Genomic DNA, 109394 nt, shown 5'->3' on the forward strand with positions numbered 1-109394 from the left:
GGTGGCACCGCCGGCGTCCAGGGCGGCGGCGGTAAGGGCGGTAACGGTGCCGTCGGTGGCCTCGGCGGGGCCGGCGGGGACGGCACGGCCGGGTCGGCGGGCACCACCAGCGCGGTCATCGACGGCAAGGCCGGCGGTCAGGGCGGTACCGGCGGGGCCGGTGGCGCGGCCGGGGCGGCCGGGTCTTCCTCGACCAGCACCGCCGGGGCCGGTAAGGCCGGTAACGGTGGCGCGGGCGGGCTGGGCGGTAACGGTGGGGCCGGCGCGGCGAACACCACGGTGGCCGCTGCCGGAGCGGCCGGCGCCCAGGGCGGTGCCGGCGGTAACGGCGGCACCGGCGGTACCGGTGGTGCGGCCGGGGCGACCAACGGTGGCACCGCCGGAGTCCAGGGCGGCGGCGGCAAGGGCGGTAACGGCGCCGCCGGCGGCCTCGGCGCCAACGGCGGCAACGGCAGCAGCGCGACAACGCCCACAGCTGGCGGTCAGGGCGGCCAGGGCGGCACCGCCGGTAAAGGCGGCGCCGGCGGTGCCGGTGTCGGCGCCGCAGGTGGCGGCAATGGCGGCACCGGAGGCGGCGGCGGCCAGGGTGCCAACGGAGGCACCAACACCGGCACCGGCACGGGCGGCAGCGGCGGCCAGGGCGGCACCGGAGGTAACGCCGGTGCGGCTGGCGTCGGGACCAATGGCGGCGCCAACGGAAGTATCGGCACCGGCGGGGTGGGTGGCCTCGGCGGCAACGGCGGGACCGGCGGAACCGGCACCACCGGTGCCAGCAGCACCACACCTGTCGCCGGCAGCCAAGGTGGGCAAGGAGGAAACGCCGGCGCCGGCGGCACCGGTGGCGCGGGTATCGGCGGAGTCGGCGGCGGTGCCGGCGGAAAGGGCGGTACTGGCGGCACTGGTGGGAGCGGCGGCAACGGCGGCAACGACACCGGCACCGGCACCGGTGCTGCAATCGCTGGAGCCGCTGGTGGCCAAGGCGGCACCGGCGGCACCGCGGGAGCGGCTGGTGCAGGAACAAACGGAGGAGCAGCCGGCAGCATCGGCACGGGTGGTAAAGGCGGCAATGGCGGCAACGGCGGTCTTGGGGGCACCGGTAGCGCTGGGTCCAACTCGGCAACCGCGCCCAGCGTGGGCAACCAGGGGGGCCAAGGTGGCGCCGGCGGGGCTGGCGGCAGTGGTGGTGCTGGCATCGGCGGCGTCGGCGGTGGCAGCGGCGGCCAAGGCGGTATAGGCGGCAACGGCGGCAATGGCGGCACCGGCGGCACCAACACCGGCGCTACTGCGGGCGCCGGAGCAGCGGGCGGTCAAGGGGGTACCGGTGGCACCGCCGGCGCCGCGGGTACCGGAACAAACGGCGGTACCGCAGGCAGCATCGGTACCGCTGGCAACGGAGGCACGGGCGGCACCGGAGGTAAAGGGGGCACCGGCGCCGTCGGTGGCAGCTCAGCAACCACACCCGCTGCGGGCAACCAGGGGGGCCAAGGCGGCGCGGGCGGCGCGGGCGGCAGTGGTGGTGCCGGCATCGGCGGCATAGGCGGTGGCAACGGCGGACAGGGCGGTATCGGCGGCGGGGGTGGCACCGGTGGCAACGGTGGTGCCAACACCGGCTCCGTCGGCGGCACCGGCGCGAACGGCGGCCTGGGCGGTACTGGCGGCACCGCAGGGGCTGCCGGTACCGGAACCAACGGGGGCGCAAATGGCAGCATCGGTACCGGCGGCAACGGCGGCACGGGCGGCACCGGAGGTAAAGGTGGCGCTGGCGCCACCGGCGCAAACTCACCGACCGCACCCGTCGCCGGCAACCAGGGCGGCCAAGGTGGGGCCGGCGGCAGCGGCGGCAGCGGCGGAGCAGGCATCGGTGGCGTCGGCGGCGGCAATGGCGGTCAAGGCGGTAGCGGCGGCGGAGGCGGAACCGGCGGCACTGGCGGCAATAACACCGGGACCACCGGCGGCACCGGCGCGAACGGTGGCAACGGCGGTACGGGCGGCACCGCGGGAGTGGCCGGTGCCGGAACGAACGGAGGCGCTGCCGGGAGCATCGGCACTGGCGGAACAGGCGGCTTGGGCGGCAACGGCGGAAAGGGCGGGTCTGGCGCCAACGGCACATCCAGCGGCAGCCCCACCGCTGGGAACCAAGGCGGTCAGGGTGGTGCCGCAGGTAATGGCGGCGCCGGCGGTGCCGGCATCGGTGGCGTCGGTGGCGGCAACGGCGGCCAAGGCGGCCTCGGCGGTGGAGGCGGTACCGGTGGCACCGGTGGCAGCAACACCGGTGCCGCCGGTGGCACTGGTGCCAACGGCGGAGCTGGCGGAATCGGCGGCATTGCTGGTGCGGCCGGTACCGGAACCAACGGAGGCGTTGCTGGCGGCGTGGGCACCGGCGGCACAGGCGGAACCGGCGGCCTCGGTGGTAATGGTGCCGCGGGCGCAGCCGGTGGCGGCAATGGCGGTCAGGCCGGTGCCGGCGGCAGCGGCGGCGTTGGTGGCGCTGGAATTGGTGGAGTCGGCGGGGGTACTGGCGGACTGGGCGGTAACGGCGGCACCGGCGGCATTGGCGGCACCGGTTCAGCGACGCTGATCCTGGGTGCCGCGGGTACCGGCGGCATCGGCGGCCAGGGCGGCACCGCGGGCAATGGAGGTACTGGCGGCAGCAACGGCGGGTCTGGTGGCAACGCTGGAACCGCGGGCGCCGGCGGGCAAGGCGGCACGGGTGGCACGCCAGTGATCCTCGGCAAGGGCGGCGCGGGCGGAACAGGCGGAGCAGCCGGAGTCGCTGGCGTGGGGGGTAACGCTGGCGCAGGTGGCAACGGAAACGGTGGTAACGGAGGTACCGGTGGCATCGGCGGCCAGGGCGGCCTTGGCGGCACCGGCTTGCTGAGCACGGCTGGCTTAGGCGGCAATGGTGCCGCGGGGGGCACCGGCGGCATCGGTGGTAACGGCTCCGGTACCGGAACCGGCGGAACCGGCGGTACCGGCGGCGAGGGCGGTGACGGCGGAACCGGCAGCAGCGACGGTAGCGGCGCCAGCGGTGGCACCGGCGGCAAAGGTGGAACCAGCGGTGATGGTGATGCTGGTGCCTCCGGCACGGCGGGGTCGGGTCCAACCGGCAGCAACGGCGGCGCAGGCGGCGCAGGCGGCGCTGGCGGGACGTGAGCAACGAAGCACTAGAGGCCGCCGATCAGGGTTAGGCGCTCAACGCACCTCGCGCCGCCTCCCCCACCTGCCCCACATACCCGCCCCCAAACAACACCACATGCGCCAACAGCGGGAACAACTGATGCAACCCAACCCGCTCGCGCCACCCGTCGCGCAACTTCCGCACCCGCTGATAACCCTCGAGCACGTCGTCATAGAAAGGACATCCGAACAGCGCCAGCATCGCCAGGTCCGTCTCGCGATGACCGCCGTACGCAGCGGGATCGATCAGCACCACCCCGTCCCGCGTCCACATCACGTTGCCCCTCCACAAATCCCCGTGCAGCCGGCACGGCCCATCGCCATCATCGAAATCGCCTGCACGGCAACGCATAGCGACAGCTTCAACGGCAGCACGAGTCGAAAGATCAAGCCGCCCCCCAGCAAGCTCAACCATCGGCTCTAGCCGCTCGTCGGCGTAGAACTCCCCCCAACTCGTGTGCCGACACAAAGACATCGGCAACGGCTGCGACAAAGGACCGAAGAAACCTGGCCCACCCCAGCCCTCGGGCCCAGCACCGAACGCGATAGCACCCGCATCGTGAGTCACGGCAAGTTGACTCCCGAATACCCGCGCCGCCTCCGCGCGAGGCCTCACCGATTGAAGCCGCCGCAAAGTCAGGCTCGAGGCGTCAACCGAAATCACGTCGGCGCAGGGCACTCCCCCGCGAACACCTGAAAGCCACTGCAAACCCGCGGCTTCCCAACCAAAATAACCGGCGGGCGCTCCGGGATGCTGCTTGACGAAGTCGGTCAAGCGGTCACATGCGCCGCATGCACGTCATCGGCCGCCCGCGCCTCGGTCTGCTCCTTGGCCCACCGGTAATCCGGCTTGCCGGCCGGCGACCGCTTGACCTCGTCAACGAACCAAAGACTGCGCGGCACTTTGTATCCCGCGATCTCCGAACGCACGAAGCTGTCCAGTTCTGACAGCGTCGGGCGAGACCCCTCCCGGGCCTGCACGACGGCCGCGACGTGTTGCCCGTAGCGCGGGTCGGGCACGCCGACCACCAGCGCGTCGAAAACGTCGGGGTGACCCTTCAGCGCGGCCTCGACCTCTTCGGGGTAGATCTTCTCGCCACCGCTGTTGATCGACACCGAACCGCGGCCCAGCATCGTGACGGAACCGTCCTCTTCGACCAGTGCCCAGTCCCCCGGAATCGCATAGCGCACACCGTTAATGGTCTTGAAAGTCTCGGCCGTCTTCTTCTCGTCTTTGTAGTACCCGACCGGGATGTTGCCCTTCTTGGCGATGAAGCCGCGCACACCCGAGCCCGGCTTCACCTCATTGCCTTCTTCGTCGAGTACGACGGTGCGGTGATCGATCGTGACCCGCGGGCCGCCGCTGTGCGGTGCGTCCTTCGCTACAATGCTGGTGCCACCAAAACCTGTCTCTGACGACCCAATTGAGTCGGTGATGACCCGATTCGGCAGCAGCTCAAGGAGTTTCTCCTTGATACTCGGCGAAAACAGCGCGGCCGTCGAAGCGAGCAGGAATAGCGACGACAGGTCGTATTCGTTACCGGCATCCTGGTGTGCCAGCAGGGCATCCAACAACGGCCGCGCCATTGCGTCGCCGGTGAAGAACAGCAAGTTGACCTTGTGGTGATGAATGGTGCGCCAGACCGAGTCGGCATTGAATTCCGGTGCCAGCACAGTGGTTTGGCCCGAGAACAGCGACATCCAGGTGGCTGATTGGGTGGCGCCGTGGATCATTGGCGGAATCGGATACCGGATCATCGGTGGATTGGCGGCTGCCGCCTTCGCCAAGTCGTACTCACCGGAGATGAATTCGCCTGTGGCAAAATCGGTTCCACCGAACAGTACCCGGTAGATGTCTTCGTGACGCCACATCACGCCCTTCGGAAAGCCCGTGGTGCCGCCGGTGTACAGCAGGTAGATGGCGTCGGCACTGCGCTCGTCGAAATCACGCTCCGGCGAGCTGTCCGCAATCGCGGAATAGAACTCCACTCCCCCGTAGCGCCGGTAGTCGTTGTCGGAGCCATCCTCGACCACCAACACGGTCTTGACGTCCGGGGTGTCGGGCAGCACATTGGCGACCCGGTCGGAGTACTGCCGCTCGTGTACCAGGGCCACCATGTCCGAGTTGTCGAAGAGGTAGCGCAGTTCGCCCTCGACATAGCGGAAGTTGACATTGACCAGGATGGCGCCGGCCTTGATGATGCCGAGCATCGCGATCACGATCTCGATGCGATTGCGGCAGTAGAGGCCAACCTTGTCGTCCTTGCGCACCCCCTGATCGATCAGATAGTGCGCGAGGCGGTTCGCCTTCTCCTCTAGCTGGGCATATGTCACCTGCTCGTCGCCACAGATGAGGGCAACACGGTCCGGCACAGCATCGATGGCGTGCTCGGCGAGATCAGCAATATTCAGGGCCACGGAACCCAAATTAGAACGTGTTACATTTCTTGACAAGTTACGCCGTATGCCGACGAAGAGGCGGTCACCGTGGCAGAGACGCCAGCAAATGATTCTGGACCCGACGCGCTAGTCGAACAGCGCGGTCACACGCTCATCGTGACGATGAACAGACCACACGCCCGCAACGCCCTGAGCACCGAAATGATGCAAATCATGGTCGAGGCGTGGGACCGCGTCGACAATGACGACGACATCAGATGCTGCATCCTGACCGGCGCCGGTGGCTACTTCTGCGCTGGCATGGATCTCAAAACGGCGACCAAGAAGCCGCCAGGCGATTCGTTCAAGGACGGCAGCTACGACCCGTCGCGTATCGACGCCTTGCTGAAGGGGCGCAGGCTCACCAAGCCGTTGATTGCAGCGGTCGAGGGACCAGCAATCGCCGGCGGGACCGAGATCCTGCAGGGCACCGACATCCGGGTGGCCGGCGAGAGTGCGAAGTTCGGCGTCTCCGAAGCCAAGTGGAGCCTGTACCCGATGGGCGGTTCGGCGGTGCGACTCGTGCGGCAGATTCCGTACACGGTGGCTTGCGATGTCTTGCTGACCGGACGGCACATCACCGCCGCCGAGGCCAAGGAGATGGGCCTGATCGGTCACGTCGTTCCGGACGGGCAGGCGCTGACCAAAGCGCTGGAGCTGGCCGCAATCATCGAGAACAATGGTCCGCTTGCCGTGCAGGCGATTCTGCGCACCATCCGCGAGACCGAGGGCATGCACGAGAACGAGGCGTTCAAGATCGACACCCAGATCGGCATCCAGGTGTTCCTGTCCGACGACGCGAAGGAAGGCCCTCGCGCCTTCGCCGAGAAGCGCAAGCCCAACTTCCAGAATCGCTGAGCCGGCAGAACCGCCGCGACCATCGAGAGCTACGGGTCCGGACTCGCCAGTCTTGGACGCGATTGTCAACTTGCGGACGGTCGTAATAAATATTCAAGCCCGAATGAAAATGCCCCTACACGGCAATGCAGCTGAAAAGCCGATGAGCCCGTAACCACCCAGTTGACCAGGTTAGACACGAGCGCGACGAAGCCCCTTCGTACCACCCGAATGCCCAAGGCATTGACAAAGATATGGCGATTGTCGACCAATTATCGACTTGTAGCAAAAACACGAAAAGAGTAGCCACTCAGGGACTGACATTCCGCCCCAATGGTGGATACGATGCGGCCCTGCCATGCGCCTCGGGGGCGCACAACGTCGTGCTGAGGTGCGGAGCCGTCACATGAGTTATGTAGTTGCTTCACCGGAATTGCTGAGTATTGCGGCCGACAATCTAGCGGCGATCCAGTCAGGTATCAGCACGGTCAACGGAGCAGCGGGTCCGGCGCTGACGGATGTGGCGGCGGCTGCCGCTGATGAGGTTTCCACACGTATTGCGGCGTTGTTCGGCGCGCATGCCCAGGAGTATGAGGCGCTCAGCGCCCAGGCAGCCCAATTCCACGACCGGTTCGTGGCGACGTTGACCTCCGGCGGGGGCGCCTACGCATCGGCCGAGGCGGCCGCGGCAAATCCGTTGAAGGCCTTCGAAGATGGCGTGGTCAACATCATCAATGCGCCGACCAATGCGCTATTTGGGCGGCCACTGATTGGCGACGGCGCCAATGCAACCACCCCGGGCGGGACCGGTGGCGATGGCGGCTTGCTGTTCGGTAATGGCGGTGCAGGCGCGGCGGGTGCGACCGGCCAGGCCGGCGGCGGCGGCGGGTCAGCCGGGTTGTTGGGCAATGGCGGTCCCGGTGGCACCGGTGGCGCCGGCGCCACGGGTGGCGCGGGCGGTGCCGGTGGCTGGTTGTACGGCCTGGGCGGCAACGGAGGGACGGGCGGCTTCGGCGGCGGCACCGGTGGTGCAGGTGGGCGGGCAGGGTTCCTGTTCGGTGGCGGCGGCACCGGCGGTTCGGGTGGCTTGGGCACCCTGGGTGTGGGCAGTGGGGCGGCGGGCATCGGTGGCGACGGCGGGGTCGGCGGGGCCGGCGGGTTGTTCTCCGGCGGCGGTGCGGGCGGTAACGGCGGCGCGGGCGGGTTCGGGATGGCCGGGGCGTCCGGCCTCGCGTTGGCCGGTAACGGCGGTGCCGGCGGTGGCGGCGGTAACGGCGGTGCGGGCGGGCAGAGCGGGCTGATCTTCGGTACTGGCGGCCACGGCGGGTTCGGCGGCAACGGCGGGATCGGCGGCGTGGGCGGCGATGGCGGTGACGCCGCGATCTTGGGCGCGGCCGGCACCGGCGGCAATGGCGGCAACGGCGGAACTCCCGGGTTGGGTGGCGCCGGCGGGGCGCGTCAATTGTTCAGTCTGGGTGCCGGGGCGGCCGGCGGCGCGGGTGTCGCCGGTGCGGGCGGCCAAGGTGGTTCCGGCGGGGCCGGGTTGGCCGGCAACAACGCCGGAGCAGGTACCGGCGGAAACGGCGGCGCGGGCCTTGCCGGTGGCCTTGGCGGCAACGGCGGCGCCGGTGGTGGCAGCGGTGCCACCCAGGGCGCGGGCGGGGCCGGCGGCAGCGGCGGCACCGGCGGTGCCGGCGGAAACGGCGGCAGCGGCCTGGACGGTGTCGGCAGCGGCGCGGCAGGACAGGCCGGCGGTAACGGCGGCGCCGGCGGCCAGGGCGGCAACGCCGGGGTCGGCGGGGCCGGTTCCACCGCGGGGGCTACAGGCAAGGCGGGCGCAGGCGGTATCGGTGGTACGGGTGGTCAGGGCGGCGACGGCACCGACAACACCAGCATCGCCGCGGCCGGGGCCAATGGCGGTGCGGGCGGTAATGGCGGCGCGGGTGGTAACGGTGGCACCGGTGGCGCGGCCGGCACCGGCACGGGCGCGGTCGCGGGCCTGCAGGGAATCGGCGGGGCGGGTGGTAACGGTGGCAACGGCTCCGCCGGCGGTAACGGGGTCACCGGCGGCAACGGGGTTGGCAGCGGGGCGGCCGGGCAGGTCGGCGGCCAGGGCGGCAACGGCGGCCAGGGCGGCGACGCCGGCGCGGGAGGCATCGGTTCGACCAAGGGCACCTCAGGAACGGCAGGTAATGGCGGGGCCGGCGGCGACGGCGGACTGGGCGGCAACGGCGCCGACAACACCAACATCGCCGCGCCCGGGGCCACTGGTGGCACCGGCGGTAAGGGCGGCAGCGGCGGCGGCGGCGGGACCGGCGGTCTGGCCGGCAACGCTAACGGCGGCACCGCAGGCACTCAAGGTGTCGGCGGCGGCGGCGGCGACGGCGGACTGGGCGGCGCCGGCGCCCAGGGCGGCACCGGCACCAACGGGGTGGGCAGCGCGGCGGCAGGAACCGCCGGCGGCCAGGGCGGATCGGGCGGCCAGGGCGGCGACGCCGGCCTGGGCGGCGCCGGTTCCACCAAGGGCCTAGCAGGCAGTGCCGGGGACGGCGGCGCGGGTGGAAACGGCGGCACCGGCGGTGACGGCGCGGCCAACTCCACATTGGCGGCAGCGGGCGCGACCGGTGGTACCGGCGGTAAGGGCGGCAGCGGCGGCGCCGGCGGGACCGGCGGTGTGGCCGGCAACGCCAACGGCGGCACCGCAGGCACCCAAGGTGTTGGCGGCACCGGCGGCAATGGCGGCGTCGGCGGCGCCGGCGCTCAGGGCGGCACCGGCACCAATGGATCAGGTAGCGGTGCGGCCGGAAACACCGGCGGCCAAGGCGGATCCGGCGGCCTGGGCGGCGACGCGGGCGTCGGCGGCACCGGTTCCACCAAGGGCATAGCAGGCAAGGCCGGTGACGGCGGTATCGGCGGCGCCGGCGGCACGGGCGGTAACGGCGCGGCCAACACCAGCAAGGCTGCCGACGGCGCCATCGGCAACACCGGCGGTACCGGCGGCGCCGGCGGGCAGGGCGGCATCGGAGGCCTGGCCGGCACGGGTAGTGGCGGCAACCAAGGTGCGGGCGGAACCGGCGGCAACGGCGGTGTCGGAGGACAAGGTGGCACCGGCGGCAACGGTGTCAACGGAGTAGGTAGCGGCGCGGTCGGGCAGGCCGGCGGCCAAGGCGGGTCGGGCGGTAAAGGCGGTGACGCCGGGTTGGGCGGCACCGGATCCATCGCCGGCAAAGCCGGTACAGCCGGTGACGGCGGCACCGGCGGTGTAGGCGGAACAGGTGGTAAGGGCGCTGACAACACGTCATTAGCTGCGGCCAACGCCACCGGTGGGACCGGCGGAAACGGCGGCGCGGGCGGACAGGGTGGCACCGGCGGCCTGGCAGGAAACACCAATGGCGGCACCGCAGGTAACCAGGGCGTCGGCGGTCAGGGTGGCATCGGCGGCACTGGCGGCAAGGGTGGCCAAGGCGGTCTGGGTGACAACGGCGTCGGCAGTGGCGTGGCAGGAAACGCCGGCGGCCAGGGCGGCTCCGGCGGCCAGGGCGGCGACGCCGGGCTGGGCGGTAACGGATTCAGCACAGGGAAGGCCGGCACTGCCGGCGACGGCGGCGTGGGTGGCGCTGGCGGTACGGGCGGTAACGGCGCCAACAACACCGATCTCGCGGCTGCCGGCGCGACCGGCGGGACCGGAGGCAGCGGCGGTAACGGCGGCATCGGCGGCACCGGTGGGGCGGCCGGCAACAACAACGGCGGCACCTCAGGCAAGCAGGGTGTCGGCGGGCAGGGCGGCGTCGGCGGCACCGGGGGCAACGGCGGCCAGGGCGGTGTGGGTACCAACGGCACCACCAGCGCCGAGGCAGGCGTAGCCGGCGGCAACGGCGGGGCCGGCGGCCAGGGCGGCAACGCCGGACTGGGCGGCACCGGATTCACCACTGGCGCGGCAGGCACCGCAGGTAACGGCGGTAGCGGCGGCACGGGTGGAACCGGCGGCAACGGCGCCGCCAACACAGACATTGCGGCGGCTGGGGCGGTCGGCGGAACCGGTGGCATCGGCGGGGCCGGCGGCAACGGCGGCGCGGGCGGCGCGGCCGGTAACACCAACGGTGGTACGGCAGGCAAACAGGGTGTCGGCGGCCAGGGCGGCACCGGCGGTACTGGTGGTCAGGGTGGCCAGGGCGGCATCGGCACCAACGGCGTCGGCAACACGGGCTCCGGAACTACCGGGGGCAACGGCGGTTCGGGCGGCCAGGGCGGCAAGGCCGGACTCGGCGGCACCGGACTCACGAGCGGCAAGGCCGGCACCGCCGGCAGCGGCGGCAACGGCGGAACCGGCGGCCTAGGCGGCAACGGCGCCGACAACGGCACTGTGGCGGCAACTGGCCTAGCCGGTGCGGCCGGCGGCAACGGCGGCGCAGGCGGTAACGGCGGCACCGGGGGTGCGGCTGGTGCCACAAACGGCGGCACCGCAGGCAAGCAAGGCGCAGGCGGCCAGGGCGGAATCGGCGGCAACGGCGGCCAAGGCGGCCAGGGCGGCGCGGGTGCGGCCAGCACCAACCTCGCCCAGGCCGGCCAGTCCGGCGGGCAGGGCGGCACCGGCGGCCTCGGCGGCGCGGCGGGTCTTGGCGGCACCGGCTTCACCACCGGCAAGGCCGGCACCGCAGGCAACGGCGGCACCGGCGGCCTAGGCGGCAACGGCGGCACCGGTGCCAACAACTTGACCACCGCGGGTATCGGGCAAAACGGTGGTGCGGGTGGCGCCGGCGGCAATGGCGGCAGCGGTGGCACTGGCGGCGGGGCCGGCAACGCGAACGGCGGTACTGCTGGCAAACAGGGTGTCGGCGGCAACGGCGGCACCGGCGGCACTGGCGGTACCGGCGGTACCGGCGGATTGGGCAACGACGGCACCGGCAACGCCGGCGCCGGCGATGCCGGTGGTCAGGGCGGATCCGGCGGCCAGGGCGGCAACGCCGGCCTCGGCGGCAACGGATCGGTCCAGGGCTCAGCTGGCACAGCGGGCAACGGCGGCCAGGGCGGCCAAGGCGGCCAGGGCGGCAATGGGGCTGCCAACACCAGCATCGCGGCCATCGGCGCAACCGGAGGCAACGGCGGAACAGGCGGTGCGGGTGGCACGGGCGGCACCGGCGGGTTGGCCGGCAACGCCAACGGCGGCACCATCGGCAAGCAGGGCGTCGGCGGCACGGGCGGGATCGGCGGCACCGGCGGCCAAGGCGGCCAGGGCGGCGTCGGCGTCGCCGGCGCCACCAGCGCCGGGACCGGCCAGATCGGCGGACAGGGCGGTGCCGGTGGCCAGGGCGGTGACGCCGGAGCGGGCGGCGCCGGGTCCATTACCGGCGCGACTGGCACCGCCGGTAATGGTGGCGTCGGCGGCATCGGCGGGACCGGCGGGACCGGCGGGGCCAACACCGACATCGTCGCCAACGGAGCGACCGGTGGCGTGGGCGGAACCGGCGGCACAGGCGGCACCGGTGGTGTGGGCGGTGGCGCGGGTAACGCCGGCAACGGCGGCGCGGGCAAGCAAGGCGCTGGTGGCCAGGGCGGCATCGGCGGCCAAGGCGGCCAGGGTGGCCAAGGCGGAAACGGCAACGCCGGCACCGGCAGTGCCGGCGCTGGAGACGCCGGCGGCAAGGGCGGCCAGGGTGGCCAGGGTGGCGACGCCGGCGCAGGCGGCACCGGACTCACCGCGGGCGCGATCGGCACTGCCGGCAACGGCGGCACCGGCGGACAAGGTGGCACCGGCGGACAAGGCGCCGCCAACAGCAGCATCGCGGCGGCCAACACCGTCGGCGGCACCGGCGGCACCGGCGGGGCGGGCGGCAGCGGCGGCCAGGGCGGCGTGGCCGGCAACGCCGGCGGCGGTACTGCTGGCAAGCAAGGCGTCGGCGGCACCGGCGGCACCGGCGGCCAGGGTGGCCAAGGTGGCCAGGGCGGTATTGGTGACGATGGCGTCGGAAACGCCGGCGCCGGCAAAGCCGGCGCGCAGGGCGGGGCCGGCGGTCAGGGCGGTGACGCGGGAGCTGGCGGCACCGGTTCGGCCACCGGAAAGGCCGGTACTGCAGGCAACGGCGGCGTAGGCGGCGTCGGAGGCACCGGCGGCAACGGCACCGCCAACAGCAGCATTGCCGCCAGCGGGGCCGTCGGTGGCGTCGGTGGCACCGGCGGGGCCGGTGGTCAGGGTGGCGTCGGCGGGGCGGCCGGCAACGCCGGCGCCGGTACCGCCGGAATCCAGGGCGTCGGTGGCACCGGCGGCCTGGGCGGTAACGGCGGCGCGGGTGGCACCGGCGGCACCGGCAACAACGCCGTCGGCGGCACCGGGGCAGCCGGGATCGCCGGCAGCGCAGGCGGCGTCGGCGGCCAGGGTGGCAATGCCGGGGTCGGTGGCACCGGTTCGGCCACCGGAAAGGCGGGCACCGCCGGTAACGGCGGCGCCGGCGGTACCGGGGGCAACGGCGGCAACGGCGCCGCCAACAACACTGCGGTCGCGGCCGGGCAGATCGGTAACACCGGCGGTGGCGGCGGCAACGGCGGAGCCGGAGGCGCCGGAGGCGCGGCCGGCAACACCAATGGCGGTAGCGCCGGCAAGCAGGGCGTCGGCGGTAACGGCGGCACCGGCGGCAACGGCGGCACCGGCGGTCAGGGCGGCATCGGCAACAACGGGGTCGGCAGCGGCGTCGCCGGCAATGCTGGCGCGCAAGGCGGCGCCGGCGGACAGGGCGGCGATGCCGGTAAGGGCGGTGCCGGAAGCACCAACGGCAACGCCGGCACGTCCGGCAATGGCGGTAACGGCGGCACCGGCGGGAACGGCGGCAACGGCGCCGCGAACAGCACCGCTGCTGCGAACGGACAGATCGGCAACACCGGCGGTGGTGGCGGTAACGGCGGTCAAGGCGGCAGCGGTGGCTTGGCCGGCAATGCCAACGGCGGCGGCACCGGCATCGTCGGCGACGGCGGGCAGGGCGGCAACGGCGGCAACGGCGGCACCGGTGGCCAGGGCGGTGCCGGCAACACCGGGGCGGGGAGCGGCGTCGCGGGCGATGCGGGCGCCCAGGGCGGTACAGGAGGACAAGGCGGCGACGCAGGCAAGGGCGGCACCGGACTCAACGCCGGCACGGCCGGAAACGCCGGAAACGGCGGCCAGGGCGGCATCGGCGGCACGGGCGGCACCGGTGCCAACAACACCGACATCGTCACCGCCGGCGCCACTGGCAACAACGGCGGCAACGGCGGGGCCGGTGGCCAGGGCGGCAGTGGCGGCGCTGCCGGCAACAACAACGGCGGCGGCAACGGCATCATCGGGAAGGGTGGCGCCGGCGGAACCGGCGGCGGCGGCGGGCAAGGCGGACAAGGCGGAACCGGCAATAACGGCACTGGCAACGCCGGGGCCGGTGACACCGGTGGAACCGGCGGCAACGGTGGACAGGGCGGTGCGGCCGGCCTCGGCGGCACCGGATCCTCCACCGGCGTTGCCGGCACTGCAGGCAGTGGCGGCACCGGCGGGCAGGGCGGCACGGGTGGGGCCGGCAACACTTACACAGATCCCGTGGCCAACGGCGCCACCGGCGGTACTGGCGGCCTGGGCGGCGACGGCGGCAAGGGCGGCAACGGCGGAGCGGCCGGTAATCCCAACGGCGGCACCAGCGGCAGCATCGGCGTCGGCGGCAACGGCGGCATCGGCGGCGTCGGTGGCCAAGGCGGCACCGGCGGCACCGGCGACGCAGGCACCGGAAATGCCGGGGCCGGTGTCACAGGCGGCAACGGCGGCAACGGCGGCCAGGGCGGCGGCGCCGGCGCGGGTGGTAGCGGACTGTTCACGGGCAACGCCGGCAAAGCCGGCAACGGCGGCATCGGCGGGCAGGGCGGCACCGGCGGAGCCGGCAATGCCTACACCGACCCCGTCGCCGCTGGCAAACAAGGCGGCACCGGCGGCACCGGCGGCAACGGCGGAGTCGGCGGAGTCGGCGGCGCAGCCGGCAATCCCAACGGCGGCGCGACCGGCGTGCAAGGCAAGGGCGGCAGCGGCGGCGTAGGCGGCGTAGGCGGCACCGGCGGCAACGGCGGCAACGGCAACAACGGCGTCGGCACCGGCAACGTCGGCACGGCCGGCGCCCAAGGTGGCACCGGCGGCACCGGCGGCGCAGCCGGTGCAGGCGGCTCCGGTTCCAGCCAAGGCTCAGCCGGCACCGCGGGCAACGGCGGTGCCGGCGGCACCGGCGGCACCGGCGGGAACGGCGCCGACAACACGGTCGTGATCGTGGGCGGCGGCAACGGCGGCGCGGGGGCAAACGGTGGCAGTGGTGGCACCGGCGGCACCGGCGGCGCTGCCGGCAACGCCAATGGCGGCACCGTCGGCCAGCAGGGCATCGGCGGCAACGGCGGAGTCGGCGGCACCGGCGGCAAGGGTGGCGCGGGCGGCACGGGTCTGGACGCGAGCGCCAGTGGCGCAACCGGCGCCAACGGCGGTAACGGTGGTGCCGGCGGTAACGGCGGCGGCGCCGGACTCGGCGGTAGCGGACTCACGAAGGGCTTGGCCGGCACCGCGGGCAATGGCGGCGGCGGCGGCTTGGGCGGCAACGGCGGTAAAGGCGCCGCCAATAGCGACACCGTCCTGCCTGGGGCGACCGGCGCCACCGGCGGTAACGGCGGTAACGGCGGCAACGGCGGCGCTGGTGGCGCCGCCGGCAAGGACAACGGCGGAACGGTGGGCCAGCAAGGCATCGGCGGCAACGCGGGCAACGGCGGAGTCGGCGGCCAGGGCGGCATCGGCGGCGTGGGTACCGACGGAGTCGGCAGCGGTGTGGCCGGGACCGTCGGCGGTCAGGGTGGTGTCGGCGGCAACGGCGGCGACGCCGGTAAGGGCGGCGCGGGATCGACCGTTGGCACCGATGGCACCGCCGGCAACGGCGGCGTCGGCGGAACCGGCGGAACCGGTGGCGCTGCTTCCGCTAACACGTCGATCGCGGCGACTGACACCATGGGCAACCCCGGCGCCAGTGGCGGCGACGGTGGCGTGGGAGGAGCCGGAGGCGCGGCGGGCAACGCGTTCACCGGCACCGCCGGCAAGCAAGGCGTCGGCGGGCTGGGCGGAACTGGCGGCGTCGGCGGCACCGGCGGCCAGGGCGGCGTCGGCAGCGACGGCGTTGGCAGCAGCGGAGCCGGAACCCAGGGCGCCCAGGGCGGCATAGGTGGCACCGGCGGCGCCGCAGGCCTGGGAGGCAGCGGATCAGTCGCCGGCAAAGCCGGCACCTCCGGTAATGGCGGCGCCGGCGGCCAGGGCGGCATTGGCGGCAACGGCGCCGCCAACACTGACATCGTCGGACCCGGACTCCAGGGCTTGATTGGCGGCACCGGCGGCAAGGGCGGAACTGGCGGTGTCGGCGGTGCGGCCGGTGCTGACAACGGCGGCACCCTAGGTCAGCAGGGCGCCGGCGGCGTCGGCGGCACCGGCGGTACCGGCGGCATGGGTGGCACCGGCGGCACCGGCAACAACGGCGGTGCGAACATCGCCGGCGACGCCGGCGGTCAGGGTGGCAATGGTGGTACCGGTGGCGCTGCGGGAGCCGGCGGTAATGGCTCAAGCCCAGGTGCGGTTGGCATAGCCGGCAACGGTGGCATCGGCGGAAACGGCGGCACCGGCGGAAACGGCGGGATCGGCGTAACCGGTAGCAACGGCGGCGGCACGGGTGGCATGGGTGCGACCGGTGGCGCAGGCGGTACCGGTGGCACCGGCGGCCTCGCCGGAGGAGCGACCGGTAACGCAGGCGACGGCGGCACCGGCGGCAAGGGCGGCCTGGGCGGCGGCGGCGGCACCGGAGGCGTCGGCAACAACGGCAACACCGTGAGCGACGGCACCGCAGGCGGCGCCGGCGGCACGGGCGGCACCGGCGGCGTCTACGGCAACGGGGGTGCCGCCGGCGGCATGGGCGGCAAGATGGGCACTATCGGCGTCGCCGGCAACGGCGGCACCGGCGGGACTGGCGGCAACGGCGGCATCGGCGGGACCGGCACCGACCAGAGCGCCACTCTCGGCGGCATCGGAGGGAACGGCACAAACGGCGGCAAGGGTGGCGCAGGCGGTGTCGGCGGTGCCGCCGGCGGCCTCAACGGCTTTGCCGGCAATAGCGGCAACGGCGGCAACGGCGGCGCGGCCGGCAACGGCGGCAACGGCGGCCCCGGTGGCGGTAAGGGAGGCAACGGCGGCACCGGTGGCGCCGGGGGTACCGGAGCTACTGGTGTTGCGGCGGCGCTCGGCTTCGGTGGCATCGGCACCAACGCCGGCAACGGCGGCAACGGCGGCATCGGCGGCAACGGAGGCACTGCGGTCAACGGCCTCACCGGCAACGGTGGCCTCGGCGGGGCAGGCGGCGCCGGTGGCGTCGGCGGCAACACCTTGGCTTCCAATGTCGGCATCAGCGGCAACGGCGGGAATGGCGGCAATGGCGCCGCCGGCGGCAGCGGCGACACTGCCGGTGCAGGCGGCGCCGGCGGCATCGGCGGCAACGGAGGCGCGGCGGGCACCGCCAGTAAGGGCGGCAACGCCGGCAACGGCGGCATCGGTGGCGCTGGCGGCAACGGCACCGCCGGACTGAGTGCCGCGGGGCCCAACACTGGCGGCTCCGGTGGCTTGGGCGGCGCCGGCGGCGCCGGCGGGACCGGCGGCGCGGGCGCGCCGGGGACCGGCCTCCTAGGAGGTAACGGCGGCAATGGCGGTGCGGCCGGAAGCGGTGGCAACGGCGGCACCGGCGGATCCAACACCGGCAACACCGGCGGCGGCGCAGGCTTCGGCGGCAAGGGCGGCAACGGCGGCACCGCGGGGGCCGCCGGCAGCGGAGTCGACGGCGGATTCAACGGCATTGGCGGCCTCGGCGGCAACGGCGGCAACGGCGGCACCGGCGGTACTGGCAGCAACACCGCCGACGCCACGAATCCCGCCGCCGGCGGTAAGGGCGGCAACGGCGGCGCAGCCGGCAATGGCGGTGCCGGCGGTGCTGGTATCGGCGGAGTTGGCGGCGGCAAGGGCGGCAACGGCGGCAACGCCGGCACAGGCGGCGCGGGCGGCAACGCCGGCAAGGTGAGCACCGGTGGTGCCGTCGGTGCGGTAGGCGGGGCCGGCGGGGCCGGTGGCGTCGCCGGTGTCGGCGGCAACGGCGGAGTCGGCGGCGGAAACGGCGGCGACGGCGGGGACGGCGGCGACGGCGGCGTAGGTGGAATCGGCGGTCAGGGCGGCACTACGGCCGTCGGCGGAACCGGGGGCTCGGGCGGCATCGGCACCATCGGCGGCCAGGGCGGGAACAGCCCGGACACGGGCACCGGCGGCACCGGCGGTGACGGCGGCGACGCCGGGAAAGGCGGCGCGGGCGGGGCTGGCAACGTTGGCGTGAATCCAGGCAATCCCGGCAACGGTGGCGGTACCGGCAACACCGGCAACGGCCCCGTCGGCGCAACAGGCGGAACCGGCGGAACCGGCGGAACCCCCGGTGGCGGAGGCGGTGCCGGCGGTCCCGGCTAGACCGCGCTCGGACAGCGGGCCGGGGTCAGCGCAGCGGCGCCGTCGGCGTGAACACCACCGGCATCGACTCCAGGCCGCTGACAAAGTTCGCCGGCCGCAGCGGCAACGCCGAGTCGTCGGCCAGCCTCAGGTCCGGCAGCCGCTTCAGCACTCGTGACGTCATCAGTGACAACTCCAGCCGAGCCAGCTGATTGCCCATGCAGAAGTGGGTTCCGAAGCCGAAGGCCACGTGGCTGTTCGGGTTACGCCGGATGTCGAACTTCTCCGGCTGGTCGAACACCGACTCGTCGAAGTTGGCCGACTCGAACAGCAGCATGATCTTCTCGTCCTTGTTCAAGGACGTGCCATGGAACTCGGTGTCGGCCGTCAGCGTCCGGCACATGTTCTTCACCGGAGACGTCCAGCGCAGCATCTCCTCGATCGCGCTGGGCAGCAATGCAGGTTCCGCTACCAGCGCCTCCCACTGCTCGCGGTGGCGCACCAACTGCTCGGTACCCCCGCTCAGCGTGTGCCGGGTGGTCTCGTCACCGCCGATCAGGATCAGCAGCGTCTCCATGACGATCTCTTCATCAGCCATCCGCTGACCCTCGACCTCGGCATTGATCAGGATCGAGTAGAGGTCATCGGTCGGCTCCGCGCGCCGCTTGCCGATCAAATCCATGGTGAACGCGGTGTAGGAGGCGAACGCCTCCATCACCGTCTGAAAAACCAACGACGTCGGGTCGATATGCGAACTCAGCCCGCAGACCAAGTCGTCCGACCACTTCAGCAACATGCCGCGCTCTTCCGGTCGCACCCCCAGCATGTCGCCGATCACCGCCATCGGCAGTGGGGCGGCGATGTCGCGGACGAAGTCGCATTCGCCGCGTTCGCATACCGCGTCGATCAACGTGTCGCACAGTTCCTCGATCGAGGCTTCCTTGTCCTTCACCCGCTTGCGCGTGAACCCGGCGTTGACCAGCTTGCGACGGATCAGGTGGGCTGGGTCGTCCATGTCGATCATGTAGGGCATGCCCGGCTGGTCCGGACGGATACCGCCGGTGTTGGAGAAGAGATCCGGGTTGCGCTCGGCGTCGAGGATCGCCTGATACGTTGTCGCACCGGCCAATCCGTTGCGGTCGCGGAACACCGGCTGATTGGCACGCATCCAGCGGTACGCCTCGCGGGCCGCGACGCCATCGGCATAGAAATTGCCGTCCGCCAGATCGAGGTCACGGATGGCGTCCGGGATTATCGCAGTCATTTACAGCCTCCAGTTTTCTGCCTCGAGCCCATTACAGTAAGCCCCATGTCTGTCTCGCAACACACCATCGCCGGCACCGTGCTCACCATGCCGGTGCGCATCCGCAAAGCCGATCAGCACTCCGCGATGTTCTCTGTTCCCGCCGCGGCGGCGCAGCGACTGATCGACTACAGCGGCCTGCAGGTCTTCGAATACCTGCCTGGCAGAGCGATTCTCGTGCAACTGCTGGTCCGCTACATCGACGGAGACCTGGGCAAGTACCACGAGTACGGCACCGCTTTCCTGGTCAACCCGCCGGGCACCACGAACCGGGGCCTGCGGGCGATGGCGAAGGCGGCCACCTTCATCCACCACCTGCCGGTCGACCAGGGATTCACCCTCGAAGCCGGCCGCACCATCTGGGGTTACCCAAAGATCATGGCGGACTTCAACGTTCGCGAGGGACGCAAGTTCGAGTTCGACGTCAGCGCCGACGGGCAGTTGATCGCCGGCATCGAGTTCAGTCGCGGCCTGCCGCATCCCGCGCCGGGACCGCAGAGCCTGGTCACCTACTCGCACCTGGACGGTGTCACCCGGGAGACCACCTCGCAGATGACCACGACCGGCGTGCGGACCCGTCTCGGCGGTGCACGGATCAGGCTGGGCGACCACCCCTACGCCAAGGAACTCGCGACGCTGGGCCTGCCCAAGCGGGCGATGATGACGCAGTCGGTCACCAATGTGGAGATGACCTTCGACGACGCACGCGCCGTCTGAACACATCTCCATCGGGCCAATCTAGAACGTGTTCTAATGACGCCGCAAGCGGCGCCTAGATTAGACCGGCAAGCTCCCTGATCTGCTCGGCATTGCGCCCGTTCACGACCATCATCGTGACGCCAGCGGCCTCCCAGACCTTTACCTGCTTACGGACGTAGTCCAGATCACCGACAATCGCGGCGTCGTCAACCAGCTCATCGGGGATGATCTCGCCGGCCTTCTCCTTCTGGTTGTTGCGGAACAGCTTGGTGACATCGTCGACCACGTCGGCGTAGCCCATTCGCCGATACACATCGGCATGAAAGTTGGTGTCTTCGGCTCCCATCCCGCCCATGTAGAGGGCCAGGTAGGGCTTCATTCCGGCAAATGCGGCCGCACGATCGTCGGTGATGACGATGGTCGCGGTCGCGCAGATCTCGAAGTCCTGACGGCTGCGGCGCGCGCCCGGCCGCGAGAATCCCTCATCGAGCCACTCGTTGTAGGTGTCAGCCATCCGCGGCGTGTAGAAGATCGGCAGCCACCCGTCGCAGATCTCGGCGGACAGCGCCACATTCTTCGGACCCTCGGCACCGAGCATGATCGGAATATCGGCGCGCAACGGGTGGGTGATCGGCTTTAGCGGCTTGCCCAAACCCGTTGTCCCCTCCCCCGACAACGGCAACGGATAGTGCGGGCCGTCGCTGATCACCGGGCCCTTGCGGGCCCACACCTGGCGCAAGATGTCGACGTATTCGCGGGTGCGCGCCAACGGCTTGGGAAAGCGCTGGCCGTACCAGCCCTCAACCACCTGGGGTCCGGACACTCCGAGCCCGAGAATGTGCCGGCCACCGGACAGGTGGTCCAACGTCAGCGCGGCCATCGCGCACGCCGTGGGGGTCCGGGCGGACAACTGCACCACCGAGGTGCCCAACCGCACCCGCGAGGTGGACGAACCCCACCAGGCCAGCGGCGTGTACGCATCCGAGCCCCAGGCTTCGGCGGTGAACACGGCATCGAAGCCAGAATCCTCGGCGGCCGCGACAAGCTCCGCATGGTTCTCCGGCGGCTGAGCGCCCCAGTAGCCGAGTTGCAGTCCGAGCTTCATAGCCAGCCTCCTCAAGCCTTCGATAAAGGCTTATACCGATCGTGATGACCCGCCGCGCCCGGCTTCGCCGCGCTTGCGCTCATCACTAGTTGAAACCATTCTTAGAACCTGTTCTACTCGAAGGCGTGACAGCCACTTCGAGCGGCCCGACCTTGATCGATCATCCCGAGCCGCCTCTCTCTGCGCCTTTGACGTTGTCCTTCGACTACACCCGTTCGGTGGGTCCCACGCTAGGCAAGTTCTTCACCGCACTGCGTGATCGCCAAGTTCTGGGAGTGCGCGGTTCCGACGGCCGGGTGCACGTACCGCCGCCGGAATACGACCCGGTCACCTACGAGCCGCTGGGCGAGATGGTACCCGTGGCAAGCGTCGGAACCGTGGTGTCTTGGACCTGGCAACCGGACCGAATCGAGGGCCAACCACTGGACCGTCCGTTCGCCTGGGCACTGATCAAACTCGACGGCGCCGACACCCCACTCATCCACGCGGTGGATGCGGGCTCGTCGGACGCGATCGAAACCGGCGCCCGGGTACACGTGCACTGGGCCGAAGAGCCGGTGGGCGCCATCACCGACATCGCCTACTTCAAGCTGGGCGACGAGGAAGAGTCCGTCGAGCCCCCGTCCAGCGATAAGGACCCGGTCTCCATGATCGTCACGCCGGTCTCGCTGACGATCCAGCACACCGCCTCCCACGAGGAGAGTGCGTACCTGCGGGCCATCGCCGAAGGAAAACTGTTGGGCGCCAGGACCGGTGAATCGGGGAAGGTCTACTTCCCGCCGCATGGCGCTGACCCGGCAACCGGCCAGCCGACTACCGAGTTCGTCGAACTGCCGGACCAGGGCACGGTGACGACGTTCGCGATCATCAACATCCCGTTCCAGGGACAGCGCATCAAGCCGCCGTATGTCGCGGCCTACGTGCTGCTCGACGGTGCCGACATCCCGTTTCTGCACCTGGTCGCCGACATCGACGCGCACGAAGTCCGGATGGGCATGCGAGTCGAGGCGGTGTGGCGGCCCCGCGAGGAGTGGGATTTCGGCATCGACAACATCGAGTACTTCCGGCCTACCGGCGAACCGGACGCCGAGTACGACACCTACAAGCACCACCTGTAAGGGGCTTACCTACTTATGAGCGAACGCAATGTTGCGGTCGTCGGCTTCGCCCACGCCCCGCATGTCCGCCGCACCGACGGCACCACCAACGGCGTCGAGATGTTGATACCGTGCTTCGCCCAGCTGTACGAGGAGCTGGGCATCGCCAGGACCGACATCGGCTTCTGGTGCTCTGGATCTTCGGATTACCTTGCTGGACGGGCATTTTCGTTCATCTCGGCCATTGACTCGATCGGTGCTGTACCGCCGATCAACGAGTCACACGTCGAGATGGACGCCGCCTGGGCGCTGTTCGAGGCCTACATCAAGATCCTCACCGGCGAGGTCGACACCGCGCTGGTATACGGCTTCGGCAAGTCCTCGGCCGGAATCCTGCGCCAGGTTCTGACTCGTCAGACCGATCCGTACACCGTGGCGCCGTTGTGGCCCGACTCGGTGTCGATGGCCGGATTGCAGGCCCGCATCGGTCTCGACTCCGGTAAGTGGACACACGAACAGATGGCACAGGTCGCCCTCGACTCGTTCGCCCAGTCCGAACGCACCGACTCCGAGAAGCCGGCCAACAGCATCGACGAACTGCTGGCGCGGCCGTTCTTCAATGACCCGTTGCGGCGCCACGACATCGCGCCGATCACCGACGGCGCCGCGGCGATCGTGCTGGCCGCCGGCGACCGGGCCCGAGAACTGCGCGAAAACCCGGCCTGGATAACGGAAATCGATCACCGAATAGAGACCCCCGCCCTCGGCCTGCGCGACCTGACCGTTTCGACGTCCACCGCCGCCTCGGCGAAGACCGCGACCGGCGGAGACACCAGCTTCGATGTCGCCGAGATCCATGCACCCTTCACCCACCAGCACCTGATCCTCGCCGAGGCAATCGGGTTGTCTGACTCGACGAAGGTGAATCCGTCCGGCGGTGCGCTGGCGGCCAACCCGATGTTCGTCGCCGGCCTGGAGCGCATCGGATTTGCCGCACAACACATCTGGAACGGCTCGGCGGGGCGGGTGCTCGCGCACGCCACCAGCGGGCCTGCGCTGCAACAGAATCTGGTCGCGGTCCTGGAAGGAAAGAACTGATGGCAGGCGCAGGGGCAAACCTCGCCGCGGTACTCGGTACCGGACAGACCAAGTACGTCGCGAAGCGCAAGGACGTTTCGATGAACGGCCTGGTGCGCGAGGCGATCGACCGCGCGCTGGCCGACTCCGGTTCGACGTTCGACGACATCGACGCCGTCGTCGTCGGAAAGGCGCCGGACTTCTTCGAGGGCGTCATGATGCCCGAGTTATTCATGGCCGATGCGGTCGGAGCCACCGGCAAGCCGCTGATCCGGGTGCACACCGCAGGTTCGGTCGGCGGATCGACCGGGGTGGTCGCGGCCAGCCTGGTGCAATCGGGCAAGTACCGCCGGGTGCTGGCGATGGCCTGGGAGAAGCAGTCGGAGTCGAATGCCATGTGGGCGTTATCGATTCCGATCCCGTTCATCAAGCCGGTGGGCGCGGGCGCGGGTGGGTATTTCGCCCCGCACGTGCGGTCGTATATCCGCCGCTCCGGCGCACCGCTCAACATTGGGGCCATCGTGGCCGTCAAAGACCGGCTCAATGGCGCCCGAAACCCGTTGGCGCACCTGCATCAGCCCGACATCACCGTCGATAAGGTGATGGAGTCGCCGATGTTGTGGGACCCCATTCGCTTCGACGAAACCTGCCCGTCTTCCGACGGTGCCTGCGCGGTGGTGATCGGCAACGAGGAAATCGCCGATGCCCGCCTCGCGGAAGGACATCCGGTGGCGTGGGTGCACGCCACCGCGCTGCGCACCGAGCCGCTGCAGTTCTCCGGTCGCGACCAGGTCAGCCCGCAGGCCAGCCGGGACGCGGCCGCCGCGCTGTGGAAGTCCGCCGGTATCACGAGCCCCATCGACGAGATCGACGTCGCGGAAATCTACGTGCCGTTCTCCTGGTTCGAGCCAATGTGGTTGGAAAGCCTCGGTTTCGCCCCAGTAGGCGAGGGCTGGAAGCTCACCGAAGCCGGCGAGACCGCGATCGGCGGCCGGCTACCGGTCAACCCGTCGGGCGGGGTGCTATCTTCCAACCCGATCGGCGCCTCCGGCCTGATTCGCTTCGCCGAAGCAGCGATTCAGGTGATGGACAAGGGTGGCGACCACCAGGTTCCGAATGTACGAAAAGCTCTGGGGCACGCCTATGGTGGCGGCTCTCAGTACTACTCCATGTGGGTGGTCGGGAAGGACAAACCAGCGTGAGCCGGATGAAGTACACCCTCAGTATCGCGTTCAGCCCGATCGATCAGCTGACCGAACTGGCCAAGACCGCAGAGGAAGTCGGTTTCGACTCGATCGCGCTGCCGGACTCGATCTTCTACTTCGAGAAGCAGTCCGTCGACTATCCCTACACCGCCGACGGCAAGCGGATGTTCGATGAGCACTCCCCCTGGGTCGACCCGCTGATCCTGGCGGGCACGATGGGTGCGGTCACCTCGAAGCTGCGGTTCTACACCAACGTGATGAAGCTGGGTTCGCGCAACCCGTTGCTGCTGGCCCGCCAGGTCGGCTCGGTGGCCAACCTGACCAACAACCGCTTCGGCTTCGGCGTCGGAATCGGCTGGGCACCAGAAGAGTTCGAGTGGTGCGGGGTGCCGTATGCGCGTCGCGGCAAGCGCGTCGACGAAATGATCGAAGTGATCAAGCTGGTGTTGGCCGGCGGCATGGTCGAATTCCACGGTGATTTCTACGATTTCGACCGCCTGCAGATGAGCCCCACCCCCAGCGAGCCGGTGCCGTTCTACGTCGGTGGCCACACTGATGTGGCACTCAAGCGTGCGGCACGGGTGAGCGACGGCTGGACCAGCGCGATGATGACGCATGCCGAGCTGGACGAGACCATCCGCAAGCTCAAGGGTCTGCTTGCCGAAAACGGCCGTGCGGATGATCCTTTCGAGTACCAGGCCGTCTGCATGGACAAGTTCGGCGTGGAGGGTCACAAGGAACTCGTCGAGATCGGGGTGACCGACTACATCACCATTCCCTGGGTCTTCGATGGGCTCGCCTTCGACGCACCGCTGGACAAGAAGCAAGATTCGCTCAAGCGCTTCGCCGACGTTCACATCCATTCGGGCTGGCAAGACTAGCGCCTATCGCGTTGTCTCGCCGAATGTGAACCTTGCTACGCGACACGCCGATTGGGTGTCGCAGAGTCCACACTCGCGGGCCAGGAGGAACAAGCGCATGACGGACAAGCACCCCGCACACCAGGCTGGGCGGCGATCCCGGGAGGCGGTCGCCGCCCGGGACAAAGAAGCCTGGCTGGCGGTGTTCGCCGAGGACGCGATCGTCGAAGATCCCATCGGTCCTTCGGCTTTCGACCCGGAAGGCAAGGGGCACCGAGGACGCGACGCGATCTCGGCCTTCTGGGATCTGGCGATCGCACCGACCAACAAGATCGAGTTCGTCTTCGACGAGACCTATCAGTGCGGCAACGAGGAAGCCAACGTCGGCCACATCCTGATCACCACGGCTGAGTACCAGGTGACCGCCAAGGGCGTCTTCACTTACAAAGCCAACGAGGCGGGCCAGTTGGTGGCGTTGCGGGCCTACTGGGAGATGGACCAGGCGGCCGCAAGCACCCGCAAGATCTAGTCGGTCTCGACCGGCTCGATCAGCTCGACCCCGGCGATATGCCGCTGCGCCAGGTCCCGGTAGGCCTGCGGATTGACGTTGACCCACATTTCGGCGCCGGTCCCCTCGATGGGTCCCTTGACCTTGGCCGGCACACCCGCGACCAGCATTCCCTTCGGGATCTGCGTGCCACCGATCACCAGAGCGCCCGCCGCGACCATGCAGCGGGCACCGATCACCGCGCCGTCCAATACCGTGGCGTGGTTGGCGATCAGCGCCTCCTTGCCGATGTGCGCGCCGTGAATGACGCAAAGGTGCGCGATCGTGGCTCCCGGGCCGACATCGACGGGGATGCCCGGCGGTGCGTGCAACACCGAGCCGTCCTGCACGTTTGCGCCTTCACGGATCACGACCGGCGCGTAGTCCCCCCGCAGCACGGCGTTGTACCAAATGGATGCCCCCGCCTCGACGGTGACGTCACCGATCAGGGTCGCGGTCGGGGCCACAAACGCGGTGGGATCGACCCGCGGCGAGCGACCCTCGAATGAATACAACGGCATCAATTACATATACCGCAATACGCATATGCCGTGGCCAGACTCGCCACGATTGCGCGTTCCTACCCAAAAACTGTAACGTGTTCTAGTTAGCAGCCCCATTCTTGGCAACAGCACGGCGGAGGTATTCAGATGACTACCGGCACAAGCAGCGTCGGTGTCCGGGAAATCGATCCCGGCGCCTTACCGACCAGGTATGCCCGCGGCTGGCACTGCCTAGGCGTGGCAAAGGACTTCCAGGACGGCAAGCCGCACTCGGTGCAGGCGTTCGGCACCAAGCTGGTGGTGTTCGCCGACTCACACGGCGACATCAAGGTTCTCGACGGATACTGCCGGCACATGGGTGGTGACCTGTCCGAGGGCACCATCAAGGGCGACGAGGTCGCCTGCCCCTTCCACGACTGGCGCTGGGGTGGTGACGGACGCTGCAAGCTGGTGCCGTACGCCAAGCGCACCCCCAAGACCGCACGCACCCGGTCGTGGACGACGGACGTCGTCAGCGGCCTGCTCTTTGTGTGGCACGACCACGAGAACAACCCGCCGGACCCCGCGGTGCGGGTTCCTGAGCTACCCGAGGCGGCCAGCGACGAGTGGACCGAGTGGCGCTGGAACAGCATCCTCATCGAGGGCTCCAACTGCCGCGACATCATCGACAACGTCACCGACATGGCGCACTTCTTCTACATCCACTTCGGCTTGCCGACGTACTTCAAGAACGTCTTTGAGGGTCACGTCGCCTCGCAGTACCTGCACAACGTGGGCCGACCGGATGTGAACGACCTGGGCACGTCCTACGGCGAGGCGCACCTGGACTCCGAGGCCTCCTACTTCGGGCCGTCGTTCATGATCAACTGGCTGCACAACAGCTACGGCGGATACAAAGCCGAGTCGATCCTGATCAACTGCCACTACCCGGTGACGCAGAATTCGTTCGTGCTGATGTGGGGCGTCATCGTCGAGAAGCCCAAGGGCATGGATGAGAAGATGACCGACAAGCTGTCGCGGGTGTTCACCGACGGCGTCAGCAAGGGTTTCCTGCAGGACGTGGAGATCTGGAAGCACAAGACCCGCATCGACAACCCGCTCCTGGTGGAGGAAGACGGCGCGGTTTATCAGCTGCGGCGCTGGTATCAGCAGTTCTACGTCGACGCGGCCGACGTCACGCCGGAGATGGTGGAGCGCTTCGAGATCGAGGTCGACACCACTCGCGCCAACGAGTTCTGGAACGCCGAGGTCGCCGGGAACTTGGCGGCGCGGGACAGTGAAGGTTCGGAAACTGTTTCCGACGAAGTCCCGGCCACCTGATCGAAATGTCTGACGACCAGCCGGCGGTTCCCGACGTCGATCGGCTCGCCCGGTCGATGTTGACACTGCACGGCGATCACCACGATCACGACGAGGCTCCGTCTACCAACGGCGGATCTGGAATCTGGTCGAAGTCAAGGGATTTCACCAATGACCCGCAACGCGCCGCCGCGGTGGCCGAGGCGAGCCGTGCCGATCGGGAGCGGTACCTGACCGCAGGACTGCGACCGGTGGACTGCCGGTTCTGCCATGTGACGGTGACCGTGCGCAGGCTGGGTCCGGGTCACACCGCGGTGCAATGGAGTTCGGAGGCCTCGCAGCGGTGTGCGCACTTCGCCGAGGTGCGCGCTTCCGGTGGCGATACCGCGCGCACCAGGACCTGTCCGCGACTTTCCGACAGCATCGAGCACGCGGTGGCCGAGGGTTACCTGGACTATCCGGAGCCGGAATAGCTACCTGGCCAACACTTGCCCAACCGGTGTACAGCAGGTGAACTCTGCGGCAGTGGCGTGCTGGACCGATGCCCGCGGGTTAATAATTTTCATAGAACCTTCACACTCAGGGCACACAGGCACACCGGTCCGGCTTGCTGTGCGCCCGTGCTGCAAGCCATCTCAGGAGGTAGTTCGAAATGGCCGTCCGTCTTCTCGCAGGTGCCGCGGCAGTCGCGCTGTTCGGCTCGTTGGGAACGATCCCGACCGCACATGCCGACACCAATGACACGAAGTTCATTTCAACGCTTCAGTCCGAGGGCATCACCGAGCACTTTCCCGCCAACTACGCGATCGAGGCCGCTCACGTGGTTTGCCAGAATCTCGACAGCGGCAAGTCACCGAAGGAAGAGGCGTCCGAGATGGTCGGCACCGGCGGCATGACCGCCTACCACGCCGGCTACTTCGTCGGGGCGAGCATCGAGGACTACTGCCCGCAGCACATGTCTGACCTGAACGGCAAGAAGCCCAGCTGACGGCCTACAGCCCAGCGAAGCGCTCCCTGACGGCTTCCGCCGTCAACCCGTAGTCCGCCAGCGAGTATTTGTGCTTCGGCGCCCGTGGACCGGTCTGACTCTCGGCGTGACTGTCCTCCATGGCTTTTCGAGCCTCGTCAGTCAACGCCAGGTCGAAGTGGCTGTACACCTGCGCAACCGTGCCCAACGGGTCGGCGATCAGGTCGTTGTAGTCGACGTCGTAGAACTGCGCCGAATTACATTGCGCACGTACGCTATTAAACCGCTCCAGGCCACGCGACCAGGTTTCCATCGCGTCCGCACCGATTTGCGCTGCGGTGAAATTCGTCGACCACTCATCGGCGGTGTGCTGGGCCAATGAACACATCGACGCCATGATCGTCTCGACCGGTCGGTGGGTTTGAATCACCAACGCGTCGGGATAGGTCGCCATCAGTGCGTCCAGCGCGAACAGGTGACTGGGGTTCTTCAGCACCCATCGCTTACCGATGTCGTTCAGGCCGATCAGTTGCAGGTTGCGGCGGTGCCGCTGGTAGGACGGCGTCCAGTCCTGTCGCGAGAGCCATTGCGCATAGCTGGGCAGGTGCGCGAGGGTCTCGTAGGACACCGAATGCAGCGACTGCCGCAACAGTTGCCAGCATTCCTCCAACTCGTAGGCCGCCATGAAATGCAGACCCGTGTACTCCGGGTTCTCCTCATGGTGCTGGTTGAACTGATCATCGAGTTGGCGGTACCACGGATTCGAATCCCAGGTGTCCCGCGGCGGACGCGGCTGCGGGAATTCGGCCAGCCACAAGTGCAGGCCCTGATGGTCTGGGTCGGCGCCGAGTAACCGGTGCAGGATGGTGGTGCCGGTGCGCGGTAGCCCGGTAACGAAGATCGGCCGCTCTACCGGCACCTCGGCGTGAGCCGGATACTGTTTCCACGCGGCTTCGGACAGCAATCGGGCCACCAGCGCGCCGCGCAGGAAGAACCGATTCATCTTGCTGCCCAACTCCGTAAGGCCCGCGTCGCGCTGGTAGGAGTCGAGCAGCACGCCTAGCGCTTCGCGGTAATTCTCTTTGTCGGCGCCGAAATCGTCCATCCCGGTCAGCTTGGTCGCGGACGCATGCAGGTCCTCGACGGTGCCGATATCAGTTCTAACCGCCATTAGGTGTGGTACTCCCCGCAATTGACATCAAGGGTCTGCCCCGTGATGCCGCTGGATAGGTCGCTGGCCATGAAGAGGATCGCCGACGCGACTTCGTCCTCGGTGGGCAGCCGCTTGAGATCGGAATTAGCCGCGGTGGCCTGATAGATCTGGTCGGCGGTGGTGCCGTATTTGCCGGCCTGGTGGTTGAAGTAGCCCTGCAGTGTGTCACCCCAGATGTAGCCGGGGGCAACGGAGTTGACCCGAATGCCTTGGTCACCGAGTTCGGTGGCCAGCGACTGCGACATGGACAGCAGCGCCGACTTGGCCATCTTGTAGGCGCCGTACTTGGCCTGTGAATGCCGGATCACCATCGAGTTGACATTGACCACGGAGCCTTTCGCCTCGGCCAACGCGGGCGTGAAGCCCTGGATAAGCCGCAACGCACCTAGCGCGCTGAGTTCGATCGCGTCGCGGATGTGCTGAAAGGTGGTGCCGGAGAAAGGCTTCAATGACGGCACTCGAAAGGCGTTGTTGATCAGCACATCCACCTTGCCGAACGCCTCCAGCGAGGAGTCGACGAGATTGCTCACCTGATCGTCCTCGGTGATGTCGGTGCGCACCGCCACCGCCTTGCGGCCGAGGTCGATGACCTGCTTGGCAACGTCATCGAGGCGATCGACGCTGCGGGCGGCCAACACCAGGTCGGCGCCTTCGTTCGCACATCGGCGCGCCAGCGTGGTGCCCAGGCCCGGACCGACACCGCTGATCACTATTACCTTGCCTTCGAGCAGATTCGTCATCCCAGCATCCTTGCCTGAATTTGTTGCTGACGCGTCGTGATCCGCGATCGCCAGTCGTCCTCGGAAATCTTGTTGTGGTCGAAGAACGGCAGCGTGGCCGCCACCGCGTCGATGTCGACCAGTTCGACGGTCGGCCCATCGGCTTCGGTCAGCTGACGCGACACCCGCTGCCAGCGGAACTGCAGGAACCCGCGTCGATGATTCAGTGTCTCAACCCAATTGGTGACACCCGGGTTCTGGTCGCTGACGACAATGCGGATCTTACCGTCCGGATCCGGTTGCGCCTGAGTGTTATTCAGCGACGTCTGGTGGTTGATGTAGTCCAGCGAGATGTACCACAAGCTGCCCAGTTGGAACCCGACGTAGGGGGCGTCACTCACCGGGACCGTGATCACCAGAGCCTGATCCGGCCACAAATCGAAGTGCCCGACCGACGAGTACTGGGTGGCCAGTCCGCCGGGTGTCAGCCTGGGCGCCACCATGGTGTTGACCGGGATGTCCAGATAGAACCACTGCGGAAACTGCAACCAGGTCTTAACCCGTTGCACCAATTGCTTTCCCGCAGTGGCGTAACGCTTTTCGATCAGCGCACGAGTCAACGGCGGCGGTGCCGTGCCCGCGGTATCCAACCGCGCGATGGCCAGTGTGCCGCGTTGCGCGGACCAGTCGCCATACACCTCACGCATCAACAGTTGCCCCGGACTGGTCGGGCGCAGCCGGTATTCGAAGCTCCCGTCGGGAGCGATGTCGAGTTCACGGTCGTCGAACGCGGCTTGGCTGGCCGGCACGTTGTCGTCGGTGTACTCGCCGCCGAGCAACTGAAAGCTCAGATCGGTCGTGGTGCCGCGCCTGCCGGTGACCACGTAGTCATGGTTGGCGTGCACACGGGTGCCGAAGTAGAGGGTGTCGGGGTTGTCCAGGCCCATCTTGGTGAAGGGCCCGGTTCCCGACTGCAAGAACGGGTGGTCGCGGTCGTAGTCGAAGGCCAGATGGGCGCATCCGGCGATACAGCCGGCCAGGTATTGGAGTCCTTCGAGTAGGTCGGCTTCGGTCTCGATGAACGGAGCGGCGGACACCAAATTCTCGGCTTCCGCGATTGCCGCTGTGAGTGGGTCAGAGAAAGGGGGAACGGGCACTACTTGACGCTAGAACGTGTTCCTGTTTTGAGTCAACCGCGAACATATCCGCGTGTCGCGGGGATACCGAAGAAACGAAGCCCGCTCACCTCACGAGACGCACTGATTCGCCAGCGTGATCAACGCCTGGCGGACGTCCGGATGCCGGTTGAGGTAGTCAGGCAGGCTGGTGCCGGAGCCGCCGGCTCTGGCCGTCAACTGAGCCTTCACGTCCGGGTGACGGTCCAGGTAGCCCATCGCCTGCTCGGATGCCGTCTGGCCGAACGTGGCGTTGCACGGCGCCGGATCGGCGTGAGCGGCCGGTACGGCGATCACTGCTGAGGCGACGACACTGAGTAGACCGCCGGCCACCAGGCCGGAAGCCTTCGAGATGCTGGTCATACACTCGAGGCTACTCAGGAAAGCCCGGGCTCCGGCCTGGCCGAGACGCTGCGACGCTGCGAGGAACCGACGCGAGGATCCTAACCAGGCTCTTAGGCCGGTGCCTCCTGCTCACGCTTGATTTCCAGCGCGATGTCGATCAGCTGGTCTTCCTGACCGCCGATGAGTTTGCGTTGCCCGGCCCGGTGCAACAACTCGTGCGCCGGAACGCCGTAACGCTCACCCTGACGGATGGCGTGCTTGAGGAAGCTCGAGTAGACGCCCGAGTACCCCATGATCAGCGCGTTGCGATCCAGCAGGCACTCGGTTGGCATCGCCGGGCGAACCACGTCCTCGGCGGCGTCGGCGATGTCGAAGAAGTCGATGCCGGTCTTGACGCCGATCTTGTCGAAGACCCCGATCAGTGCCTCGACCGGCGCATTTCCGGCCCCGGCTCCGAACCGGCGCACGCTGCCGTCGATCTGCTTGGCACCCGCGCGAACCGCCTCCACCGAGTTGGCCACTCCCAGACCGAGGTTCTCGTGCCCGTGGAAGCCCACCTGCGCGTCTTCGCCCAGTTCGGAGACCAGCGCCGCCACCCGGTCGGCGACACCGTCGAGCACCAGCGCCCCGGCAGAGTCGACGACGTAGACGCACTGACAGCCCGCGTCCGCCATGATGCGGGCTTGGGCGGCCAGCTTCTCCGGAGGAATCGTGTGGGACATCATCAGGAATCCAACGGTTTCCAGGCCCAATTCGCGCGCCAGGCCGAAATGCTGGATGGAGACGTCGGCCTCGGTGCAGTGCGTGGCAATCCGGCAGATCGAGCCGCCGTTGTCCTGAGCCTGTTTGATGTCTTCCTTCGTGCCCACGCCCGGCAGCATCAGGAAGGCGATCTTGGCCTCGGTTGCCGTCTCGGCGGCGAGCTTGATCAGCTCCTGCTCGGGCGTCTTGGAGAACCCGTAGTTGAACGACGAGCCACCGAGTCCGTCGCCGTGCGTCACCTCGATCACCGGCACGCCAGCGGCGTCCAGCGCCGTCACGATCGAGCGCACCTCGTCCTTGGTGAACTGGTGGCGCTTGTGGTGCGAACCGTCGCGTAGCGAGGTGTCGGTGATCCGGATGTCCCACGCGCCTTCCAAAATGTGGCCGGTCATCGGGCGCCTCCCGTCACAGCGAGCGTCTCTTTGGCGATTTCCTCGCCCACCTTGGTGGCCGCTGCGGTCATGATGTCCAGGTTGCCCGCGTAGGGCGGCAGGTAGTCCCCGGCGCCCTCCACCTCGACGAACGTGGTGACGACGGCCTGCCCGCCGGAATTCATCGACGGCTCGTCGAACTGCGGCTCGTTGAGCAACCGGTATCCCGGCACATAGGTCTGCACCTCGGCCACCACCTCTTTGATCGATTTGGCGATCGCATCGCGGTCGGCGTCTTCGGGGATGGCGCAGAAAATCGTGTCGCGCATGATCATCGGCGGATCCGCGGGGTTGAGGATGATGATCGCCTTGCCGCGTGCGGCTCCGCCGATTGTCTGCACGCCGCGTGAGGTGGTCTTGGTGAACTCATCGATATTGGCCCGTGTCCCCGGGCCGGCCGATACAGATGCCACCGATGCCACGATCTCGGCGTAGGGCACTTCCACGACGCGACTGACGGCGTAGACGATCGGAATGGTCGCCTGTCCCCCGCAGGTGATCATGTTGACGTTGGGGGCGTCCAGGTGGGCGCGCAGGTTCGCCGGCGGGATGACCGCCGGGCCTACCGCGGCAGGCGTCAGATCAATGGCCCGGATGCCGGCGGCCTCGTACTTGGGCGCCGCAGCCTTGTGGACGTAGGCGCTGGTCGCCTCGAAGATCAGGTCAGGCTTCTCGGACTGTTCCAGCAGCCAGTCCGAGCCTTTGTGGCTCGTCTCCAACCCCAGCTTGCGGGCCCGCGCCAGGCCCTCGCTGTCCGGGTCGATGCCCACCATCCACCGGGGTTCCAGCCAGTCGGATCGCAGCAGCTTGTAGAGCAGATCGGTACTGATATTTCCCGATCCGACGATGGCAACACTCGCCTTGGACGGCATCTAATCACTCCTAGCTAAAAGACAGACGAACCGAACCGAGGCCCGCAAAGTCGGCAACAAACTCATCACCTGGCCGGGCATCGATCGCCGACGTGCACGATCCCGGTAACACGATGTCACCCTTCTTCAGGCGCACACCAAAACTTTCCACCTTGCGGGACAACCAGGCCACTGCGGTGACCGGATTGCCCAGCACCGCATCGCTGCGACCCTCGGCGATCAACTCACCATTGCGGGTCAGCTTCGCGTCGATCGCCTTGACGTCGATGTCGCCCGGTGAAACCCGGGCCGCACCCAGCACGAATCCGGCAGACGAGGCGTTGTCGGCGATGGTGTCGCAGATCTTGATCTTCCAGTCCCGGATCCTGGTGTCGATGAGCTCAATCGACGGCACCAGGGCCTCGGTCGCGGCGAGGACATCCTCTTCGGTGCACTCGGCGCCCGGCAGGTCATCGGAAAGGATGAAGCCGACCTCGACTTCCACCCGCGGCAGCAGGTATCTCGCCACTGGAACCGGGACGTCCTCGAACACCTGCATGTCGTTGAGCAGGTGCCCGTAGTCGGGCTCGTTCACGCCCATCATCTTCTGCATGACTTTGGACGACAGCCCCACCTTGTGACCGACCACCCGGGCGCCCTCGGCGATCCGCTGGCGGATGTTGATGAGCTGGATTTCGTAGGCGTCGACGACGTCGATATCGGCGTAGGCGACCGTCAGCGGAGCGATCCCATCCCGGCTCCGTTCGGCTTGCGCCAAGTCGGCAGCGAGCTCGTCACGAGCCGCAACAGTGAGCATTTACCGAATTCCCTTCGCCCGTTTGACCGGGCCAGTAGCGCCTGACCCGAGCAATTCTATAACGTGTTCTACATGACAGCACAGGAGTACGACGTCGTCGTGGTCGGTAGCGGCGCCGCCGGCATGGTGGCTGCCCTCACCGCTGCGCACCGCGGCCTCTCGACGGTAGTCATCGAGAAGGCCCCACACTTCGGCGGCTCGACCGCACGGTCGGGCGGTGGCGTGTGGATTCCCAACAACGAGATCCTGCAGCGCGACGGGGTGAAGGACACCCCCGAGGCGGCACGACAGTATCTGCACGGCATCGTCGGCGATGTCGTCGGAGCGGAACGCATCGACACCTATCTCGAGCGCGGTCCCGAGATGCTGTCGTTCGTCCTGAAGAACTCACCCCTGAAAATGTGCTGGGTGCCGCGCTACTCCGACTACTACCCAGAGGCGCCGGGTGGGCGTGCGCACGGCCGGTCGATCGAGCCGAAGCCGTTCAACGCCCGCAAGCTCGGCGCCGACGAGGCCGGCCTCGAACCCGCGTACGGCAAGGTGCCGCTCAATGTGGTTGTCATGCAGCAGGACTACGTCCGGTTGAACATGCTCAAGCGGCACCCGCGCGGCGTCCTGCGCAGCCTGAAAGTCGGCGGCCGGACCATGTGGGCCAAGGCGACCGGCAAGAACCTGGTCGGCATGGGCCGGGCACTGATCGCGCCGCTACGGATCGGTTTGCAAAAAGCCGGAGTTCCCGTGTTGCTCAACACCGCACTGACCGACCTCTACGTCGAGGACGGGGTGGTCCGCGGCGTCTACGTTCGTGACGCAGGCGCCCCAGAATCCGCCGAACCGCGGCTGATCCGGGTCCGGCGCGGCGTGATCCTGGCCTCCGGCGGGTTCGAACACAACGAGCAGATGCGGGTGAAGTACCAGCGCGCTCCCATCACCACGGAATGGACGGTGGGCGCGAAGGCGAACACCGGCGACGGCATCGTGGCCGGCGAAAAGCTGGGCGCCGCACTGGATGTGATGGAGGATGCGTGGTGGGGCCCGACGGTGCCGCTGGTCGGCGCACCCTGGTTCGCGCTGTCGGAACGCAATTCGCCCGGGTCGATCATCGTCAACATGTCCGGCAAGCGGTTCATGAACGAGTCGATGCCCTACGTCGAGGCCTGCCACCACATGTACGGCGGCGAGTACGGCCAGGGTCCCGGACCCGGCGAGAACATCCCGGCCTGGCTGGTGTTCGACCAGCAGTACCGGGACCGTTACATCTTCGCGGGACTGCAGGCAGGACAACGCATTCCGCGCAAGTGGATGGAGTCCGGCGTCATCATCCAGGCCGACACCCTCGAAGAGCTGGCCAGCAAGGCCGGCCTACCGATCGACGAGTTCACCGCCACCGTTGCCCGTTTCAACGGATTCGCCCGGTCCGGCCGCGACGAGGACTTCCACCGCGGCGAGAGTGCCTACGACCAGTACTACGGCGACCCCACCAACAAGCCGAATCCGAACCTCGGCGAACTGGTCCATGCCCCCTACTACGCCGCCAAGATGGTGCCCGGTGACCTCGGCACCAAGGGCGGCATTCGCACCGATGTCCACGGACGTGCCCTGCGTGACGACGGCAGCGTCATCGACGGGCTCTATGCCGCAGGCAATGTCAGCGCGCCGGTGATGGGCCACACCTACCCCGGCCCCGGCGGCACCATCGGCCCGGCCATGACCTTCGGCTACCTGGCCGCACTGCATATCGCGGGAGAGAACTGACATGCCGATCGACGTTGATGTGGCGCTGGCGGCGGAACTCGAGCCGCTCGAATTCTCCTGGGAGAGCAGCGATATCCAGCTTTACCACTTGGGTCTGGGTGCCGGTGCGGATCCGCTGGATCAGCGCGAGCTGCGCTATCTGATCGACGACACCCCGCAGGTGTTGCCCACCTTCGGCAACGTCGCGGCAACCTTCCACATGACGAAGCCGCCGGCGGTGCAGTTTCCCGGTATCGACATCGAGTTGGCCAGGGTGCTGCATGCCAGTGAGCGCGTGGAAGTGCCTGCGCCGCTACCACCTTCGGGCTCAGCTAAGGCTGTCACCAGATTCACCGACATCTGGGACAAGGGCAAAGCCGCGGTGATCTGGAGCGAGACGACGGTAACCGCGCCGGACGGCACCCTGCTGTGGACGCAGAAGCGGTCGATCTTCGCCCGCGGGGAGGGCGGATTCGGCGGCGATCGTGGGCCTTCGGGTTCGGACGGTCCGCCGGACCGCGCGCCGGATATGGAGCTTGCGCTGCCGCTGCTTCCCCAGCAGGCGTTGCTGTACCGGCTCTGCGGTGACCGCAACCCACTGCACTCGGATCCCGGATTTGCTTCTGCCGCAGGCTTTCCCGCGCCGATCCTGCACGGCCTTTGCACCTACGGCATGACCTGCAAGGCGATCACCGACGCCCTGCTGGACGGTGATGCCACCGCCGTCGCCGCCTACGGTGCGCGATTCGCAGGCGTTGCGTATCCCGGTGAGACGTTGCAGGTCAACGTCTGGAAAGAAGACGGCCGCTTCCTCGCCGGTGTCGTCGCGCCCGCGCGCGACAACGCGGTGGTGCTGTCGGGCGTGGAACTCCTCCCCGCCTAGCTTCCCCGTTTCGCCGAGTGTGCGGCTAGCCGCACCGTCGACACCGAGCGTGCGGCTAGCCGCACACTCGATCAGCCAACGCATCACGAACCCGGCGAATGACGTCTGCTGGACGGTCGCCGGCGAGCACCCGAACGACGATCCAGCCAAGCCGCTCAAGACGTTCCCGCCGCCGGCTGTCCCACTTGTACTGCCGGTCATCAGTTCGATGGTGTTCACCGTCGTATTCAACGGCGACTCTCAAATCGGGCCAACCCATGTCGAGATAGGCGAATACCTCGCCGAACTCATCGCTGACTGGAATCTGCGTCCGCGGCCTAGGCAATCCGGCCTGCACCAACACGACCCGCAGCCAAGACTCCTTCGGAGACTGCGCACCGGCATCGAACAAGTCGACTGCCATTCGCGCTCCGGCAATTCCGCGTCGCCCGAGGTATCGGGAGAACAGATTCTCGACGTCGGCAGCCTTCAATTCAGTGGCGTGCGCAAGCGCATCAATCGCTGCGACCGCTGTCATTGTCGGATACCAGCAACCGAGATCCAACGCCGTCCTCGCCGGCGACGTGATCGGCATTCCAGCACACAATTCGATCTCGTCTTCACCAATGCGGTCGCGGTGCGTCTGGATCCCTGCCGGACGCCGGCGATTGCAATGCAGTAACTCCACAACTCGAGCGTCATCAACCCATCTGCTGCCGTGTAGGGCCGCCGAGGAGAACCCGGCAAGCACGCCTCGACGCCCACTCCACAGCCAGCCCGCTTTGGCGCGCGATGCCGCCGTGAGCTCCGTGCCACGGTCGACGTAGACGTCGGGAAACAACCGGCGGTACCGCGTCGCCAACTGCGACTTGGTCAATGCCCCTGCAGCGAGGGCCTCGCTACCGATGAATGGCTCGGGCACAACGGCAGCGTTTCACGGCCCACTTTGACGAGCACCTCAGCAATCCACAGGGGACGAGTGTGCGGCTACCCGCACACTCGTAGTCCCACGTGCGGCTAGCCGCACACTCGGCGCGGGCACCGTCAGCCCAGAATCAACCCCGACGTCGGCACACCCGTACCCGCGGTGACGAGCACATGCTCGACATCCGGCACCGGATTCACCGACGTCCCACGCAATTGCCTTACGCCCTCGGCGATTCCGTTCATCCCGTGGATGTAGGCCTCACCAAGCTGGCCGCCGTGGGTGTTGATCGGCAGTCGCCCACCGACCTCGACCGCGCCGTCGGCAACAAAGTCCTTGGCTTCACCGCGGCCGCAGAACCCCAACTCCTCCAACTGAATCAGCGTGAAGGGCGTGAAGTGGTCGTAGATCACCGCGGTCTGAATATCTGAAGGCGAAAGCCCGGATTGCGCCCACATCTGCTGGCCCACCACACCCATCTCCGGTAGGCCGAGTTCGGGGCGGTAATAGCTGACCATCGTGTACTGATCGGGGCTGGACGCCTGCGCCGCCCCCTCGATCACCGCCGGACGATGCTTGAGGTCCTTCGCGCGTTCCGCCGACGTGATTACCAGGGCCACCGCGCCATCGGTCTCCTGGCAGCAGTCCAGCAGCCGCAGCGGCTCGGCGATCCACCGCGAATTCTGGTGGTCGTCAATGGTTATCGGCTTCTCGTAGAAATACGCCTTCGGATTCTTCGCCGCATGTCGACGGTCAGCCACCGAGATGGCGCCGAAGTCCCGACTGGTGGCGCCGGACCAGTGCATGTACCGCTGCGCGATCATCGCCACCTGCGCCGCGGGCGTCGACAGCCCGTGCGGATAGGAGAAGGAATTGTCGGCCGACGTTGAATCCGCCTCGACGCCAGCGCTTCCCACCAGACGCGTCTGCACCTGGCCGAAGCGCATCCCGGACCGCTCGTTGAATGCCCGGTAGGCCACCACAACATCGGCCAACCCAGTCGCGACGGCCATCGCAGCGTGAGCGACGGTCCCGCAGGCGGCGCCGCCGCCGTAGTGCACCTGGGAAAAGAACTTCAAGTCGCCCATCCCGGTAGCGCGGGCGACGGCGATCTCCTTGTTGGTGTCCATCGTGAACGTCGTGAGGCCGTCGACGTCCGAAGGCGAGAGGCCCGCGTCGTCCAACGCATCCAGGACCGCTTCGGCCGCCAGACGCAGCTCTGACCGGCCCGAGTTCTTGGAAAAGTCGGTGGCGCCGATGCCGACGATCGCAGCCCGTCCACTGAGCAAGCCCGCCGACATCTAAACGTCTCCTATCGTCAACGTGACATTCGCGATGACGTGGTCACCAAGGCTGTTGCGGCCGAACACCTTCAACGTGATCAGACCATCCTCCACCGCGGTCACCTCGCCAGAGAAAGTCACCGTGTCGTAGGCGTACCACGGCACACCCAGCCGTAGCCCGATCGACTTGATGAACGCCGTCGGTCCGGCCCAGTCAGTGACGTAGCGCTGCACCAGTCCGGTGTCAGTAAGAATGTTGACGAAGATGTCCTTGGACCCTTTGGCCTGGGCCAGGTCTCGGTCGTGATGTACATCCTGAAAGTCCCTGGTAGCCAGAGCCGTTGAGATGATGAATGTCGGGGTGCCCTCCAGCTTGAGCTCGGGCAGCACAGTTCCCACTTCGACAACGGGTGCGCTCATGCCTCCGGCTCCCATGCGTAAAGGCTCCATTCCGGGCCGGAGTCTCCGGCAGGAAAGTCGATATACGTTGCGCGAACCGGTGTTCCGATCTTGACCTCGGCATGGTCGACGCCCCGAAGCTCGCCGAGCATGCGTACGCCTTCCTCCAGTTCCACCAGTGCGATGACGAACGGCAGCGTGCGGCCAGGCACCTTCGGTGCGTGATGCACTACAAAGCTGAACACCGTGCCGCGCCCGCTCGACACCACGTAGTCGGTGGGCTCGGCCTTGTCCTGCCACACCGCGGGCACCGGCGGATGCACCAGGCTCCCGTCCGAACGGCGCTGGATCCGCAACTCGTGCGCCTTGACGCCTTCCCAGAAGAACGCCGTGTCCCGCGACACTGCAGGACGCATCAAGGCATCCGCGTCCAGGTCGTCCGGCACGGACGAAGCGGCCGGACCGTCCGAACGTGGTTTGAATTTCAATATGCGCCAAGCCATCTCGGCAACGTCTTCATCGCCGACCCGCCAGGTGATGTGCTGGTTGATGAACCAGCCCTCACCGAGTCCGGTCTGCTTGGGGCCGACCACATCGCGCATCTCGGAGGCGATGGTGACCTGCTCGCCGGGACGTAGATACCGATGGTAGGTCTGCTCGCAATTGGTCGCGACGACCCCGATATATCCGGCGTCATCGAACAGTTTCATGATCGGGCCCATGGGGTCGTCGGTCGGGCGATCACCGCCCTGACCGAACATGGTCCACACCTGAATCATGGCCGGTGGGGCCACAATTCCCGGATGCCCCGCAGCACGCGCCGCGGCATCGTCGGTATAGATCGGGTTGCGGTCGCCCAGCGCCTCTACCCAGTTGTTGACGATCGGCTGGTTCACCGGATCCCGGGCGTCACGCGGTGCGGCGACGACCGTCGCGACGATGTCCGCGATGGCCTCTTGAATATCGGTCATCGAGGAACCCTCGGCACCTTCAGTCCGGCGGCGGCGATCATCTCGCGCATGACTTCGTTGACACCCCCACCGAACGTGATGACCAGGTTGCGCTTGGTCTGCGAATCCAGCCACTCCAGCAGTTCCGCGGTGGCCGGTTCGGCTGGGTTGCCGTACTTGCCGACGATCTCCTCGGCCAGCCTGCCGATGTACTGAATCTTCTCGGTACCAAACACTTTCGTCGATGCTGCGTCAGCCACGTTGATCTCTTCACCGGCCGCGGCGACCTGCCAGTTCAGCAGTTCGTTGATCCGCCACATCGAGTAGATCTCACCGAGTGCCCGCTTGACGTCGTCGTGGTCGATGGGCGTGACCCCGTCGCCGCCGGGTTTGGCCGCCCAGTCGTGCAGCCGGTCGTAGATGCCTGCGGTGCGCCCGGCCGGACCGAGCATCACCCGCTCGTTGTTGAGCTGGGTGGTGATCAGCCGCCACCCGGCGTTCTCCTCGCCGACCAGCATGTCGGCCGGCACCCGCACGTCGTTGTAGTAGGTGGCGTTGGTGTGGTGGGCACCGTCAGACAGGATGATCGGCGTCCACGAGTAGCCGGGATCCTTGGTGTCTGCGATCAGGATCGAAATACCCTTGTGCTTAACCGCTTCCGGGTCGGTGCGGCAGGCCAGCCAAATGTAGTCGGCATCGTGTGCGCCGGTGGTGAAGATCTTCTGGCCGTTGACGATGTACTCGTCGCCCTGACGAACCGCCGTGGTGCGCAGGGACGCCAGGTCGGTGCCCGCCTCCGGTTCGGTGTAGCCGATCGCGAAGTGCACCTCCCCGGCCAGGATCGCGGGCAGGAACTTCTTCTTCTGCTCGTCGGTACCGAACTGCTGCAGAACCGGACCGACCGTCTGCAACGTCACCGCCGGCAGCGGCACGTCGGCGCGGTGCGCCTCGTTGACGAAGATCGACTGCTCGATCGGCCCAAAGCCCAAGCCGCCGAACTCTTTCGGCCAACCGACACCGAGCTTGCCGTCCTTGCCCATCCGGCGGATGACCGCGCGGTAGGCCTCGTTGTGACGGTCGGACTCCATCGCTTTCGCCTCGTCGGACGAAATCAGATTCGTAAAGTACTCCCGCAACTCGGCCTGCAACGCACGTTGCTCTGGAGTCAGGTCTATGAACATGAAGCTCCCACCAGGTCCAATCGGTGCGATGACCCACCCAGCAGTCGGGCCAGGTCCTTGATCGTGGAGTAGTACCGGTGCATCGGATAGGTGATATCCATGCCCATGCCGCCGTGCAGGTGATGGCAGATCTGCATCACCGGCGGCGCCTGCGACGCCAGCCAATACCCGAGAACATCCAAGTCAGCAGCCGCGTCCAGGCCCTCGGCCAGCTTCCACAGCACCGCCCGCGAGGCCAAATCTATTGTGCGCGAAGCGATATAGACCTCGGCCAACTGCGCCGCCACAGTCTGGAACGTCGACAACGGCTTGCCGAACTGCTTGCGGCCGGCCACGTAATCGGCCGTCAACCGCAGCGCCCCGGCCACCAAACCGTCGGCGTAGGCGCCAACCATGGCCAGCACCAACTGATTTACCCGAGCCGCGTGAGCACCGGACAGCACATCCGAGTCCGCTACGGCGACATCGGAGAACGTGACGGTGTATTCGTCGGCGCCGTTGGACGCACGCGTGCGAACCACCTGGACACCATCGGCCTTTGGCGACACCACCACCACCGCACTGTCCGCCGTCACCAGAATCCAGTCCGCCGATTCCGCGTACCCGACACCGACTTTCACGCCCGACAGCCGACCGCCGGCAAAACCAACCGAAGGCCGGTCCGGCAGTGCGCGTCCCGGCTCGTTGAGCGCGGCCGTCAACACACCGCCACCAGGAACGCCGGCCAGATAACGGTCCTGCTGCTCCTCGGAGGCCAAGTCGAGCAACGGCACCAAACCGAATCCGAGGGTCACCAAGGCCGGCGTCACAACTCCGTGCCGGCCGATCTCGGTCAGGACGGTGGCCACCTCGGTCAAACCGACGCCGTCACCGCCGAGGCGCTCGGGCACCGGCAGTGCCGTCACTCCGCCCTGAACAAGTGCTTCCCACGAGAGGTCGCGGTCCAGCACCGATGTGACGACGTCGGCGACCGCTTCTTGCTCTGCGCTGAGATCAAAGTCCATCAGTGGTTCACCGGGCTCCGGTGTAGTCGACCTGCCAGTGCTTGATGCCGTTCAGCCAACCGGAGCGCAGCCGCTCGGGTTCCGACAGCGGTTTCAGGTCAGGCATGTGATCGGCGATGGCGTTGAAGATCAGGTTGATCGTCATCCGCGCCAGGTTTGCGCCGATGCAGTAGTGGGCGCCGGTGCCGCCGAAGCCAACATGCGGGTTGGGGTCGCGCAAGATATTGAACGTGTGCGGATCTTCGAAGACGGTTTCATCGAAATTGGCTGAGCGGTAGGACATCACCAGCCGCTGGCCCTTCTTGATCTGGACGCCGCTGAGCTCGAGGTCCTCGTTCGCAGTCCGCTGGAAAGCCGAGACCGGTGTCGCCCATCGGACGATCTCATCGGCGGCGGTGGACGGTCGTTCCTTCTTGTAGAGCTCCCACTGATCCGGGTTGCTCGCGAACGCGATCATTCCGTGCGTGATGGAGTTACGGGTGGTCTCGTTGCCCGCCACCGCCAGCATGATCACGAAGAACCCGAACTCGTCATCGGACAGCTTCTCCCCGTCGAAGTCGGCCTGGATCAGCGCGGTGACGATGTCCTCGGTCGGGTTCTCGTTGCGTTCGGCGGCCATCCCCATCGCGTACATGATCAGCTCCATCGAGGACTGCGCCGGATCGACGTCGGCGAACTCCGGGTCCTCGCCACCGGTCATCTCGTTGGACCAGCGGAACAGTTTGTCGCGATCGTCCTGCGGCACGCCCAGCAAGCCGGCGATGGCCTGCAACGGCAGCTCGCAGGACACCTGTTCGACGAAGTCGCCGCCGCCCGCGGAGGCAGCTTCCCGGGCGATGTTCTGTGCGCGCTGCGCGAGTTCGGCCTCCAGTCGGCCGACCGCACGCGGGGTGAATCCGCGGGAGATGATCTTGCGCAGCCGGGTGTGGTGCGGAGCGTCCATGTTGAGCATGACGTTGCGCTGCAGCTCGACCATGTCGCGCTTCATCTCTTTGGGCCACGTCGGGATGGCGCCGTTCTGCCAGCTGGAGAAGACGTCGCTGCGGCGCGAGACTTCCTTGACGTCGGCATGCTTGGTCAGCAGCCAATAGCCGTTGTCCTCGAATCCACCGCAGCCGTCGGGTACATCGACCCAGTGGATCGGTTCGGACTCGCGGAGCTCGGCGAGTTCCGCCACCGGGAGTCCCGCCAGGTTGACGTCGGGGTCGAGGAAGTCGAAGTCGGCCGAAATGCTTGGGGGTGCCATTAGGGTGCTCTCTCCTAAATTGCAACGTGTTCTAGTCTCAGTAAAACATGCCTCCACCGCAGACGAAAGGCAGTGCGGAGTCCTCGCTTGTCATAGTAATGAAACGTGTTCTAGCCTGGCTGCATGGGTAACCCGGTAATCGTTGAAGCCACCCGCAGCCCCATCGGCAAGCGAAACGGATGGCTGTCTGGACTGCACGCCACAGAGCTACTTGGGGCGACTCAAAAGGCGCTGGTCGAGAAGGCGGGCATCGACGCGGGCGACGTCGAACAGATCGTCGGCGGCTGCGTGACTCAGTTCGGCGAGCAGTCCAACAACATCACCCGGGTGGCCTGGCTCGTCGCCGGACTGCCGGAACACGTCGGCGCGATGACGGTGGATTGCCAGTGCGGCAGCGGCCAGCAGGCCAATGGACTGGTGGCCGGCCTGATCGCAGCGGGCGCTATCGACGTCGGCATCGCGTGCGGCATCGAGGCCATGAGCCGGGTGGGCCTCGGCGCCAACGCCGGTCCGGACCGCGGCATTCTGCGGCCCGCGTCCTGGGACATCGATCTGCCCGATCAGTTCACCGCGGCCGAGCGCATCGCCAAGCGCCGCGGCATCACCCGCGACGAAATCGACGAATTCGGCTACGGGTCCCAAGCCAAGGCCAAGCAGGCGTGGGCCGAGGGCCGCTTCGACCGCGAAGTCTCACCGATCGAGGCTCCCGCTCTCGACGAGAACAAGCAACCGACCGCCGACCGCGTCACTATCAGCCGCGACCAGGGCCTCCGCGACACCTCGCTGTCGGGGCTGAGCACGCTGAAGCCGGTACTCGAGGGTGGAATCCACACGGCGGGCACGTCGTCCCAGATCTCCGACGGCGCAGCGGCGGTGCTGTGGATGGACGAGGACAAGGCCAAGGCACTCGGGCTACGGCCGCGAGCCCGGATCATCAGCCAGGCTCTCGTCGGCGCCGAGCCCTACTACCACCTGGACGGCCCGGTGCAGTCGACGGCGAAGGTGCTCGAGAAGGCCGGCATGAAGATGGGTGACATCGACATCGTCGAGATCAACGAGGCATTCGCCTCCGTGGTGTTGTCCTGGGCGCGGGTCCACGAGCCGGACATGGACCGGGTCAACGTCAACGGCGGCGCCATCGCCCTGGGGCACCCCGTGGGAAGCACCGGCAGCAGGCTGATCACCACCGCGCTGCACGAACTCGAGCGCACCGACCAGAGCACCGCGCTGATCACCATGTGCGCGGGTGGCGCCCTGTCGACCGGCACGATCATCGAACGCATCTAATCGGTCCGTGCAGGTCTCAGAAGAAAAGCGCATCGCGGCGGCGCAGAGCTACATCGACGCCCTGGTAAGCCATGACGCCGACGCGGTTCCGTTCGCCGCCGGTTGCACCCGCATCGAACTCGGGATCAAGAATGGTTTCTCCGGAAATCACTTGCGGCGCGGCCTCAATCGCGGGTTGCAGTACCGGGTCATCTCCGACGCGACGCCGCCGGCCTACCGGATCGACGGCGACGAAGTGCACGCCAAGTACGACGTGCTGACCAAAGCCGCGTTCGCCGGTCGCCGAATCGCGGGCCGGATCGACGAGACCTTCCTGATCCCGGCCGCGAGCCCCAGCGGCAAGGCAGAGATCCAACACATCAGGGTCCGGTTCACGCCGTTCATCCAACGCTGACGAGGATGTCTTCATGCCCAAAGAACCACCCCGGTATCTGAATTCGCCGTTCTCCGACCGTCTGATCAAGTGGATGTCACGGCTGAACACCTGGATGTACCGCCGCAACGGCGGTGACGGTCTCGGGGGCACGTTCCAGAAGATCCCCGTCGCCCTGTTGACCACTACCGGACGCAAGACCGGCGAGCCCCGGGTCAGTCCGCTGTACTTTCTGCGCGACGGCGACCGGGTGGTCGTGGCGGCGTCCCGTGGCGGCTCCGCCAAGAACCCGATGTGGTACCTCAACCTTAAGGCAAATCCCAAGGTCCAGGTGCAGATCAAGAAGGAAGCACTGGACCTGACCGCACGTGATGCCACCGACGCAGAGCGCGCGCAGTACTGGCCCCAACTGGTCGACATGTACCCGACCTACGACGACTATCAGGCTTGGACGGACCGCACTATCCCAATCGTTCTCTGCGACCCCTAACATGTCAGGGCAGTGCGCACCCCTGTCCCCGCTTAAGGAGTCACAGCTGAATGAGTAATCAGCTCAATGACGTCGTTTCCAACCAGTACGAAAAGTGGACGTACCCCGACCCGATCTACGACATCGAGGAATGGCTTGTCGACGGTTGGCAGTGGTATGACCCGATTCACTCGTTCGGCATCTTCTGGCCGGACCGCGAATACAAGCCTGACATGGACATTCTCATCGCCGGCTGTGGCAGCAATCAGGCCGCGATCATCGCCTACAACAACCGCGGGGCGCGGGTGGTGGGGATCGACGTCAGCCAACGGTCGCTGGATCACGAGCAGTACCTCAAGGAGAAGCACGGTCTGACGAACCTGGAATTGCACCGGCTTCCGATCGAAGAGGTGTCAACGCTCGGGCGGGACTTCGACCTGATCATGTCGACAGGCGTGCTGCACCACCTGGCCGATCCTTCGGTTGGCATGAAAGCACTCTCCGAACGACTGCGCCCGGACGGCGTCGTGGCACTGATGCTTTACGCACGCTACGGCCGCACCGGCGTCGAGATGGTGCAGTCGGTGTTTCGGGACCTCGGTTTGCGCCAGGACGACGACGGCATCCGGATCGTCAAAGAAGTGATCGGGATGCTGGATGCGAAGCACCCCTTCCTGGTCTACCGGGACGCGGCGCCGGACCTGTACTACGACGCAGGTCTGGTGGACACGACCTTGCACGGCCGGGACCGCAGCTTCACCACCGACGACTGCATGGAACTGCTCAACTCGGCCGGACTCGTGTTCCAGCGGTGGTTCCACAACGCGCCCTACTACCCGCACGACATCAACAACTTGTCGGCCCCGGCGACAGAGTTCTACGAGGTCATGTCCGCGTTGCCGGAACTGAAGATGTGGTCGGTGATAGAGCGGTTGCGGACGGCGAATTCGTGCCACTTCTTCATCGGATGTCATCCCGACCGGCCGAAAGCCAGCTATGCCATTGACTTCTCGTCACCCGAAGCCTTCGACTACGTGCCTCGGATGCGACTGAGCTGCAGGCTCAACGGTGCAGAGATTCACCGGCCGCATTGGGACATGACGCTCAACGCCGCCGAGTTGCCGTACGCCCAGCACATCAACGGGCAGCGCACGATTCGCGAAATCGCGGCCGCGGTGGCCGGGGACGAGACTGACCCCTTCAAGCTCGAACTCTATGCAAAGTTCGGGCGCGCACTGTTCAAGTCGCTGTGGCGCCTCGACTTCATTGAGATGAGCCTCGAAGCGGTCACCCCGGCTGAGTCGGGTTAGGAGCGATCGCAAGCGCGGCGGAGCCGGGCGCAGCGGGTCGCGACCATCGAACTAGCCTCCCGCTCCATACACCGGCACCGGCGTGCGCGATTTGGCCAGTAGGTCGTTGACGACGGGCCCCAACTCGGCGGGTTCCCATCGTGCGCCGTTGTCGATCTGCGGTCCGTGCGCCCAGCCCTCGGCGACCCGGATCAGCCCGGCTTCCACCTCGAACACCTTGCCGGTGACATCGCGGGATTCGACGCTGGCCAACCACACGACCAGCGGCGACACGTTCTCCGGCGCCATCGCGTCGAAGCCGCCGTCCTCGGGCGCGGCCATGGTCTCGGCGAACACCGCCTCGGTCATTCTCGTCCGCGCCGCCGGCGCGATGGCATTGACCGTGATTCCGTAGCGGCCCAGTTCGGCGGCGCCGACCAGAGTCAGCGCAGCGATACCTGCCTTGGCCGCCGAGTAGTTGCCCTGCCCGACGCTGCCCTGCAGACCGGCACCCGAGCTGGTGTTGATGATCCGCGCGTTGAGCGTGTCCGGACCGACGACACCGGACTTGATCTGGCGGCGCCAGTAGCCCGCGGCGTGCCGCAGCGTCGCGAAGTGCCCCTTGAGATGGACGCGGATTACGGCGTCCCATTCACTTTCGCTGGTATTGGCCAACATTCGGTCGCGGATGAAGCCGGCGTTGTTCACCAGAACATCCAGGCCACCGAAGGTCTCGACCGCGGTGTCGACGAGGTTCTGCGCACCCGTCCAGTCGGCGATGTCGTCGCCGTTTGCGACCGCTTCCCCACCGGCCGCGGTGATCTCGTCCACCACCTGCTGTGCCGGACTCTCGCCGGCCGTTCCGTCCAGGCCCACACCGATGTCGTTGACCACCACGCGCGCACCCTCGGCGGCAAAAGCCAAGGCGTGCGCACGTCCGATGCCGCGACCCGCTCCGGTGACGATGACCACCCGGCCGTCAACCACACCCATACTGTCTGTCTCCTCTACTTGACCGCACTCGCATTGGTGGTGGCCAGATAATGCGGCGGTTCGCCGCCACCATGTATCTCTAACGTTGCACCGCTGATGTAAGACGCCGCGTCCGAAGCCAAAAAAGCTGCGGCCCAACCGATGTCTTCGGGCTTAGCCAGTCGGCCGAGCGGCACGTTCTTGGAGATCGCAGCTATCGACTCGGCATCGCCATAGAACAGGTCGGCCTGCTCGGTCTCGACCATGCCGACCACGCACGCGTTCACCCGAACCTTCGGACCCCATTCGACCGCCAAGGTCTGGGTGAGGCTTTCCAGACCGGCCTTCGCCGCCCCATACGCCGCGGTGCCCGGACTTGGTCGGCGACCACTCAGACTGCCGACATTGATGATCGACCCGCCGCCGGGCTGGCTCTGCATCTTGTCGTTAGCGAACTGCGAAACGATCAGTCCACCAATCAGATTGAGCTCGATGATCTTGCGGTTGAACTTGGGACTGGACTCCGACGTCAGGACGTACGGCGAACCGCCCGCGTTGTTCACCGCGATATCAATGCCGCCGTGTCGCTCGACGATGGTGTCGATCAGTGCCTTAACTGCTTCCTCGTCGCGGACATCGCAGGAGTGGAACTCGTGCGGAAACCCTTCGACTGCACGCCTGGCGCATGCGATCACGGTTGCGCCCTGTGCGGCGAAAACCGCACTGATACCGGCACCTACGCCGCGCACGCCGCCCGTCACCAGCACCACTCGCCCGGCCAATCCAAAGTTGATCGCGCCGCCATTCAGGGGTGCTGATCGAGGGTGAACCACTGTGCTAGCGTACCAAGCAAGTGCTTGCTTAGGTAACAGACCCCGGCAGGAAGTGCCATGACGATCACCACAGCCACCGTTGAACCAGGGATAGTCGCGGTCACTGTCGACTACCCGCCCGTCAACGCCATCCCGTCGCGCGGATGGTTCGAACTCGCCGACGCCATTACGGCCGCGGGCGCCGACCTCGACACCAAAGTCGTGATCCTGCGCGCCGAAGGCCGCGGATTCAACGCCGGCGTCGACATCAAAGAGATGCAAAAGACCGAAGGGTTCACCGCGCTCATCGACGCCAATCGCGGTTGCTATGCCGCGTTCCGCGCGGTGTACGAATGCGCGGTGCCGGTCATCGCCGCGGTGAACGGTTTCTGCGTCGGCGGCGGCATCGGCCTGGTCGGCAACGCCGACGTCATCGTCGCCTCCGACAACGCCACCTTCGGATTGCCGGAGGTCGAACGCGGCGCGCTCGGCGCGGCCACCCACCTGTCCCGCCTGGTGCCGCAGCACATGATGCGCCGGCTGTTCTTCACCGCCGCCACCGTGGACGCCGCCACCCTGCACCATTTCGGTTCGGTGCACGAGGTGGTGCCCCGCGACGATCTCGATGAAGCCGCATTGCGGGTAGCGCGCGATATCGCCGCGAAGGACACCCGGGTCATCCGGGCCGCCAAGGAAGCGCTCAACCTCATCGACGTGCAAAAGGTTCACTCGAGTTATCGCATGGAGCAAGGCTTTACCTTCGAGCTGAACCTCGCCGGCGTCGCCGACGAGCACCGCGACGCATTCGCGGGCACGGCAAAAGGCACAAAGGAATGAGCGACAAGCGCACCACCCTCGACGACGCCGTCGCGCACGTTCGTAGCGGGATGACCATCGGCATCGCAGGCTGGGGATCCCGGCGCAAACCGATGGCGTTCGTGCGCGCGCTGCTGCGCACCGACGTCACCGACCTGACCGTCGTCACCTATGGCGGACCGGACCTGGGCCTGCTGTGCTCAGCCGGCAAAGTGAAACGCGTCTACTACGGCTTCGTCTCGCTTGACTCGCCGCCGTTCTACGATCCCTGGTTCGCCAAGGCCCGCACCGCGGGCGCCATCGAGGCCCGCGAGATGGACGAAGGCATGCTGCGCTGTGGCCTGCAGGCGGCCGCCCAGCGACTGCCATTCCTGCCCATCCGCGCCGGTCTCGGTAGCTCGGTACTGGACTTCTGGGACGGTGAGCTGCAGACCGTCACGTCACCGTATCCAACCGACGGCGGGTACGAGAAGCTGCTGGCCATGCCGGCACTGCGGCTGGACGCGGCCTTCGCCCACCTGAATCTCGGTGACACTCAAGGCAATGCGGCCTACACCGGCATCGACCCCTATTTCGACGATCTGTTCTTGATGGCCGCCGAGAAGCGTTTTCTGTCGGTGGAACGCGTTGTGTCCACCGAGGAGCTGGTGAAATCGGTTCCGCCCCAGGCACTGCTGATCAACCGGATGATGGTCGACGGCGTAGTAGAAGCGCCTGGCGGGGCCCACTTCACCACCGCCGCACCGGATTACGGACGTGACGAGAAGTTCCAGCGACACTATGCCGAGGCCGCGGCCACCGAAGAGAGCTGGCAACAGTTCGTCGCGACCTATCTGTCGGGTAGCGAAGACGACTACCAAGCGGCGGTGCGCAAGTTCGGCGAGGAGGCATCTTCATGACCGGGGAAGCGACCAGAGCTGAGATCTGCGCAGTCGCCTGCGCCGAATTGTTCAGGGACGCGGGCGAAATCATGATCAGCCCGATGACCAACATGGTGGCGGTCGGGGCACGCTTGGCTCGGCTGACCTTTTCGCCGGACATCCTGTTGACCGACGGCGAGGCACGACTGCTCGCGGACACTCCCGCGATGGGTAAGACGGGAGCGATCGAGGGCTGGATGCCGTTCGGCCGGGTCTTCGAGACGCTGGCCTGGGGCCGGCGCCACGTCGTGATGGGCGCCAATCAGGTTGACCGCTACGGCAATCAGAACATCTCCGCCTTCGGGCCGCTGCAGAAGCCGACCCGGCAGATGTTCGGCCTGCGCGGCTCACCAGGCAACACGATCAACCATGCGACCAGCTACTGGGTGGGCAACCACTCCAAGCGGGTGTTCACCGAAACCGTCGACATCGTCTCCGGCATCGGCTACGACAAGGTCGATGCGGACAATCCCGCGTTCCGATTCGTCAACGTGTACCGGGTGGTTTCCAACCTCGGCGTCTTCGACTTCGGCGGGCCGGATGGCACCATGCGTGCGCTGAGCCTGCATCCCGGAGTCGCCCCTGAAGATGTCCGCGAAGCCACCTCGTTCGAGGTGGGTGCGGTTGACGAGGCAGGCGAGTCGCGACTGCCGACCGATGACGAACTGCGATTGATCCGCGAGGTCATCGACCCGAAAGCGCTGCGCGACAGAGAGATCCGCCAGTGAGGATCAAGACCCCGCTGACCGAGCTGATCGGCATCGAGCATCCGGTGGTGCAGACCGGCATGGGCTGGGTGGCCGGCGCCCGCCTGGTGTCGGCTACGGCCAACGCCGGCGGCCTCGGCATCCTCGCGTCGGCGACCATGACCTTGGACGAGTTGGCGACGGCGATCAAGAAGGTCAAGGCCGCGACCGACAAGCCGTTCGGGGTCAACATGCGCGCCGACGCCGGCGACGCCGGCGATCGCGTCGAGTTGCTCATCCGCGAGGGCGTGAAGGTGGCATCGTTCGCGCTGGCGCCCAAGCAGGAACTGATCGCCCGCCTCAAAGAGGCTGGCGCGGTGGTTATTCCGTCGATCGGCGCGGCCAAGCACGCGCGCAAGGTCGCCGGGTGGGGCGCCGATGCGATGATCGTGCAAGGCGGCGAAGGCGGCGGCCACACCGGACCGGTCGCAACCACGCTGCTGCTGCCATCGGTTTTGGACGCCGTTCAGGGAACCAACATTCCGGTGATCGCGGCCGGTGGTTTCTTCGACGGGCGCGGGCTCGCGGCGGCGTTGTCCTACGGCGCTGCCGGTGTCGCCATGGGCACCCGGTTCCTGCTCACCTCGGATTCCACCGTGCCCGACGCGGTCAAGCAGCGGTATCTGGAGTCGGCCCTGGACGGCACCGTGGTGACCACCAGGGTCGACGGCATGCCGCACCGGGTGCTGCGGACCGGGTTGGTCGAGAAGCTGGAAAGCGGCTCGAAGGCAAGGGGTTTCACTGCCGCGGTGGGCAACGCCGCGAAGTTCAAGAAGATGTCGCGGATGAGCTGGCGCTCCATGATCACCGACGGTCTGGCCATGCGGCACGGCAAGGAACTGACCTGGTCTCAGGTGGTGATGGCGGCCAACACCCCGATGCTGCTCAAAGCCGGGTTGGTCGAAGGCAACACCGACGCCGGAGTGCTGGCCTCGGGCCAGGTCGCCGGAATTCTCGACGACCTGCCGACGTGCGAGGAGCTGATCGAGTCGATCGTGAGTGACGCGATCGAGCATCTGAAGGCGGCGTCCGCGCTAGTGGAGTAGCTGACTAAGGCGTTCCGTTGACGCCCTTGGCGCCGGGGGATCCCCCGGGTCCGCCGGCACCACCCGGACCGCCGGAACCGCCATGGGCGGCGGCCATTCCGAAGGCTCCGAAGGCGTCACCGCCGTTTCCGCCGCCGCCACCGTTGATTGAGGGTCCCGCGCTGTTACCGCCGGTGCCGCCGTCGCCGCCTTTGGCCGTAGCCGCCGGGGCGACTTGAACGTCGGCAACACCGCCGGCCCCACCGTTTCCGCCGGTGCTGCCCTGCCCGCCGGCCCCGCCGGTGCCGCCGGTGGCGGTAGCCGACGAAGCGCTGTCGACGATGAACGCGCCGCCGCCCGCCCCGCCGACCCCGCCGCCCCCGGCAGTGCCGATGCCACCCGCGCCGCCGGCCCCACCGACGGCATTTCCGGTTCCGTCGTAATTGGCGCCGCCACCAGCACCGCCGGTACCGCCGCCGGAGGCCCCGTCGCCGCCGGCCCCTCCGCTGCCGCCGGTAAGGGTGCCAATCCCGGTGGACTGCGTATAGCCGCCGGCGCCGCCGTTTCCGCCCTTTCCGGTAGCGCTGATACCGCCCGCGCCGCCGGTCCCCCCGACGGCGTCAACGGCATGGGCGCTGTTGAAGATGTAGACCTCACCGCCGTTCCCCCCCTGCCCGCCGTCGCCGCTGTTGCCGGCACCGCCAATGCCGCCGGTGCCGGGGGCTACTGTCCCCGTTCCGTCGGTCGACGCAAAGCCGCCGCCACCACCGTTTCCGCCGGTGATGCCGTCCCCGCCGGCCCCGCCCTGTCCGGCGGTTGCGGTAGCAGCGCTGTTACCAATCTTCGCGAAGCCGCCGTGGCCGCCCGCCCCGCCGGTGCCGGTGGTGCCGCCACTGGTGCCGGGCGCACCGGCCCCGCCAGTGGCGAATCCGCTTCCATAATTGAAACCAGAGCCACCGTCACCACCGGCTCCGCCGCCGGCATCGCCGGTGCCGCCTAGCGCGCCGGCGGCACCGGTGGCGTTTCCGGATCCGTAATTGACGGCCGAGCCGCCGGCGCCACCGTTTCCGCCGGTCCCACTGATGCTGTTACCTCCGACGCCGCCGGCCCCGCCGATGGTGTCGACCGTGGCAGCACCGTTGTGGCTCGACGCCCCCCCACCGGCTCCGCCGTTACCGCCATTGCCGGCGGTGCCGGCGCCGCCCTCCCCGCCGTTGCCGGCGGTGAGGCTCCCAGTCCCGTTCGAGTATCCAACGCCGCCGGCGCCGCCAGTACCACCAGTGGCGCCCGACCCGCCGGCCCCTCCGGAGCCTCCGGCGGCGCTGCCTGTCGAAGCACTGTTGGTCAATGCACCCTCGCCACCGTCACCGCCGGCGCCGCCCGCGCCAAAGGTAGCGATCCCGCCAGCTCCGCCCGCCCCGCCAGTGGCAGCTCCGGCTCCGTCGGATAGCGCATCACCGCCGTGACCTCCGTGACCGCCGCCGGACGCGCCGTTGCCCCCGGCCCCGCCGCTGCCGCCGGTAACGTTTCCGGGCCCGTAGGTTTGCGCCAATCCGCCCGCGCCCCCGTTACCACCCTGTCCGGTGGTACCGATGCCTCCCGTTCCACCGGCCCCGCCGACAAGATTTCCGGCTCCGGTCCAGACCACAGGGCCGCCCTCGCCGCCGTCGCCGCCGTCGCCGCCGGTGCTGCCCGTCCCGCCCATGCCGCCAGTGCCGCCGATGCCCGCAGCGCCACCACTGGCCCCCGTACCGCCGCTACCCCCAAGTCCGGCTGACCCGCCCGCGCCGCCGTGGCCGCCCGCGCCGGTAGTGGCAGCGCCTGCGCCGCCCATACCGCCCGCGCCACCGTCGCCCCCGGAACCGCCGTTGCCGGCGGCGCCGTGGACACCGGCAGTGCCACCGAACCCACTTGGGGCACCCCCTATCCCTCCCTCGCCGCCGTTACCGCCGTTCGCGCCCGAACCGCCGGGGGCGCCGGAGTGGCCGGCACCCAGGGCTTCAAAGGAGTCCCCGGCCGCCCCCGCACCCCCGGCGCCCCCGGCACCGCCGGCACCGCCGACCCCACCGGCTCCGCCGGCACCACCATTGCCCGACAAGATCCCGCCGTGACCGCCCGCCCCACCGTTACCACCCGGCCCGCCGGCAATCCCAGCGCCGCCGATGCCAGCAGTCGCGCCGGCCGCGCCGGCCGTACCAGCCACACCGGTGCCACCGGCTCCCCCGGCGCCACCGCTGCCGAACAGCCCGGCGTCCCCGCCTCTGCCGCCGTTCTGCCCGGCTGCTCCGGACCCGCCGTTACCGCCGTTGCCCCACAGCAACCCGCCACCTCCCCCGGCTTGTCCGGTGCCCGGCGTCCCGTTGGTGCCGTTGCCGATCAGCGGGCGACCTAACACGGCCTGCGTTGGCGCGTTGATTACCGCCATCACGCCGTCCGCGAGTGTCTGCAGCGGTGTGGCGTTTGCCGCCTCCGCCAGGGCATAAGCGCCCGCTGACCCGCTCAACGTCCGAACGAACTGGGCCTGGTAGGCCGACGCCTGAGCGCTCAGCATTTGGTACTGCTGGCCGTGACTGGAAAACAGCGCCGCTATCGCGATCGACACCTCATCCCCGGCTGCTGCCAGCACCGCCGTGGTCCCGGCCTTCGCGGTCGCGTTGACTGCGCTGAGCGCCGATTCGATGCCGGCCAGATCCGATGCGGCTGCGGTCATTACCTCCGGCGCGACGATCACCGGCAGCATGTCCCCGCCCGATCGATCGTCCCAATACATCCAATGTTGTTGGCGTGCTTATATTTCGGCGAGGCCATGGTGTCGCTCCATACTGAGTTGAGCAGGTGTTGCGCAGCTGAGTCTGGCAGCGGGAGACGTGACGGGACTGAGTAGACGACTACTCGAATCGGCGGCCCCAGCCGGGCCTGACGCCCTGCGCTGACCTCATCGAATCGATCACGAGTGACGCGATAGCACATTTACAAAACACTTCTAAATTGGCCATATAGTCTCGCGTGTCAAATAGGCTATTTTTGCACCTATGTCGACTCTCGACGCAGTAGACCACGCGACTCACGAGGCCCCCGCGCACCACGCGCTGCCCGACCCTGGCGAAGCGGTGCCCAAGCTCGCGCTGCCCACTATCGCGGTCTTTCTCACAGCCCTCACGGCATTCGTCGTGTCGACGATCGGCTACGCCAACGGATGGCTGCCCGCAGGGGTGACCATCGCCGTCAATGCCACGGTGACGTTCGTGATGTTCACCGTCGTGCACGACGCGTCGCACTACTCGATCAGTTCCACCCGCTGGGTGAATGGGCTGATGGGGCGGCTGGCCTGGTGCTTCGTCGGGCCGGTGGTCGCCTTCCCGTCGTTCGCCTTCATCCACATTCAGCATCACCGGCACTCCAATGACGACGATGAGGATCCGGACACCTTTGCCTCGCACGGGAAGTGGTGGCAGTTTCCGTGGCGCTGGGCGATGGTGGAGTACTTCTACCTGAAGTTCTACCTACCGCGCGCTCGCAGCCGTCCGGTCGGCGAGGTCTCCGAGACGCTCGTGATGCTGACTTTGAGCCTCACCGGCCTGGCGATCGCGATCGCCACTGGAAACTTCTGGACTCTGGCCGTCGTCTTCCTCATCCCGCAACGCATCGGCCTGACCATCCTCGCGTGGTGGTTCGACTGGCTTCCCCATCACGGCCTGGAGGACACCCAGCGTTCCAACCGGTATCGCGCGACCCGCAATCGGGTTGGCGCGGAGTGGTTGTTCACTCCGGTGTTGTTGTCGCAGAACTACCACTTGGTGCATCACCTGCACCCGTCCGTGCCGTTCTACCGGTATCTGCGGACCTGGCACCGCAACGAGGAGGCTTACCTCGAGCGCAACGCCGCGATCAACACAGTCTTTGGGCAGCAACTGAATCCGGACGAGTTCCGGGAATGGAAAGAGCTCAACGGCAGGCTTACCAAGCTGCTGCCGGTGCGGATGCCGGCCAGGTCGAGCTCGCCGCATGCGGTGCTGCACCGCATCCCGGTGGCCTCGGTGGACCCCATCACCTCCGACAGCACGCTGGTGACCTTCGCCGTTCCCGAGGCGTTGCAGGACGCATTCCGCTTCGAGCCCGGCCAGCACGTGACGGTGAAGACCGATCTGGGCGGCGAAGGAGTGCGTCGCAACTACTCGATCTGCGCTGCGGCCACCCGAGCCCAGCTGCGTATTGCCGTCAAACACATTGAGGGTGGCGCATTTTCGACGTTCGTCGCCAACGATCTCAAGGCCGGCGACGTGCTGGAGCTGATGACCCCGACCGGACGGTTCGGGACAGAACTGCATCCGCTCAACCGGAAGCACTATGTGGGACTGGTGGCCGGCAGCGGCATCACCCCGGTGCTGTCGATCCTGGCAACCACGCTGGAGATCGAGACCGAAAGCCGGTTCACGCTGATCTACGGCAACCGCAGCAAGGAGTCGACGATGTTCCGGGCGGAGCTCGATCGCCTCGAGACGCGCTACGCCGACCGACTCGAGATCCTGCACGTGCTGACGGGCGAGTCGCTGCACACCCCGAATCTGCGTGGGCGGATCGACAAGGACAAGCTCGACAGGTGGTTCACCGGCACGCTGCGGCCGCAGAATGTGGACGAATGGTTCATCTGTGGCCCGCTACAGCTGACCACCACGGTGCGCGAGGCGCTTCTCGAACACGGCGCCGACTCCGAACACATCCACCTCGAACTCTTCCACGGTTTCGATAAGGACTCCGGCGGGGCGGCCGAGAATGCGTACGCGGGCGCGACCGTGACGTACACGCTGTCCGGTACGCAGTGGACACACGATCTGACCCCCGGCGACTCGATCCTCGAGGGTGCGCTGCAGGTGCGCAGTGACGCGCCTTACGCATGCATGGGCGGAGCGTGCGGCACCTGCCGCGCCAAAGTCGTCGACGGCAAGGTGGAGATGGACCACAACTTTGCCCTCGGCCAAGCGGAGCTGGACGCGGGCTACATCCTGACCTGCCAGTCGCATCCGCTGACGCCATTCGTGTCGGTGGATTACGACGCGTAGCTCCTTGCGCCGAGCGTGAATCCAGCTACGCAACACGCCGATTCGGCGTCGTAGGGCTCACCCTCGACGGTCGGTTCCGCCCTGAGCCAACCACGGCCCGCACCAGATCCCCGGTGCGGGCCGCTTGGCTGTCGGTACACCCTCCGACCTGGTTACGATAACCCAAATCATAGTTTTCGGCCACCCGAACTTTCTCAGACCGTCGACCGTGAACCTGACGACGCGACCCGCCGATCCGGCGTCGCAGAGTTCACTCTCGGTGGTCACGGACGCCACCCTGACGCTCGCATCGCCGCGACGACGCGCGCGATGAACGTGGCCTCCCGGTATCGCAGCAGTTCACTGCTGACCCTGATAATCGTCCACCCCAGATCGAGCAGGGCGGTGTACCGGTCGATGTCCCGGTCGCGTTGACGAGGATCTGTCCAGTGCTGTGGTCCGTCGTATTCGATGCCGACGCGTAGTTCCTCGTAACCCATGTCGATGCGGGCGACGAAATCCCCGTATTCGTCACAGACCCTGATCTGCGTCTGCGGTTTGGGCAGGCCGGCATCGAGCAACGCCAATCGGGTTCGCGTCTCCTGCGGGGATTCCGCGCCCCCATCGACCAGAGGCAGCACCCGACGCAGCCTCACCAAGCCGCGCATCCCGGGATGTCGGGCGATGACGGCCTCGACGTCGGCGACCTTGACGTCGGTCGCATTCATTAGCGCGTCGAGTCGCTGAACGGCGTGCAGGCGGGTGGTAGTCCACCGACCGATATCGAAGGCCGTGCGCCCCGACGTGGTCAGCGCAATGCCGCCCATGCTCAGCACTTCATCGGACGCCAACGTGTCGGAATGAATAGTTATGCGCGCCGGGGACTTTCGGTTGTCGTGCACCAATTCCGCATCCAGTGACGGGCTGACCCACTTCGCTCCCAGGAGAGACGCTGCCGAGTTGCCCGCGACAACGCCGCGCCGCCGCGACCATAGCCACGCCGCCTGCGCCCGCTGACTCGCGGACAGCTCTACACCGAATGGACCGTAAACGCCGGGGTAGACGGGTTCATACAGTAGGCGCATCACCCGCTCGGGAATTGCCTTTGCGGACAGGGCTTCAGCGCCAAGAAACGGCCAGTCCATGCGCGCATGGTGCCACCGGACCATCGCAGGCCGCCGTCACCCATTCACAGCCTGGCCGAGCGTGAATACTACGACGCGACTCGCCGCCGAAGCGTCGCGCGATTCACGTTCGGGAGCAGCAGTTAAAGCCGCTCGATGATCGTCACGTTCGCGGTGCCGCCGCCCTCACACATGGTCTGCAGTCCGTAACGACCGCCGGTGCGCTCCAACGTATTGAGCATCGTGGTGAACAGCTTGGCGCCGGTGGCGCCCAGCGGATGCCCGAGCGCGATGGCGCCGCCACTGGGGTTGACCTTTTCCGGGTCGGCCTTGATCTCCTTGAGCCAGGCGAGAACCACCGGCGCGAATGCCTCGTTGATCTCGACGGTGTCGATGTCGTCGATGGACAGCCCCGTCTTCTCCAACGCGTAACGAGTCGCGGGGATCGGCCCGGTCAGCATGAACACCGGGTCGGCGGCACGAGCGCTGATGTGATGGATGCGGGCACGCGGTGTGAGTCCGTGATCCTTGACGGCCTGCTCGGACGCCAACAGCACCGCACTCGCTCCGTCCGAGATCTGACTGGCCATCGCCGCAGTCAGCCGGCCACCCTCGACCAACGTCTTCAGGCCGGCCATCTTCTCCAGCGACGACTCGCGCGGACCTTCGTCGACCCGGAACGAGCCGGTTTCCGTTTCGACAGTGAGGATTTCGTTGTCGAAGTTGCCGCCGCGGATCGCCGCGAAGGCACGCTCGTGACTCGTCAGCGAGTAGCGCTCCATCTCTTCGCGCGAGAGATTCCACTTCTCGGCGATCAACTCCGAACCGCGGAACTGAGAGATCTCCTGGTCGCCGTACCGATGCAGCCACTGCTTGGACTCGTTGGTCGGTGAGGTGAAGCCGAACTGCTCGCCGACGATCATCGCCGACGAGATCGGGATCTGGCTCATGTTCTGAACGCCACCCGCGACGATGAGGTCCGCGGTGCCAGACATGACCGCTTGCGCGCCGAAGGAAATCGCCTGCTGGCTGGAGCCGCACTGCCGGTCGACGGTGACACCCGGCACCTCTTCGGGGTAGCCGGCGGCCAGCCACGACAGCCGAGCGATGTTGCCTGCCTGTGCGCCGATGGCGTCGACACAACCCGCGATCACGTCGTCAACCGCTGCCGGGTCGACGTCGATCCGGTCGAGCAGGCCGCGCCACCCCAGTGCACCGAGGTCGACGGGATGAATTCCGGCCAGGGCGCCACCGCGCTTGCCAACCGCGGTACGCACAGCGTCGATGACGTACGCCTCCGGCATTTTCATGCTCCTTCTTTTGCGATCCCGCCGAGAACAATGGCGAGGTATTTCTGACCCACTTGCTGCGCGGTCAGCGGTCCGCCGGGTTGGTACCAGCGCACCGACACCCAGGTGGTGTCCCGGATGAAGCGATACACCAAGTCGACGTCCAGATCCGGCCGGAAGTAGCCCTCCGCGATGCCCTGATTGAGGACGTCGACCCACATCCCCCGCTGCTGCTTGTTGCGCTCTTCGAGGTAGGCGAACCGGGGCTGCGACGAGAGTCGTTGCGCCTCGTCCTGATAGATGACCACTTGCGCGTGGCGGTGCTCGATGGCCTCGAAGGATGCCATGAACAGTCCCTTGAGCCGCTCCAGCGGGTTGGGTTCGTTGTCGACGATCTCGCGGTAGCGGGTAAACAACCAATCCAGGAATCCGCGCAGCAGATCGTCGACCATCTCCTCTTTGGACGCGAAGTGATGGTAGAGACTGCCAGACAGGATGCCGGCGCCGTCGGCGATGTCACGCACGGTGGTGGCCCGCAGACCGCGCTCGGCGAACATCACCGCGGCGAGTTCAAGCAACTCGTCACGGCGGCTGTTCGTCTGGCCGGCCACTCGCTCCATCCGGTCAGCGTATCAACCAAGCGCTTGCTCGGCGAACCTAGCTGAGTACTTGCTCGGCGAAACCTAGCTGAGTGGTAGCCGCACCTTCGCATGACCCATAACGTTCGGCATCAACCCGTCCCGCCTGAACTCAGCCGCCGACAATATCCGTTTTGGCAACTCAGCACTCGATATGGGTCTGCCGAATAACCGCTTGGCGGATATACGGCTCGTGCGCCCACATTCGACTGCTGAATTTCAGAACGAAAGCCTTATTCAACAGGGTTGCTTAGGCTCACCTAAACTGCGACGATTCCTACCAGTTGCCCGGCCAAATGGCGGTGTCCGCACCGGATGGCGCTATCCGAAAAGTTGTGAATCGTACACCGACCTCACCTCGCCGGGAAGCGAATCGAATAAAGCAATGTATTGGCGTCGATTTTTCAGTAAATCGCATCTCTGCGAGCTCAACTCGTCGTACAGTTCGGTCATTCAGCCGTGCTCGAGGTACGAGCGTTGGATCAATGGAGGTCAACGTGGTGAACTTTTCGGTACTCCCACCAGAAATCAATTCCTTGCGGATGTATCTGGGTGCGGGTTCGGCGCCAATGCTGCAAGCCTCCGCGGCCTGGTCGGGGTTAGCCGAAGAGTTAGGGTCCGCAGCGAGCTCGTTTTCGTCGGTGACCTCCAACCTGGCAGGCCAGGCCTGGCAAGGCCCGGCATCCCAGGCGATGTCCGCCGCCGCCGCGCCCTACGCAGCGTTCCTCGAGGCCGCATCGGCCCGCGCCCTGACCGCATCCGGCCAGGCGAACGCCGTGGCCAGCGTCTTCGAGGCAGCCAAGGCAGCGACCGTTCACCCCGAGGCGATCGCCGCCAACCGCCAGGCCTTCGTGGGGCTGATCCGCAGCAACTTCTTCGGCCTCAACGCACCGGCGATCGCCGCGGCGGAGAGCATCTATGAGGAGTTCTGGGCCGCCGACGTCGCGGCGATGGCCGGCTACCACGGTGGCGCCTCCGCGGCCGCCGCGCAGCTCTCGTCCTGGCAGCAGACCCTGCAGGGCCTGCCGGGCATCGGCGGACTCTTCGGTGCAGCACCGGCAGCCGCCCCGGCCGAAAACACCCTCCCCAACCTGGGCGTCGGCAACAAGGGCGGAGGCAACGTCGGCAACGGAAATAACAACACCGTCGGAGTCGGTGACGGCGGCAACGTCGGAAACGGCAACACCGGCACCGGCAACCTCGGCAGCGGCAACATCGGCAGCAGCAACGCCGGCAGCGGCAACACCGGCAACAGCAACGTCGGCTTCGGCAACACCGGCAACAACAACATCGGCCTCGGCAACAAGAACCTCGCCGCCAATGGCGGTGCCAACATTGGCTTGGGCAACCTCGGCAATAACAACTTCGGCCTTGGCAACACCGGCACGCATAACTCAGGCGCAGGCAATACGGGTAACGGCAACATCGGCTTCGGCCTCCAAGGCGACAATTTGATCGGCCTTGGTAATGCCTACTACAACACCGCGAATGGCCAATTCGTCTTCAACGGGCTGAACTCAGGCACCGGCAACATCGGTTTCGGCAACTCAGGCAACGGCAACATCGGCTTCTTCAACTCCGGCGATGGAAACGTCGGCTTCTTCAGCTCAGGTGCCAACACTGCGGCCGCAGACCTGGGCAAATTGCAAGGCGTCGGTTTCGGGAACGCAGGGTTTGGCAATATCGGCTTCGGCAACACCGGGCAGGGCAACTTTGGCTTCGGCAACAGCGGCACCGAATCCGTTGCACCCCTCTCCCCCGGTGGACTGAACACCGGTTTCGGGAACTCCGGTAGTGGCAACACCGGCTTCTTCAATTCGGGCAACTTCAACACAGGTATGGATAACTCCGGCTCGTTCAACACGTTCGACGGAAACTCGGGAAACACGAACACCGGTCTCTACAACTCGGGCAACACGAACACCAGCATCGGTTCGACGACCAACACTGGGCTCGACAACTCGGGCTTCGGCAACACGGGCAAGAACGTCTCGGGCTTCAACAACACGGCAACTGGACCGGCTAGCTTCCTGTTCGGCCCCGCGGGCAACATGTCGGGCTTCTTCAACTCAGCCAGCGGCGGCGCAGTCGCTGTCCCACTGGGACCGGTAGCCGGAATCAACGGCTTTACCTCCGGCTTCTTCAACTCCGGAGTCACTAAAGCTCTCGCCATCGCCGGATTTGATCTGCCTGCCGGCGTCGTGTCCGGATTGAACACCGGTTTCTTCAACTCCGGCACGACCGTGGCGGGCTTCTTCAGCTTGACGAACGCCCTGCGCAGCAGCTAGCTGCCAGTCTCATCGCAGCCCTTGAGTTGGCATTCGTGCCACTCAGGGGCTGCGCCTTTTTCTGGCCGGCGACTTGACTCGACCGAACGGTCTCCGTCGCCTCCGCTGCTCGTCTCTCGCGGATCGCGCACCAAAGTTGCAGCGTCCACCAGCGACTCCTCGCTGGGTTCAACGCGCGATCCGGTCTACCACGCGACCGTAGGCGCCACGGGCAAAACCCACACACTTTGCCGCCGTGGTGCCAACGGTCGCTGCAGGCCGAGGCCACTCCAAGCGGCGCAGCGGTTGAAGTCAAGGAATCCCGATCCTCGAACCCAGGCGGTATACGGCCTCATCTGAATCTGGGTTGCATCCATCCATTTCGCGCCACGGACTGTGCTTCAGGTAGGCCTAAGAAGTCCACGATCTTGCCGGTTCACCAGTCCCAGCACGCGATCGACCACCTGACACCGCCGATGGACAAGCTCGACGACTGCCTGTCGAGCAGCCCATATTTCGCGTGCTGGCCTTGGTTGGATTCATCCACCACGAAACTGGCGATCGCGTTCGGAGATCCGCTCGCCACGCTAAAACGTCCAATCACTCTACACAGCACCAGACTGGGCGCTACGGCAATGCGGCTTCCCCAAACTTTCCTCTGGAGTTTTCGGCAAACCTCACACTTAGATGCCCGAAGCGTCGTAGAGTCTGCTCGTCCAGTCGTGCTCGGGGTAGCGAGCGCGGGGTTTAAACGGAGGTCAACGTGGTGAACTTTTCGGTACTCCCGCCAGAGATCAATTCCTTGCGGATGTATCTGGGTGCGGGCTCGGCGCCCATGCTGCAGGCCTCCGCGGCCTGGTCGGGGTTGGCTGAGGAGTTAGGGTCCGCAGCAAGCTCGTTTTCGTCGGTGACCTCCAACCTGGCAGGCCAGGCCTGGCAAGGCCCGGCATCCCAGGCGATGTCCGCCGCCGCCGCGCCCTACGCAGCGTTCCTCGAGGCCGCATCGGCCCGCGCCCTGACCGCATCCGGCCAGGCGAACGCCGTGGCCAGCGTGTTCGAGGCAGCCAAGGCAGCGACCGTTCACCCCGAGGCGATCGCGGCCAACCGCCAGGCCTTCGTGGGCTTGATCCGCAGCAACTTCTTTGGCCTCAACGCACCGGCGATCGCCGCGGCGGAGAGCATCTATGAGGAGTTCTGGGCCGCGGACGTCGCGGCGATGGCGGGTTACCACGGTGGCGCTTCCGCTGCAGCCGCGCAGCTCTCGTCCTGGCAGCAGACGCTGCAGGGCCTGCCTGGCATCGGCGGGCTGTTCGGCGCAGCACCGGCGGAAGCCGCACCGGCCGCCAACACCCTCCCGAACCTGGGCGTCGGCAACAAGGGCGGCGGCAACGTCGGCAACGGTAACAACAACACCGTCGGCGTCGGCGACGGCGGCAACGTCGGCAACGGAAACACCGGCACCGGCAACTTCGGCAGCGGCAACCGCGGCAGCAGCAACTTCGGCAGCGGCAACACCGGCAACAGCAACATCGGCCTCGGCAACGGTGGTAACAACAACTTCGGCTTCGGCAACACCACCAACACCGCCAACGGTGGTGGCAACTTCGGAATCGGCAACACGGGCAACAACAACGTCGGCCTGGGCAACACGGGCAACAACAACCAGGGCTTCGGCAACAGCGGTAGCAACAACATCGGGTTGGGACTGACTGGCAGCAACAACATCGGACTGGGTAACGCTTTCTACAACACCCAGACGGGCCAGTTCACGTTCAATGGCCTCAACTCCGGCAGCGGCAACATCGGCTTCGGCAACTCGGGCACCAACAACATCGGCTTCTTCAACTCCGGTGACGGCAACTTCGGCTTGTTCAACTCCGGGGCTCACGCCGCTAACTCTGCCGAGTTCGGCCAGCTGCAAGGCATCGGCATCGGCCAATCTGGCCTCGGCAACATCGGCATCGGCCAGGCTGGCTCAGGAAACTTCGGCATTGGTAACTACGGCCAGCTCAACACCGGGCTCGGTAATGGCGGCTTCGGTAACACCGGCCTGTTCAACTCTGGCTCGCTAAACACCGGCATGGACAACTCTGGTAGCTACAACACGTTTGACGGAAACTCTGGCAACGTCAACACCGGCTCCTACAACTCCGGAAGCTTCAACACGACTTTCGGGTCGACCACCAACGTTCCCAACGTGACGAAGTCGGGCTACAACAACGTCGGTACGTTTGTGTCGGGCTTCAACAACAACTTCACCGGCAACGGAGCCGGCTTCGGCTCGGGCTTCTTCAACACCGTCAGTGGCGGTCTAGCACAGAACCAGAATGTTTCCGGCGCCTTCAACACCGGCTTCTCGCAGGCTTTCCAGGGGACTCCCGCTGGCTTCATCAGCGGTTACGGCTCCGGCCTGCTGAACCAGGGCACAGGCTTCATCGGCCTGTTCAACCTCGTCAAGTTGCTGCAGAACTTGACATAGCGTCCGTGCGAAATCCTCTGCACTCGGGAGGACTAGCCGGCGACTGGACGAAATTCGGTGGCACCGCGTCTCCATGCGGTGCCACCGTTTTCGTCGTGGCCTGCAGCGGAGTTGCTGCGCCCACTCCCGGCGACAAGCTGCTGCCGCGGGCGCCTTCGTCTCGGCGGCGGCCGCCACAACTCAGGGTTTTCTGCGTCCGCAGCAGGTGTCGACCGCGACATGTGGCGCAGACACCGTAGCTAAACCCATCGCGGCGTCACGACCCACCCAAATTGGCACCGCACAGTTGACTCCCGACGCAAAGTCGATACGCCGATAGCATGGTCGTCGTAATGTTCCGGCAAACACCTTACCTGCGAGCTCAGCACGCCGTAGAGTCTCACTTTCAGACGTGCCCGTGGGGACGGGCGCCGGGGGCTACGGAGGTCAACGCTGTGAACTTTTCGGTGCTTCCACCAGAAATCAACTCTTTGCGGATGTATCTAGGCGCGGGTTCGGCACCCATGCTGCAGGCCTCGGCGGCCTGGTCGGGTCTGGCCGAAGAATTGGGATCGGCGGCGAGCTCCTTTTCGTCGGTGACCACGAACCTGGCCGGCCAGGCCTGGCAGGGCCCGGCGGCCAAGGCGATGTCCGCCGCCGCCGTCCCCTACGCGGCGTTCCTCGAGGCGGCATCGGCTCGCGCCCTCACCGCCTCCGGGCAGGCCAACGCCGTGGCCAGCGTGTTCGAGGCGGCCAAGGCAGCCACCGTTCACCCCGAGGCAATCGCCGCCAATCGCCAGGCCTTCGTGGGACTGATCCGCAGCAACTTCCTCGGCCTCAATGCACCGGCCATCGCCGCAGCCGAGAGCCTCTATGAGGAGTTCTGGGCCGCCGACGTCGCCGCCATGACTGGCTACCACGGCGGCGCTTCTGCCGCCGCCGCGCAGTTGTCGTCCTGGCAGCAGACGCTGCAAGGCCTGCCGGGCATCGGCGGGCTCTTCGGTGGTCAGGGCGCCGCACCTGCCGCCAATTCCGACCCCAACTTCGGCGTCGGCAACAAGGGCGGCGGCAACGTCGGTAACGGCAATAACAGCACCAACGGCATCAATGAGGCGGGCAACCTCGGTAACGGCAACAGCGGCAGCGGCAACTTCGGCGGCGGCAACACGGGCAACAGCAACTTCGGCGGCGGCAACAGCGGCAACAGCAACATCGGCTTCGGCAACCGCGGTGACGGCAACTTCGGCCTGGGCAACAACGGCATCGGTTCCGGCGGCGGCCACAACTTTGGCTGGGGCAACACAGGCAATAACAACAGCGGCTGGGGCAACACCGGCAACGGGAACCAGGGCTGGGGCAACCGGGGCAACAACAACTTCGGCTTCGGCCTCACCGGCGACAACCTGGTCGGGCTCGGTAATGCTTACTACAACACCGCGAACGGCCAATTCGTGTTCAACGGCCTCAACTCCGGCAGCGGCAACATCGGCTTCGGCAACTCCGGCACCAACAACATCGGCTTCTTCAACTCCGGCGACGGCAACGTCGGCTTATTCAACTCCGGTGCCCATGTTGCCAACTCGCCTGATTTCGGCAACATCCAAAGCATCGGTTTCGGCAACTCCGGACTGAACAGCATCGGTTTCGGCAACGCCGGCAGCGGAAACTTCGGTTTCGGAAACGGCGGCCAGGCCAACACCGGCTTCGGCAACATCGGCAACTTCAACACCGGCTTCGGCAACTCGGGCAGCCTGAACACTGGCAATGAAAACTCGGGCAGCTACAACACCTTTGACGGCAACTCGGGGAGCGTGAACACCGGCCTCTATAACTCGGGCAACTTCAACACGACTATCGGATCCTCTGGGGATGTCAGCGGGACGACGAAGTCGGGCTTCAACAACAACGGGGCCTTGGTATCCGGCTTCAACAACAACTTCACCGGCAACGGGAACGGCCAATCATCGGGCTTCTTCAACAGCGCCAGTGGCGGTGCAGCCGTAAACGGCAGAATCTCGGGCTTCTTCAACAGCGGTGTCACAGGCCCGATCACTACAGGCGCCATGGTCACTCCTAGCGGTGTCCTGAGCGGCCTCGGCAGCGGCTTCTTCAACTCGGGCACCGGTTTTGTGGGTCTCCTCGGTATCACCAACCTCTTGAAGGCACTGGGCGGATAGCTTTCGTACCGCTTTAGCTGGACGCGGCAATGCAATGTTGTCGTCTTGAGTTCATCCCCTGCCCGAAATCCCAGCATCCTTTGATACTCGCAGCCGAACTACAGGCTTGATCGACCAACAAAGCCATTCGCCGGCGCGTATAGCGACCAAGTCTGCATAGCCATTGATGGCTCCAAAACAATTGGGCGAGCGGACTTTTCGAGTGACTCTCCGGCGCACGCCGTTCCGGGTCGACTCTGATGCGAAACTTGCAGAGCGCCGAAGGCAATAGGCAGGTGCGCCCCGCCTCACAGCTAGCCGCGCTTCGCAGTTAGGACATTTCGCGAAAGTTTTGCTGCAAATTTGACAAGTCCTATACGGCGTGCGCAGTTCGTCGTAATGTTTGCGACGTTCGCACAATGCTCGGGGGACGGGCGCCCAGGCCAACGGAGGTCCACGCTATGAACTTTTCGGTACTCCCACCAGAAATCAATTCCTTGCGGATGTATCTCGGCGCGGGTTCGGCGCCCATGCTGCAAGCCTCCGCCGCGTGGTCAAGTTTGGCCGAAGAATTGGGTTCGGCGGCAAGCTCGTTTTCGTCGGTGACCTCCAACCTGGCCGGCCAGGCCTGGCAGGGGCCGGCTTCCAAAGCCATGTCCGCTGTCGCTGCCCCGTACGCGGCGTTTCTGGAAGCCGCGTCAGCACGCGCGTTGGGCGCCTCAGGACAGGCAAATGCAGTGGCCAGCGTGTTCGAGGCCGCGAAGGCAGCCACCGTTCACCCCGAGGCGATCGCGGCGAACCGACAGGCTTTTGTGGGCTTGATCCGGAGCAACTTCTTCGGCCTGAATGCACCGGCGATCGCCGCGGCCGAGGGCATCTACGAGGAGTTTTGGGCTGCCGATGTCGCTGCGATGGCCGGCTATCACGGTGGTGCCTCGGCGGCAGCGGCGCAGCTGTCATCGTGGCAGCAGACGCTGCAAGGGCTCCCGGGTATCGGTGGCCTCTTCGGCGCGCCTATAGCAGCCGCTCCCGCCGAAAACACTCTTCCGAACTTCGGCGCCGGCAACAAGGGTGGCGGCAACGTCGGCAACGGCAACAACAACACTGTCGGCGTTGGCGACGGCGGCAACGTCGGTGACGGAAACACCGGCGCCGGCAACTTCGGCGTCGGCAATAAGGGCAGTAGCAACTTCGGCCTTGGAAACCTCGGCAATAGCAACGTCGGCTTCGGAAATACGGGCAACAACAACATCGGCTTCGGCAATAAGAACGTCGCCGTCAACGGGGGCGCGAATATCGGTTTTGGCAACCTCGGTGACAACAACATTGGGCTGGGCAACACCGGTATCCACAACCAGGGCTTCGGCAACACCGGAAATAACAACATCGGGTTGGGCCTCAGCGGGAACAACTTGATCGGGCTCGGCAATGCCTACTTCGATCAGAACACCGGTCAGTTCGTGTTCAACGGCCTGAACTCAGGCAGCGGCAACATCGGCTTCGGAAACTCTGGCAACGGCAACATAGGCTTCTTCAACTCGGGAGATGGCAACCTCGGCATCTTCAGTTCGGGCGCGAACCAGTCTGCCGCTGACTTTGGCAAACTCCAAGGCGTTGGCCTCGGGAACTCGGGCTATGCCAGCTTCGGCTTCGGAAACACTGGCGCAGGAAACTTTGGCTTCGGGAATTCAGGCCAATTGAACACCGGCTTCGGCAACGCGGGCGACTTGAACACAGGCGCATTCAATTCGGGCGGCAGCGTTACCGGCAGCCTAACCAGCATCCTTGGAGGGGGCCCACCGCAATCAGGCAACACGGGCTTCGGGAACTCCGGCTCCGGCAACACGGGCTATGGAAACGCGGGCGACATAAACACCGGCTTCTGGAACGCCGGCAATGTGAACACGGGCGGAGGGAACGCGGGCGGATACAACACGGGCTTCGGGTTCAACACCGACTCCGGCGCCACTCAATCGGGCTTCGGCAACACCGGTACCGACGTGTCTGGCTTCAACAACTCGGCCAGCGGCGCCAAGGCCTCAGGCGGAGTGGTGTTTAACCGCACCTACAACGGCGGCATCTCGGGCTTCGGCAACACGGCCACCGGCGTTGAAGTGACTGGCGGCGCTTTAACAGCACATGTTGCCGCCGCCGGTGGCTTGTCGGGCTTCGGCAACACCGCCAGCGGCGCGCTCGGCACCCCGCTTTCGCCCACTGTTCGGGTCGGTATCAACGGCTTGGTTTCGGGGCTCTTCAACAACGGTGTGACGGCCCCTGTCAGCTCGAATGGGATCACGTTACCGATTAACGCCATCAGCGGTCTTCTCTCAGGCGTCGGGAACCAATACACCGGCATCCCCGCCTTCTTCAACCTGCTCAAGGTGTTGCAGGGCAAGTAGGCGGGCCTCCCGAGGCTCAGCCGGGCCCACGTTTGACTCGAGTGCGGCGGGTGCGCGCCTGCCCATTGATGCATGCGCGCATTCTGAGCGAAACATCATTGCGCACGTGCAGGTTTCGGCCTCAAACGATCACTCCGAGCGCCGCAGTGGCCCCGAGCGTTTGCCTCAGCTATCGAATCAGCGAAATTTCACACCGCTGTCAAATTCGCGTCGTAGGGTTTTCCCGTTCCCATCAGTTCTGCGACTAGCGACTGCCTTCGGAGGTCAACGCTGTGAACTTTTCGGTTCTCCCACCTGAGATCAACTCATTACGCATGTTCCTGGGGGCCGGCTCATCGCCCATGCTGCAAGCCTCGGCGGCTTGGTCCGGCCTGGCCGACGAGCTGGGTTCAGCGGCAAACGCTTTCAGCTCCGTGACCACGCATCTGGCCGGACAAGCCTGGCAGGGACCAGCGGCCGAGGCGATGTCGGCTGCAGCGGCGCCGTATACGGCATTCTTGGAAGCCACGTCAGTGCGAGCCTTCGACGCGGCAGGCCAAGCGAACGCGGTGGCCAGTGCGTTCGAGGCGGCCAAGGCAGCCACTGTTCATCCGGAGGCGATCGCCGCCAATCGCAACGCGTTTGTGCAGTTGGTCCGGTCGAATTTCCTTGGACTCAACGCACCTGCGATCGCCGCGGCGGAGGGCATCTACGAAGAGTTCTGGGCCGCCGATGTCGCTGCAATGGTCGGCTATCACGGCGGCGCATCCGACGCCGCCGCGCAGCTGTCGTCGTGGCAGCAGACACTGCAGCGTCTGCCGGGTATCGGAGGCCTTTTCGGCGCGCAACCGGTCGGCCCCGCCGCGCCGGGAGACCCGAATCTGGGCATTGGCAACAAGGGTGGCGGCAACGTAGGCAACGGCAACAACAGCGGCGCCGGCGCAGGGAACTTCGGCAACGGGAACACCGGCAACTCCAATGTCGGCGGCGGCAACCGCGGCACCAATAACGTCGGTAGCGGCAACATCGGCAATGGGAACTTCGGCTTCGGAAACCGTGGCGCCGGCAACATCGGACTCGGTAATCGCGGCAACACCATTGATACCGGCGGAAATTTCGGTCTGGGCAACTTCGGTAACAACAACGTCGGGCTGGGCAATACCGGCATCGGCAACCAAGGCGCCGGCAACACCGGCAACAACAACATCGGCTTCGGCCTCACCGGCAGCAACCTGATTGGGCTCGGAAACGCCTACTACAACACGGCCAACGGCCAGTTCGTCTTCAACGGGCTGAACTCCGGCAGCGGCAACATCGGCTTCGGCAACTCGGGTAACGGCAACATCGGGTTCTTCAACTCTGGCGACGGCAACGTCGGATTCTTCAGCTCCGGTGTCAACATCGATCCCGCTAACTTGGGCCAGCTCCAAAGCATCGGCTTCGGCAACATCGGCTTCGGCAACGCCGGCCAAGGAAACTTCGGCTTCGGCAATGTGGGTGATCTGAACACCGGCTTCGGGAACGCGGGCTCCAACAACACCGGCTACGGGAACACCGGTAGCTACAACACCGGCAACGAGAACTCCGGCACTCTCAATACCTTCGACGGCAATTCCGGCTCCACCAACACCGGTTTCTACAACTCGGGCAACACCAACACGGGCTTCGGAGCCGCCACCAACAATGGGGTCCCGAACTCGGGGTTCAGCAACACGGGGCCTAACACTTCAGGTTTCTTCAACTCGGTGACCGGGCCCAACGCCGGCAACGTGTCGGGATTCTTCAACACCGCAAACGGTGGCTCGGTCGTCAACGGAAATATTTCCGGCTTCTTCAACACCGGCATCCCAGGCCTAGTTCCGGGCTACCCACCCGGCTTTTTCAGTGGCCTGAATTCGGGCCTGCTCAACTCGGGCACCGGCGTTGCGGGTCTGCTCAGCATCACAAATCTGCTCAAGAATCTGGGCTGATACCGCCGGCGATATCGCTTTCTCGAAGCGGTCATGCCGACATTTCCAGTGACGCAAGTGACTGGAGTGATCTGCAGGCCGCCGTCGCCCGGGAACTACCGGATGGAAACCTCGGGCGGATTCTGCGCAACATCGGACTTCGCACTCAAGTAGGACCGCACGACACCGGTTTTCGTACCCCCGGACTTCGTCTTGGCGGTCAGCGGGAATTGAACATCGCCGCTGAACCTGGCCTCGAGGTGGTACGGATCGAAGATGCTGGGCTTGAGACCGCTCGTGTCGGGAGTTCCCCAACTGACGGTGCCGTCGACAATGTCCGGGTCATAGGCATGCTGGGGGCATCCGCGCGGCGCCAATTGGTTGGATGCCGTGCATGCGGCGAGGGCCGCCGTTATCGCCGACATCGTCGCCGACTGGCCGGTATCGCTGAGCGAGAAGTCGAAGTCGTTGAAGTAGCCGCCCGTGGACGACAGCCCATCGAGCAGGAACGCCTTCTTCTGCTTCACCGCCAGATTCGAATTGCTGCTGGTTGCGTCGAGCCAACCCGGGAAAATGTACACCGGCGAAGTGCCGACTGAGCTGCCGAAGAATTGCAGCGTCTTGAGTGCTTCGTTGTTGACGGCGCCGAGGGGTTCCACTTTGATCGCCGCGTGTTCGAGCTTCCATGCTTTGCCGGACTTCTTCACCGAAATCGTGACATCGGATGTGTTGTCGCCGAACTTTGCGACCACGTGCACCCGCGCAAAGCTGAGACCGTGCCCTGAGTCGTCATCAAGGATCTTGACCCCGGTGATCGGCCACTGGGCGATCTGCTTCTTGAGAATGTCATCGGTCAGAAAATCGGTGGAGCCGGGCTGATCGCTGCTGTAACTCAGTGCTGCCGCGGCATCGCCGCGCGCGAGAGCATCGAGGTAGCCCTTGATGGCGTCACCGGCCTTATCCGATCCGCTGTCGCTGGACGACACGAGCGCAACCACGCCGACCACGACCAGCAGCACGGCGGCAAGCACGCATAAGCCGATAATCAGCGGTTTCCGGTTGCGCGGCTGGGGCGGTGGCCCGTACGGGCCCCCAGGCATAGGCGGTCCGGCCGGCCAGCCCGCTTGAGGCGGAGGTGCCGCATGCCCGGGCCATCCGGGCCCCGGCGAGGGTGCCGGCGGATAAGGCTGGGCCGGCAGGGGCCAACCGGCCTGCGTCGCACCGTCGGCGGGATTCGGGGGCTGTCCCCACGGTTGCGGATCCGACCCATACGTCATGGCACAACCCCTCCTACCAGCAGTCAACTACTGCGCATCTGATTTCCCCCGTGTGGATGGCCAGCGATAACTCGGGCCAAACCGCCGTCTGAGCTTGCCGTCAATTGTAGGCCGATGCAGTAGGCAATATTCCGCGCCGGAATTTCGTGAGATACCGAATCCGAACGGCTACGGATGCTGACTGGAGACTGAAATCACTTCACCGGTCAAGTAACTCGAATAATCACTGGCTAAAAACGCGATGGTGGCGGCCACCTCCCACGGCTCCGCCGCGCGCCCGAACGCCTCGCCCGCCGACAACTGGTCAAGCAGCTCAGACGACGACGTCTTGTCCAGGAACTTGTGCCGGGCAATGCTGGGCGACACCGCGTTGATCCGCACCCCGTATTCCGCGGCTTCTATTGCACTGCAACGGGTTAGCGCCATCACCCCGGCCTTGGCCGCCGCGTAGTGCGATTGCGAATGCTGCGCCCGCCAGCCCAGCACACTGGCGTTGTTGACGATCACCCCGCCGTGCGGTGCCTCGCGGAAGTAGCGCAGCGCCGCGCGAGTGGAGCGGAATACCGACGTCAGTGACACATTCAGGACGCGGTCCCACTCCTCATCGGTCATGTCGGCCACCGGCGTCTGCCCGCCCAGCCCGGCGTTGTTGACCAACACGTCCAGGCGCCCGAATCGCGCAGTCGCCGACGAGATCAGCGCGTCGACCTGGGCAGTGGACGTCACGTCGCACACCACGCTCTCGACGCGGCCCAGCCCCAATGCCGCCAATTCCGAGGCCGTCTCCCCCAACCGTCGCTCGTGGTGATCGGAGACCAGGACATCCGCACCCTCGGCCAACGCGCGCCGCGCGGTCGACGAGCCGATGCCAGTGCCGGCGGCCGCGGTCACCACCACGACTTTGCCTTCCAGAAGTCCGTGTCCGGCAATCTCTTTGGGCGCTTCAGACAAACTCAACCCTTCACCTCCCTAGGCAGGCCGAGCACCCGCTCGGCAATGATGTTGCGCTGGATCTCATTCGATCCGCCGTAGATGGTGTCGGCGCGGGTAAATAAGTACAGCCGCTGCCACTCGTCGAAATCTCCGTCGGTCAGCGTTAGTCCGGGCTTGCCGAGCACATCCATGGCGAGTTCACCCAGACTTCGATGCCAGTTGGCCCACAACAGCTTTGACACGTTGTCCTGGCCCGGCTGCTCGACGTCCATAGTGGCCAGGGCATACGAACGCATCGCCCGCAGGCCGGTCCAGGCCCGGGTCAGCCGCTCCCGGATGAACGGGTCGTCGACCGCGCCGGTGCGCTGCGCCAGCCCGGCCACATTGGAAAGCTCACGCGCGTAGATGATCTGCTGACCCAACGTCGAGACACCGCGCTCGAACGTCAGGGTCCCCATCGCGACCCGCCAACCGTCGCCCGGCTGGCCAACCACCAGCGACGCATCGGTACGAGCGTCGTCGAAAAACACCTCGTTGAACTCCGCGGAACCGGTGATCTGCACGATCGGGCGCACCTCCACACCCGGCTGATCCAGCGGCACCAGCAGATACGACAACCCGGCGTGCCGCTTGGAACCCTTCTGGGTGCGCGCCACCACAAAGCACCACTGCGCCATGTGCGCCAGCGACGTCCACACCTTCTGGCCGTTGATCACCCATTGGTCGCCGTCCAACTCGGCGGTGGTCGAGACGTTGGCCAGGTCGCTCCCGGCGCCAGGCTCCGAATAGCCCTGGCACCACAGCTCGGAGACGTCGAGGATGCGCGGCAGGAAGCGCTGCTGCTGCTCCGGGGTGCCGAATGCGATCAGCGTCGGCCCCAGCAGTTCCTCGCCGAAGTGATTGACCTTCTCCGGAGCATCGGCCTTCGCATATTCCTCGTAGAAGGCCACCCGGTGGGCGGTCGACAGCCCCCGCCCGCCGTGCTCTACCGGCCAGCCCAGACAGGTCAGCCCCGCCTTGGCGAGATGCTGGTTCCATGCCCTGCGCTCTTCGATTGCTTCATTCTCGCGACCCGGTCCGCCGAGGCCCTTCAGCGCTGCGAACTCGCCGACCAGATTGTCGGCAAGCCACTGGCGGACCTCGGCCCGGAACTCCTCGACCTCCTGCATAACCTGTAGGCTAACCTACCAAGCACTTGCTTTGTTAGCGTGGCTACCGTGGGGACGACCGGGCAAGCGCAGCCCGGCCAAGCCCGGCTGAGAAGGAGCATCCGATGACCGGCGATCCCCGCACCGTGCCCGCGGCGCTGGATCGTTTCGCATTTCTGTACCCCGACCATGACGCGCTGCTCACCGATGACCGCAGCTTCACCGCCACGGCGCTTCGGGACGAGGTGCATCGCGCGGCGGCCGCTCTGGTGACGCTCGGCGTCGCCGCGAAAGACCGGGTGGCGATCTGGTCGCCCAACACCTGGCATTGGGTGGTGGCCTGCCTGGCCATTCACCATGTCGGCGCCGCGATGGTGCCGCTGAACACGCGCTACACCGCCGCTGAAGCCGCCGACATCCTGGCCCGCACCGACGCTCCGGTGCTGTTTGCGGCGGGTCGGTTCCTGGGTGCCGATCGCGCCGCTGACCTCGACCGCGAGGCGCTGCCCGCGTTGGGGCACATCGTCCGCATCCCGATCGACGAGGACGACGGGACCTGGGACGACTTCATCGCGCGCGGGGACAATCCCGACGCCGCCGAAACGGCACGCGCCCGGGCTGCCGCCGTCACACCGGACGACGTCAGCGACATTCTGTTCACCTCGGGCACCACCGGTCGCAGCAAAGGCGTGCTGTGCGCGCACCGGCAATCGTTGGCTGCCTCGGCCTCCTGGGCGGCCAACGGCAAGATCACCATCGCCGACCGCTACTTGTGCATCAATCCGTTCTTCCACAACTTCGGCTACAAGGCCGGCATCCTGGCCTGCCTGCAGACCGGCGCGACGCTGATCCCGCTCCTGACGTTCGACCCGCTCAAAACGCTGCAGGCAATCGAGCGGCACCGCATCACCGTGCTGCCCGGACCGCCCACGATCTATCAGACCCTGCTCGATCATCCGGCGCGCGACGACTACGACCTGAGTTCACTACGTTTTGCTGTCACCGGCGCGGCCACCGTCCCCGTGGTGCTGGTGGAACGGATGCAATCCGAACTCGACATCGACATCGTGCTCACCGCGTACGGACTCACCGAGGCCAATGGCATGGGGACGGCCTGCCGTCCCGAAGACGACGCGGTCACCGTGGCCAACACCTGTGGACGTCCGTTCGCCGACTTCGAATTGCGCATTGGTGAGACCGGGGAAGTGCTGTTGCGCGGGCCTAACGTGATGCTGGGCTATCTCGATCATCCCGACGCGACGGCTGCCGCGATCGATTCCGACGGCTGGCTGCACACCGGCGACATCGGCACTGTCGACGATGCCGGCAACCTGCGCATCACCGACCGACTCAAGGACATGTACATCTGCGGTGGTTTCAACGTCTACCCCGCCGAGATCGAGCAGGTGCTCGCCCGCATGGACGGCATCGCCGATGCCGCGGTGATCGGTGTCCCCGACGAACGACTGGGCGAGGTCGGCCGGGCGTTCGTGATCACCCGGCCGGGCGCCGACATCGATGAATCGAAGGTAATCGCTTACACCCGTGAACATTTGGCGAACTTCAAAGCACCACGCTCGGTGCGGTTCGTCGACGCGTTGCCGCGTAATGCCGGCGGCAAGGTGGTCAAACCGCAACTGCGAGAGTTGGACTGAAGGTGGACCTTAATTTCGATGACGATACGTCGGCCTTCCGGGCCGAAGTGCGCGAATTCCTCGCCGCCAACCGGGAAGCGATCCCGACCAAGTCCTATGACAACGCGGAAGGCTTTGCTCAGCACCGCATTTGGGACAAGGTGCTCTTCGACGCCGGCTTGTCGGTGATCAACTGGCCGAAGAAATACGGCGGCCGCGAGGCGCCCCTGTTGCACTGGGTCGTCTATGAAGAGGAATATTTCACCGCCGGGGCGCCGGGGCGGGCCAGCGCCAACGGCACCTCCATGCTGGCGCCCACCCTGTTCGCGCACGGCACCGAGGAGCAGCTCGACCGAATCTTGCTGAAAATGGCCAGCGGCGAACAGATCTGGGCGCAGGCCTGGTCCGAGCCCGAGGCAGGTAGCGATCTGGCCTCGCTGCGTTCGACCGCGACCAGGACGGACGGTGGCTGGCTGCTCAACGGGCAGAAGATCTGGAGTTCGCGCGCGCCGTTCGCCGACATGGGATTCGGGCTCTTCCGCTCCGACCCCGAAGCGCAACGACACAACGGGCTGACCTATTTCATGTTCGACCTGAAAGCCGACGGCATCACCGTGCGCCCGATCGTCCAATTGGGCGGCGACACTGGGTTCGGCGAGATCTTCCTCGACGACGTCTTCGTACCCGACGCGGACGTGATCGGCGCCCCGAATGACGGCTGGCGCGCCGCGATGAGCACCTCGAGTAACGAGCGCGGCATGTCACTGCGCAGTCCGGCCCGCTTCGTGGCCGCCGCCGAGCGGCTGGTGCAGTTGTGGAAACACAGCGGCTCCCCACCCGAATTAGCCGATCGGGTCGCCGACGGGTGGATCAAAGCGCAGGCCTACCGGCTGCAGACGTTCGGCACCGTCACCAGGCTGGCCAGCGGCGGCGAGTTGGGCGCAGAATCGTCGATCACCAAGGTCTTCTGGTCGGATCTGGATGTGGAGTTGCATCAGACCGCGCTGGACATCCGGGGTGCAGACGGTGAGCTGGCCGGCCCCTGGACCGAAGGCCTGCTGTTTGCGCTGGGCGGGCCGATCTACGCCGGCACCAACGAAATTCAGCGCAACATCATTTCCGAACGGCTGCTGGGTCTGCCTCGCGAACAGAAGGGGCAGCAACGCTGATGTACTTCGCACTCGACGAACAGCAACGTGATTTCGCGGCCAGCATCGACGCGGCCCTGGGTGCCGCGGACCTGCCCAACGCGGTGCGCGCCTGGTCCGCAGGAGACACCGCGCCGGGCCGCAAGATATGGGAACAATTAGCCAACCTGGGCGTCACCGCACTGATCGTGCCGGAGAAGTTCGACGGCATCGATGCGTCTCCGGTCGACCTGGTGGTGGCGATGGAACGGCTCGGACGCTGGTGCGTGCCGGGCCCGGTGACCGAATCCATCGCCGTCACGCCGATCCTGCTGATCGAAGATGACCGCAGCGGCGCACTCGCCTCCGGTGAACTCATCGCCACCGTCGCCCTGCCCCCGGACGTTCCGCGCGCCGTCAACGCCGATACCGCCGGGCTGGTGCTGGTCGCGGGCGAGCAGGTCAGTGAAGCTGAGGTCGGCGCTGAACACGAGTCCGTCGACCCCAGCCGGCGCCTCTTCGACGTGACCGCAACCGGCTCCACTTGGCAGGCGGATACCAAGCGCGCCTACGATTTCGGCGTGCTGGCGACCGCGGCCCAGCTGGTGGGCGCGGCCGAAGCGCTACTGTCCGGCAGCGTCGACTACGCCAAACAACGCACCCAGTTCGGCCGGGTGATCGGCTCCTATCAGGCGATCAAACACAAGCTCGCCGACGTTCACATCGCCATCGAACTGGCCCGCCCGTTGGTGTACGGCGCGGCGGTGTCGCTGGATGCCCGCGATATCAGCGCGGCCAAGGTCGCGGCGGGCGAGGCGGCACTGCTGGCCGCGCGGTCATCGTTGCAGACGCACGGCGCGATCGGGTTCACTCAGGAGCACGACCTGTCGCTACAGCTACTGCGGGTGCAGGCGCTGCGTTCGGCCTGGGGTACCCCGGAAACGCACCGGCGACGAGTTCTGGAGGCGCTATGACAATCAATGAAGAACGGGAGATGCTGCGGGAAACCGTTGTCTCCCTGGTCAGCAAGCATGCCGGTCCGGCGGCGGTGCGAGCCGCCATCGAATCCGAACGCGGCTACGACGAGTCGCTCTGGGCGCTGCTGTGTGAGCAGGTGGGCGCCGCCGCGCTGGTCATCCCCGAGGAGTTGGGTGGTGCGGGCGGCGAACTTGCCGATGCCGCAACGGTTCTGCAGGAGCTGGGCCGCGCGCTGGTGCCGTCTCCGCTGCTGGGCACCACGCTCGCTGAACTCGCGCTGCTCGCCGCGCCTGAGCCGGATGCGGAGACTCTCGAGGCTCTGGCCGAAGGCCGTTCCATCGGCGCGCTGGTCCTCGACCCGGACTACGTGATCAACGGAGACATTGCCGACGTCGTCGTCGCCGCCGACGACGGTCAACTGAGCCGATGGACCCGGTTCGACGCCGAGCCGGTCTCAACGATGGATCTGACCCGCAGGCTGGCGCGGGTGCGCCCCGAGGAGACCGCCCCCCTGGGCGATGACCCCGGCTTGGCCGACATCGCGGCAATCCTGTTGGCGGCCGAGCAGATCGGCGCAGCGGAACGCTGTCTTGAGTTGACCGTCGACTACGCCAAGAGCCGTGTCCAGTTCGGCCGCCCGATCGGCAGCTTTCAGGCGCTCAAGCATCGGATGGCTGACCTGTACGTCACGGTGGCCGCGGCCAAGGCCGTCGTCAACGAAGCCTGCGCCGAACCCACCGCCAGCAAGGCCGCAGCCGCGCGTCTGGCGGCGACCGAGGCGCTCAATATCGTGGCGGCTGAAGGCATCCAGATGCACGGCGGCATCGCGATCACCTGGGAACACGATATGCACCTGTATTTCAAACGCGCGCACGGTAGTACGCAGCTCCTGGACTCGCCACGGGAGCTGCTGCGCCGTCTGGAATCAGAAGTCCTCCCGACACCGTGAAAAATCGCGTCGCACTGCGAGCGGGCATCCCACCGTTTTATGTGATGGACGTCTGGCTTGCGGCCGCTGAACGCCAACGCACGCATGGCGACTTGATCAACCTGTCGGCCGGCCAACCCAGCGTCGGTGCCCCGGAGCCGGTGCGCGCCGCCGCGGCCTCCGCCCTGCATCTCAACCAGTTGGGTTACACGGTGGCGCTGGGCATTCCGGAGCTACGCGCCGCGATCGCGGCCGATTACCAACGCCAGCATGACATCTCGGTAGAACCCGATGCGGTCGTCGTCACCACTGGTTCGTCCGGCGGCTTCCTGCTCGCGTTCCTGGCTTGCTTCGACGTAGGTGATCGGGTGGCGATGGCCAGCCCCGGTTACCCGTGTTACCGAAACATTCTGACCGCGTTGGGATGTGAAGTCGTCGAGATCCCCTGTGGGCCGGAAACCCGGTTCCAGCCCACCGCGCAGATGCTCGCCGAACTCGACCCCCCGGTGCAAGGTGTCGTAGTCGCCAGCCCGGCCAACCCAACCGGAACCGTCATACCCGCGCCGGAACTGGCGGCCATCGCGAAGTGGTGCGACGACTCCGGGGTGCAACTGATCAGCGACGAGGTCTACCACGGCCTGGTGTACGACGGCGCGCCGCAGACCAGCTGCGCCTGGCAGACTTCGCGAAATGCGTTCATAGTCAACAGCTTTTCCAAGTATTACGCGATGACCGGCTGGCGACTGGGCTGGTTGCTGGTGCCCGCCGAACTGCGTCGGGCGGTGGACTGCCTCACCGGTAACTTCACCATCTGCCCGCCGGTGCTGTCACAGATCGCCGCGGTGTCGGCATTCACCCCGGAGGCCATCGCCGAGGCCGAGGCGAATCTGCAGCACTATTCGGTCAATCGCTCGCTGCTGCTCGATGGCCTGCGCCAAATCGGCCTCGACCGACTGGCGCCCACCGATGGCGCGTTATATGTCTACGCGGATGTCTCCGACTTCACCGACGACTCACTCGCGTTCTGCTCAAAACTGTTGGCAGATACCGGCGTTGCCATCGCACCCGGTGTCGACTTCGACCCGGCCCGAGGCAATTCATTTGTCCGGCTGTCCTTCGCCGGGCCCACCGACGACATCGGAGAATGCCTACGCCGCATCGGTTCCTGGCTGCCCCACCGGTAATGCTTCGATGCGGGCTTCGAGCGCAGCACGGTCGCCGACGTCGGCCACGTTGATTCCGAACCGCTGACTCAGGGTGTCCACCACAGCTGCCGCGTCATCCAGCAGGATTTTTTCGCTGCCACCGGCCCGATGGATCACCAGGTGGCGGCCGGACAGGTTCATCCGGCCATCGTCGGTGACCAACGCGATCATCATGGAGGTGACGAACTGCGACGCGGGATGGGTCGATACGTACCAACTGCCGACGGTGAGGTCGATCTGCGGGCGCGTCTGGCTGGTGAATTCGTATAGCGCCTGCCAGTTGTCGCCGATCTGAGCTTTTAAGACGAATCCGTCACCACGATCGTCGAGCCGGTACGGCTCGTGTGTCGTCTGCTGCACCCCTCCGGTTTCAAAGCGAAGCGGCGACGTCGGCGTCTGGCCACCGAACCCGACGTCGACGAGATACGGTCCTCCGCAACCGGGGAAGGTCACCGCCAGAACGGTGTGTGTCTGTGCGGGCGGCGGTGCGTCGGCCGGGCGCATCCACACCACGCGCCCCGTCAGCCGGCGCACCCGAAATCCGATTTCGGCCAGCGCATAGCCCATCAAGCCGTTCTGCTCGTAGCAGTAACCGCCCCGGCCTCGGTGAACCAGCTTGTCGATCAACGCCTCTGGGCCCAGATCGGCCACCGGCACGCCCATCAACGGGTCCAGATTCTCGAAAGGAATCGCCTTGGTGTGCGCCGTCATCAGATCTTGAAGGACGCCCAACGTCGGTTCAGCAGTACCGCGGTAGTTCACGCGATCGAAATACGCGGTCAGATCCAATGGCATGACAACCATTCTCCTTTGCACAATCTCGATCGCGACCCGACAGAACTACAGTTGCCAGAACATTCCCCAGCACGCAACAGGTTCGCTACTGTTGACCTCGCGAATCATCCAATGCAGCCGAGGAGAAGCGCGACAAAATGCCCGAAGTACCCCCGGAAAACGTTCCCCCGAGCGGGATCGTGGTGGAGTTGGCGGCCGCCGGCTTCGAGGACGCGCGGGAAGTCGGCCGTGGCGGCGCCGGGGTGATCTATCGCTGCTACGAGACGGCGCTGGGCCGCAGCGTTGCGGTGAAGGTGCTGCCAACACATTTCGACGAGGGCGGCAAGGAACGTTTTCTGCGTGAGGGTTACGCAATGGGCGGCCTCTCCGGACACCCGAACATCGTCCATATCCTGCGCGTCGGCATGACCACCAGCAATCGGCCCTACATTGTGATGCCTTATCACGCCGCGGATTCCCTGGCGGTGCGACTGAGTCACGAAGGCTCACTCCCCTGGCCCGAAGCTCTGCGGATAGCCGTGAAATTGTGCGGGGCGCTGGAAACCGCGCATCGTAACGGCACTTTGCACCGCGACATCAAACCGGCCAATGTGCTGATCAACGACTACGGCGAACCGCAACTCAGCGACTTCGGGATCGCGCACATCGAGGGCGGCTTCCAGACGCAGACCGGATTCTTCTCCGGCACGATCGACTACACCTCGCCGGAGGTGATGACCGGAAACCCGGCGACGGTGTCCGCCGACATCTACTCACTCGGCGCCACCATCTACGCCCTGATCGCAGGCAATGCCGCACATGAGCGTCGCAAGGGCGAAGACCTGATCGCGCAGTATCTGCGGATCAGTTCAACCGGGGTCCCTGATCTGCGATCCGAGGGTATCCCCGACGCGGTGTGCTCGGCGATCGAGAAGGCGATGTCGATCGACCCGGCCAACCGGCCCGAGTCGGCCGAGGCATTTGGTCACGACCTGCAGGCCGCGCAGCGCCACAACGGATTGAAGCCTGACGCCATGGCGATCACCAGGTCGGCGGATAGCACCGGACGGACTGCGATCCTGGCGCCGGGGGTCTCGCTGACGCCGCCCGGTGCGACTAGTCGGCACGGGCAACCGCCGGACCCAGATACGTCCATAGCGGCGTCCCGCTCGCGCCAGGCACCGCCGCCGGTTGACCACGTCACGTCATCGATCAGACAGCCGATCGCGCCCCGTGACGATGCGCGAGACGAGTTCCCCGAGGCCGCGGGCGGGTCGCGCAACAAGCACGGCGCACGAACTGAGCCCCGGCTTGCCAAGTCGCCCGTGCCTTCATCGGGTCGAAAATCGCCGGGGTCGAGGGCAACCGCGCTGCTCGGCTCGTCGGGAACCAAGAAAACTCGACTGATCGTGGCCGGCGCGATCGTGGTGGTCCTGTTGTTGGTGGCCGGCGGCGTGTTCCTGATGACATCGGGTGAGAAGAAGCCGGCCAGCACGGCTCAATCGCACCCCAAGCCGCCCGTTCAATGGAAGCCGATCACCAACGCTCGTGTGGCCCGGGACGCGGCAGCGACTACCCAATCCGACGGCACCATCTGGATTTTCGGTGGCGTCGGAAGCAACGGCGCCGTCACCGGACGTCAGGAGGGTTACGACCCCGCCATCGACGAATGGAAAGGCGGCGACGACCTTCCCGTCCCGGTGCAGCGCGCCGCAGCGGTGACCTGGCAGGGCAACCCCGTGGCGCTTGGTGGCTGGAAGACAGCCAGCGCCAAAAACGTTGCCAGCGACCAGGTTTGGCGCATGGTGAACAGCCACTGGGTCGAACTGCCCCGCCTCCTGCAACCCAGGGCGGCCGCGGCCGCGGCGGTTGTCGGTGACCGCATCATCGTCACCGGCGGCGTGGACGCCGACGGTGCGCTGCTGAACACGACGGAGATCTTCGACGGCAACTCCTGGACCCTCGGCACACCCATACCGACGCCACGGCAGTATCTGGCCGCAGCCTCCGACGGCAAGTTGGTCTACGCGGTCGGCGGCGCGAGCGGAAGCACGGACTCGGCCGCTGTGGAGGCCTACGACCCGGTCGCCAAGACCTGGGCGACCTTGCCGCCGTTGGCCCGGCCGCGCAGTGACCTCGGCATCGCCATCACCGATGGCCGATTGGTGGCTGCAGGGGGACTGTCGGGCGGTGAAGTCCTCAAGAGCGTGACGGTGTTCGATTTGACCGCCAAGAGGTGGGACGCGCTGCCGGACATGGCGACCGCTCGGCACGGCATGGCTTTGGCCGCCGTGGAGAAGACGATTTACGCGATCGGAGGGTCGACCGGCACCGCCGATCAGCAGGTCGTCTCGACAGCCGAGTCCCTGACACTGCCGGTCCGCGAGACCCAACCCGCGTCGCAATGGCGCAGCCTGCCGGACGCGAAGAGTCCCCGGCTGATGATGGCGTGGACGGTGCTCAACAACAAGATCTGGCTGATGAGCGGCCTTTACAACGGCACCGTGCTCACCACCGTCGAGAGTTACGACCCGAGTACGGGCGTATGGGAAACCGGTCCTCCACTGCCGATCGGATTGCACCACGCCACGGCGGCAACCTACCGCGGCGAGGTGGTCGTGCTCGGGGGCGCCAGCGACAGCATCGCGAACGCATCCAACAGAGTATTCGCGCTGCGGGGCAATAACTGGGTCGAACTGCCGAGCCTGACCCATCCCCGGGCCGGAGCGGCAGCGGCGGTGGTGGGCGACAAGCTCGTCATCGTCGGCGGGCAGAACGCCAAGCAGTTGGTGCCGCAGACCGAAGTGTTCGACGGCAACTCCTGGACGGACGCCGCCGATATGCCGACCCCGCGCGAGCACCTGGCCGCAGTCTCCGATGGCACCTACGTGTACAGCGTCGGCGGGCGTTTCCTGTCGGCCGACAAGAACTCCGCGGCTCTCGAGCGGTTCGACCCGGCGACCGGCGCGTGGACCAAGTTGGTCGACATGCCCACGCCACGCGGCAGCTACGGCGCCACGTTCATCGATGGCAGGATTGTCGCGGTCGGCGGCGAAGAACCCACACAGGTTTTGGCCGTGGTCGAGGCTTACGACATCGCCGAGGCCAAGTGGTCGACGCTGACGCCGATGCCGACCGCGCGCCATGGCGAGGCCGTTGCCACGGTGGGCCACACCATTTACGTGATCGGCGGCGCAAACCGGCCGTCCCACGAAGGCGGGACCGCGACCGTCGAGGCCCTCGACTTCAACTGACGATCGCCTCCCGCATCTCACCGTCAGCAGCGTCAAATCGGTTGTTTTATATCTGTTGAATACGGGGATTCGGTACAGACGGCCGCTATACCACCGCAAACCGATCTACTGACGGAGCTCACCATGAGTACCAGCAATATCGTGTTGATTGTGATCGCCGCACTGGTTGTCATCGCAATATGCGCCACACTCGCTGTCGTCGCGGCCAAGCAGAAGCGGCGCCGCCAGGTTCAGCAGGCCGAAGAGATCCGCGAACAGGCACGTCTGGAGACCGCTCGGGTCGAGCGCCGCGAGGCACTGGCCGAGGAGACGGCAGCGCGTGCACGTGCGGCCCAGGCCGAGGCCGAGGCCAAAGCGGCCGAGGCGGCCCGCCTGCAACAACGCGCCGCCGCGCACCAGAGTGAGGTCGCGACGTCCCGAGAGCAACTCGACGAGCAGTGGAAGCACGCCGACACCATCGACCCCACCATCAAGGCCGACCAAGCCGAGCGGTCCGCAACCCGCGACGAGGTACGTCAGCGCGACGGCCTCAATGACGAAGCGTGGGGCCGCGAATCCGGCGACCAGGACACTGACCACCTCCGCGGCACCGACACTTACCGCGGGGCGCGCACCTGATGTAAGCGGGCGTAACGCTGCCGCGAAGACTTCCCCTTGGTCTTCGCGGCAGCGTTACGTGTGCGTACCCTCAGCTAACTAGCGTCTGGGTGCCGGCGGCGCCGCTGGGGGTGGCGGTCCGGACTCGGGCGCGGGTGCCGGCGGCGGTGCCATCTGATCCGCCAATCCCGCGTGGCTACCGGTCTTTGGCCCGATGTCGGAGACCTGCCAGCCATCCTTGGTCTTGTTGACGGTCACCTGAAGCAGGATCAGCGAAACGCGCGGCTTCGGATTCTGCAGGTTGCGGGTGGTCTGGGCTGCCGACACCACCACTTGGAACACGTCACCGGGCTGGGGAACGGCATCGACGGCCAACACCTCGCCCGACGACGTCACCTGCGCCTGCACCATGACGCCCTTCAAAATGTTGGTGGCGTTGACGTACTTGTCCTTGAGGGACTGCGAGACACCACTCTCCACGGAACGGAAGAACGCGTCTGGGTCTTCGAAGGTGTAGGTCAGCGACTTCAGCGCGTATTCCTTGGCCAGCCTGGCCGCAACTTCGCGATCGGATTGTGTCTGGCGTAGCGCGGTCAGCTCGTGGTTCAGCCGGTTGTACTGGATGTAACCGAACACCCCGCCACCGATCGCCGCCCCCACAAGCACCGCCGCAACCCACTGCCACAAGGACTTCGGGCGCTGTAGCTTGCTGAAGCGGCCTGGCTTCGCCTCTTCCTCGCTGTCCTCGGCAACCGCATCCTCGGTGTCGCTTTCCGCGTCGTCGCCGGCATTCTCGGCGTCTCTCGCGGCGGCCTCCTCGGCTGCTGCTTTCCTGGCCGCCTTCCTGGCAGCCTTCTTCGCAGCCTTCTTCGCCTCGTCTTTGGCGTCTTTCTGGGCGTCTTTTTCGAGGTTGACGGCGGCGGTCTCAGCCTCGGCGACTTCGGCTGGGCCCTCGTCCTCGCTGTCGGCTTCTGCGCTGTCGGCCTTCACGCCGTCTTCGCCGCTGCCTTGGGCGTCCTCTTCCCCCGCGGCCAATTCGGCCTCCTTGACCATATTGATGCTCATGCTCGAACCTTCAATGTATTCCCCTTCGGGTTACTGCCCCTCGGGCACATTCACCTGGACCCGCAGTGCACCCGAGTTGTTGAAGGTCGACTCCCAGAAGTCCAACCAGTGCCCGCCGTTGACATTGAGCCCGCGCAGTGGCGCGGTCGCCGGCTCCAGAACGGTGGCGAAGGTACCCAGCGGCCCCGACAGATCATCCATGTATCCGTTGATGTGGTCGACCATCACCGGTACCGGAGCACCTTGGGCGAAGGTCCCGTCGGCGGCGTGCGAGTACTCATCGGTGCCGTGCACCAACTTGGTCAACGCCACCAACGCACTCGGCAGTACCGCGCCGGCCTGGCGCAGCGATGCGTCGGCGTGCACGCCGTTCAGATCGTCGACCAACGTGAAGACATTGCCGAAGAGCGTGGTGAGCAGTTGCTTGTTCTCCAACTCCATTTTGGAAATCAGCCCTGCAGTGGTGGCCAGCGAGTCAAAGGTCGCGTCGTTGTCGGCGAAGGTCTGCGACACGGTGGTGACGATGCTTTGAACGTGAGCCGGATTGATCACTGAAAGCACCGCATTCGCCTTCGCGAGCAATTCGCTCACCGTCACCGACGGCGCGACACGATCGGCGGGAATCACTGCACCACTGTTGAAGTACGGCGGCGCAATGCGTTTCGGCTTGAAGTCGATGTACTGCTCCCCCACCAGGGAGAGGTTCTGGATGCTGATCGGGCTGTCGGCTGGAACCGGATGGGCCGGGTCGAGATCGATCGAGACCCGCAAACCCGTTGGCGTGGCTTGGATTCCGGTCACTTTGCCCACCTGAATCCCGCGCATCGTCACCTGCGAGGTGGGCAGCAGACCGCCCGACTTATCGAGCACGAGCGTAACCCGGGTGGGCGTCACGGTCGGGTCCTTCTTGAGTACCTCCAAGGAGAGGTATCCCACCCCGAATACCGTCATCACTGCCAGGATCACCAAAGTGGTTGTGGCGTTGAACCTCATGGCAGCATCCCCATCGTCCGCATGGCCGAGACCGCCTGGTCGGCTCTGTCCGCAGGATCCACGTCCGGCGGGTTCCCGCGCGGACCATGAACCTCGGACACGTTGAATTTCGGCCCGCCGTTGCCGAAGAACGGGATCAGCTTGTCGCGCACCAGGCCGAGCAACTTGTCAGAGTTGACCGGAACCGTGGTGTCCGCCGATGCGATCGATCCGACCAAAGGCGTGATGTAGGAGAGCATCTGGATGAAATCGCCGGTGTGAGGTACCAGCAAGTCATTGCCCGCGCGGCCGAGGCCCTGCAGATAGACCAGCAGCTCGAGGATGTTCGGCAGCACGCCCGTCATTGCGTTGAGGTTGCCGGGACCGTTGGCCATCAGATTGTCGAGAACTCCGGCGTCGGCGTGCAGAGTTCTGGTCACGCTCTCGGCGCTGTCCAGGATGTCGTCGATGGTGGCCTGATTGGCCGCCAGGTCGCTCAACACGCCGGTGAGCTTGTTGCGGATCCGGAGTTGCTCGGCGGGATCTTTCGGAAACGCGTTGTTCAGGCTGACCAGTGAGTCCTGCAGGGTGGTCAGTGTGCCACCGGTTACCAGGTTCGACACTCCCCGCAGGATGTTCTCGATGTTGTCGGCCGGCACGGTGTTGCGCAACGGGATCGTGTCGCCGTCACGTAGCGGTCGCGCGGCCGGCTTGTCCGGCGGTAGTAGCGCGATGTAGATGTCGCCCAGGACGGTGGCCTGGCGGAGTTCGGCCCGGGTGTTCTCCGGCAGCGCTGCGCTTTTGGAGATATCGACGTAGGCAACGGCCGTGTTCTCGACCAACTCGACCTTGTTCAGGACCCCAACCCGAACGCCGCCGTAGTCCACCTTGGCCTTGGCCGGCAGGTTCAGCACACTCGAGAATTCGATCTTGATGCCGTACTTCTCGCCGGGGACATACGAGCCGGGCACCGGCAACTTGGTCGGGTCCAGTGAGCATCCCGCCGTCAGAACGACTAGCGAAGCACCCAGCAGCGCGATCAGTCCGCGTATCGATCGTCGGGTCATGACAAGGCGTTCCCCAGGATCAGATCGGTCAGGCCCAGCGTGACCGGATCGGAGGCAGTACCGGGCGCACACGCCGCGTCGCTACCCGGAGTCTTGCGCTCCCGCAGCACCGAGCAGATCGCACTGGCCTGCGGCGGCGAAACAGCCACCTGCGGCGGCAGATATGTGACGTTGTGGGTTCCCAACGCGGGGTAGTAGTTGTCGTGCGCCCAGTTCGTCAGCTGCGGGAGAGCATTGATGGAGCCGACGATGTTCGGGGTGTAGGCGTTGAGCACATCCCTGACGAAGGGCACCAGCTTGTCGGTGATGTTGTTGTAAACCCTTGGTGCGAAACGGTTCAGCGCGTCGACCAGGATGGGCAACGCGTGCGCGAGATGGTGCAGCGCGCTCCCGAAGCCGTCCGCGAGCCCCTGGATCATGGCGAGGCTGCCGGGCAGCGTGACCAGCGCGGTGGCCACGTTGCCCCAGTTCGCCAGCAGGGTCGAGGTGAGCAGCTCACCGTTGTCGACGAGTTGCCGGGCACCGTCGTCAAGCTCGTGCGGGTCACCGAGGATGACGACCAGGTCACGCAGCGTCTGATTGAGTCCCGGGCCGGTCCCCTCCAACGATTTACTCACCACTCCGAGGGTGTCGTTGATGGCTTGCGCGCCGGACGATTTGGACGGGTCCTGCCCCGGTTCGGTTCCCAGCAGAGTGTCGATCAGATGGTCTGCGGCAGCGAAGGTCTCGCTGATTCCGAGTGGTGTCTTGGTGGCGTCCAGCTTGATGCACTGGGAGCCGGTGAACTTGGGGCCGCCGCTGTAGGGCTTGGTGAGTTCAACATGGCGGTCGGTCACGATCGACTGCGAGAACGTGACGGCGCCGACGTCGGCAGGCAGGTCGACATCTTTGGCCACCGTGAAGTCGACCTTGACGTAATCGGGCTTGTTGGTGACGGCGGTTACCACGCCGACGTCGATACCCAGCAATTGCACCTTGTTGCCTGGGTAAAGCCCCACGCCGTCGGTGAACTCGGCGCACATCGCCCTGGAGTCGTCGAACTTCGGCCAGAACAACTTGGCGCCGATGACACCCACTGCTACGACGGCAGCGGTCACCACCACGGCAATTACGATGCGCTTCTTCGTCATTTCAGCAGTGCCTCATGATGTTCGGCAGACAGAGGTCCTGACCGGGGACCAGCCGGTGGTTCTCGTCGATGGCGACACCGTTTCCGCTGAGCATGGGTCCCACGATGTTGATGATCTGGCCCAGGCCGTCAGCGGCCCGGCCGATCCGGTCGGGATGGGTGAACAGCGAGTCGAAGATATCGTCGATTCCGTTGACCGACGGCGCGACCTCACGGCCGTAGAACACCATGATGCGGTCCACGATGCGCGTCAGTTCATTGAGCAAGGTGAAGAACTCGACGATGTCGACGGTCCTCGAGGTATAGCCCCGCCCGATCAGCGCGAATTGTTCGAGCAACGCCACAAGTGTCTGACGGTTCTCGTTGAGCGCGCTGACCGCGTCGTTGACGAAGCCCATGCCGCGATGGACGTCGTCCTTCATCTTGCCCAGGAACCCGGTCAAGTCGTTGGCGGAGTGCACGATCTCGCGCAGCGAATTCGGATACTTGTTGGCGGCGTTGGCAATCTGGGTGAAGGTGTCGTGCAGCACCTTGCCGTTGACGTCCTTGACCAGCGGTGTGACCGACTGGATGAGGTCGCTGGTCTCGAACGCGGCTTTGACATGGTTCGGCGGAATCACGTTGTGTCCCAACGGCACCGTGCCCTGCGGGTCGATCGCGATGTAGTGGCCACCGATCGGCGTCAGCAGCCTGATGTCGAGCGTCGATTCCGAGCCGACGAAAATCGTCTGCTTCAACTGGAATTGGACCTGCACCAGGTTTCGCACCAGCTTGACGCTGGTGACTTCCCCGATCGGAACACCGGCTAGGCGAATCTCGTCGCCGCTCTGCAGACCGCCGGACGTGCTGGCATTGGCCGTGTAGTTGCTCTGCCCGATGGGAACGACAAAGGCGACGATCGGAATGGTCAGCGCAATGATGATGACGATGATGCCGATGACTCCATGCCGGCGGCTGCGGTTCGCCGTGGCGCGATCGTCGAGTACGCGTCCCCAGTTTCTGCTGATGTGGATTTTCATTGGCAGACGACCAGATCCTGTTGCCCGAAGGCCACTTCCCCGATACCCGGCAGATGGACCTCGCCGTTGGTGCAGGTGTAGTTGGGTGCGGGTGTCGTCGGTTCGTCGGTGAGTGAGTCTCGCAGTCCCTGAATCAGGGACGGCACCAGCGAAAGGCCCGCGACGATGGTTGGTGTCTGCGGGAACATCCGGCTCATCAGGTCGTAGACCGGGACCGTCGTTCCGTCGAAGGTCCGCTCGGCGTATTGCAAGGTGTGTACCAGGCTTCGCATCAGGGGTAGCTCGATGTCGAGGGAGGTGCGGAACTCGTCGGCGGCAACCGTGAACGACCCCAGTAGCCCGTTCAGCGTGCTGATCAGATGAATCAACTGCTGTGACTTGCCGCCCAGGTCACCCGAAATCTCGCCGAGATTGCGGAGCAACACGGTGATGGCAGCCTGGCGGTTTGCGGCGAACTTTGTGATGGAGTCCAGATCACGCAGCACTGGCCCGAGTCCGGTGTCGTCGCCTTGAATCAGCCGCAGCAGGTTTTCGCCGAACTGATTGATCTGGGCCGGGTCGAGGGTGGACAGCACCGGCTTAAATCCGTTGAACAGCTTGGTGATGTCGTACGACGGAATGGTCTGCCCGATCGGAATCGCGCCGCCCGAGGCCAGCCGTTCGCCGGCGGCGCCCGACTGAACCAGCTCCAGGTAGCGCTGACCCAACAGGTTCTGGAATCGCACGGCGACAACGGTGTCCCGATATACCGGGTGGGCGCTCAGAGCGGTGAAATCGACCTTGGCCGTGTGGCCTTCGAGACGGATCGTCTCGACCTTGCCGACCTGCACCCCCGCGATGCGGACGTCGTTTCCAGCGTCGAGGCCCGAAACGTCGGTAAAGGTCGCCGAGTAATGCGTCGTCGGCCCGCTGACCGGGTTGCGGAGCGCGGTGAGCAGCATGAGGCCGCACACCGTTGCGACCGTCGTGAACAACGCCACCCAAAACACTGAGCTGCCTAGCTTTTTCACTCGCCACCCCCCGGCGAGAACCCTACGGGCCCGGGGGCGGGTCCTGGTAGCTCAGCCGGCCCGGCCAGCCCGTTGGCGATGCCCGGCGCGGTGTCCATGATGACCTCGGTGCGCATCCGGACTTGGCCGTCGACGATCGGGAATGCGGTGCTGGTGCGGTCGAGGAGCCCCGAAATTCGGTCGTAGGCCGGCGCCAGGCTGCCTGCGGCGTACATGCCCGGCACCGCGGCGTTCATCATCCCGTTGACCAGTGGGATGAGCCAGGGGTTGTTCCGCTGCAGCAGGTCGCCGACACTCCCCAACAGCTGACCGGTTTGGGTCATGACCAGGTTGGTGCGTTCGCTCGCGCCCGGCGTGTTCAGGAAGGTCATGGAACCGATCAGATCGGGTGCCAGATTGAGGCCGGGAAGTACCGGACCCAGGCCGCTCAAGAACGATGCGAGCACCGAAAGTGACTGTGAGATGGGCACCGTCTGGGAATCGGCCAGGATCTTCGCGATATCGAGGCCGGCTCTGGTGGCCGGGCCGACGAGGTCGGCGTGCCGGCGCAGGTCGTCGATCACGCGACTGAGCTCGGGTGTGTCCAGCGTCCGACTCAGTTGCTGACCCTCGCGCAGCAATTCGGTGATCGTCGCTGCCTCCACCTCGGTGCGGACGGTCAACGTCTGCCTCGAGCGCAAGGGCGGGCCCTTGCCGTCGCTCACGAGCTCGACTTCGGTGGTGCCGAACAGATTCGACGAGGTGAACCTGGCGATGGTGTCGGCGGTCAGCACTTTCGCCTGGCGCGGATCGATCACGACTGTCATCTGCTGCTTGTTGTAGCCGACCGTCTCGAGTTCCTTCACCGACCCGATGGCCATGCCGTGGTACTTGACCTCGGCACCAGGCGCCAGGCCCTCGCCGATCGTGTTGGCGACCATGGTCAGTTCGAAGTTGTCGTCGTACGAGCCGGTGGTCGCCTGGTAGAGGAAGGTGCCCGCAATGGCCAGCACTACGGCAACGACCAAGCCCCGGAGTCGTAAGGTGCCCGAGCTCGGCGGCCGCGCGGTTCTGGTGAGGAATGTCGGCATGGTCTTATCCCGACAGCCGCAAGCCAGCGTTGTTGCCCCAGAACAGCAATGTGAGCACCATGTCGGCGATGACGAGCGTGATCAGGCTGGCCCGGATAGCTCGACCGGAAGCGCGTCCGACGCCCTCGGGACCACCGCCGACGTAAAAGCCTTCGTAGCAGTGGATGGCGATGATCAGGATGACGAAAACGACCGCCTTGATAGCCGAGTACACGACGTCGGACGGCTGCATGAACATGTCGAAGTAGTGGGTGTAAGTGCCCGATGCTTGATGCAGAGTCACCATCAGCGCACACGACAAGTAGCTCAGAGCGAGGGTGAACAAGTACAGCGGAATGATGGTGATGATCCCGGCGAGGACGCGGGTGGTCACCACGTAGGGGATGGCCGGGATGCCCTGGACTTCGAGCGCGTCGATTTCCTCGGCGATTCGCATGGCGCCGATCTCGGCGGTCATCCGGGTGGCCGCCTGGGCGCCGAATCCGATTCCGGCAATCATCGGCGCCAGCTCTCGAGTATTGGCGTAGGCCGAGATGAAGCCGGTGAGCGGCCCCATACCGACCATGTCCAGCACGTCATACGCGACGAGTCCGACCGCGCCGCCAATCGCGAGGCCCATGAACGCCAGCACGCCGATCATGCCGCCGCCGACGACGATTGAGCCATTGCCCCAGATCATGTCGACCAGAATCACGCCGGTTTGGCGCCGGTACCGTGCGATGGTTCGCGGAATCGAGGCGAGCACTTGAGCCAGGAAAGTCGCCTGGTGCCCGAGGCGCTCGAATACCGAGCCCCCCTTGTAGAGAACCGACCATCCGGCCCGTAGCCCCGTGGTCAGTCCGGCCGGCGCATGCCGCGACGGTGTAGCCATCACCCCACCTTTGTCGGCATGAACGTGGCGACCAGCGCGGTGATACCGAGGTTCAGAACAAACACTGTGACCACCCCCAGAACAACGGATGCGTTGACCGAGTCAGCCACACCCCGCGGACCGCCCCTCTTGGTCTCCAAACCGCGCTGGCAGGCGATCAGCGTCACGATCACACCAAATAACCACGTCTTGAGCAACGCCACCCCGACATCAGCTACCGTCGCGTACGACCCGAACGAGGCAATGTAGCTGCCGGGAGTGCCCGACTGGTAACCGACGTTGACCACGTAGCCGGCGGCCAGTCCCATGAAGATGATGAAGATGCACAGCACCGGCGCCAGCAAGATGATCGCCGCCAACCGGGGCGTGACCAGTCGTTGAACGGGGTCGATCCCCATCACGCGCAGCGCGTCGACCTCGTCGCGAATGGTGCGCGCACCCAGGTCTGTGGTCATCGCCGAACTGGCCGCCCCGCCCAGCAGCAATGCCGCCATGATCGGCGCCGCCTGACCGATCACGCCGAGGCCGCCGACCGCACCCGAGATCGACGTCGCTCCCACTTGCACGATGAGGTTGCCCACTTGCACAGCGATGATGACGCCGAAGGGAACGGATATCAGCAGCGCCGGAATCGCCGTGACTCCGACGATGAAGGAAGCCTGACTGAGGGTTTCGCGCCACGGATGACGCAGCCTGATGATGTCCGTGACCAGGTACAGGACGGACTGGGTGCCCAGCTCGAAGAATCGGCCCAGGGTCTGCAACCCCTGGTCCGTCCGTCGGACGAAGAAGCGCCACGGCCGCGCCAGAGTGGTCGCGGCCGACCGGCCGGGGCGACGTTCGGGAGCAACCGGAGTTGCCGGAGCCAGTGTTTTTGCCGAAGTATCGGTTTTCGCCGCTGAACTCAACAGTCCCAGCTCCTTGGTGAGGGCGATCGCGCTTCACCGATGAGCGGACCAATCTTTGCCAAATCTGCCGCGACTCCCAAGAAAACGGGCTCAGTGCACAAAAATGCTGCCTTTGTACAGATAAGCGACATTGGCGTTCCCCTGATCAAGGTGGGCTTAGGAGTGCTGAAGGGATGGTATTGAGTCCACCTAGTACCGCTGAGTACGTTATTGAATAGAGACGCAACGGTTATACAAACGTTATAGTCTGTCGTGTCAAAGTTTTTGACAACGGATGACCTTACTGCTTTAAACGGGTGGCGGCGACTGTGGGGGACGCAGCATAAGGGCAGTTCAGAGCTCCCAGTGGGGTTACGGCCGCTGCCGCACCAAGGCTGAGAGCGGCGAGGTTCCCACGCGGACCCATGCCGGCCACCTGGCACTCCCGGCCCGGGTGGCCCCTCGGCGTTCGGGGTCACGCCCTGGTGCCGGCCCGCCCGCGGCACCTATACCGAACCAATTGCTCGGGTGGCCTTGTTGAGCAGATACACTTTCGTTCCGTCACAACGTAATGTGATCTGACACACAACGCCGTGAACAGGTAGGTCATGACTGAATCCAAGGGCCTCGCCCACCCGAATCCGCAGGACGACGGGGACCCGCGCCGGTCCGCCGAAGTGGCGGCGTACTCCCAGTTCTCCACGGTGCTTCGCGACGCAGCCAACGTCGTCGAAAGCACCAGGGGTTTGTTCTCGTCGACGGTGCATGCAGTCACCCACCCCAGAGCCGCGGTCAACAATTTCACGAATCTTGTGAACTACCTGTCAAATTCGACGTCCGCCGCCCGCGAGATCGCGGCGGCGGCCACCGGCGGCGTCGTGGGTCAACTCACCGGAGGCGATGCGACTGCGTCCGCGTCGGCCATCGCCGGTCCGCTCGCCTCTGACGTCTCGACCAACTCGGCAGTGACAACACAGCTGCCGACGCCCGCGGTTGCCGCGCCTGTCTCGGACGGCCACGCCGCCCCGACGGACGGTTCCCTGGGCAGCATCATGGGCACGGTGGGCCGAGTCGCCTCCCGCCCCGTCGGCTTGTTTGCTGAGACGATACGTCAGGTACAACAGGTGCAGCACGGCATGGCGCCATCGCACGCCATTGACAGCGTGGTCAGCTCGTTCCTGGGCACCACCGGCGTTCGTGACGAAACCGCAGAGTTACGCAAGCGCGGTGACGAGCTTGTCCGCATCTCGTGCAAGCCGGAATATCAGCGCCGGGACGTGCATCCGTCATTTTCGAATATTCTCGACGAACTGCTACCCGACGAGGCTCGGATACTTCGCTTTCTGGCGGTAGCCGGCGCCCAGCCCGCCATTGACGTCCGAACAAAGTCGCTATTTCAGGTCGGTTCAGTCAAGTTGGTCGGTGGCGTCAACATGATCTCCGAAATGTCGGGTTGTAAATGGACGGATCGGGGTTACCAGTATCTGGCCAACCTCGCTCGATTAGGCCTTATCGACTTTTCCAAGGAGCCCATCGACGACTACCGCCGCTACGCGTTACTGGAAGTGCAGCCAATCGTCGTGGAGCGGACTGTCGGGGTCGCCAAGTTCATCAGTACCTACCGGAGCATCGGCCTGACCTCATTCGGACGGCAATTCGTCGCCTCCTGCATCGACACCGACGGTTACGACGGCGGTGGCTGGGCGACCGACGGCCGTGAGGACAAGATCGTCGGGAAGGGTCCGCCCAGCGCCCGCGAATCGGTGTGACCTGATTTAGCAGCGAGGAGCCCGGGGCATGGCATGACGCCCCGGGCTTTCGTCTTTTCTGTTGCACTTGTGCGTCGCCGGCGATGCCGAGACAGAAAAATCCGGTAGCGCGCAAGCGCGCTACCGGACCAGGTTCGGGCTGAGTGGGGTTACCAGCCGAAGATCAACAAGTGCAGGGCGCCTACGACTATGCCCAGCAGGCCGCCGTGGACGTAGAGCAGCCAGGCATCCTGCTCGATAGCCGAGTAGAGCATTTCGGCGAATTCGTGCGGAGGCAACGCCCGGAACTTCTCGGTGGCGAATTCCGCGATCTTCTTCTCACGCTGGCCACCACTTTCGTCGATGGACAGCAACCCGGGCGCCAGTTCCACGGCGGCCAGACTCGCCTTGTGCTCGAGAACACCGACATGCACGATCCCGAGCGACTTCGCCGTCATCGTCGCGAAGGGCGTGAGTATCTGCTCGACTTCTTCGCCCACCGACTCCTCGATGATCAGCGCGGTCTTGTCGCCGCTCGCGCCCAAGAGCAACTCATTCGCAAAGTTCGGCACGGTCATGACCTCACGGGCCAGCATGAGCGAGATCTCAGCCGCGGCCTCGTGCTGACGCTTGGGGAAGAGGCCCTGCTTCCAGATGTACTTGTACCGCGGTGCCGGGTCGCCCGGCTCGAACACGATCTTGACCGCCAGGTAGTTGACCACGATTCCGATGAGCGCGGCCCCGCCGAGAACCACCAGCCACATCGGAATAGAGCTCAGGACCGGTGGTTGGTCTTCGCGGACCCAGGAGATGTAGAGCGCGAGAGGGATTCCGAAGACGAAGCCGAGCGCGCCGATCTTGATCATGAACCGAAGCTCAGGCGCCCCCATGCCCTTGATGATTCCCACCAGTACGGCGGGATTGCGTCGCAGGTGGTTGACCACCATCAGCTTCACATTGAGTAGGTCGCTGATGTTGTCTCCGATTTTCGCGAACACCCGGCGCGAAATCTGCGGCAACTTCTCATCCAGTTGCTTCAGCGTCTGGTTCTGCACCGCGACCGGCAAACTCCGCCACAGCGTGCGGTGCTCGCTTTCGATGATGTCCTCTGCGAGTCGCCGAATATTTGGTCGCAACGCATCAGCCAGCTGGGCGGCGAGGTCAGCCGGCCCGAGCTCCTCGTAGAAATCTCGGATACTCCCGATCCGGGCGATCGACATATCGACGATCAGGCTGGCCATCTTCTCGGCACGACAAGGTATGAAGCCCTGAAAACCCAGGATTCCCTCGGGCGCGAAGATGGGCAGGATCTGTACTTTGCGGGGCAGAAACGGGAAGAGTGATTTCAGACCTGGCACGTAGAAGCCGGTGAAATAGACCGGCGCGAAAAGCATGAGCACCCCGGTCCAGTTGGTGATGAGACCCGCGACCGCACTGAAGATCGGGATACTGACGAGGTCAACGACGAACGCGGATTGTCCGGTGAGCTCTTCCCAATCGATGAATGGGCCAGAAGCGAGAACACTCATTCTTTACGTCCTCCGAGTTGCCGAGAACACGCACGGTAGTGCAGGGGGCGATTGATGGTAGCAGTCTGTCGCTTATCAAGAAATGCACCTGCCAAGCTCCCCAAGCGAACGATCAAAAGACGTGTTGGGCAACGTAAAACGAGTGGACAAAGGCCCTTTGATTGCCAAATGTTGCACAGCAGGGCAAGCGGTCGCCACGCGGTGGACGGCCGCCTGCCGGCGACCTTGACGGACCGAATCGTCTTGCCGTGCAGCACATTCCAGCGTTTCCGCTGATGACGAAAAATCTGGACACGATCAAATTAAAAGCATCGCAATTGAGCGGGCAGCCTTCGTTGGCCAGTCGAATTCGGTGTTGGAGAGGGAGATATCAGGTGCGCAGCGCGAAGTAACCGATCATCTCGTAACGGTCGCGGGGCATCCGGAAGAGAATCTTGCCCAGATAGGTACCGGGCACCACCTCGACCAGTTCGTCGCGGATGCTTCTGATAACAAGACGCGGGTTGTCGCCGACATCGGAGTAATCGATAACCATCACCTGCACGTCGGGATCAGCCTTGCCGGCGTCGGTGTAGGTCTTGAAGTCGAAGGCGAGTTTGCCGTCGACCGCGTCCTTCATCTTGTACAGCGGCCACAACAGTTTCGACGGAAGGGTCGCGCTGTTGACCATCCGGTTGTCGCCAGTGCGGTTCACCGAGTCGAACCGCTTCCCCTGCCACGGCATCCACAGACTGGTGATCATCCGCACTCCCGCGTCGACCGCGGGGTTGGTGGTCGTCATCACCAGGATGCCGTCGGTGGGCCCCTCGAGACTGGTGGGCGGCTTGCCGAGTTTGAATATCGAGTCGAGTTCAGCCTCCGCGGCCGACGCGTCCGACTTCGCCGCCTCTTTGAGGTCGACGATCCACTGCCAGGCTTCGTCCGCGGCTTCGCGCTCGCGTAGTTCCGAGACGCGAGACTCGGCAAGTTCGGATGACATCCTTACTACCCCCCATTACATCGTTGTGACGACGGTCACCAGATGTTAGCCCGCAACACCGCCATCAGAGAACATGCGTTTCGCCAATTGGAGAGAAAGTTCGGCCTGCGCTCCGCCGTGGACCCGAAATCTGACCATTGGCGGCACCCAGCGGCGACGGTAGTGTGCACCCGCATGAAGTCACCGACGCTTCTCACCGCGGTGATTGCGGTCGCCATCGCCGGGGCACTGTGCCCACGGGCCCACGCAACTCCCAGTCTCGCGCCGTGCGCGACTACCGTCGCGACGATCAATCCCAAGGCTCAACTGCCGCACACTGACTGCCGACTGCACGCCGGCGATCGTGTCGGCGCGAACTTCGACGTGGACTACTGGACCGTGCCGGAGGCGCCCGGACCAAGGGCGGTCAAGGTCACTGTGACCGACGCGTCGGGGGCCGTCACCCAGACGATCGACGAGCTACTCGAGCCATCGAGCCCCAGCGGCGCCGGTTTGCAGGACCTCGACGGGGACGGTCGCGACGAACTGATAATCCCGATCAACCAGGCCGTCTTCAACGGCAGCCCCAACACCCGGTTCTCCGTATGGCGCGCGCAGGGCGACAGCCTGCACTTCGAGCGGACGCAGATGGTCGGTCAGGCCGTCTATCCCAGCGGAGATGGCTACGTCGTTTCCAACGGCGGCTCGCCTAACAGCCGGGACCTCAGCTTCTACCTGCCGACCGGTGCCGGGTTCACGCTCGTCACCGTTCTGACGATCGAAGCCGAGACGTTCGACCCGGGCACTCACCGGGTGCTCACGGTCAATTGCCGCGCCCATCCCCTGGATAGCCTGAGCGCGATCGACATGGATATCGGCACCGCACAGGACACCTTCTGCGCGTCGCCCGCGGCCCGGGCCATCTGGCCTGAGGCGGCTCGCGTTTAGAAACGCCACGCCGAGCGTGTGGCTTATGGACGAGTTGGGCCAACGTTTTCGTACTTGAGACCCACGTTCGGCGGCGATCCAGCTCACCCGTAGCGGCGCGTGTTCAGCCTCTTAGAGCCAGGTGTCCTGCGTGGTCGTGGTGAGAAACGCTTCCAGGTCGTCACGCCACTGCGCCGGCGTGGTTTTGTCCGGTTCGATTCCGGTGTAGTCGCCGCGGTAGAACAACAGTGGCCGCGGCTTGATCTGCGGCACCTCAGACAGCGAGCTGACCGCACCGAACACCACGAAATGGTCGCCACCGTCGTGCGTGGATGCCACTGTGCAGTCGATGTAGGCCAGCGACCCTTCGATGATCGGTGAGCCGAGTTCCGAAGGATGCCAATCGATTCCGGCGAACTTGTCCGGTTCCCTGGATCCGAAGCGCGCCGAGACGTGCTTCTGGCTCTCGGTCAGCACGTTGACGCAGAACTTGCCGCTGGCCTCGATCGCCTGCCAGGACCGAGACACCTTGGTCGGGCAGAACAGCACCAGCGGCGGATCCAGCGACAGCGCCGCAAACGACTGACAGGCGAAGCCGACCGGCACGTCGTCGTGCACGGTGGTGATGATGGTGATTCCGGTGCAGAACTGACCGAGCACGCTGCGGAAGGTACGCGGGTCGATCGGCGCGGCAGCCATTTCCAGCCTCAGGCCTTGAAACCGACCGAGAAGTCGTGGCCCCACAGACTCACCGCGGTACTTTCCCGGGCGATCCACTCATGGTCCTCGACTTGCCTGCCCTCACAACCGAATTCGATGTCGAAGCCGCCAGGTGTCTTCATGTAGAACGACAGCATCAGGTCGTTGACGTGCCGGCCCAGGGTGGCCGACATCTTCACCTTGCGGCGCAGTGCCCGGTCCAGGCACAGACCCACGTCGTCGGCCTCACCGACCTCGACCATCAAGTGCACGATGCCACTTGGTGTCGGCGCCGGCATGAACGCCAGGCTGTGGTGCCGCGGGTTGCAGCCGAAGAAACGCAGCCAGGCCGGCGCCCCGTCGGCGGGGCGGCCGACGATCTGCGGTGGCAGTCGCATCGAGTCACGTAGCTTGAAGCCCAACACATCCCGGTAGAAGTGCAACGACTCGGCGTCGTCCTTCGTGGACAACACAACGTGGCCCAAGCCCTGCTCGCCGGTGATGAACTTGTGGCCGTAGGGGCTGACCACCCGGCGGTGTTCCAGCGCTACACCGTGAAAGACTTCCAGGCAGTTGCCCGACGGGTCGGAGAACCGGATCATCTCGTCGACCCGACGGTCGGCCAGTTCCGCTGCGGTGGCTTCCTTATATGGCGTGCCCTCAACGTCGAGCCGGTTCCGGATCTCCTGCAGGCCTTCGGCATTCGCGCACTCGAAGCCGGCCTCCGACAGCCGGTCGTGCTCACCCGGCACAATCACCAACCTGGCCGGAAAGTCGTCCATCCGCAGATAAAGCGCGCCCTCGACATTGCCCTTGCCCTCCACCATGCCGAGGACTTTCAGGCCGTAGTCGCGCCAGGCCGCCATGTCGGTGGCCTCGATGCGCAGATAGCCCAGTGACCGGATGCTCATCTCGCACCTCCCAGAAAATCGATTGTCAGCTTGTTGAATTCGTCGAACTTCTCCACCTGAGCCCAATGTCCACACTGCCCGAAGACGTGCAACTGCGCGCGCGGGATGGTCTTCAAGGCAACCAGTGCTCCATCCAACGGGTTGACCCGGTCCTCCCTGCCCCAGATCAGCAGCACGGGTTGGCGCAGTTTGTAGACCTCACGCCACATCATGCCGAGTTCGAAATCGGCCCCGGAGAACGACATTCCCATCGCGCGGGTCGCTGTCAGCGACTCCGGAGTGCTAGCCAGCTCGAATCGCTGGTCGATCAGTTCGGGGGTGATCAGCTTCTGGTTGTAGACCATGACCCGCAGAAACGCCTCCAGATTGTCACGAGTGGGTTCCATCGAGAACTTGCCCAGCCGTTTGACGCCCTCGGTCGGATCCGGCGCGAACAGGTTGACACTCAGTCCGCCCGGCCCCATCAGAATCAGCTTGCCGGCCCGGTCGGGGTAATCCAGGGCGAACCGCACCGCGGTGCCACCGCCCAGCGAATTGCCCACCAGCGGAACGCGTTCCAGGCCCAGTTGGTCGAACAGGCCCTTGAGCGCCCTGGCAGCGTAGTGATTGAACTGCCCGTGCTCGGCGCGCTTGTCGGAGTGCCCGTACCCGGGCTGATCGACGGCCAGCACATGGAACTGCTGCGCCAGCACCGCGATATTGCGGGAGAAGTTCGTCCAACTCGACGCACCGGGACCGCCGCCGTGCAGGAGGATCACCGTCTGCTCGTTGCCGACACCGGCCTCGTGGTAGTGCAACTTCAGCGGGCCGTCGACGTCGACTTCCGCGTAGCGCGAGGTAGATTCGAACGTTATCTCTTCGGTTGCTGTCATCAGACCATGGTGTCGCCGGGCGGCAACCCGAACGCGTGGTTTCCGAAGATCTGGTAGGCCCGCTCGGGGTCGTTCGCCGCGTGCACCCGACCGGCGTGCGCGTCACGCCAGAAACGTTGCACCGGTTGGTCATTGCCCAGCGCGGTGGCACCGGATGCCTCGAAAAGCCGGTCGACGGAAGCGATCGCACGCCCGGTGGCACGTACCTGGTCGCGGCGAGCACGCGCACGCAGTTCGAACGGGATTTCCTTGCCGGCGGACAGCAATGCGTATTCGTCGGCGACGTTCCCGCTCAACTGGCGCCACGCGGCGTCGATGTCACTTGCCGCCTCGGCGACCCGCACCTTGGCGAACGGGTCGTCCTTGGCTTTCTCTCCCGCGAACGCGGCGCGTACCCGCTTACCCTGGTGCTCGACATGGGCGTCGTAGGCCCCGTACGCCATTCCGACGATCGGCGCCGAAATAGTGGTGGGATGCATTGTGCCCCAAGGCATCTTGTAAACCGGTGCGGTGTTGTTCTCATACCCCCCGGCGGTGCCGTCATTCATCGCCTTGTAGGACAGGAACCGGTGCCGGGGCACGAAAACGTCTTTGACCACAACGGTGTTGCTGCCGGTGCCGCGCAACCCGACCACGTGCCACACATCGTCGATGCGGTACTCCGTGCGCGGAATCAGGAAGCTGCCGAAGTCGACCGGGCGCCCATCCTTGATGACGGGCCCACCGAGGAAGGCCCAAGTTGCGTGGTCGCATCCGGACGACCAGTTCCAGGAACCACTCACCAGGTAGCCGCCGTCGACCACGACGCCGGCACCCATCGGGGCATACGACGACGAGATGCGCGTCTTGATGTCCTCGCCCCAGACCTCTTCCTGCGCCCGCTGGTCGAACAGCGCCAGGTGCCAGTTGTGCACGCCGATGATGGAGCTCACCCAACCGGTGGAACCGCAGGCGCTGGCGATCCGGCGGGTCGCCTCGTAGAACAGGGTGGGGTCGCACTGCAATCCGCCCCACTGCTCGGGCTGCAGCAAAGTGAAAAAGCCGGCCGCGTCAAGCGACTTGACGGTCTCATCCGGCAGCCGGCGCAAGTCCTCCGTTGCCTGGGCGCGCTCCCGAATCTCGGGCAGCAGATCATCGATGGCAGTTAGGACTGACTGCGCATCACGCTGTTGAATGGTGGTCACTTACGGTTGCCTCCTGGGAAGTGGCGGGCTGCGCCCACGACCAACACGGACCGACTGGGGCCTAAGGCAAGACTAGAACACGTTCCGATTTGTGTCGAGCAGGGTATTCCTGCGGCTGGTAGAGATGCGTATTGGGTTTTCTATAACATGTTCTAGTTGATACGGCGGAGAGGGTGAGACGGTGACCGAGGCGGATCTCGACCAAGAACCAGACGAGCCGCTCGGTGACCATGTGCTGGAGCTGCAGATCGCCGAAGTCGTCGCCGAGACCGACGACGCACGGTCGTTGGTGTTCTCGGTGCCCGATGGTCCCGACGACCCCGCGATCCCGCCACAGCGACTGCGTTATGCCCCCGGTCAGTTCCTGACGTTACGGGTGCCCAGCGACCGCACCGGCTCGGTCGCGCGGTGCTACTCGTTGTGCAGTTCACCGTTCACCGCCGAAGCCCTGACGGTCACCGTCAAGCGGACCGCGGACGGTTATGCATCCAACTGGTTGTGCGACAACGCGCAGGCGGGCATGCGGATGCATCTGCTGGCTCCGTCGGGCACCTTCGTGCCCAAGACGCTGGACGATGATTTCCTGTTGCTCGCGGCCGGCAGCGGGATCACACCGATCCTGTCGATCTGCAAATCGGCGCTGGCCGAAGGCAGCGGCCAGGTGACGCTGGTCTACGCCAATCGCGATGAACGTTCGGTGATCTTCCGCGACGCACTGCGGGACTTGGCCACCAAATATCCCGACCGGCTCACGGTTGTGCACTGGCTGGAGTCACTGCAGGGGCTGCCGAGCGCCGCGGCGCTGGCGAAGCTGGCCACCCCGTTCACCGACCGGCCGGCCTTCATCTGCGGACCCGGCCCGTTCATGGAGGCGGCACGTCAGGCCTTGCAGGCGCTGAAAGTGCCTGCCCCGCGAGTGCATATCGAAGTATTCAAGTCTCTGGAATCTGATCCGTTCGCGGCGATCAAGATCGACGACAGCGACGACAGCGACCAGGGGCCCGCGACCGCAGTGGTCGAACTGGATGGCGAAACCCACACGGTGTCCTGGCCCCGCAGCGCCAAACTTCTCGACGTTTTGCTGGCCAAGGGCCTCGACGCACCCTTCTCCTGCCGGGAAGGTCACTGCGGTGCGTGCGCCTGCACTCTGCGCAGCGGCAAGGTGACGATGGAAATCAATGACGTGCTCGAGCAGCAGGACCTCGACGAGGGCCTAATTCTGGCCTGTCAATCTCACCCGGAATCTGATTCGGTAGAAGTTACCTACGACGAGTAGTCGCGGGGTTAGGTTCTCCCTTGAGCATCGGGTGGGTCACCGGGAAGAGGAGCACGATGAAGCGACTGGTACCGGGTTTGGCAGCGATCAGTCTGATGCTGGCGTTCTCGCCGATGCCGACGGCGGTCGCGGGTGACAACACCGCCACCACGCTGTTCCCGATCGACGACGCGAACCAGATCGAGACCCACACTTACGTCAACTGCCACGGCGGCGGCAATTGCGACTTCGTCGCTGGAGCCAATATGCGCACGCCCGACGGCCCGGCCGGCTTCCCGTCCGGGCTATGGGCACGGCAAACCACTGAGATCCGGTCGAACAATCGCCTGGCGTATCTGGACGCGCACGCGACCAGCCAGTTTGAGCGCGTCCACAAAGAGGGCGGGACCGACGTGATCACCACTGTCTACTTCGGTGACGGTCCGCCGGACAAGTACCAGACCACTGGGGTGATCAACTCGGTGAGTTGGTCGACCGGCCAGCCGATGGGGAACACGCTGCTCTTCGTGTGCACGTTCATGCAGGTCGTCTATCCCGGCGTGAACCTCACCTCGCCGAGCACCTGCGCGCAGACGCAGATCACCTAGGTTGCGCCGCGTGCGACGCGACTGAGCGCTGCGTCGAGCCTGAAAATCTGCAGACGAATTTCGAGTAGCGGCCTGCAAATTTTCAGTCTCGGCAACGGAACACCCGGTGATGCCCTAACGCGGCAAGCCCAACAGCCGTTCGGCGGCAACCGTCAGCAGAATCTGTTCGGTCCCACCGGCGATCGTCAGGCATCGGGTGTTCAGGAAGTCGAACACTTCCCGGTTGACCACCAGGCCACCACCCTCGGAGACGTCCATCATGAATTCGGCCAGCTCCTGCCGGTAACGCACGCCGATCAGCTTGCGCACGCTGGACTGCGCCCCCGGGTCCTGGCCCTCCACGGCCAGCACAGCAATGCGTTGATCCAATAACGCGCCACCTTGCGCGAGCTGGATCAGCCGGCCCAGTCGGTCCTGCTGCGCGGCGTCGAGGTCGAGCTTGGCCAGCACCCTCAACAACTCCTCCATCGGGTTGCCCAGCGCGGTTCCGGTAGCCATCGCGACCCGCTCGTTGGCCAGGGTGGTGCGGGCCAACCGCCAGCCATCGTTGACCGAGCCGACAACCATCTCGTCGGGAACGAAGACGTTGTCCAGGAAGACCTCGTTGAACAACGAGTCGCCGGTGATCTCACGCAGCGGCCGGATCTCGATGCCCGGTGCCTTCATGTCGATCAGGAAGTACGTAATTCCCTTGTGTTTCGGCGCGTTCGGGTCTGTCCTGGCCAGGCAGACTCCCCAGCGCGCCTTCTGCGCCGCCGACGTCCACACCTTCTGTCCGGTCAGCAACCAACCACCGTCACCACGAATTGCTCTGGTACGCAAGGACGCCAGGTCCGAGCCGGCGCCCGGCTCGGAAAACAGTTGGCACCAAAGGAAATCCCCGCGCAGGGTGGCCGGCACGAACTGATCGATCTGCTCCGGCGTCCCGTGCTCGAGGATGGTCGGCGCCGCCCACCAACCGATCACCAGGTCGGTGCGCTCGACACCCGCGGCTGCCATCTCCTGGTCGATCAGCAACTGCTCGGCCGGACCCGCACCGCGGCCGTGCGGCGCAGGCCAATGCGGAGCCAGCAGCGCGGCCTCTGCCAGCGCCACTTGTTGCTTCTCCACCGGCAATGCGGCCACTTCAGCGACGGCCGCCGCGACCTCCGCGCGCTGCCCCTCCACGTCGGAGAGGTCGATCGACAACCGCCGACGAACGCCGCCCTGGGTCAGTGCGGAAACCCGTCGCAGCCAATGTTCCGCTCCACCGAGAAACCGGCCAATGCTGTGGGCGCGCCGCAGGTACAGGTGCGCGTCGTGCTCCCAGGTGCAACCGATGCCGCCGAGCACCTGGATGCAGTCCCTGACGTTGGCCTTCGCCGCGGCGATGCCGATACTCGCCGCCAGTGCCGCGGCGATGGCGAATTGCTCGGCGTCTGCGTCGGAGGCGGCACGCGCGGCGTCGGCGGCGGCCACCTCGGCCTGTTCGGCGCGACACAACATTTCCGCACACAGGTGCTTGATCGCCTGGAAGCTTCCGATCGGCTTGCCGAATTGCTCCCGCACTTTGGCGTAAGCCACGGCGGTTTCCAGCGCGTAGCGAGTGATTCCGGCGGCCTCGCCGGCCAGCACGGTCGCCGCCAGGTCCGTGACTCGTTCCGTCGCAGCCCCCAGCAGGGTCGCCGGCACCGACGTCAGCACCACACGAGCCAACGGTCGGGAAAAATCGGCGGCCTGCAGAGGTTGCAGGGTGACGCCCTCGGCGTCAGCGTCCACCAGCAGCCATATTCCGCCGGCCGGCACCACAAGGACACCGCCCACCGAAGCGCCCAGTACCCACGGCAGCGTGCCAGTGGCCTTCTGGCCGTCGAACTGGACGTCACCTTCCAGCGCAACGCCGGCGAAACGCTCCCCCGCTGCCAGCGCGCCGAGCAGCGCAGGGTCATCGACGACGAGAGTGGCCAGCGCGGTGGTCGCGACCGGTCCAGGAACCAGCGCCTTGGCCGCCTCCTCGACCATTGCGCAGAGGTCGGAGATGCTGCCGCCGGCCCCGCCGCTCTCCTCATCGACGGCGACGCCGAATAACCCGAGGTCGGCCAACCCGGCGAACACCGGCCGCCAGGCGTCGGCGTCACCCTGTTCGATCGCTCGGGCTGCCACTGTGGCGGCCTCCCCCGACGCCCCAGTCCGGGCCCAGTCGCGAACCAGTTCGCGTGCCGCGAACTGTTCGTCGGTGACGGTCGCTACCACCAGCAGTCCTCCACGTCATCAAATTCACACGGTTCAGTATCTTTTCTCCACACTAGAACGTGTTCTAATAGTGGGATCGAGCAACCGTCAAGTTGGCAGATATAAGTCCAGTACACGTCGTTGCACAGGCGGTGGGGGAGACGGGAGATTCACGTGGGTAGTGCGTATCGTTTGCGAACAAATAACCCGCACGAGGAGCTGCCTTGGACATGTCTTCAGCGAACGCCGGCCCGCGTCAAGCCGCCAGCGGCAAGCCCCGCGAGGTTCTGAACGTGGCGGTATTGGCTGAATCAGAGCTCGGTTCGGAGGCACAGCGCGAGCGTCGCAAGCGCATTCTGGACGCCACGATGGCCATCGCGTCGAAGGGCGGCTACGAGGCCGTCCAGATGCGGGCAGTGGCGGACCGTGCCGACGTCGCCGTCGGCACGCTGTATCGGTACTTCCCGTCGAAGGTGCACTTGCTGGTGTCGGCGCTGGGCCGGGAGTTCAGTCGCATCGACGCCAAAACCGACCGCTCCTCGATCGCCGGCGGCACGCCTTTCCAGCGGCTCAGCTTCATGGTCAGCAAGCTCAACCGGGCAATGCAGCGCAACCCACTGCTCACCGAGGCCATGACCAGGGCCTACGTGTTCGCCGACGCATCGGCGTCAGCCGAGGTCGACCAGGTCGAGAAGCTGATCGACAGCATGTTCGCCCGCGCGATGAGCGACGGAGAGCCGACCGAGGACCAGTTCCACATCGCCCGGGTGATCTCCGACGTGTGGCTGTCCAACCTGCTCGCCTGGCTCACCCGGCGTGCCTCGGCGACCGACGTCAGCAAGCGACTCGACCTGGCCGTGCGACTGCTGATCGGCGACCACGAGAACTGCTGACAAGCGGCGATCGCAAGCGCGGCGCAGCCGGGCGCAGCGGGTCGCCGCCATTGGACTAAGCGGCGATCGCAAGCGCGGCGCAGCCGGGCGCAGCGGGTCGCCGCCATTGGACTAAGCGGCGATCGCAAGCGCGGC

General features: G+C 65.9%; 85 protein-coding genes. 40 read left to right on the forward strand and 45 right to left on the reverse strand.

Annotation, left to right across the window (positions count from 1 at the left end):
• Window positions 1–3153 (forward strand): hypothetical protein (locus tag ACZY1I_RS22045; protein ID WP_463757176.1); only part of this gene is annotated, 3153 nt, incomplete at its 5' end.
• 31 nt (window positions 3154–3184) lie between these two features.
• Here ACZY1I_RS22045 and ACZY1I_RS22050 read toward each other — a convergent pair.
• Together ACZY1I_RS22050 and ACZY1I_RS22055 are read right to left on the reverse strand one after the other, a co-directional pair.
• Complete coding sequence (locus tag ACZY1I_RS22050; protein ID WP_463757178.1) at window positions 3185–3952, reverse strand: fructosamine kinase family protein; 768 nt, start codon at window positions 3950–3952, stop codon at window positions 3185–3187.
• Entirely contained in the window at window positions 3949–5604 is a 1656-nt protein-coding gene (locus ACZY1I_RS22055; protein WP_463757181.1) for an acyl-CoA synthetase, read from the reverse strand. The genes ACZY1I_RS22050 and ACZY1I_RS22055 overlap by 4 nt, the downstream gene beginning before the upstream one ends.
• Window positions 5605–5664: 60 nt before the next feature.
• On the opposite strand from ACZY1I_RS22055, the gene ACZY1I_RS22060 reads away from it, so the two are divergent.
• Together ACZY1I_RS22060 and ACZY1I_RS22065 are read left to right on the forward strand one after the other, a co-directional pair.
• Window positions 5665–6474 carry a crotonase/enoyl-CoA hydratase family protein gene (locus tag ACZY1I_RS22060; protein WP_463757184.1) on the forward strand — a complete coding sequence of 270 codons (810 nt, stop codon included), beginning with the start codon at window positions 5665–5667 and terminating at the stop codon, window positions 6472–6474.
• Window positions 6475–6859: 385 nt separating this feature from the next.
• A complete protein-coding gene (locus ACZY1I_RS22065) occupies window positions 6860–17974 on the forward strand; it encodes a PE family protein (RefSeq protein WP_463757186.1) in 11115 nt (3704 codons plus the stop codon).
• 25 nt (window positions 17975–17999) lie between these two features.
• On the opposite strand, the gene ACZY1I_RS22070 is transcribed toward ACZY1I_RS22065, so the two are convergent.
• Window positions 18000–19217, reverse strand: coding sequence for a cytochrome P450 (locus tag ACZY1I_RS22070; RefSeq protein WP_463757188.1), 1218 nt, complete (start codon window positions 19215–19217; stop codon window positions 18000–18002).
• A gap of 45 nt (window positions 19218–19262) precedes the next feature.
• Here ACZY1I_RS22070 and ACZY1I_RS22075 point away from each other — a divergent pair, with 45 nt between their 5' ends.
• Window positions 19263–19973, forward strand: a complete 711-nt coding sequence (locus ACZY1I_RS22075) for an acetoacetate decarboxylase family protein (RefSeq protein WP_463757191.1) — start codon at window positions 19263–19265, stop codon at window positions 19971–19973.
• A gap of 55 nt (window positions 19974–20028) precedes the next feature.
• Here the strand turns inward: ACZY1I_RS22075 and ACZY1I_RS22080 are convergent, their stop codons facing one another.
• Window positions 20029–21060: an LLM class F420-dependent oxidoreductase gene (locus ACZY1I_RS22080; protein ID WP_463757194.1), complete on the reverse strand. Its 1032-nt coding sequence runs from the start codon at window positions 21058–21060 to the stop codon at window positions 20029–20031.
• 125 nt (window positions 21061–21185) lie between these two features.
• Here ACZY1I_RS22080 and ACZY1I_RS22085 point away from each other — a divergent pair, with 125 nt between their 5' ends.
• The 5 genes from ACZY1I_RS22085 to ACZY1I_RS22105 all read left to right on the forward strand — a co-directional run bounded on the left by ACZY1I_RS22085 (window position 21186) and on the right by ACZY1I_RS22105 (window position 25828).
• Window positions 21186–22178, forward strand: a complete 993-nt coding sequence (locus ACZY1I_RS22085) for a Zn-ribbon domain-containing OB-fold protein (protein WP_463757196.1) — start codon at window positions 21186–21188, stop codon at window positions 22176–22178.
• 15 nt (window positions 22179–22193) lie between these two features.
• Window positions 22194–23255, forward strand: a complete 1062-nt coding sequence (locus tag ACZY1I_RS22090) for a thiolase domain-containing protein (RefSeq protein WP_463757198.1) — start codon at window positions 22194–22196, stop codon at window positions 23253–23255.
• Window positions 23255–24436, forward strand: a complete 1182-nt coding sequence (locus ACZY1I_RS22095; protein ID WP_463757200.1) for a thiolase domain-containing protein — start codon at window positions 23255–23257, stop codon at window positions 24434–24436. The genes ACZY1I_RS22090 and ACZY1I_RS22095 overlap by 1 nt, the downstream gene beginning before the upstream one ends.
• A gap of 5 nt (window positions 24437–24441) precedes the next feature.
• Window positions 24442–25320 carry a TIGR03619 family F420-dependent LLM class oxidoreductase gene (locus ACZY1I_RS22100; RefSeq protein ID WP_463757901.1) on the forward strand — a complete coding sequence of 293 codons (879 nt, stop codon included), beginning with the start codon at window positions 24442–24444 and terminating at the stop codon, window positions 25318–25320.
• A 97-nt stretch (window positions 25321–25417) separates the two neighbouring features.
• Window positions 25418–25828 (forward strand): nuclear transport factor 2 family protein, encoded by a 411-nt coding sequence (locus tag ACZY1I_RS22105; protein WP_463757201.1) that lies wholly within the window; start codon window positions 25418–25420, stop codon window positions 25826–25828.
• Here ACZY1I_RS22105 and ACZY1I_RS22110 read toward each other — a convergent pair.
• Complete coding sequence (locus ACZY1I_RS22110) at window positions 25825–26367, reverse strand: gamma carbonic anhydrase family protein (RefSeq protein WP_463757203.1); 543 nt, start codon at window positions 26365–26367, stop codon at window positions 25825–25827. The two genes, ACZY1I_RS22105 and ACZY1I_RS22110, sit on opposite strands and share 4 nt — an antisense overlap.
• Before the next feature lie 129 nt (window positions 26368–26496).
• Between ACZY1I_RS22110 and ACZY1I_RS22115 the strand changes: the two genes are divergently transcribed.
• The 3 genes from ACZY1I_RS22115 (at window position 26497) to ACZY1I_RS22125 (ending at window position 28636) form a co-directional block, all read left to right on the forward strand.
• Window positions 26497–27669, forward strand: coding sequence for a Rieske 2Fe-2S domain-containing protein (locus ACZY1I_RS22115; protein WP_463757206.1), 1173 nt, complete (start codon window positions 26497–26499; stop codon window positions 27667–27669).
• A gap of 5 nt (window positions 27670–27674) precedes the next feature.
• On the forward strand, window positions 27675–28121 hold the full coding sequence (locus ACZY1I_RS22120; protein ID WP_463757209.1) for a hypothetical protein: 447 nt from the start codon (window positions 27675–27677) through the stop codon (window positions 28119–28121).
• A 179-nt stretch (window positions 28122–28300) separates the two neighbouring features.
• On the forward strand, window positions 28301–28636 hold the full coding sequence (locus ACZY1I_RS22125) for a DUF732 domain-containing protein (RefSeq protein WP_463757211.1): 336 nt from the start codon (window positions 28301–28303) through the stop codon (window positions 28634–28636).
• 4 nt (window positions 28637–28640) lie between these two features.
• On the opposite strand, the gene ACZY1I_RS22130 is transcribed toward ACZY1I_RS22125, so the two are convergent.
• The 7 genes from ACZY1I_RS22130 to ACZY1I_RS22160 all read right to left on the reverse strand — a co-directional run bounded on the left by ACZY1I_RS22130 (window position 28641) and on the right by ACZY1I_RS22160 (window position 34928).
• Window positions 28641–29786, reverse strand: coding sequence for a sulfotransferase family protein (locus ACZY1I_RS22130; RefSeq protein ID WP_463757213.1), 1146 nt, complete (start codon window positions 29784–29786; stop codon window positions 28641–28643).
• A complete protein-coding gene (locus ACZY1I_RS22135; protein ID WP_463757216.1) occupies window positions 29786–30568 on the reverse strand; it encodes an SDR family oxidoreductase in 783 nt (260 codons plus the stop codon). Before ACZY1I_RS22135 ends, ACZY1I_RS22130 begins: the two co-directional genes overlap by 1 nt.
• The gene (locus tag ACZY1I_RS22140) at window positions 30565–31704 is read right to left on the reverse strand and encodes a hypothetical protein (protein WP_463757218.1); all 1140 of its coding nucleotides are present in this window, start codon (window positions 31702–31704) and stop codon (window positions 30565–30567) included. The genes ACZY1I_RS22135 and ACZY1I_RS22140 overlap by 4 nt, the downstream gene beginning before the upstream one ends.
• 90 nt (window positions 31705–31794) lie before the next feature.
• Window positions 31795–32085, reverse strand: a complete 291-nt coding sequence (locus ACZY1I_RS22145; RefSeq protein WP_463757221.1) for a hypothetical protein — start codon at window positions 32083–32085, stop codon at window positions 31795–31797.
• Window positions 32086–32177: 92 nt separating this feature from the next.
• Window positions 32178–33221, reverse strand: coding sequence for a 4-hydroxy-2-oxovalerate aldolase (dmpG, locus tag ACZY1I_RS22150; RefSeq protein WP_463757224.1), 1044 nt, complete (start codon window positions 33219–33221; stop codon window positions 32178–32180).
• The gene (locus tag ACZY1I_RS22155) at window positions 33218–34132 is read right to left on the reverse strand and encodes an acetaldehyde dehydrogenase (acetylating) (RefSeq protein ID WP_463757227.1); all 915 of its coding nucleotides are present in this window, start codon (window positions 34130–34132) and stop codon (window positions 33218–33220) included. The genes dmpG and ACZY1I_RS22155 overlap by 4 nt, the downstream gene beginning before the upstream one ends.
• 10 nt (window positions 34133–34142) lie before the next feature.
• Window positions 34143–34928 (reverse strand): 2-keto-4-pentenoate hydratase, encoded by a 786-nt coding sequence (locus tag ACZY1I_RS22160; RefSeq protein WP_463757230.1) that lies wholly within the window; start codon window positions 34926–34928, stop codon window positions 34143–34145.
• Between the two features lie 72 nt (window positions 34929–35000).
• Between ACZY1I_RS22160 and kstD the strand changes: the two genes are divergently transcribed.
• Together kstD and ACZY1I_RS22170 are read left to right on the forward strand one after the other, a co-directional pair.
• A complete protein-coding gene (gene kstD, locus ACZY1I_RS22165; protein ID WP_463757232.1) occupies window positions 35001–36683 on the forward strand; it encodes a 3-oxosteroid 1-dehydrogenase in 1683 nt (560 codons plus the stop codon).
• A gap of 1 nt (window position 36684) precedes the next feature.
• Window positions 36685–37545, forward strand: a complete 861-nt coding sequence (locus tag ACZY1I_RS22170) for a MaoC/PaaZ C-terminal domain-containing protein (protein ID WP_463757235.1) — start codon at window positions 36685–36687, stop codon at window positions 37543–37545.
• Between the two features lie 55 nt (window positions 37546–37600).
• Here ACZY1I_RS22170 and ACZY1I_RS22175 read toward each other — a convergent pair whose 3' ends face one another.
• From ACZY1I_RS22175 to ACZY1I_RS22205, 7 genes are all read right to left on the reverse strand, one after another.
• Complete coding sequence (locus ACZY1I_RS22175) at window positions 37601–38446, reverse strand: hypothetical protein (RefSeq protein ID WP_463757238.1); 846 nt, start codon at window positions 38444–38446, stop codon at window positions 37601–37603.
• A gap of 122 nt (window positions 38447–38568) precedes the next feature.
• Window positions 38569–39738, reverse strand: a complete 1170-nt coding sequence (locus tag ACZY1I_RS22180; RefSeq protein ID WP_463757903.1) for a lipid-transfer protein — start codon at window positions 39736–39738, stop codon at window positions 38569–38571.
• A gap of 12 nt (window positions 39739–39750) precedes the next feature.
• Entirely contained in the window at window positions 39751–40152 is a 402-nt protein-coding gene (locus tag ACZY1I_RS22185; RefSeq protein WP_463757242.1) for a MaoC family dehydratase, read from the reverse strand.
• On the reverse strand, window positions 40149–41102 hold the full coding sequence (locus ACZY1I_RS22190; protein WP_463757245.1) for a bifunctional MaoC family dehydratase N-terminal/OB-fold nucleic acid binding domain-containing protein: 954 nt from the start codon (window positions 41100–41102) through the stop codon (window positions 40149–40151). The genes ACZY1I_RS22185 and ACZY1I_RS22190 overlap by 4 nt, the downstream gene beginning before the upstream one ends.
• Window positions 41099–42262, reverse strand: a complete 1164-nt coding sequence (fadE29, locus tag ACZY1I_RS22195; protein WP_463757247.1) for an acyl-CoA dehydrogenase FadE29 — start codon at window positions 42260–42262, stop codon at window positions 41099–41101. The genes ACZY1I_RS22190 and fadE29 overlap by 4 nt, the downstream gene beginning before the upstream one ends.
• Complete coding sequence (locus ACZY1I_RS22200; RefSeq protein WP_463757250.1) at window positions 42253–43266, reverse strand: acyl-CoA dehydrogenase family protein; 1014 nt, start codon at window positions 43264–43266, stop codon at window positions 42253–42255. Before ACZY1I_RS22200 ends, fadE29 begins: the two co-directional genes overlap by 10 nt.
• Window positions 43267–43273: 7 nt before the next feature.
• Window positions 43274–44512: a cytochrome P450 gene (locus ACZY1I_RS22205; RefSeq protein ID WP_463757254.1), complete on the reverse strand. Its 1239-nt coding sequence runs from the start codon at window positions 44510–44512 to the stop codon at window positions 43274–43276.
• A gap of 123 nt (window positions 44513–44635) precedes the next feature.
• Here ACZY1I_RS22205 and ACZY1I_RS22210 point away from each other — a divergent pair, with 123 nt between their 5' ends.
• Genes ACZY1I_RS22210 through ACZY1I_RS22225 form a run of 4 tightly spaced genes read left to right on the forward strand, consistent with a single transcriptional unit; the run spans window position 44636 to window position 47951 of the window.
• Complete coding sequence (locus ACZY1I_RS22210; RefSeq protein WP_463757257.1) at window positions 44636–45799, forward strand: steroid 3-ketoacyl-CoA thiolase; 1164 nt, start codon at window positions 44636–44638, stop codon at window positions 45797–45799.
• Between the two features lie 7 nt (window positions 45800–45806).
• Entirely contained in the window at window positions 45807–46193 is a 387-nt protein-coding gene (locus ACZY1I_RS22215; protein WP_463757260.1) for a DUF8021 domain-containing protein, read from the forward strand.
• 13 nt (window positions 46194–46206) lie between these two features.
• Window positions 46207–46662, forward strand: coding sequence for a nitroreductase family deazaflavin-dependent oxidoreductase (locus tag ACZY1I_RS22220; protein ID WP_463757262.1), 456 nt, complete (start codon window positions 46207–46209; stop codon window positions 46660–46662).
• Between the two features lie 50 nt (window positions 46663–46712).
• A complete protein-coding gene (locus ACZY1I_RS22225) occupies window positions 46713–47951 on the forward strand; it encodes a class I SAM-dependent methyltransferase (protein ID WP_463757265.1) in 1239 nt (412 codons plus the stop codon).
• Window positions 47952–48002: 51 nt separating this feature from the next.
• Here the strand turns inward: ACZY1I_RS22225 and ACZY1I_RS22230 are convergent, their stop codons facing one another.
• Entirely contained in the window at window positions 48003–48923 is a 921-nt protein-coding gene (locus tag ACZY1I_RS22230; protein WP_463757268.1) for an SDR family oxidoreductase, read from the reverse strand.
• Window positions 48924–48937: 14 nt separating this feature from the next.
• Complete coding sequence (locus tag ACZY1I_RS22235; protein ID WP_463757905.1) at window positions 48938–49696, reverse strand: SDR family oxidoreductase; 759 nt, start codon at window positions 49694–49696, stop codon at window positions 48938–48940.
• A gap of 96 nt (window positions 49697–49792) precedes the next feature.
• On the opposite strand from ACZY1I_RS22235, the gene echA20 reads away from it, so the two are divergent.
• Genes echA20 through ipdC form a run of 4 tightly spaced genes read left to right on the forward strand, consistent with a single transcriptional unit; the run spans window position 49793 to window position 53242 of the window.
• A complete protein-coding gene (gene echA20, locus ACZY1I_RS22240; RefSeq protein WP_463757270.1) occupies window positions 49793–50551 on the forward strand; it encodes a (7aS)-7a-methyl-1,5-dioxo-2,3,5,6,7,7a-hexahydro-1H-indene-carboxyl-CoA hydrolase in 759 nt (252 codons plus the stop codon).
• A complete protein-coding gene (gene ipdA / locus ACZY1I_RS22245; protein WP_463757272.1) occupies window positions 50548–51429 on the forward strand; it encodes a cholesterol ring-cleaving hydrolase subunit IpdA in 882 nt (293 codons plus the stop codon). The genes echA20 and ipdA overlap by 4 nt, the downstream gene beginning before the upstream one ends.
• Window positions 51426–52178: a cholesterol ring-cleaving hydrolase subunit IpdB gene (ipdB, locus tag ACZY1I_RS22250; RefSeq protein WP_463757274.1), complete on the forward strand. Its 753-nt coding sequence runs from the start codon at window positions 51426–51428 to the stop codon at window positions 52176–52178. The genes ipdA and ipdB overlap by 4 nt, the downstream gene beginning before the upstream one ends.
• On the forward strand, window positions 52175–53242 hold the full coding sequence (ipdC, locus tag ACZY1I_RS22255; RefSeq protein ID WP_463757277.1) for a (3aS,4S,5R,7aS)-5-hydroxy-7a-methyl-1-oxo-octahydro-1H-indene-4-carboxyl-CoA dehydrogenase: 1068 nt from the start codon (window positions 52175–52177) through the stop codon (window positions 53240–53242). Before ipdB ends, ipdC begins: the two co-directional genes overlap by 4 nt.
• Window positions 53243–53246: 4 nt before the next feature.
• Here the strand turns inward: ipdC and ACZY1I_RS22260 are convergent, their stop codons facing one another.
• Window positions 53247–55961, reverse strand: coding sequence for a PE family protein (locus tag ACZY1I_RS22260; RefSeq protein WP_463757908.1), 2715 nt, complete (start codon window positions 55959–55961; stop codon window positions 53247–53249).
• Between the two features lie 292 nt (window positions 55962–56253).
• Here ACZY1I_RS22260 and ACZY1I_RS22265 point away from each other — a divergent pair, with 292 nt between their 5' ends.
• Entirely contained in the window at window positions 56254–58281 is a 2028-nt protein-coding gene (locus ACZY1I_RS22265) for a fatty acid desaturase (RefSeq protein ID WP_463757280.1), read from the forward strand.
• Window positions 58282–58544: 263 nt separating this feature from the next.
• Here the strand turns inward: ACZY1I_RS22265 and ACZY1I_RS22270 are convergent, their stop codons facing one another.
• The 3 genes from ACZY1I_RS22270 to kstR2 all read right to left on the reverse strand — a co-directional run bounded on the left by ACZY1I_RS22270 (window position 58545) and on the right by kstR2 (window position 61293).
• Complete coding sequence (locus ACZY1I_RS22270) at window positions 58545–59405, reverse strand: endonuclease domain-containing protein (protein WP_463757282.1); 861 nt, start codon at window positions 59403–59405, stop codon at window positions 58545–58547.
• 122 nt (window positions 59406–59527) lie between these two features.
• A complete protein-coding gene (gene fadA6, locus ACZY1I_RS22275; RefSeq protein ID WP_463757285.1) occupies window positions 59528–60688 on the reverse strand; it encodes a steroid 3-ketoacyl-CoA thiolase FadA6 in 1161 nt (386 codons plus the stop codon).
• 2 nt (window positions 60689–60690) lie between these two features.
• Window positions 60691–61293: a TetR family transcriptional regulator KstR2 gene (gene kstR2 / locus ACZY1I_RS22280; protein ID WP_463757289.1), complete on the reverse strand. Its 603-nt coding sequence runs from the start codon at window positions 61291–61293 to the stop codon at window positions 60691–60693.
• Window positions 61294–61808: 515 nt separating this feature from the next.
• Here kstR2 and ACZY1I_RS22285 point away from each other — a divergent pair.
• The 5 genes from ACZY1I_RS22285 to ACZY1I_RS22305 all read left to right on the forward strand — a co-directional run bounded on the left by ACZY1I_RS22285 (window position 61809) and on the right by ACZY1I_RS22305 (window position 72540).
• Window positions 61809–63599 (forward strand): PPE domain-containing protein, encoded by a 1791-nt coding sequence (locus ACZY1I_RS22285; RefSeq protein WP_463757910.1) that lies wholly within the window; start codon window positions 61809–61811, stop codon window positions 63597–63599.
• Between the two features lie 742 nt (window positions 63600–64341).
• Complete coding sequence (locus ACZY1I_RS22290; RefSeq protein ID WP_463757292.1) at window positions 64342–66057, forward strand: PPE family protein; 1716 nt, start codon at window positions 64342–64344, stop codon at window positions 66055–66057.
• A gap of 434 nt (window positions 66058–66491) precedes the next feature.
• Window positions 66492–68213 carry a PPE family protein gene (locus ACZY1I_RS22295; RefSeq protein ID WP_463757295.1) on the forward strand — a complete coding sequence of 574 codons (1722 nt, stop codon included), beginning with the start codon at window positions 66492–66494 and terminating at the stop codon, window positions 68211–68213.
• A 440-nt stretch (window positions 68214–68653) separates the two neighbouring features.
• Window positions 68654–70591 (forward strand): PPE domain-containing protein, encoded by a 1938-nt coding sequence (locus ACZY1I_RS22300; RefSeq protein WP_463757298.1) that lies wholly within the window; start codon window positions 68654–68656, stop codon window positions 70589–70591.
• Window positions 70592–70863: 272 nt separating this feature from the next.
• Window positions 70864–72540, forward strand: coding sequence for a PPE family protein (locus ACZY1I_RS22305; protein WP_463757300.1), 1677 nt, complete (start codon window positions 70864–70866; stop codon window positions 72538–72540).
• A 95-nt stretch (window positions 72541–72635) separates the two neighbouring features.
• Here the strand turns inward: ACZY1I_RS22305 and ACZY1I_RS22310 are convergent, their stop codons facing one another.
• The 3 genes from ACZY1I_RS22310 to ipdE1 form a co-directional block, all read right to left on the reverse strand.
• Window positions 72636–73796: a hypothetical protein gene (locus ACZY1I_RS22310; protein ID WP_463757304.1), complete on the reverse strand. Its 1161-nt coding sequence runs from the start codon at window positions 73794–73796 to the stop codon at window positions 72636–72638.
• Between the two features lie 168 nt (window positions 73797–73964).
• Window positions 73965–74753, reverse strand: coding sequence for a (5R,7aS)-5-hydroxy-7a-methyl-1-oxo-2,3,5,6,7,7a-hexahydro-1H-indene-carboxyl-CoA reductase (gene ipdF, locus ACZY1I_RS22315; protein WP_463757306.1), 789 nt, complete (start codon window positions 74751–74753; stop codon window positions 73965–73967).
• A complete protein-coding gene (gene ipdE1 / locus ACZY1I_RS22320) occupies window positions 74750–75898 on the reverse strand; it encodes an acyl-CoA dehydrogenase IpdE1 (protein WP_463757308.1) in 1149 nt (382 codons plus the stop codon). Before ipdE1 ends, ipdF begins: the two co-directional genes overlap by 4 nt.
• A gap of 104 nt (window positions 75899–76002) precedes the next feature.
• On the opposite strand from ipdE1, the gene fadD3 reads away from it, so the two are divergent.
• The 5 genes from fadD3 to ACZY1I_RS22345 are packed head-to-tail and all read left to right on the forward strand — an operon-like array spanning window position 76003 to window position 81728.
• The gene (gene fadD3 / locus ACZY1I_RS22325; RefSeq protein ID WP_463757312.1) at window positions 76003–77532 is read left to right on the forward strand and encodes a 3-((3aS,4S,7aS)-7a-methyl-1,5-dioxo-octahydro-1H-inden-4-yl)propanoate--CoA ligase FadD3; all 1530 of its coding nucleotides are present in this window, start codon (window positions 76003–76005) and stop codon (window positions 77530–77532) included.
• A gap of 2 nt (window positions 77533–77534) precedes the next feature.
• Complete coding sequence (locus ACZY1I_RS22330) at window positions 77535–78680, forward strand: acyl-CoA dehydrogenase family protein (protein WP_463757315.1); 1146 nt, start codon at window positions 77535–77537, stop codon at window positions 78678–78680.
• Window positions 78680–79612 (forward strand): acyl-CoA dehydrogenase family protein, encoded by a 933-nt coding sequence (locus ACZY1I_RS22335; protein WP_463757317.1) that lies wholly within the window; start codon window positions 78680–78682, stop codon window positions 79610–79612. Before ACZY1I_RS22330 ends, ACZY1I_RS22335 begins: the two co-directional genes overlap by 1 nt.
• A complete protein-coding gene (ipdE2, locus tag ACZY1I_RS22340) occupies window positions 79609–80565 on the forward strand; it encodes an acyl-CoA dehydrogenase IpdE2 (protein ID WP_463757319.1) in 957 nt (318 codons plus the stop codon). Before ACZY1I_RS22335 ends, ipdE2 begins: the two co-directional genes overlap by 4 nt.
• Window positions 80562–81728, forward strand: a complete 1167-nt coding sequence (locus tag ACZY1I_RS22345) for a pyridoxal phosphate-dependent aminotransferase (RefSeq protein WP_463757321.1) — start codon at window positions 80562–80564, stop codon at window positions 81726–81728. Before ipdE2 ends, ACZY1I_RS22345 begins: the two co-directional genes overlap by 4 nt.
• Here the strand turns inward: ACZY1I_RS22345 and ACZY1I_RS22350 are convergent.
• The gene (locus tag ACZY1I_RS22350) at window positions 81693–82544 is read right to left on the reverse strand and encodes an arylamine N-acetyltransferase family protein (protein WP_463757323.1); all 852 of its coding nucleotides are present in this window, start codon (window positions 82542–82544) and stop codon (window positions 81693–81695) included. The two genes, ACZY1I_RS22345 and ACZY1I_RS22350, sit on opposite strands and share 36 nt — an antisense overlap.
• 137 nt (window positions 82545–82681) lie before the next feature.
• Between ACZY1I_RS22350 and ACZY1I_RS22355 the strand changes: the two genes are divergently transcribed.
• Window positions 82682–85777, forward strand: a complete 3096-nt coding sequence (locus ACZY1I_RS22355) for a Kelch repeat-containing protein (protein ID WP_463757325.1) — start codon at window positions 82682–82684, stop codon at window positions 85775–85777.
• A 123-nt stretch (window positions 85778–85900) separates the two neighbouring features.
• Complete coding sequence (locus ACZY1I_RS22360; protein ID WP_463757328.1) at window positions 85901–86395, forward strand: hypothetical protein; 495 nt, start codon at window positions 85901–85903, stop codon at window positions 86393–86395.
• Window positions 86396–86473: 78 nt separating this feature from the next.
• Here ACZY1I_RS22360 and ACZY1I_RS22365 read toward each other — a convergent pair whose 3' ends face one another.
• Genes ACZY1I_RS22365 through ACZY1I_RS22405 form a run of 9 tightly spaced genes read right to left on the reverse strand, consistent with a single transcriptional unit; the run spans window position 86474 to window position 95485 of the window.
• Window positions 86474–87439 carry a hypothetical protein gene (locus tag ACZY1I_RS22365; RefSeq protein ID WP_463757330.1) on the reverse strand — a complete coding sequence of 322 codons (966 nt, stop codon included), beginning with the start codon at window positions 87437–87439 and terminating at the stop codon, window positions 86474–86476.
• Between the two features lie 30 nt (window positions 87440–87469).
• Window positions 87470–88432 carry an MlaD family protein gene (locus ACZY1I_RS22370; protein WP_463757334.1) on the reverse strand — a complete coding sequence of 321 codons (963 nt, stop codon included), beginning with the start codon at window positions 88430–88432 and terminating at the stop codon, window positions 87470–87472.
• Entirely contained in the window at window positions 88429–89478 is a 1050-nt protein-coding gene (locus ACZY1I_RS22375) for an MlaD family protein (RefSeq protein WP_463757338.1), read from the reverse strand. Before ACZY1I_RS22375 ends, ACZY1I_RS22370 begins: the two co-directional genes overlap by 4 nt.
• Complete coding sequence (locus ACZY1I_RS22380) at window positions 89475–90608, reverse strand: MlaD family protein (RefSeq protein WP_463757342.1); 1134 nt, start codon at window positions 90606–90608, stop codon at window positions 89475–89477. Before ACZY1I_RS22380 ends, ACZY1I_RS22375 begins: the two co-directional genes overlap by 4 nt.
• A gap of 1 nt (window position 90609) precedes the next feature.
• Window positions 90610–91626: an MlaD family protein gene (locus ACZY1I_RS22385; protein ID WP_463757344.1), complete on the reverse strand. Its 1017-nt coding sequence runs from the start codon at window positions 91624–91626 to the stop codon at window positions 90610–90612.
• The gene (locus tag ACZY1I_RS22390; protein ID WP_463757346.1) at window positions 91623–92636 is read right to left on the reverse strand and encodes an MlaD family protein; all 1014 of its coding nucleotides are present in this window, start codon (window positions 92634–92636) and stop codon (window positions 91623–91625) included. The genes ACZY1I_RS22385 and ACZY1I_RS22390 overlap by 4 nt, the downstream gene beginning before the upstream one ends.
• Window positions 92633–93706, reverse strand: a complete 1074-nt coding sequence (locus ACZY1I_RS22395) for an MlaD family protein (RefSeq protein WP_463757348.1) — start codon at window positions 93704–93706, stop codon at window positions 92633–92635. Before ACZY1I_RS22395 ends, ACZY1I_RS22390 begins: the two co-directional genes overlap by 4 nt.
• 4 nt (window positions 93707–93710) lie before the next feature.
• Entirely contained in the window at window positions 93711–94577 is an 867-nt protein-coding gene (locus ACZY1I_RS22400; protein WP_463757350.1) for an MlaE family ABC transporter permease, read from the reverse strand.
• On the reverse strand, window positions 94577–95485 hold the full coding sequence (locus tag ACZY1I_RS22405; RefSeq protein WP_463757353.1) for an MlaE family ABC transporter permease: 909 nt from the start codon (window positions 95483–95485) through the stop codon (window positions 94577–94579). Before ACZY1I_RS22405 ends, ACZY1I_RS22400 begins: the two co-directional genes overlap by 1 nt.
• Window positions 95486–96072: 587 nt before the next feature.
• On the opposite strand from ACZY1I_RS22405, the gene ACZY1I_RS22410 reads away from it, so the two are divergent.
• Window positions 96073–97233 carry an Abi-alpha family protein gene (locus ACZY1I_RS22410; RefSeq protein ID WP_463757356.1) on the forward strand — a complete coding sequence of 387 codons (1161 nt, stop codon included), beginning with the start codon at window positions 96073–96075 and terminating at the stop codon, window positions 97231–97233.
• 149 nt (window positions 97234–97382) lie between these two features.
• Here the strand turns inward: ACZY1I_RS22410 and ACZY1I_RS22415 are convergent, their stop codons facing one another.
• Both ACZY1I_RS22415 and ACZY1I_RS22420 read right to left on the reverse strand, forming a co-directional pair.
• The gene (locus tag ACZY1I_RS22415; RefSeq protein WP_463757360.1) at window positions 97383–98741 is read right to left on the reverse strand and encodes a hypothetical protein; all 1359 of its coding nucleotides are present in this window, start codon (window positions 98739–98741) and stop codon (window positions 97383–97385) included.
• Between the two features lie 370 nt (window positions 98742–99111).
• Entirely contained in the window at window positions 99112–99720 is a 609-nt protein-coding gene (locus ACZY1I_RS22420) for a hypothetical protein (RefSeq protein WP_463757363.1), read from the reverse strand.
• 174 nt (window positions 99721–99894) lie between these two features.
• Here ACZY1I_RS22420 and ACZY1I_RS22425 point away from each other — a divergent pair, with 174 nt between their 5' ends.
• Window positions 99895–100647 carry a hypothetical protein gene (locus ACZY1I_RS22425; protein WP_463757366.1) on the forward strand — a complete coding sequence of 251 codons (753 nt, stop codon included), beginning with the start codon at window positions 99895–99897 and terminating at the stop codon, window positions 100645–100647.
• Window positions 100648–100758: 111 nt separating this feature from the next.
• Here ACZY1I_RS22425 and hsaB read toward each other — a convergent pair whose 3' ends face one another.
• From hsaB to hsaA, 4 genes are read right to left on the reverse strand one after another with little or no spacing between them, the layout of a single operon-like run.
• Entirely contained in the window at window positions 100759–101325 is a 567-nt protein-coding gene (gene hsaB / locus ACZY1I_RS22430; protein WP_463757369.1) for a 3-hydroxy-9,10-secoandrosta-1,3,5(10)-triene-9,17-dione monooxygenase reductase subunit, read from the reverse strand.
• Window positions 101326–101333: 8 nt separating this feature from the next.
• The gene (gene hsaC / locus ACZY1I_RS22435) at window positions 101334–102236 is read right to left on the reverse strand and encodes an iron-dependent extradiol dioxygenase HsaC (protein ID WP_463757372.1); all 903 of its coding nucleotides are present in this window, start codon (window positions 102234–102236) and stop codon (window positions 101334–101336) included.
• A complete protein-coding gene (gene hsaD / locus ACZY1I_RS22440) occupies window positions 102233–103108 on the reverse strand; it encodes a 4,5:9,10-diseco-3-hydroxy-5,9,17-trioxoandrosta-1(10),2-diene-4-oate hydrolase (protein ID WP_463757374.1) in 876 nt (291 codons plus the stop codon). Before hsaD ends, hsaC begins: the two co-directional genes overlap by 4 nt.
• Window positions 103108–104292 carry a 3-hydroxy-9,10-secoandrosta-1,3,5(10)-triene-9,17-dione monooxygenase oxygenase subunit gene (hsaA, locus tag ACZY1I_RS22445; protein WP_463757376.1) on the reverse strand — a complete coding sequence of 395 codons (1185 nt, stop codon included), beginning with the start codon at window positions 104290–104292 and terminating at the stop codon, window positions 103108–103110. Before hsaA ends, hsaD begins: the two co-directional genes overlap by 1 nt.
• A gap of 181 nt (window positions 104293–104473) precedes the next feature.
• On the opposite strand from hsaA, the gene ACZY1I_RS22450 reads away from it, so the two are divergent.
• Window positions 104474–105568 carry a 2Fe-2S iron-sulfur cluster-binding protein gene (locus ACZY1I_RS22450; RefSeq protein WP_463757379.1) on the forward strand — a complete coding sequence of 365 codons (1095 nt, stop codon included), beginning with the start codon at window positions 104474–104476 and terminating at the stop codon, window positions 105566–105568.
• Window positions 105569–105624: 56 nt separating this feature from the next.
• Window positions 105625–106155 (forward strand): hypothetical protein, encoded by a 531-nt coding sequence (locus tag ACZY1I_RS22455; RefSeq protein ID WP_463757381.1) that lies wholly within the window; start codon window positions 105625–105627, stop codon window positions 106153–106155.
• 114 nt (window positions 106156–106269) lie between these two features.
• On the opposite strand, the gene ACZY1I_RS22460 is transcribed toward ACZY1I_RS22455, so the two are convergent.
• Window positions 106270–108387, reverse strand: a complete 2118-nt coding sequence (locus ACZY1I_RS22460; protein WP_463757383.1) for an acyl-CoA dehydrogenase — start codon at window positions 108385–108387, stop codon at window positions 106270–106272.
• A gap of 272 nt (window positions 108388–108659) precedes the next feature.
• Between ACZY1I_RS22460 and kstR the strand changes: the two genes are divergently transcribed.
• On the forward strand, window positions 108660–109259 hold the full coding sequence (gene kstR, locus ACZY1I_RS22465; RefSeq protein ID WP_463757914.1) for a cholesterol catabolism transcriptional regulator KstR: 600 nt from the start codon (window positions 108660–108662) through the stop codon (window positions 109257–109259).
• Window positions 109260–109394 lie beyond the last annotated feature (135 nt).

It is taken from the genome of Mycobacterium sp. IDUB_37 (assembly GCF_055419245.1).

Bases quoted from the DNA above. Each gene is read 5' to 3' on its own strand.
- ACZY1I_RS22065 (WP_463757186.1), top strand. From the start codon at position 6,860: ATGAGTTATGTAGTTGCTTCACCGGAATTGCTGAGTATTGCGGCCGAC.
- ACZY1I_RS22070 (WP_463757188.1), bottom strand. From the start codon at position 19,217: ATGACTGCGATAATCCCGGACGCCATCCGTGACCTCGATCTGGCGGAC.
- ACZY1I_RS22075 (WP_463757191.1), top strand. From the start codon at position 19,263: ATGTCTGTCTCGCAACACACCATCGCCGGCACCGTGCTCACCATGCCG.
- ACZY1I_RS22080 (WP_463757194.1), bottom strand. From the start codon at position 21,060: ATGAAGCTCGGACTGCAACTCGGCTACTGGGGCGCTCAGCCGCCGGAG.
- ACZY1I_RS22090 (WP_463757198.1), top strand. From the start codon at position 22,194: ATGAGCGAACGCAATGTTGCGGTCGTCGGCTTCGCCCACGCCCCGCAT.
- ACZY1I_RS22095 (WP_463757200.1), top strand. From the start codon at position 23,255: ATGGCAGGCGCAGGGGCAAACCTCGCCGCGGTACTCGGTACCGGACAG.
- ACZY1I_RS22100 (WP_463757901.1), top strand. From the start codon at position 24,442: ATGAAGTACACCCTCAGTATCGCGTTCAGCCCGATCGATCAGCTGACC.
- ACZY1I_RS22105 (WP_463757201.1), top strand. From the start codon at position 25,418: ATGACGGACAAGCACCCCGCACACCAGGCTGGGCGGCGATCCCGGGAG.
- ACZY1I_RS22110 (WP_463757203.1), bottom strand. From the start codon at position 26,367: ATGCCGTTGTATTCATTCGAGGGTCGCTCGCCGCGGGTCGATCCCACC.
- ACZY1I_RS22115 (WP_463757206.1), top strand. From the start codon at position 26,497: ATGACTACCGGCACAAGCAGCGTCGGTGTCCGGGAAATCGATCCCGGC.
- ACZY1I_RS22120 (WP_463757209.1), top strand. From the start codon at position 27,675: ATGTCTGACGACCAGCCGGCGGTTCCCGACGTCGATCGGCTCGCCCGG.
- ACZY1I_RS22125 (WP_463757211.1), top strand. From the start codon at position 28,301: ATGGCCGTCCGTCTTCTCGCAGGTGCCGCGGCAGTCGCGCTGTTCGGC.
- ACZY1I_RS22130 (WP_463757213.1), bottom strand. From the start codon at position 29,786: ATGGCGGTTAGAACTGATATCGGCACCGTCGAGGACCTGCATGCGTCC.
- ACZY1I_RS22135 (WP_463757216.1), bottom strand. From the start codon at position 30,568: ATGACGAATCTGCTCGAAGGCAAGGTAATAGTGATCAGCGGTGTCGGT.
- ACZY1I_RS22145 (WP_463757221.1), bottom strand. From the start codon at position 32,085: ATGACCAGCATCTCGAAGGCTTCCGGCCTGGTGGCCGGCGGTCTACTC.
- dmpG (WP_463757224.1), bottom strand. From the start codon at position 33,221: ATGACCGGCCACATTTTGGAAGGCGCGTGGGACATCCGGATCACCGAC.
- ACZY1I_RS22155 (WP_463757227.1), bottom strand. From the start codon at position 34,132: ATGCCGTCCAAGGCGAGTGTTGCCATCGTCGGATCGGGAAATATCAGT.
- ACZY1I_RS22160 (WP_463757230.1), bottom strand. From the start codon at position 34,928: ATGCTCACTGTTGCGGCTCGTGACGAGCTCGCTGCCGACTTGGCGCAA.
- kstD (WP_463757232.1), top strand. From the start codon at position 35,001: ATGACAGCACAGGAGTACGACGTCGTCGTGGTCGGTAGCGGCGCCGCC.
- ACZY1I_RS22170 (WP_463757235.1), top strand. From the start codon at position 36,685: ATGCCGATCGACGTTGATGTGGCGCTGGCGGCGGAACTCGAGCCGCTC.
- ACZY1I_RS22185 (WP_463757242.1), bottom strand. From the start codon at position 40,152: ATGAGCGCACCCGTTGTCGAAGTGGGAACTGTGCTGCCCGAGCTCAAG.
- ACZY1I_RS22190 (WP_463757245.1), bottom strand. From the start codon at position 41,102: ATGACCGATATTCAAGAGGCCATCGCGGACATCGTCGCGACGGTCGTC.
- fadE29 (WP_463757247.1), bottom strand. From the start codon at position 42,262: ATGTTCATAGACCTGACTCCAGAGCAACGTGCGTTGCAGGCCGAGTTG.
- ACZY1I_RS22200 (WP_463757250.1), bottom strand. From the start codon at position 43,266: ATGGACTTTGATCTCAGCGCAGAGCAAGAAGCGGTCGCCGACGTCGTC.
- ACZY1I_RS22205 (WP_463757254.1), bottom strand. From the start codon at position 44,512: ATGGCACCCCCAAGCATTTCGGCCGACTTCGACTTCCTCGACCCCGAC.
- ACZY1I_RS22210 (WP_463757257.1), top strand. From the start codon at position 44,636: ATGGGTAACCCGGTAATCGTTGAAGCCACCCGCAGCCCCATCGGCAAG.
- ACZY1I_RS22220 (WP_463757262.1), top strand. From the start codon at position 46,207: ATGCCCAAAGAACCACCCCGGTATCTGAATTCGCCGTTCTCCGACCGT.
- ACZY1I_RS22225 (WP_463757265.1), top strand. From the start codon at position 46,713: ATGAGTAATCAGCTCAATGACGTCGTTTCCAACCAGTACGAAAAGTGG.
- ACZY1I_RS22230 (WP_463757268.1), bottom strand. From the start codon at position 48,923: ATGGGTGTGGTTGACGGCCGGGTGGTCATCGTCACCGGAGCGGGTCGC.
- echA20 (WP_463757270.1), top strand. From the start codon at position 49,793: ATGACGATCACCACAGCCACCGTTGAACCAGGGATAGTCGCGGTCACT.
- ipdA (WP_463757272.1), top strand. From the start codon at position 50,548: ATGAGCGACAAGCGCACCACCCTCGACGACGCCGTCGCGCACGTTCGT.
- ipdB (WP_463757274.1), top strand. From the start codon at position 51,426: ATGACCGGGGAAGCGACCAGAGCTGAGATCTGCGCAGTCGCCTGCGCC.
- ACZY1I_RS22260 (WP_463757908.1), bottom strand. From the start codon at position 55,961: ATGCTGCCGGTGATCGTCGCGCCGGAGGTAATGACCGCAGCCGCATCG.
- ACZY1I_RS22265 (WP_463757280.1), top strand. From the start codon at position 56,254: ATGTCGACTCTCGACGCAGTAGACCACGCGACTCACGAGGCCCCCGCG.
- ACZY1I_RS22270 (WP_463757282.1), bottom strand. From the start codon at position 59,405: ATGGACTGGCCGTTTCTTGGCGCTGAAGCCCTGTCCGCAAAGGCAATT.
- fadA6 (WP_463757285.1), bottom strand. From the start codon at position 60,688: ATGCCGGAGGCGTACGTCATCGACGCTGTGCGTACCGCGGTTGGCAAG.
- kstR2 (WP_463757289.1), bottom strand. From the start codon at position 61,293: ATGGAGCGAGTGGCCGGCCAGACGAACAGCCGCCGTGACGAGTTGCTT.
- ACZY1I_RS22300 (WP_463757298.1), top strand. From the start codon at position 68,654: ATGAACTTTTCGGTACTCCCACCAGAAATCAATTCCTTGCGGATGTAT.
- ACZY1I_RS22310 (WP_463757304.1), bottom strand. From the start codon at position 73,796: ATGACGTATGGGTCGGATCCGCAACCGTGGGGACAGCCCCCGAATCCC.
- ipdE1 (WP_463757308.1), bottom strand. From the start codon at position 75,898: ATGCAGGAGGTCGAGGAGTTCCGGGCCGAGGTCCGCCAGTGGCTTGCC.
- fadD3 (WP_463757312.1), top strand. From the start codon at position 76,003: ATGACCGGCGATCCCCGCACCGTGCCCGCGGCGCTGGATCGTTTCGCA.
- ACZY1I_RS22335 (WP_463757317.1), top strand. From the start codon at position 78,680: ATGTACTTCGCACTCGACGAACAGCAACGTGATTTCGCGGCCAGCATC.
- ipdE2 (WP_463757319.1), top strand. From the start codon at position 79,609: ATGACAATCAATGAAGAACGGGAGATGCTGCGGGAAACCGTTGTCTCC.
- ACZY1I_RS22350 (WP_463757323.1), bottom strand. From the start codon at position 82,544: ATGCCATTGGATCTGACCGCGTATTTCGATCGCGTGAACTACCGCGGT.
- ACZY1I_RS22355 (WP_463757325.1), top strand. From the start codon at position 82,682: ATGCCCGAAGTACCCCCGGAAAACGTTCCCCCGAGCGGGATCGTGGTG.
- ACZY1I_RS22360 (WP_463757328.1), top strand. From the start codon at position 85,901: ATGAGTACCAGCAATATCGTGTTGATTGTGATCGCCGCACTGGTTGTC.
- ACZY1I_RS22365 (WP_463757330.1), bottom strand. From the start codon at position 87,439: ATGAGCATCAATATGGTCAAGGAGGCCGAATTGGCCGCGGGGGAAGAG.
- ACZY1I_RS22370 (WP_463757334.1), bottom strand. From the start codon at position 88,432: ATGAGGTTCAACGCCACAACCACTTTGGTGATCCTGGCAGTGATGACG.
- ACZY1I_RS22375 (WP_463757338.1), bottom strand. From the start codon at position 89,478: ATGACCCGACGATCGATACGCGGACTGATCGCGCTGCTGGGTGCTTCG.
- ACZY1I_RS22380 (WP_463757342.1), bottom strand. From the start codon at position 90,608: ATGACGAAGAAGCGCATCGTAATTGCCGTGGTGGTGACCGCTGCCGTC.
- ACZY1I_RS22385 (WP_463757344.1), bottom strand. From the start codon at position 91,626: ATGAAAATCCACATCAGCAGAAACTGGGGACGCGTACTCGACGATCGC.
- ACZY1I_RS22395 (WP_463757348.1), bottom strand. From the start codon at position 93,706: ATGCCGACATTCCTCACCAGAACCGCGCGGCCGCCGAGCTCGGGCACC.
- ACZY1I_RS22400 (WP_463757350.1), bottom strand. From the start codon at position 94,577: ATGGCTACACCGTCGCGGCATGCGCCGGCCGGACTGACCACGGGGCTA.
- ACZY1I_RS22410 (WP_463757356.1), top strand. From the start codon at position 96,073: ATGACTGAATCCAAGGGCCTCGCCCACCCGAATCCGCAGGACGACGGG.
- ACZY1I_RS22415 (WP_463757360.1), bottom strand. From the start codon at position 98,741: ATGAGTGTTCTCGCTTCTGGCCCATTCATCGATTGGGAAGAGCTCACC.
- ACZY1I_RS22420 (WP_463757363.1), bottom strand. From the start codon at position 99,720: ATGTCATCCGAACTTGCCGAGTCTCGCGTCTCGGAACTACGCGAGCGC.
- ACZY1I_RS22425 (WP_463757366.1), top strand. From the start codon at position 99,895: ATGAAGTCACCGACGCTTCTCACCGCGGTGATTGCGGTCGCCATCGCC.
- hsaB (WP_463757369.1), bottom strand. From the start codon at position 101,325: ATGGCTGCCGCGCCGATCGACCCGCGTACCTTCCGCAGCGTGCTCGGT.
- hsaC (WP_463757372.1), bottom strand. From the start codon at position 102,236: ATGAGCATCCGGTCACTGGGCTATCTGCGCATCGAGGCCACCGACATG.
- hsaD (WP_463757374.1), bottom strand. From the start codon at position 103,108: ATGACAGCAACCGAAGAGATAACGTTCGAATCTACCTCGCGCTACGCG.
- ACZY1I_RS22455 (WP_463757381.1), top strand. From the start codon at position 105,625: ATGAAGCGACTGGTACCGGGTTTGGCAGCGATCAGTCTGATGCTGGCG.